At 69.9% G+C, this 115,343-nt stretch carries 96 protein-coding genes, 5 tRNA genes and 1 pseudogene (2 of these 102 only partly in view); 30 read left to right on the forward strand and 72 right to left on the reverse strand.

Going from position 1 to position 115,343, the window contains the following annotated elements; all coding sequences use genetic code 11:
• From OHA61_RS10390 to OHA61_RS10410, 5 genes are all read right to left on the reverse strand, one after another.
• A protein-coding gene (locus OHA61_RS10390; protein ID WP_406302858.1) for an ATP synthase F0 subunit B crosses the window boundary here: on the reverse strand, nt 1-1,008 show its 5' portion. Its footprint begins 75 nt before the window's first position; 1,008 of the gene's 1,083 nt are visible here — the first part of the coding sequence; it begins with the start codon at nt 1,006-1,008; its stop codon lies off the left edge, out of view.
• Between the two features lie 98 nt (nt 1,009-1,106).
• Entirely contained in the window at nt 1,107-1,586 is a 480-nt protein-coding gene (gene coaD, locus OHA61_RS10395) for a pantetheine-phosphate adenylyltransferase (RefSeq protein ID WP_324979675.1), read from the reverse strand.
• 26 nt (nt 1,587-1,612) lie between these two features.
• Nucleotides 1,613-2,197, reverse strand: coding sequence for a 16S rRNA (guanine(966)-N(2))-methyltransferase RsmD (rsmD, locus tag OHA61_RS10400; RefSeq protein ID WP_142213436.1), 585 nt, complete (start codon nt 2,195-2,197; stop codon nt 1,613-1,615).
• 146 nt (nt 2,198-2,343) lie between these two features.
• Nucleotides 2,344-3,639, reverse strand: a complete 1,296-nt coding sequence (locus tag OHA61_RS10405) for an RNA polymerase sigma factor (RefSeq protein ID WP_406302859.1) — start codon at nt 3,637-3,639, stop codon at nt 2,344-2,346.
• 12 nt (nt 3,640-3,651) lie between these two features.
• On the reverse strand, nt 3,652-3,999 hold the full coding sequence (locus OHA61_RS10410) for a YciI family protein (protein WP_361907666.1): 348 nt from the start codon (nt 3,997-3,999) through the stop codon (nt 3,652-3,654).
• 187 nt (nt 4,000-4,186) lie between these two features.
• Between OHA61_RS10410 and OHA61_RS10415 the strand changes: the two genes are divergently transcribed.
• Entirely contained in the window at nt 4,187-5,680 is a 1,494-nt protein-coding gene (locus OHA61_RS10415) for an MFS transporter (protein WP_406302860.1), read from the forward strand.
• Nucleotides 5,681-5,739: 59 nt separating this feature from the next.
• On the opposite strand, the gene OHA61_RS10420 is transcribed toward OHA61_RS10415, so the two are convergent.
• The 3 genes from OHA61_RS10420 to OHA61_RS10430 all read right to left on the reverse strand — a co-directional run bounded on the left by OHA61_RS10420 (nt 5,740) and on the right by OHA61_RS10430 (nt 10,077).
• A complete protein-coding gene (locus OHA61_RS10420) occupies nt 5,740-6,111 on the reverse strand; it encodes a nuclear transport factor 2 family protein (RefSeq protein ID WP_406302862.1) in 372 nt (123 codons plus the stop codon).
• A gap of 70 nt (nt 6,112-6,181) precedes the next feature.
• Nucleotides 6,182-8,368, reverse strand: coding sequence for an ATP-dependent DNA helicase RecG (recG, locus tag OHA61_RS10425; protein ID WP_324979639.1), 2,187 nt, complete (start codon nt 8,366-8,368; stop codon nt 6,182-6,184).
• A gap of 107 nt (nt 8,369-8,475) precedes the next feature.
• Complete coding sequence (locus OHA61_RS10430; RefSeq protein WP_406302863.1) at nt 8,476-10,077, reverse strand: DAK2 domain-containing protein; 1,602 nt, start codon at nt 10,075-10,077, stop codon at nt 8,476-8,478.
• 255 nt (nt 10,078-10,332) lie between these two features.
• On the opposite strand from OHA61_RS10430, the gene rpmB reads away from it, so the two are divergent.
• The gene (gene rpmB / locus OHA61_RS10435) at nt 10,333-10,518 is read left to right on the forward strand and encodes a 50S ribosomal protein L28 (RefSeq protein ID WP_003957616.1); all 186 of its coding nucleotides are present in this window, start codon (nt 10,333-10,335) and stop codon (nt 10,516-10,518) included.
• Between the two features lie 135 nt (nt 10,519-10,653).
• Here rpmB and thiD read toward each other — a convergent pair whose 3' ends face one another.
• Both thiD and OHA61_RS10445 read right to left on the reverse strand, forming a co-directional pair.
• Nucleotides 10,654-11,472 (reverse strand): bifunctional hydroxymethylpyrimidine kinase/phosphomethylpyrimidine kinase, encoded by an 819-nt coding sequence (gene thiD / locus OHA61_RS10440; RefSeq protein ID WP_406302864.1) that lies wholly within the window; start codon nt 11,470-11,472, stop codon nt 10,654-10,656.
• A gap of 10 nt (nt 11,473-11,482) precedes the next feature.
• A complete protein-coding gene (locus OHA61_RS10445; RefSeq protein ID WP_324979645.1) occupies nt 11,483-12,454 on the reverse strand; it encodes a thiamine-phosphate kinase in 972 nt (323 codons plus the stop codon).
• A gap of 227 nt (nt 12,455-12,681) precedes the next feature.
• On the opposite strand from OHA61_RS10445, the gene OHA61_RS10450 reads away from it, so the two are divergent.
• Together OHA61_RS10450 and OHA61_RS10455 are read left to right on the forward strand one after the other, a co-directional pair.
• The gene (locus OHA61_RS10450; protein ID WP_108152814.1) at nt 12,682-12,915 is read left to right on the forward strand and encodes an Lrp/AsnC family transcriptional regulator; all 234 of its coding nucleotides are present in this window, start codon (nt 12,682-12,684) and stop codon (nt 12,913-12,915) included.
• A 68-nt stretch (nt 12,916-12,983) separates the two neighbouring features.
• Nucleotides 12,984-13,418: a DUF3515 domain-containing protein gene (locus OHA61_RS10455; protein ID WP_406307312.1), complete on the forward strand. Its 435-nt coding sequence runs from the start codon at nt 12,984-12,986 to the stop codon at nt 13,416-13,418.
• A 4-nt stretch (nt 13,419-13,422) separates the two neighbouring features.
• Here the strand turns inward: OHA61_RS10455 and OHA61_RS10460 are convergent, their stop codons facing one another.
• From OHA61_RS10460 to OHA61_RS10470, 3 genes are read right to left on the reverse strand one after another with little or no spacing between them, the layout of a single operon-like run.
• Nucleotides 13,423-14,580 carry a D-alanine--D-alanine ligase family protein gene (locus tag OHA61_RS10460; RefSeq protein WP_324979650.1) on the reverse strand — a complete coding sequence of 386 codons (1,158 nt, stop codon included), beginning with the start codon at nt 14,578-14,580 and terminating at the stop codon, nt 13,423-13,425.
• Nucleotides 14,581-14,614: 34 nt separating this feature from the next.
• Complete coding sequence (locus tag OHA61_RS10465; protein WP_406302865.1) at nt 14,615-15,628, reverse strand: NAD(P)H-dependent glycerol-3-phosphate dehydrogenase; 1,014 nt, start codon at nt 15,626-15,628, stop codon at nt 14,615-14,617.
• A complete protein-coding gene (locus OHA61_RS10470; protein WP_406302866.1) occupies nt 15,625-16,377 on the reverse strand; it encodes a lysophospholipid acyltransferase family protein in 753 nt (250 codons plus the stop codon). Before OHA61_RS10470 ends, OHA61_RS10465 begins: the two co-directional genes overlap by 4 nt.
• Before the next feature lie 147 nt (nt 16,378-16,524).
• Here OHA61_RS10470 and cofC point away from each other — a divergent pair, with 147 nt between their 5' ends.
• Entirely contained in the window at nt 16,525-17,202 is a 678-nt protein-coding gene (gene cofC, locus OHA61_RS10475) for a 2-phospho-L-lactate guanylyltransferase (protein ID WP_406302867.1), read from the forward strand.
• A gap of 222 nt (nt 17,203-17,424) precedes the next feature.
• Nucleotides 17,425-17,628: a hypothetical protein gene (locus OHA61_RS10480; RefSeq protein WP_324979658.1), complete on the forward strand. Its 204-nt coding sequence runs from the start codon at nt 17,425-17,427 to the stop codon at nt 17,626-17,628.
• A 74-nt stretch (nt 17,629-17,702) separates the two neighbouring features.
• On the opposite strand, the gene OHA61_RS10485 is transcribed toward OHA61_RS10480, so the two are convergent.
• The 4 genes from OHA61_RS10485 to leuC all read right to left on the reverse strand — a co-directional run bounded on the left by OHA61_RS10485 (nt 17,703) and on the right by leuC (nt 20,867).
• Nucleotides 17,703-18,368 carry an HU family DNA-binding protein gene (locus tag OHA61_RS10485; protein WP_406302868.1) on the reverse strand — a complete coding sequence of 222 codons (666 nt, stop codon included), beginning with the start codon at nt 18,366-18,368 and terminating at the stop codon, nt 17,703-17,705.
• Between the two features lie 143 nt (nt 18,369-18,511).
• Entirely contained in the window at nt 18,512-18,739 is a 228-nt protein-coding gene (locus OHA61_RS10490; RefSeq protein ID WP_142213448.1) for a hypothetical protein, read from the reverse strand.
• Nucleotides 18,740-18,843: 104 nt separating this feature from the next.
• On the reverse strand, nt 18,844-19,437 hold the full coding sequence (gene leuD / locus OHA61_RS10495; protein WP_406302869.1) for a 3-isopropylmalate dehydratase small subunit: 594 nt from the start codon (nt 19,435-19,437) through the stop codon (nt 18,844-18,846).
• Between the two features lie 5 nt (nt 19,438-19,442).
• A complete protein-coding gene (gene leuC, locus OHA61_RS10500; protein WP_406302870.1) occupies nt 19,443-20,867 on the reverse strand; it encodes a 3-isopropylmalate dehydratase large subunit in 1,425 nt (474 codons plus the stop codon).
• Between the two features lie 143 nt (nt 20,868-21,010).
• Here leuC and ndgR point away from each other — a divergent pair, with 143 nt between their 5' ends.
• Nucleotides 21,011-21,727 (forward strand): IclR family transcriptional regulator NdgR, encoded by a 717-nt coding sequence (gene ndgR / locus OHA61_RS10505; RefSeq protein WP_026278050.1) that lies wholly within the window; start codon nt 21,011-21,013, stop codon nt 21,725-21,727.
• Between the two features lie 65 nt (nt 21,728-21,792).
• Here ndgR and OHA61_RS10510 read toward each other — a convergent pair whose 3' ends face one another.
• The 11 genes from OHA61_RS10510 to OHA61_RS10560 form a co-directional block, all read right to left on the reverse strand.
• A complete protein-coding gene (locus tag OHA61_RS10510; protein ID WP_406302871.1) occupies nt 21,793-22,761 on the reverse strand; it encodes an anti-sigma factor RsbA family regulatory protein in 969 nt (322 codons plus the stop codon).
• Nucleotides 22,751-23,104, reverse strand: a complete 354-nt coding sequence (locus OHA61_RS10515) for an STAS domain-containing protein (RefSeq protein WP_406302872.1) — start codon at nt 23,102-23,104, stop codon at nt 22,751-22,753. Before OHA61_RS10515 ends, OHA61_RS10510 begins: the two co-directional genes overlap by 11 nt.
• 97 nt (nt 23,105-23,201) lie before the next feature.
• Nucleotides 23,202-23,274, reverse strand: a tRNA-Glu gene (locus OHA61_RS10520).
• Between the two features lie 21 nt (nt 23,275-23,295).
• A tRNA-Gln gene (locus OHA61_RS10525) sits at nt 23,296-23,367 on the reverse strand.
• A gap of 16 nt (nt 23,368-23,383) precedes the next feature.
• Nucleotides 23,384-23,456 (reverse strand) — tRNA-Glu (locus tag OHA61_RS10530).
• 83 nt (nt 23,457-23,539) lie between these two features.
• A tRNA-Glu gene (locus tag OHA61_RS10535) sits at nt 23,540-23,612 on the reverse strand.
• Between the two features lie 21 nt (nt 23,613-23,633).
• Nucleotides 23,634-23,705: transfer RNA gene (locus tag OHA61_RS10540), tRNA-Gln, on the reverse strand.
• 86 nt (nt 23,706-23,791) lie between these two features.
• A complete protein-coding gene (locus OHA61_RS10545) occupies nt 23,792-24,511 on the reverse strand; it encodes an HAD family hydrolase (RefSeq protein WP_406302873.1) in 720 nt (239 codons plus the stop codon).
• Nucleotides 24,512-24,621: 110 nt separating this feature from the next.
• Complete coding sequence (gene gltX / locus OHA61_RS10550) at nt 24,622-26,097, reverse strand: glutamate--tRNA ligase (protein WP_406302874.1); 1,476 nt, start codon at nt 26,095-26,097, stop codon at nt 24,622-24,624.
• Entirely contained in the window at nt 26,090-26,881 is a 792-nt protein-coding gene (locus OHA61_RS10555) for a fumarylacetoacetate hydrolase family protein (RefSeq protein WP_324977570.1), read from the reverse strand. The genes gltX and OHA61_RS10555 overlap by 8 nt, the downstream gene beginning before the upstream one ends.
• A gap of 106 nt (nt 26,882-26,987) precedes the next feature.
• On the reverse strand, nt 26,988-27,161 hold the full coding sequence (locus OHA61_RS10560; RefSeq protein ID WP_406302875.1) for a hypothetical protein: 174 nt from the start codon (nt 27,159-27,161) through the stop codon (nt 26,988-26,990).
• Nucleotides 27,162-27,743: 582 nt separating this feature from the next.
• Between OHA61_RS10560 and OHA61_RS10565 the strand changes: the two genes are divergently transcribed.
• From OHA61_RS10565 to OHA61_RS10600, 8 genes are all read left to right on the forward strand, one after another.
• Nucleotides 27,744-31,313, forward strand: a complete 3,570-nt coding sequence (locus OHA61_RS10565) for a nitrate- and nitrite sensing domain-containing protein (RefSeq protein ID WP_406302876.1) — start codon at nt 27,744-27,746, stop codon at nt 31,311-31,313.
• Between the two features lie 9 nt (nt 31,314-31,322).
• Nucleotides 31,323-31,736: a roadblock/LC7 domain-containing protein gene (locus OHA61_RS10570; protein WP_142214992.1), complete on the forward strand. Its 414-nt coding sequence runs from the start codon at nt 31,323-31,325 to the stop codon at nt 31,734-31,736.
• 128 nt (nt 31,737-31,864) lie between these two features.
• Nucleotides 31,865-32,269: a DUF742 domain-containing protein gene (locus tag OHA61_RS10575; protein WP_142213456.1), complete on the forward strand. Its 405-nt coding sequence runs from the start codon at nt 31,865-31,867 to the stop codon at nt 32,267-32,269.
• Nucleotides 32,250-32,831 carry a GTP-binding protein gene (locus OHA61_RS10580; RefSeq protein WP_406302877.1) on the forward strand — a complete coding sequence of 194 codons (582 nt, stop codon included), beginning with the start codon at nt 32,250-32,252 and terminating at the stop codon, nt 32,829-32,831. Before OHA61_RS10575 ends, OHA61_RS10580 begins: the two co-directional genes overlap by 20 nt.
• 336 nt (nt 32,832-33,167) lie before the next feature.
• Nucleotides 33,168-36,344, forward strand: a complete 3,177-nt coding sequence (locus tag OHA61_RS10585; protein ID WP_406302878.1) for a nitrate- and nitrite sensing domain-containing protein — start codon at nt 33,168-33,170, stop codon at nt 36,342-36,344.
• 10 nt (nt 36,345-36,354) lie between these two features.
• Nucleotides 36,355-36,768 (forward strand): roadblock/LC7 domain-containing protein, encoded by a 414-nt coding sequence (locus OHA61_RS10590; protein WP_005311461.1) that lies wholly within the window; start codon nt 36,355-36,357, stop codon nt 36,766-36,768.
• A 98-nt stretch (nt 36,769-36,866) separates the two neighbouring features.
• Nucleotides 36,867-37,430 (forward strand): DUF742 domain-containing protein, encoded by a 564-nt coding sequence (locus OHA61_RS10595; RefSeq protein ID WP_389372000.1) that lies wholly within the window; start codon nt 36,867-36,869, stop codon nt 37,428-37,430.
• Nucleotides 37,411-37,992 carry an ATP/GTP-binding protein gene (locus OHA61_RS10600; protein WP_050791473.1) on the forward strand — a complete coding sequence of 194 codons (582 nt, stop codon included), beginning with the start codon at nt 37,411-37,413 and terminating at the stop codon, nt 37,990-37,992. Before OHA61_RS10595 ends, OHA61_RS10600 begins: the two co-directional genes overlap by 20 nt.
• 407 nt (nt 37,993-38,399) lie before the next feature.
• On the opposite strand, the gene OHA61_RS10605 is transcribed toward OHA61_RS10600, so the two are convergent.
• The 4 genes from OHA61_RS10605 to OHA61_RS10620 all read right to left on the reverse strand — a co-directional run bounded on the left by OHA61_RS10605 (nt 38,400) and on the right by OHA61_RS10620 (nt 46,612).
• Nucleotides 38,400-38,618, reverse strand: coding sequence for an acyl-CoA carboxylase subunit epsilon (locus OHA61_RS10605; protein ID WP_406302879.1), 219 nt, complete (start codon nt 38,616-38,618; stop codon nt 38,400-38,402).
• Between the two features lie 28 nt (nt 38,619-38,646).
• Entirely contained in the window at nt 38,647-40,230 is a 1,584-nt protein-coding gene (locus OHA61_RS10610) for an acyl-CoA carboxylase subunit beta (protein ID WP_406302880.1), read from the reverse strand.
• A gap of 154 nt (nt 40,231-40,384) precedes the next feature.
• Entirely contained in the window at nt 40,385-42,667 is a 2,283-nt protein-coding gene (locus OHA61_RS10615) for a polysaccharide lyase 8 family protein (protein WP_406307313.1), read from the reverse strand.
• 102 nt (nt 42,668-42,769) lie between these two features.
• A complete protein-coding gene (locus OHA61_RS10620) occupies nt 42,770-46,612 on the reverse strand; it encodes an endo-alpha-N-acetylgalactosaminidase family protein (RefSeq protein ID WP_406302881.1) in 3,843 nt (1,280 codons plus the stop codon).
• 233 nt (nt 46,613-46,845) lie between these two features.
• Here OHA61_RS10620 and OHA61_RS10625 point away from each other — a divergent pair, with 233 nt between their 5' ends.
• On the forward strand, nt 46,846-48,057 hold the full coding sequence (locus OHA61_RS10625; protein ID WP_406307314.1) for a glycoside hydrolase family 64 protein: 1,212 nt from the start codon (nt 46,846-46,848) through the stop codon (nt 48,055-48,057).
• A gap of 328 nt (nt 48,058-48,385) precedes the next feature.
• Here OHA61_RS10625 and OHA61_RS10630 read toward each other — a convergent pair whose 3' ends face one another.
• A complete protein-coding gene (locus OHA61_RS10630; RefSeq protein ID WP_406302882.1) occupies nt 48,386-48,898 on the reverse strand; it encodes a hypothetical protein in 513 nt (170 codons plus the stop codon).
• Nucleotides 48,899-49,139: 241 nt separating this feature from the next.
• On the opposite strand from OHA61_RS10630, the gene OHA61_RS10635 reads away from it, so the two are divergent.
• On the forward strand, nt 49,140-49,754 hold the full coding sequence (locus OHA61_RS10635) for a YceI family protein (protein ID WP_324979038.1): 615 nt from the start codon (nt 49,140-49,142) through the stop codon (nt 49,752-49,754).
• A 91-nt stretch (nt 49,755-49,845) separates the two neighbouring features.
• Here OHA61_RS10635 and OHA61_RS10640 read toward each other — a convergent pair whose 3' ends face one another.
• Entirely contained in the window at nt 49,846-51,036 is a 1,191-nt protein-coding gene (locus OHA61_RS10640) for a S8 family peptidase (protein WP_406302883.1), read from the reverse strand.
• A 176-nt stretch (nt 51,037-51,212) separates the two neighbouring features.
• Between OHA61_RS10640 and OHA61_RS10645 the strand changes: the two genes are divergently transcribed.
• Together OHA61_RS10645 and OHA61_RS10650 are read left to right on the forward strand one after the other, a co-directional pair.
• Nucleotides 51,213-52,037 (forward strand): Scr1 family TA system antitoxin-like transcriptional regulator, encoded by an 825-nt coding sequence (locus tag OHA61_RS10645; protein ID WP_406302884.1) that lies wholly within the window; start codon nt 51,213-51,215, stop codon nt 52,035-52,037.
• Nucleotides 52,034-52,255, forward strand: coding sequence for a DUF397 domain-containing protein (locus OHA61_RS10650; RefSeq protein ID WP_406302885.1), 222 nt, complete (start codon nt 52,034-52,036; stop codon nt 52,253-52,255). Before OHA61_RS10645 ends, OHA61_RS10650 begins: the two co-directional genes overlap by 4 nt.
• 1 nt (nt 52,256) lies before the next feature.
• Here OHA61_RS10650 and OHA61_RS10655 read toward each other — a convergent pair whose 3' ends face one another.
• From OHA61_RS10655 to OHA61_RS10670, 4 genes are all read right to left on the reverse strand, one after another.
• The gene (locus OHA61_RS10655) at nt 52,257-52,526 is read right to left on the reverse strand and encodes a DUF1876 domain-containing protein (RefSeq protein WP_361917037.1); all 270 of its coding nucleotides are present in this window, start codon (nt 52,524-52,526) and stop codon (nt 52,257-52,259) included.
• Complete coding sequence (locus OHA61_RS10660; protein ID WP_406302886.1) at nt 52,526-53,866, reverse strand: hypothetical protein; 1,341 nt, start codon at nt 53,864-53,866, stop codon at nt 52,526-52,528. The genes OHA61_RS10655 and OHA61_RS10660 overlap by 1 nt, the downstream gene beginning before the upstream one ends.
• 358 nt (nt 53,867-54,224) lie before the next feature.
• Nucleotides 54,225-57,323, reverse strand: coding sequence for a glycoside hydrolase family 3 protein (locus OHA61_RS10665; RefSeq protein ID WP_406302887.1), 3,099 nt, complete (start codon nt 57,321-57,323; stop codon nt 54,225-54,227).
• Between the two features lie 52 nt (nt 57,324-57,375).
• Nucleotides 57,376-58,350, reverse strand: a complete 975-nt coding sequence (locus OHA61_RS10670) for a LacI family DNA-binding transcriptional regulator (RefSeq protein WP_406302888.1) — start codon at nt 58,348-58,350, stop codon at nt 57,376-57,378.
• 330 nt (nt 58,351-58,680) lie between these two features.
• On the opposite strand from OHA61_RS10670, the gene OHA61_RS10675 reads away from it, so the two are divergent.
• Nucleotides 58,681-59,838, forward strand: a complete 1,158-nt coding sequence (locus tag OHA61_RS10675) for an RNA-guided endonuclease InsQ/TnpB family protein (protein WP_406302889.1) — start codon at nt 58,681-58,683, stop codon at nt 59,836-59,838.
• 149 nt (nt 59,839-59,987) lie between these two features.
• Nucleotides 59,988-60,182: pseudogene (locus OHA61_RS10680) on the forward strand (ricin-type beta-trefoil lectin domain protein); the annotation flags it as partial.
• 39 nt (nt 60,183-60,221) lie between these two features.
• Here the strand turns inward: OHA61_RS10680 and cimA are convergent.
• From cimA to ureA, 5 genes are all read right to left on the reverse strand, one after another.
• Nucleotides 60,222-61,820 (reverse strand): citramalate synthase, encoded by a 1,599-nt coding sequence (cimA, locus tag OHA61_RS10685; protein ID WP_324979013.1) that lies wholly within the window; start codon nt 61,818-61,820, stop codon nt 60,222-60,224.
• Nucleotides 61,821-62,233: 413 nt separating this feature from the next.
• On the reverse strand, nt 62,234-62,842 hold the full coding sequence (locus OHA61_RS10690) for a TetR/AcrR family transcriptional regulator (protein ID WP_361913646.1): 609 nt from the start codon (nt 62,840-62,842) through the stop codon (nt 62,234-62,236).
• Between the two features lie 75 nt (nt 62,843-62,917).
• Nucleotides 62,918-63,937 carry an agmatine/peptidylarginine deiminase gene (locus OHA61_RS10695; RefSeq protein WP_406302890.1) on the reverse strand — a complete coding sequence of 340 codons (1,020 nt, stop codon included), beginning with the start codon at nt 63,935-63,937 and terminating at the stop codon, nt 62,918-62,920.
• A gap of 10 nt (nt 63,938-63,947) precedes the next feature.
• Nucleotides 63,948-65,630 (reverse strand): urease subunit alpha, encoded by a 1,683-nt coding sequence (locus OHA61_RS10700; protein WP_406302891.1) that lies wholly within the window; start codon nt 65,628-65,630, stop codon nt 63,948-63,950.
• Nucleotides 65,630-66,316 carry an urease subunit gamma gene (gene ureA / locus OHA61_RS10705; protein ID WP_406302892.1) on the reverse strand — a complete coding sequence of 229 codons (687 nt, stop codon included), beginning with the start codon at nt 66,314-66,316 and terminating at the stop codon, nt 65,630-65,632. Before ureA ends, OHA61_RS10700 begins: the two co-directional genes overlap by 1 nt.
• 130 nt (nt 66,317-66,446) lie before the next feature.
• Here ureA and OHA61_RS10710 point away from each other — a divergent pair, with 130 nt between their 5' ends.
• Nucleotides 66,447-67,877, forward strand: coding sequence for a cytosine permease (locus OHA61_RS10710; RefSeq protein WP_406302893.1), 1,431 nt, complete (start codon nt 66,447-66,449; stop codon nt 67,875-67,877).
• Nucleotides 67,878-67,956: 79 nt separating this feature from the next.
• Here the strand turns inward: OHA61_RS10710 and OHA61_RS10715 are convergent, their stop codons facing one another.
• Together OHA61_RS10715 and OHA61_RS10720 are read right to left on the reverse strand one after the other, a co-directional pair.
• Nucleotides 67,957-69,045 (reverse strand): branched-chain amino acid aminotransferase, encoded by a 1,089-nt coding sequence (locus tag OHA61_RS10715; RefSeq protein ID WP_406302894.1) that lies wholly within the window; start codon nt 69,043-69,045, stop codon nt 67,957-67,959.
• A 230-nt stretch (nt 69,046-69,275) separates the two neighbouring features.
• Nucleotides 69,276-70,319: a 3-isopropylmalate dehydrogenase gene (locus tag OHA61_RS10720; RefSeq protein WP_324978992.1), complete on the reverse strand. Its 1,044-nt coding sequence runs from the start codon at nt 70,317-70,319 to the stop codon at nt 69,276-69,278.
• A gap of 148 nt (nt 70,320-70,467) precedes the next feature.
• Between OHA61_RS10720 and OHA61_RS10725 the strand changes: the two genes are divergently transcribed.
• Nucleotides 70,468-72,066 carry a purple acid phosphatase family protein gene (locus tag OHA61_RS10725; protein ID WP_406302895.1) on the forward strand — a complete coding sequence of 533 codons (1,599 nt, stop codon included), beginning with the start codon at nt 70,468-70,470 and terminating at the stop codon, nt 72,064-72,066.
• 25 nt (nt 72,067-72,091) lie between these two features.
• On the opposite strand, the gene OHA61_RS10730 is transcribed toward OHA61_RS10725, so the two are convergent.
• From OHA61_RS10730 to OHA61_RS10740, 3 genes are all read right to left on the reverse strand, one after another.
• On the reverse strand, nt 72,092-72,220 hold the full coding sequence (locus tag OHA61_RS10730; RefSeq protein ID WP_266488649.1) for a hypothetical protein: 129 nt from the start codon (nt 72,218-72,220) through the stop codon (nt 72,092-72,094).
• A gap of 290 nt (nt 72,221-72,510) precedes the next feature.
• A complete protein-coding gene (locus OHA61_RS10735; protein WP_406302896.1) occupies nt 72,511-73,794 on the reverse strand; it encodes a phosphatase PAP2 family protein in 1,284 nt (427 codons plus the stop codon).
• 220 nt (nt 73,795-74,014) lie between these two features.
• On the reverse strand, nt 74,015-74,557 hold the full coding sequence (locus OHA61_RS10740; RefSeq protein WP_406302897.1) for a GNAT family N-acetyltransferase: 543 nt from the start codon (nt 74,555-74,557) through the stop codon (nt 74,015-74,017).
• A 105-nt stretch (nt 74,558-74,662) separates the two neighbouring features.
• Here OHA61_RS10740 and OHA61_RS10745 point away from each other — a divergent pair, with 105 nt between their 5' ends.
• Nucleotides 74,663-75,118 (forward strand): SRPBCC family protein, encoded by a 456-nt coding sequence (locus OHA61_RS10745; protein ID WP_389372798.1) that lies wholly within the window; start codon nt 74,663-74,665, stop codon nt 75,116-75,118.
• A complete protein-coding gene (locus OHA61_RS10750) occupies nt 75,115-75,480 on the forward strand; it encodes an ArsR/SmtB family transcription factor (protein WP_406302898.1) in 366 nt (121 codons plus the stop codon). The genes OHA61_RS10745 and OHA61_RS10750 overlap by 4 nt, the downstream gene beginning before the upstream one ends.
• Before the next feature lie 5 nt (nt 75,481-75,485).
• On the opposite strand, the gene OHA61_RS10755 is transcribed toward OHA61_RS10750, so the two are convergent.
• The 3 genes from OHA61_RS10755 to OHA61_RS10765 form a co-directional block, all read right to left on the reverse strand.
• Entirely contained in the window at nt 75,486-75,725 is a 240-nt protein-coding gene (locus OHA61_RS10755) for a hypothetical protein (protein WP_324978975.1), read from the reverse strand.
• Nucleotides 75,726-75,871: 146 nt separating this feature from the next.
• Nucleotides 75,872-77,503, reverse strand: coding sequence for an L-glutamate gamma-semialdehyde dehydrogenase (gene pruA / locus OHA61_RS10760; RefSeq protein WP_406302899.1), 1,632 nt, complete (start codon nt 77,501-77,503; stop codon nt 75,872-75,874).
• 35 nt (nt 77,504-77,538) lie between these two features.
• On the reverse strand, nt 77,539-78,465 hold the full coding sequence (locus tag OHA61_RS10765; protein WP_406302900.1) for a proline dehydrogenase family protein: 927 nt from the start codon (nt 78,463-78,465) through the stop codon (nt 77,539-77,541).
• A 175-nt stretch (nt 78,466-78,640) separates the two neighbouring features.
• Between OHA61_RS10765 and OHA61_RS10770 the strand changes: the two genes are divergently transcribed.
• Nucleotides 78,641-79,879: a PucR family transcriptional regulator gene (locus OHA61_RS10770; protein ID WP_406302901.1), complete on the forward strand. Its 1,239-nt coding sequence runs from the start codon at nt 78,641-78,643 to the stop codon at nt 79,877-79,879.
• Here OHA61_RS10770 and OHA61_RS10775 read toward each other — a convergent pair.
• Nucleotides 79,874-80,461, reverse strand: a complete 588-nt coding sequence (locus OHA61_RS10775; RefSeq protein WP_406302902.1) for a TetR/AcrR family transcriptional regulator — start codon at nt 80,459-80,461, stop codon at nt 79,874-79,876. The two genes, OHA61_RS10770 and OHA61_RS10775, sit on opposite strands and share 6 nt — an antisense overlap.
• Before the next feature lie 96 nt (nt 80,462-80,557).
• Between OHA61_RS10775 and OHA61_RS10780 the strand changes: the two genes are divergently transcribed.
• Nucleotides 80,558-82,141 (forward strand): MFS transporter, encoded by a 1,584-nt coding sequence (locus OHA61_RS10780; protein WP_406302903.1) that lies wholly within the window; start codon nt 80,558-80,560, stop codon nt 82,139-82,141.
• A 126-nt stretch (nt 82,142-82,267) separates the two neighbouring features.
• Here the strand turns inward: OHA61_RS10780 and serA are convergent, their stop codons facing one another.
• From serA to OHA61_RS10810, 6 genes are all read right to left on the reverse strand, one after another.
• The gene (gene serA, locus OHA61_RS10785) at nt 82,268-83,860 is read right to left on the reverse strand and encodes a phosphoglycerate dehydrogenase (protein ID WP_406302904.1); all 1,593 of its coding nucleotides are present in this window, start codon (nt 83,858-83,860) and stop codon (nt 82,268-82,270) included.
• A gap of 264 nt (nt 83,861-84,124) precedes the next feature.
• Nucleotides 84,125-85,126, reverse strand: coding sequence for a ketol-acid reductoisomerase (ilvC, locus tag OHA61_RS10790; RefSeq protein ID WP_361906213.1), 1,002 nt, complete (start codon nt 85,124-85,126; stop codon nt 84,125-84,127).
• Between the two features lie 74 nt (nt 85,127-85,200).
• The gene (gene ilvN, locus OHA61_RS10795; protein ID WP_324988442.1) at nt 85,201-85,725 is read right to left on the reverse strand and encodes an acetolactate synthase small subunit; all 525 of its coding nucleotides are present in this window, start codon (nt 85,723-85,725) and stop codon (nt 85,201-85,203) included.
• 26 nt (nt 85,726-85,751) lie between these two features.
• Entirely contained in the window at nt 85,752-87,638 is a 1,887-nt protein-coding gene (locus tag OHA61_RS10800) for an acetolactate synthase large subunit (protein ID WP_406302905.1), read from the reverse strand.
• 204 nt (nt 87,639-87,842) lie between these two features.
• On the reverse strand, nt 87,843-90,671 hold the full coding sequence (locus OHA61_RS10805) for a putative bifunctional diguanylate cyclase/phosphodiesterase (protein ID WP_389372807.1): 2,829 nt from the start codon (nt 90,669-90,671) through the stop codon (nt 87,843-87,845).
• A 394-nt stretch (nt 90,672-91,065) separates the two neighbouring features.
• A complete protein-coding gene (locus tag OHA61_RS10810; RefSeq protein ID WP_324988435.1) occupies nt 91,066-92,016 on the reverse strand; it encodes a 2-hydroxyacid dehydrogenase in 951 nt (316 codons plus the stop codon).
• 304 nt (nt 92,017-92,320) lie between these two features.
• Here OHA61_RS10810 and OHA61_RS10815 point away from each other — a divergent pair, with 304 nt between their 5' ends.
• Together OHA61_RS10815 and OHA61_RS10820 are read left to right on the forward strand one after the other, a co-directional pair.
• Nucleotides 92,321-93,319 carry an aldo/keto reductase gene (locus OHA61_RS10815; RefSeq protein ID WP_406302906.1) on the forward strand — a complete coding sequence of 333 codons (999 nt, stop codon included), beginning with the start codon at nt 92,321-92,323 and terminating at the stop codon, nt 93,317-93,319.
• A gap of 210 nt (nt 93,320-93,529) precedes the next feature.
• A complete protein-coding gene (locus OHA61_RS10820) occupies nt 93,530-94,678 on the forward strand; it encodes a PQQ-dependent sugar dehydrogenase (protein WP_406302907.1) in 1,149 nt (382 codons plus the stop codon).
• 79 nt (nt 94,679-94,757) lie between these two features.
• Here the strand turns inward: OHA61_RS10820 and OHA61_RS10825 are convergent, their stop codons facing one another.
• The 7 genes from OHA61_RS10825 to OHA61_RS10855 form a co-directional block, all read right to left on the reverse strand.
• A complete protein-coding gene (locus OHA61_RS10825; protein ID WP_406302908.1) occupies nt 94,758-97,853 on the reverse strand; it encodes an AAA family ATPase in 3,096 nt (1,031 codons plus the stop codon).
• Nucleotides 97,854-97,872: 19 nt separating this feature from the next.
• Nucleotides 97,873-98,046 (reverse strand): hypothetical protein, encoded by a 174-nt coding sequence (locus OHA61_RS10830; protein ID WP_406302909.1) that lies wholly within the window; start codon nt 98,044-98,046, stop codon nt 97,873-97,875.
• Nucleotides 98,047-98,213: 167 nt separating this feature from the next.
• Nucleotides 98,214-98,996, reverse strand: coding sequence for a GNAT family N-acetyltransferase (locus OHA61_RS10835; RefSeq protein ID WP_406302910.1), 783 nt, complete (start codon nt 98,994-98,996; stop codon nt 98,214-98,216).
• 53 nt (nt 98,997-99,049) lie between these two features.
• Nucleotides 99,050-99,619, reverse strand: a complete 570-nt coding sequence (locus OHA61_RS10840; protein WP_406302911.1) for a hypothetical protein — start codon at nt 99,617-99,619, stop codon at nt 99,050-99,052.
• A gap of 67 nt (nt 99,620-99,686) precedes the next feature.
• A complete protein-coding gene (locus OHA61_RS10845) occupies nt 99,687-100,262 on the reverse strand; it encodes a GNAT family N-acetyltransferase (protein WP_406302912.1) in 576 nt (191 codons plus the stop codon).
• 25 nt (nt 100,263-100,287) lie between these two features.
• Complete coding sequence (locus tag OHA61_RS10850) at nt 100,288-102,492, reverse strand: MMPL family transporter (RefSeq protein WP_406302913.1); 2,205 nt, start codon at nt 102,490-102,492, stop codon at nt 100,288-100,290.
• Nucleotides 102,493-102,693: 201 nt separating this feature from the next.
• A complete protein-coding gene (locus tag OHA61_RS10855) occupies nt 102,694-104,796 on the reverse strand; it encodes a phosphocholine-specific phospholipase C (RefSeq protein WP_406302914.1) in 2,103 nt (700 codons plus the stop codon).
• A 259-nt stretch (nt 104,797-105,055) separates the two neighbouring features.
• Here OHA61_RS10855 and OHA61_RS10860 point away from each other — a divergent pair, with 259 nt between their 5' ends.
• Nucleotides 105,056-105,955 carry a hypothetical protein gene (locus OHA61_RS10860; RefSeq protein WP_406302915.1) on the forward strand — a complete coding sequence of 300 codons (900 nt, stop codon included), beginning with the start codon at nt 105,056-105,058 and terminating at the stop codon, nt 105,953-105,955.
• A gap of 159 nt (nt 105,956-106,114) precedes the next feature.
• Here OHA61_RS10860 and gatB read toward each other — a convergent pair whose 3' ends face one another.
• The 7 genes from gatB to OHA61_RS10895 all read right to left on the reverse strand — a co-directional run.
• Nucleotides 106,115-107,623, reverse strand: coding sequence for an Asp-tRNA(Asn)/Glu-tRNA(Gln) amidotransferase subunit GatB (gene gatB / locus OHA61_RS10865; RefSeq protein WP_406302916.1), 1,509 nt, complete (start codon nt 107,621-107,623; stop codon nt 106,115-106,117).
• A gap of 16 nt (nt 107,624-107,639) precedes the next feature.
• Entirely contained in the window at nt 107,640-107,882 is a 243-nt protein-coding gene (locus OHA61_RS10870; RefSeq protein WP_324986920.1) for a hypothetical protein, read from the reverse strand.
• Entirely contained in the window at nt 107,879-109,384 is a 1,506-nt protein-coding gene (gatA, locus tag OHA61_RS10875; protein WP_266488596.1) for an Asp-tRNA(Asn)/Glu-tRNA(Gln) amidotransferase subunit GatA, read from the reverse strand. The genes OHA61_RS10870 and gatA overlap by 4 nt, the downstream gene beginning before the upstream one ends.
• Before the next feature lie 5 nt (nt 109,385-109,389).
• On the reverse strand, nt 109,390-109,686 hold the full coding sequence (gene gatC, locus OHA61_RS10880) for an Asp-tRNA(Asn)/Glu-tRNA(Gln) amidotransferase subunit GatC (protein WP_016642027.1): 297 nt from the start codon (nt 109,684-109,686) through the stop codon (nt 109,390-109,392).
• Between the two features lie 130 nt (nt 109,687-109,816).
• Nucleotides 109,817-111,955 carry a bifunctional diguanylate cyclase/phosphodiesterase gene (locus OHA61_RS10885; protein ID WP_324986924.1) on the reverse strand — a complete coding sequence of 713 codons (2,139 nt, stop codon included), beginning with the start codon at nt 111,953-111,955 and terminating at the stop codon, nt 109,817-109,819.
• 316 nt (nt 111,956-112,271) lie between these two features.
• Nucleotides 112,272-114,455: an NAD-dependent DNA ligase LigA gene (ligA, locus tag OHA61_RS10890; protein WP_406302917.1), complete on the reverse strand. Its 2,184-nt coding sequence runs from the start codon at nt 114,453-114,455 to the stop codon at nt 112,272-112,274.
• Between the two features lie 15 nt (nt 114,456-114,470).
• Nucleotides 114,471-115,343, reverse strand: the 3' portion of a protein-coding gene (locus OHA61_RS10895; RefSeq protein WP_406302918.1) for a methionine synthase. It continues 123 nt past the right edge of the window; 873 of the gene's 996 nt are visible here — the last part of the coding sequence; its start codon lies beyond the right edge, outside the window — the gene reads right to left on this strand; its stop codon occupies nt 114,471-114,473.

Below are 115,343 nucleotides of genomic sequence, written 5' to 3' on the forward strand. Positions count from 1 at the left end.
AGCGGCGCCCTGCTGCTGGACCTGCTGCTGAGGCTGGTGCTGGGCCTGCTGCTGTCCCCCATAGCCTCCGGCATGGGAGGTGCCCCCGGCGTACGGATCCTGCTGGGCGTACTGCTGCTGGTCATAGCCCTGCTGCTGGTACGCGGCGTACGGGTCGGTCTGATACCCGGCGTACGCCTCCTGCCCCTGGTAGGCGTACGGATCCTGCTGGGCCGGGATCTGGGGCTGCTGCTCGGCCACCGGCTGGTACTGGTGCTGGGGCTGAGCCTGCGGCTGCGGCTCGGGCAACTCCGCGAGCCCGGCCAGATAGTCGGCGTCGCTGGCGTGCTGCTGGGTGCCCGCCGCGTCCTGGGCGGCCATGTGCTCGCCGAGGGCGTCGCTGGCGGTCCGGCCGTGCAGCTTCTGGCGGCCGCGGCCGACCGCGTCGAGGGTCTTGGAGAGCACGGCCTCGAAGGCGCCCAGCTTGGTGTCCACGTACGCGTCGGCGCGCTGGATCAGGGTCTGCGGGTCCGCGCTGTACTCGGGGGCGTCCTCGTCCGCGAAGCCCTGCTCGTCCAGGCCGGGGCCACGGCCGAGCAGCTTCTCGCGGCCGCGGTCGACCGAGCCGATGGTCTTGGTGAGGACGACCTCGAAGTTGGCGAGCTTGGAGTCGACGTAGTCGTCGGCCTCGGCACGGATCTCCTCGGCCTCCCGGCGGGCCTCCGCGAGGATGCGGTCGGCCTCCTCCTGGGACTGGCGGGCGACGTGGGTGTCCGAGACCAGCGAGCCGCGCTCGGCGTGGGCGGTCTCGATGATCCGCTCGGCCTGCTGGCGGGCCTGCTCGACCATCTGCTCACGGCCGCCGATCAGCTCCTGGGCCTGGGCCAGGGAGCCCGGCAGGGCCTGACGGACCTCTTCGAGCATGGCGAGCAGCTCGGCGCGGTTGACCACGCAGGAGGCCGACATGGGCATGGACCGGGCGTTGCCGACCGCCTCGACGATCTCGTCGAGCTTCTTCTGGACGTCCACCGTGGGTTCGCCACTCTCTAGAACTGATGGGAGACGGACGGGACGACTGTACGGGCAGTCGGCGCCCGCCCGACACCGGGTGACGGACTGTCAGTTCGTCACTTCTGGGCGAGGCGCCGGGTCAGGGCCTCGTGAACAACCGGAGGCAGCAGGTGGGAGACGTCACCGCCCCAGGCGGCGACCTCCTTGACGAGGCTGGAGGACAGGAAGCTGTAGGTGGGGTTGGTCGGGACGAAGAGGGTCTCGACTCCCGTGAGCCCGTTGTTCATCTGGGCCATCTGCAGCTCGTAGTCGAAGTCGCTGACCGCGCGCAGACCCTTGACGATGGCCGGGATGTCGCGCTCCTTGCAGAAGTCGACGAGGAGGCCGTGGTGGGACTCCACGACGACGTTCCCGTACTCACTGGTGACCTGGCGGATCATCTCCATCCGCTCTTCGACCGTGAACAGTCCCTGCTTTGACTGGTTGATCATCACAGCGACATGTACGACGTCGTACAGCTTGGAGGCGCGGGCAATGATGTCGAGGTGCCCATTGGTGATGGGGTCGAATGACCCCGGACAGACTGCGCGGCGCAACTGAAGTCCCTCGCTCTCCGAACCGGTCATCGTGCGTCTTCGCACGTAGAGGCGGCGCGACCGTACCAAAGCGTGCCCTCGCCGTAGCGACGGGCCCGCAGTGGCTCGAAGCCCTGCGGCCAGACGAATTCGCCGCCTCTGGTGCTGCGCTCCACGGTGGCGAGAGCATCGTCCGCGAGCCAGCCCTGGCGGCGGAGTGTGAGCAGAATCTCCCGAAGATCGTCATCGGTGACGGCGTACGGAGGGTCGAGGAAGACGACGTCGTACGGGAGCTCGGGCGCCGGGCCTGTCACGATCTGTTCCGCTTTGCCGGTACGGACCTCGGCACCGGGCAGTCCGAGCGCTCGGACGTTCTCCCGGACGATGCGGGCGGCGCGGTTGTCCGCCTCGACGAGGAGGGCGTGGGACGCGCCCCGGGACAGTGCCTCCAGGCCGACGGCGCCGGAGCCCGCGTACAGGTCGGCGACACGGATGCCGCCGAGTGTGCCGAGGAGGGACTCCCAGCTGGAGAAGAGCCCCTCGCGAGCGCGGTCGGATGTGGGGCGGGTGCCGGTGCCGGGCGGGACGGCGATACGGCGCCCGCCGGCCGCGCCGGCGATCACGCGGGTCATCTGAGTCTGGGTCCTTCGAGAGGGAGGAGGATGAGGGTGAGGCTGAGCTGTTGCGTTGAGCTGTGGTGCTGACCGGATGTGCTTAAACGATATGCCGTCGCCCGGGTTCAGTCCGCTCAGGTTCCCAGCGCTCCATACGCTCCATATCAGTCCGCGCTGCCCAGCTGCTCCAGGCGGCCCGCCAGGAAGTCGCTCTCGACGGCGTTCTCCGTGAGCAGGAGCGCCTCCTCGTACGCCGATCGCGCCTCCGCGGTGCGGCCGAGCCTGCGCAGGAAGTCGGCGCGGGCCGCGGCCAGATAGCCGTACCCGGCCAGCTGTGGCTCGGCGGCCAGCGCGTCGACCGCGGCGAGCCCGGCTGCCGGGCCGCCCGCGAAGCCCACCGCCACGGCCCGGTTGAGGGCCACCACCGGCGACGGCCAGATCTGCACCAGCAGGTCGTAGAGCGCCACCACCTCCCGCCAGTCGGTCTCCTCCCAGCTCGGCGCCTCGGCGTGGACCGCGGCGATGGCCGCCATGAGCGCGAAGCGGCCCGGAGGTCTGCGGCGCAGGGCCTCGCGTACCAGGGCGATCCCTTCCCCGATCGCGGCGCGGTCCCATTGCGTACGGTCCTGCTCGGCGAGCAGCAGCAGCCGCCCGTCGTCGGCCGAGCGGGTGTCGCGCCGCGCGTCGGTCAGCAGGATCAGCGCCAGCAGTCCGGCGACACCCGCGTCGCCGGGCAGCAGCGTGCGCAGCATCCTGGCGAGGTCGAGCGCCCGTTCGACGAGGTCGCGGCGGACGAGGTCGGCGCCTGCCGGAGCGGTGTGCCCGGTGGTGAAGAGCAGATGCACCACGGTGAGTACCGCTTCGATACGGGCTGGCAGCTCGTCGGCGGGCGGCACCCGGTACGGGATCCGCGCGGCGGCGATCTTCTTCTTCGCCCGGGTGATCCGGGCGGCCATGGCGGGCTCGCCGACCAGGAAGGCGCGTGCCACCTCCGCGGTCGTCAGGCCGCACAGCAGCCGCAGTGTGAGGGCGACCTTCGCCTCTTCGGCGAGCGCGGGGTGGCAGCAGGTGAAGATAAGCCGCAGCCGGTCGTCGGGGAACTCCTCCGGCCCGCCCCAGTGCACCAGAGCCTCCGGTTCGGTGAAGGGATCGCCCGAGAGGTCCAGGAGCTGCGGCAGCGACCTGCGCAGTGTCGCGTCCCGCCGGAGCACGTCCAGTGCCCGGTTGCGGGCGGTCGTGGTCAGCCAGGCGCCGGGGCGGCGCGGGATGCCGCGCTCGCCCCACACCGTCAGCGCCTTGGCGTACGCGTCCTGCACGCACTCCTCGGCCAGATCGAGGTCGTGCGTCAGGCGCGCTGTCGCGGCGAGCACGAAGGCCCACTCACGGCGGTGCGCGTCCGCGACGGCGGCGGCGACCGCGGGGTCCGTGCGGACCCCGCCGGCCGCGCCGTCCGTAGCCACCGGGGGCCTCCGTCAGTGGAAGATCTGCACGGGCCGTACCTCGATACCGCCGAAGGGCATCGGGCACTGCTTGGCCACGGCGATGGCCTCGTCCAGGTCTGCGGCCTCCACGAGGTAGTAACCGCCGAGCGCCTCCTTCGTCTCGGCGAACGGTCCGTCCGTGACGGCCAGGGCTCCCGAGTCGTCCGTGCGGACGCAGGTGGCCGTGGCGGTCGGGTGCAGGGCGTTACTCCCGAGGATGGCCCCGGCGTTGGCCTCCTGGAAGGCCCGGTGCTCCTTCAGGGTCCGGTCCCACATCTCCTGCGGGGCATCCGCCCAGGCCTGCTCGTCGTGGTAGATCAGGATCAGGTACTGCGCCATGGCGCGATCCCTTCCCGCTCGTGGGCCCGCCGCTCGGGCCTTCTGATGATGCCGACGTACGGCATCCGCCCGGATCGACAGCCTCTCCCCAGCAATTTTCCTGCGGTCTGTGTCGATTCGCCCTCTTCCCGCCCGTCGAGGGAGTGAGACGGAATCCGAGCCATCGATCCGCAAGGAGCGGAAAGCCATGCCGCAGGAAAACGTGCCGTACGAAACCACCCCCCGTGTCCCCGCCGCAGTCGGCCCCCACAAGGGATGGACCTTGGTCCTGGCCTCCCTCGGGCTGTTCATGGTCGCCCTCGACACCCTGGTCGTGGCCACCGCGCTGCCCGTGCTGCGTGTCGACCTGGACGCGAAACTCACCGACCTCGAATGGACGGTCAACGCCTACAACCTGAGCTTTGCCTGCCTGCTGCTGACCGGGGCGGCACTCGGCGACCGCTTCGGCCGGCGGCGTATGTACGCCATCGGGCTCTTCGCCTTCGCCGTCGCCTCGGCCGGGGCGGCCCTCTCGACCTCGGTCGGCGCACTGATCGCGGCCCGCGCGGTGCAGGGCGGAGCCGCCGCTATCGTGATGCCCCTGACGCTCACCCTGATCAGCCAGGCCTTCCCGGCCGAGAAGCGCGGGATGGCCATCGGGCTCTGGGGCGGCATCGCCGGCACGGCGGTCGCCATGGGACCGGTCGTCGGCGGAGCCATCACCAACGGTCTCGACTGGCAGTGGATCTTCTGGCTCAACGTCCCGATCGGTCTTGTCCTGGTCCCGCTCGCGCTGCGCCGCCTGACCGAGAGCTTCGGCCCGAGGCCCCGCCTCGATCTGCTGGGACTCGCCCTGGCCGGAGCCGGCTTCCTCGGCCTGACCTGGGGGCTGGTACGCGCGAACACGGTCGGCTGGGCCAGTGCCGAAGTGATCTCCTCGCTGCTGGCCGGGGCGGCGCTCGTGGCCTGCTTCGTCGCCTGGCAGCGGCGGGCCCCCAACCCCATGGTTCCCCTTCGCCTGTTCCGGCTGCGCGGCTTCACCACGGCCAACGGCGTCAGCTTCTTCATGTACGCCTCGCTCTTCGGCGCGCTCTTCCTGATGTCGCAGTTCCTGCAGATCGGGCTGGGCAACTCGCCGCTCGCGGCCGGGCTGTGGATCCTGCCCTGGACCGCGACGCCCATGCTGATCGCGCCCGTGGCGGGCACCCTGGCCGACCGCTGGGGCAACCGCCCCTTCATGGCCGCCGGACTGGCACTGCAGGCGATCGGACTCGGGTGGGTCGCCGCGATCGCCGACCCCGGTATGGGTTACGCGGAGCTGAGCGCCGCCCTCACGGTGGCCGGCGTCGGGACGTCGATGTGCTTCCCGACCGTGGCCAACGCGGTAATGGGCTCGGTGCCGCAGCAGGAGGCCGGAGTCGCCTCGGGGACGAACAGCGCGGTCCGTGAACTCGGCGGCGTCTTCGGTATCGCCGTCCTCGCGGCCGTCTTCACCGGCCCGGCCGTCTACGGATCGCCCGACGCGTTCGTGGACGCCTTCAAACCGGCCCTGTGGGTCGGAGCGGGTCTGGCGGCGGTCGGTATCGTCTCGGCCCTGCTCGCCCCCCGGCACGAGGGCCCGCATCCGGTCGAGGCCACGGGCTCCACCGCCCGCGCCGCCGACGCCCGGGCCGTGCCCCAGATGGTGCGGAACGACTCGTAGGAAGTCAGGGGCGCTCGCAGGCAATCTGCTTCGTGAAGCTGCCGCAGCGGAACCCGGGTTCAGCCGTTCTGCGCGAACCCCGCGGCGCGGATCGCCACGGTGTCGTGGATCTGGCGGATCCGGGTGATCCGGCCGGCGGCGACAGTGAAGTGTTCCGCCACACGCAGCGTTCCCAGCCCCTGGACATCCATGTCGTAGAGCAGCATCGCTTCGTCTTCTCCGTAGAGCTCCGAGAGAAGTGCCACGCGAGTGGCGAGTCCGCCGAAGGCAGCGAGGGCCCCGGCGAACGACTCGGTCGTGGGGTAGTCGTTGACAGGCACCTCGACCTTGAGGCCGGGGGAAAGCAGGCCGACCGCGGTCTCGAAGTCCCCACGGGTCCAGGCATCGTGATAGGCGCGCACTACCGAGCGGGGGTCGGTGCCGGAGCCCATGGCGGCACACTCCTTTCCGGTACGCGGGTTCCCACTCGCCACCTTCCCACCGGCGAGACTCTCCCGCAGCTCACCCCTTGTCGAGGTACTGCTCGCGCTCGGTGTCGAGCAGGGCGTCCAGCGCCGTACGCAGCTCCGGCAGGTGCGCGAGATCCGGATCCGCGGAGACGATCGCGACGGCCTCCTCCCGGGCCGCCGCGATGATCTCCTCGTCGTCGATGACGGTGAGCATCCGCAGCGAGGAGCGCACACCGGACTGGGCCTGGCCGAGCACATCGCCCTCACGGCGCTGTTCGAGGTCGATACGGGAGAGCTCGAAGCCGTCGAGCGTGGCGGCGACCGCGCCCAGCCGGGCACGGGCGGGAGCGGCCTCGGGCATCTCGGTGACGAGCAAGCACAGCCCGGGGGCCGAGCCACGGCCGACCCGGCCGCGCAACTGGTGCAGCTGCGAGACTCCGAACCGGTCCGCATCCATGATCACCATCGCGGTGGCATTGGGGACATTGACACCGACCTCGATGACGGTGGTGGCGACCAGGACATCGACAGCGCCCGCGGCGAAGCGGCGCATGACGTCGTCCTTGTCGTCGGGCTGCATCCGGCCGTGCAGGACCTCCACCCGCAGTCCCGTCAGCGGGCCCGCCGCGAGCTGGTCGGCGATCTCGATCACGGCCAGTGGCGGGCGCTTCTCGGCCTCGTCCTCCGCGGACTTCTTCCTCGGCTCGTCCTCGCCGTCGCCGATGCGGGGACACACCACATATGCCTGATGGCCGCCCTCCACTTCTTCGCGCACACGCTCCCAGGCGCGCGCGAGGAAGTGCGGCTTGTCCTGGGCGGGAACCACATGGCTGGCGATCGGCGAGCGCCCGGCCGGCAGCTGGTCCAGGACCGAGGTCTCCAGATCGCCGAAGACCGTCATCGCGACCGTGCGAGGAATGGGGGTGGCGGTCATGACCAGCAGATGCGGCGGCTGCTTGCCCTTGGAACGCAGGGCGTCGCGCTGCTCCACGCCGAAGCGGTGCTGCTCGTCGACGACGACCAGCCCCAGATCGTGGAACTGCACCTTGTCCTCGATCAGCGCATGCGTACCGATCACGATGCCGGCCTCACCGGTCACCAGGTCGAGCAGTGCCTGCCTGCGCGCGGCAGCGCCCATCGAACCCGTCAGCAGCACGACCTTGGTGGCGTGCTCGGCGCCGCCGAGCATCCCTCCCTCCGCGAGCTCGCCCATCATCTCGGTGATCGAGCGGTGGTGCTGCTGGGCGAGGACTTCCGTGGGCGCGAGCATGGCCGCCTGACCGCCCGCGTCGACGACGGCGAGCATCGCCCGCAGGGCCACCATGGTCTTGCCCGAGCCGACCTCGCCCTGGAGCAGGCGATGCATCGGATGCTCGGTCGCCAGGTCGTCGAAGATCTCCTTGGTGACCTTCTGCTGGCCGTCGGTCAGGGTGAAGGGCAGCTTGGCGTCGAAGGCGTCGAGCATCCCGTCCGGCCTCGGTGTGCGGGCCACTGCGGGCAGTTGGGTGTCGGCGTACCGGCGGCGGGCGAGGGCGACCTGGAGGACGAAGGCCTCGTCCCACTTCAGGCGGTCGCGTGCGACCGCGATGTCCGCCTTGGTGTGCGGCCGGTGGATCTTCAGCAGGGCCTCGGGGAGCGGGACGAGGTCGCGTCCTTCGCGCAGTGCCTCCGGCAGGGGGTCGACGGCCTCCCGGGCCCTGGGCAGTGCCGCGTCGACCGCCTTGGCGATCTTCCAGGACTCCAGTTTCGTGGTGGCCGGGTAGATCGGGATAAGGGCTCCGGCCCAGGAGTCGACGGCCTCGTCGCTGTCTCCCTGGAGCAGTTCGTACGCGGGGTGGGCGAGCTGAAGCTTGCGGTTGAAGACCGAGACCTTGCCGGCGAACATCGCGCGGGTGCCCGGCAGCAGATCCTTGTGGGGCTTGTGAACGCCCTTGCCGAAGAAGACCAGTTGCAGCTGACCGCTGCCGTCCGTGATGACGACCTCCAGTCGCTGGCCCCGGCCCTTCGAGCCGCTGAAGGTGAGCACGCGGGCGCTCGCCACCTGGGCGACCACGGTGACGTGCTCGTCCAGCGGCAGGTCGGACAGGTGCGTGAGCTCGCCCCGCTCCGCGTACCTGCGCGGGTAGTGGTGCAGCAGATCACCGAGGGTGTGCAGGTCCAGATGCTCGGCCATCACCTTCGCGGTGGCGGCTCCGAGCGTCTTCTTCAGGGGTTCGTCGAGCGCGGACACGCGATCCATTGCACACCACCGCACTGACAGACGTCGCGCACCTGTGGATAACCGCTGGTCACACCGGTGCCGCGAGCGGAGCACCGGCATCGCGGTCCGCCGGGCGGCCCCGTCTCCTACTCCACCCCGATCAGCAGCGGGGACGCTCCTCGGCCGCCCAGGTAGACCACCGTGTCCACCGCCAAGTGACCTTCTCTGACGTGCCGTTCCAGGCGCTCCGCCACCGCGTCGCCCTCCGGTACGTCCTCGCCCAGGATCAGCGTCACCAGTTCGCCGCCCGCCGCCAGCATCCGGTCCAGGACCGCCTCCGCCGTGCCCGGCAGGTCCGCGCCGATCACCGCCACGTCGCCGTCGATCAGGCCGAGGACGTCACCGGCCTGGCACACGCCCACCGTCGTCCACGACTGCCGTTCCGCGACGGCCAGTTCGGCGTAGCGGGTCGCGCCCGCGGCCGCTGTCATCGCGACGACGTCCTCGTCGAAGCGGCGGTCCGGTGCGTGGACGGCGAGCGCCGCGATGCCCTGGACCGCCGCGCGGGTGGGGATGAGGGCGACCCGTACGCCTTCCGTACGGGCTTGTTCAGCGGCCGCCGCCGCGGTGTGGCGCAGCTCCGCGGAGTTCGGCAGCAGGACCACCTCACGGGCATGCGCGCGCCGGATCGCATCGACCAGTTCACCGCTGGCCGGCGGCTCCCCCGGACGCGCGAGCACCGTCGTCGCGCCCGCCTCGGCGCACAGGTCCGCCACGCCCTCTCCCGGGACGACCACGACGACCGCCCGCTGCACCTGCTCGCGCGACGTCTCCGCGGCGCTGTCGAAGTGGGTGATCCGGATCCGGTACGGCCGCCCCGCCTCGACGCCCGCCTCCACCGCCGCGCCCGCGTCGTCGACGTGCACATGCACGTTCCACAGCCCGTCGCCGCCGACGACGACCAGCGAGTCACCGAGCCCGTCCAGCCGGGTCCGCAGCCTGGCCACGGCCGCGTCGTCGGCCTCCAGGAGGTAGATCACCTCGAACGCCGGCCCTCCGTCCGCGCACGGTTCGCCGCCTCCCGCCGCGACGGCGGCCACCACTGGGGGATGTACATGCGTGGGACCGGGCGCGGAAGGAGCCTCCCCCGTCACCGCCTCCACGAGCGCCCCCAGCACCGCCAGCAGCCCGCGCCCGCCCGCGTCCACGACTCCCGCGCGGTCCAGCACGGCAAGCTGTCCCGGCGTCGCGTCAAGCGCTGCCCGCGCCCCCTCGTACGCGGCGCGCACGGGATCGTGTGGTGAGGCCTCCGCCGCGTCCGCCGCCGCCGTCGCGACGGTAAGGATCGTGCCCTCGACGGGATGCGCGACCGCCTCGCGCGCCAGCCCGGCGGCCCGGCGCAGCGCGTCGGCGAGGTGGTCTCCGGCACCGAGCCGTTCCGCCATGCCCCGCAGCAGCTGCGCCAGGATCGTCCCGGAGTTGCCCCGGGCGCCTATCAGCGCGCCGTGGGCCATCGCCCGGACCACATCGGCGGGCGCGGGCGCCGAGCGTTCGGTCTCGTGCGCCGAGAAGACCGCCTCCACGGCCTGGGCCGCGGACTCGACGGTCAGATACAGATTCGTGCCGGTGTCCCCGTCCGCGACCGGGTAGACGTTGATCGCGTCGATCTCCTCGCGCTCCCGGCCCAGCGCTTCGAGTGCAAGTGAGCACCAGGCGCGTACCGCTGCGGCGTCGAGGGTCTGCGGCACCTGGTGATCCTCCTTGAGCGGCCGGAAGGGCCCTGAGCAGCGGGTTGCACCGCAGGGTAGACCCCTGGCGGGAGCGGGGTCCGGGGCGGGGGCGGGAGAAGCCATGGTAGTTTCGTATCTCGGACGCAGTCGTTGTATGCTGCTCCGGTTGCCCGATGAGAGTCGGGCCATTCCCCCGGCAAAGCCACCAATCAGATCACTGATCCGGCGCGCCGGAATTCACTGTAAGTGCATCTGAAGTCTTTGGAGTGACCCGTGGCTGCCAACTGCGACGTCTGCGGCAAGGGGCCGGGCTTCGGCAACAACATTTCGCACTCGCACCGCCGTACGTCCCGTCGCTGGAACCCGAACATCCAGCGTGTGCGTGCCGTGGTCGGTCGGACGCCGAAGCGGCTCAACGTCTGCACCTCGTGCATCAAGGCCGGCAAGGTCTCGCGCTAACCGCGACGGTTCGTCGTAGCGCAGCCCCTCCGGTTGCCTTGAAAGCCGGTCCACCTCGGTGGACCGGCTTTTTGCCGTGCCCGGACGGCACGCGCACGGACAGCACGTGCACGGACGGCGGTCACCGGACAGCACTCACACGACGGCACCCGGCGATCGGCGCAGGCGCCAGCCGTGATCGACCGGCCCGATCCCGCCCCCCAGCGCGAACCCCGAGGCGATCGCACCGGTGACGTACTCCTTCGCGGCCCGTACGGCCCCCGGAACCTCCATCCCCTTCGCCAGCCCCGAGGCCACCGCGGACGCCAGCGTGCAGCCCGTCCCGTGCGTGTGCCGGTTGTCGTGCCGGGGCGCGCGCAGCCAGTGTTCCTGCGCGCCGTCGGTCAGCAGGTCCACCGCGTCGCCCGCGAGATGTCCGCCCTTGATCAGCGCCCACCGCGGCCCGAAGCCCAGCACCGCGTCCGCGGCCCGGCGCAGATCCGCCTCGGCCTCCACCCGTACGCCCGTGAGCTGCTCGACCTCGTCCAGATTCGGCGTAGCCACGGTCGCGAGGGGCAGCAGCTTGGTGCGTACGGAGTCGAGCGCGGAGGCGGCCAGCAGCGGATCCCCGTGCTTGGAGACGCCCACCGGGTCGACGACGACCGGCGCGTCCGTCCCGGCCAGCAAATCGGCGACCGTCTCAACGAGGAGCGCAGACGCCAGCATGCCCGTCTTCACGGCCTGTACGCCGATGTCGTCGACGACGCTGCGGTACTGGGCCCGTACCGCATCCACGGGCAGTTCCCACGCGCCCTGCACACCCAGCGAGTTCTGCGCGGTGACCGCCGTGAGCACGCTCATGCCATGCACACCGAGCGCCAGCATCGTCTTCAGGTCGGCCTGAATGCCCGCACCGCCGCCGGAGTCGGACCCGGCGACGGTGAGCACACGAGGAGGCAGGGCGGGTATGTCCATGGCCCCGAATCTACTTGCCGTCCTCGATGTCCCCGAAGTGGTCCCAGCCGCCCTTCATGGTCCACGGCGCACCGTCGACCGTCACCTGCGGCAGCGCCGAGGGGTTGAGCACCTCGCCGATCACCTTCCAGCGGGCCGGAAGCTTCGCGTCCGGCGGGAAGGTCGCGACGATCGCGTGGTCCTCTCCCCCGGTCAGCACCCACTGCAGCGGGTCGACGCCGACGGCCTGGCCGATGTCGTTCATCTGCGAGGGGATGTCGATGGAGCCCGAACGCAGATCGATACGGACCTTGCTGGCCTCCGCGATGTGCCCGAGGTCGGCGACGAGTCCGTCGCTGACGTCGGTCATGGCGGTGGCGCCGAGTCCGGCCGCCGCGGGGCCCGCGTGGTAGGGCGGCTCGGGCCGCCGGTGTGCCTCGACGAAGGCGCGCGGCGAGCGGAAGCCGCGTGAGAGCACCGCGTGCCCGGCGGCCGACCAGCCCAACCAGCCGGTGTACGCGACGACATCGCCGGGCTGGGCGCCGGCCCGGGTGACCGGTTCGTGGTTGCGCAGATCGCCGAGCGCGGTGATCGCGAGGGTGATGAGGTCGCCGCGTACGACATCGCCGCCGACCACCGCCGCCCCGGCCACCTGGCACTCGTCGCGGATGCCGTCCATCAGCTCGGTGGCCCAGGTGACGGGGAGTTCGGCCGGGACGACCAGGCCGAGCAGCAGCGCGGTCGGGACCGCGCCCATGGCCGCGATGTCGGCCAGATTCTGTGCGGCGGCCTTGCGCCCCACGTCGTACGCCGTCGACCAGTCACGGCGGAAGTGCCGCCCCTCCAGCAGTACGTCCGTGCTCGCCACGACCCTGCGGTCGGGTGCGGCCACGACCGCCGCGTCGTCACCGGGTCCGAGCCGGACCGCGGGGGTGGAGGTGAGCCGTGAGGTGAGCTCCCTGATGAGCCCGAACTCCCCCAACTCGCCCACAGTGCCCTTCACCGAGTCTCACCTCTCCGTCGTCCTGCCGGGACCTCCGGCAGTGCTGCTCGCTTGCGGTCGCGAGCCGTACACGCCCTCGGTACCGTCAAGAGATACGTCAACTTCTGCCTTCCGTACGCCACGCTGCGGGCGTCACCCGGCGCGCGGGTCTCCCCGCGGCCCGCGGCGACGCGATACCGTGGCGTCCCTTCCCCCCACATGATCCTCGTGGCCGCCCTGGAGGTTCCGTGGTACAGGCGTACATCCTCATTCAGACCGAGGTGGGCAAGGCGTCGACCGTCGCCGAGACCATCGGCAAGATTCCGGGAGTGATTCAGGCCGAGGACGTGACCGGTCCCTATGACGTGATTGTGCGCGCCCAGGCCGAGACGGTGGACGATCTCGGTCGCATGGTGGTCGCCAAGGTCCAGCAAGTGGACGGCATCACCCGAACCCTGACCTGCCCGGTCGTGCACCTGTAGCCCCCGTCTACGCTTGGCCGGTGACGTCTTCCCGCCGCCGGCCCTTCTTTCTGTCCGCTGCCGCCCTGATGCTGCTGGCCGCCGCGGGCTGCTCCTCCACGGACGCAGCGGCGTCGGTCACGGTTCCCAGCCCGCCGTCGAACGAGGCCGCGCTGTGCGGTGCGCTGGACAAGGAGCTGCCGAAGTCCGTGGCCGGTGAGGACCGCAGCGACCCTGAGCCGGCTTCCGATCTGACCGCCGGCTGGGGCGATGCGGCGATCGTACTGCGCTGTGGTGTCCCGCGGCCCGCGAAGATGAGCGACGCACAGTCCAAGGCCGTGGAGGCGGACGGAGTCAACTGGCTGCTGGAGGAGAAGTCCGACGGCCCCCGCCTGACCACCACGTACCGCAAGACCTATGTCGAGGTCACGATGGACAAGCGGTACGCCCACGACGTCACGCCGCTCGCCGAACTGGCCGACGCCGTCAAGAAGACGGTGCCGGCCAGACTCGACGTGCCATAAGGGTCTAGCGCAATCCGGTCGAGCGGCGCAGCGCCGCCTGGATCAGCCGGTCGACGAGCTCGGAGTAGCCGACGCCGCTCTCCTGCCACATCCGCGGGTACATCGAGATCGGCGTGAAGCCGGGCATCGTGTTGATCTCGTTGATGACGAACTCGCCGTCCTCGGTGAGGAAGAAGTCCGCGCGCACCAGGCCCTCGCAGGAGGCGGCGTCGAAGGCCTCGACCGCGAGCCGGCGTACCTCGGCGGTCTGCTCCTCGGTGAGCGGCGCGGGCACCAGACCGGCTGCCGAGTCGATGTACTTGGCCTCGAAGTCGTAGAACTCGTGGGCCGTGACGGGCGGGATCTCGGCAGGCACGCTGGCACGCGGGCCGTCCTCGAACTCCAGCACCCCGCACTCGATCTCGCGGCCGCGCAGCAGCGACTCCACCAGGATCTTGGGGTCGTGGCGCTGCGCCTCCGTGATCGCCTCGTCCAGGCCGGAGATGTCGTCGACCTTGGTGATGCCGATGGAGGATCCGGCACGCGCGGGCTTGATGAAGAGCGGCCAGCCGTGCTCGCCCGCGAAGTCGATGATCTTCTTGCGGGCGGCGGACGGGTCGAGCTCCCACTCGCGGGGGCGGATGACCGTGTACGGGCCGACGGGCAGGCCGAAGGAGATGAAGACGCGCTTCATGTACTCCTTGTCCTGGCCGACTGCCGAGGCGAGGACGCCCGAGCCGACGTACGGGACGCCGGAGAGCTCCAGGAGGCCCTGGAGGGTGCCGTCCTCGCCGTACGGGCCGTGCAGCATGGGGAAGACGACGTCGACCTCGCCGAGCGCCTTGGGGACGGCGCCGGGCTCGCTGTAGACGACCTCGCGGTTGGCGGGATCCACGGAGAGCACGACGCCGCCCTCGGTGGAGTCCGCGAGCTGCTCGACGCTCGGCGTACGGCGGTCGGTGATGGCCATCCGCTCCGGCTCGTCGGCGGTCAGCGCCCACCGGCCGTCCGACGTGATGCCGATCGGCAGCACGTCGTACTTCGTACGGTCGATGGCGCGCAGTACGGCGCCGGCGGTGACCACGGAGATCCCGTGTTCGGAGCTGCGACCGCCGAAGACGACGGCTACGCGCGGCTTGCGCGGCTGCTGCTCAGGGCTCTGGGGGAGGTTCTCGCTGCTCATATCGCGATGAGACTACCCGCTGGCTTGAATCACGTCAGTGCCGCTCCGCCTTGGCGCTGCGTGACATCAGTTCCTTCAGCGCGACGACCGGCGGCTTGCCCTCGTGGACGATGCCGACGACGGTCTCGGTGATCGGCATGTCGACGCCGTGCCTGCGGGCCAGATCCAGTACCGATTCACAGGACTTGACGCCCTCGGCGGTCTGCTTCGTGGCCGCGATGGTCTCCTCGAGCGTCATCCCGCGGCCGAGGTTGGTGCCGAAGGTGTGGTTGCGGGAGAGCGGCGAGGAGCAGGTCGCGACCAGGTCGCCCAGTCCGGCGAGCCCGGAGAAGGTCATCGGGTCGGCGCCCATCGCGAGGCCCAGGCGGGTGGTCTCGGCGAGGCCGCGCGTGATCAGCGAGCCCTTGGCGTTGTCGCCGAGGCCCATGCCGTCCGCGATGCCGACGGCGAGGCCGATGACGTTCTTGACGGCGCCGCCCAGTTCGCAGCCGACCACATCGGTGTTGGTGTACGGGCGGAAGTAGGGGGTGTGGCAGGCGGACTGGAGCCGCCGGGCGACGCTTTCGTCGCGGCTGGCGACCACCGCGGCGGCGGGCCGGCGCTGGGCGATCTCCTTGGCGAGATTGGGGCCCGTGACGACGGCGACGCGTTCGGCGGAGACCTTGGCGACCTCTTCGATGACCTCGCTCATGCGCTTGGCGGTGCCGAGTTCGATGCCCTTCATCAGGGAGACGAGCACGGTGTCCGGCGCGAGGAGGGGTGCCCAGGCGGCGAGATTGCCGCGCAGGGTCTGGGAGGGAATGGCCAGCACGGTGAACTCGGCACCGGCCGCGGCCTCGGCGGGGTCGCTGGTCGCCCGTACCGCCTCGGGAAGCTCAATTCCCGGCAGATAGTCGGGGTTGGTCCGGGTGGCGTTGACCGATGCGGCGAGTTCGGCGCGGCGGGCCCACAGGGTCACCTCGCAGCCCGCGTCGGCGAGAATCATGGCGAAGGCCGTGCCCCAGGAGCCGGTTCCGAATACTGCTGCCTTGATGGCGGCGCGCGTCACTTGGTGCCCTCCTCGGCGGCCTTGCGGCGCTGCTGCGCGAGGACTTCGCGCAGATCGTACGGCTTGTCGGGGGCCTGCTCGCCGCGGATGTCCTCCAGCAGGGCGGTGATCGCGGCCATGATGTGCTCGGTCGCCGCCTTCAGCACCTCGGGGGTCGGCTCCTCGCCGTAGAAGCGGTCGAGGTCGACCGGCGGGCCCGCCTTCACCTGAAGCGTCTTGCGCGGGAAGAAGCGGACCTTGTTCTCCTTGGCGTACGGCGGCATCGCCAAGTTGGCGCCCCACTGGGCGACCGGAATGACCGGCGCCTTGGTCAGCAGCGCCGCACGCGCGACTCCGGTCTTCGCGGTCATCGGCCACATACCGGGATCGCGGGTGAGCGTGCTCTCCGGGTAGAAGGCGACGCATTCACCGCGCTCGATGGCGTCGACGGCCGCGCGGAAGGCGCCGAAGGCGTTGGAGGACTCGCGGTAGACGGGAATCTGACCGGTGCCCCGCAGGAGGGTGCCGACAACGGGCGCCTTGAAGAGCGCGGCCTTGGCCAGGAATCGGGGCACACGTCCGCTGTTGTACTGGAAGTGCCCGTAGGAGAACATGTCGAGGTACGAGTTGTGATTGATAGCGGTGATGAATCCGCCGTCCGCCGGAATGTGTTCCATTCCCTGCCAGTCCCGCTTGAACAGAACCAACAGCGGCGGTTTAGCGATGACCGCCGCCAGGCGGTACCAGAAGCCGATTCTACGGCGGGACACTCGGACACCTTCCTCTATTGCCGGGCTACCGCCCGGCTGCTGGGGGTCAAGTGTCGCCCCAGGCCCCTGGTCTGTCGAGAACACCGTACGCCTCGGCTCCGGGCCCGGGCCTCCGGCTCATCTAGGGCTCGCGCCACAATGGGGCGGATGCGCATGGACGGAGAGCTCGCCACGAACACCGACTCGAGCGACGGCTGGTCCCTGGTGGTCCCGCTGAAACCCCTCGTTCTGGCCAAGAGCAGGCTCGCGGGGGCCGCGGACGGCATTCTGCGGCCGCATCTCGCGCTCGCCTTTGCCCAGGACACGGTGGCCGCGGCGCTGGCGTGCGGCCTGGTACGGGATGTGGCGGTCGTCACGGACGATCCGGCGGCGGGCGTCGAGCTGGCCGCACTGGGCGCGCGGATCGTGCCGGACAGCCCGGGCGCCGGCCTCAACGCGGCACTCGCGCACGGGGCGGAGGCGGTGCGGGCGCTGCGTCCGGGCGCGGCCGTCGCGGCACTCAACGCCGATCTGCCCGCATTGCGCCCCGAGGAATTGGCCCGGGTACTGGTTCGTGCTTCGGTATTTCCCCGGGCATTTCTGGCGGATGCGGCCGGAATCGGCACGACTTTCCTCTCCGCGGCACCGGGCACGGAATTGCGTCCCGCTTTCGGCGGCCGATCCCGCCGTCGGCATTTGGCGTCGGGTGCCGCGGAAATCCTGCTCGACGGCGTGGATTCGGTCCGGCAGGACGTCGACACGGGGGACGATCTGGCGGCTGCGCTGACCCTGGGAGTGGGCCCGCGGACCGCTGAACGCTGGGCCGCGGGCGCCCGCACGCTCTAGGCCGTGTCTGACAAATCTCGCCTGGTGCGCGACGCCCGGCACGCACACTCGCTGCGTTGTCGGAGTCATCCAAGTACGTCCAGTACGAGGATGATCCTCCGCCTTGCGATTGCACGCACCGGACGCCGCGCACCCCGCCCTGCGGGCGGACGGCGCTATTTGTCAGACACGGCCTAGCCCCCACACCCCCTGGATCCCGAGGACACCCCCTAAGCTGCCGGTATGCAGGCGACCTCGTACACCTACGACTCCGATACCCGCAGCGGGAGTGTGCTGCTCGACGACGGCACCCCGGTGGAGTTCGATGCCGCGGCCTTCGACGCGGGCGGTCTGCGGCTGCTGCGGCCGGGCCAGCGGGTCCGTATCGAGACCGAGGGCCGGGGCGATGCCCTGCGCATCACGCTGGTGACACTGGCAACCCTCTGACAACGCCGCGGGCCGGGCTCCCCGAGGGGAGCCCGGCCCGGCGCGTGAGTGGCCCTTTGACCTTGTGCCGCTTACTACCTGGCGGCGCTCTTCTTGGCGGCGGTCTTGCGTGCCGTCGCCTTCTTGGCGGGCGCCTTCTTCGCCGTGGCCTTCTTGGCCGGCGCGGTCTTCTTGGCGGCGGCCTTCTTCGCCGTCGCCTTCTTGGCGGCCGTCTTCTTTGCCGGAGTCGCCTTCTTCGCGGCGGCCTTCTTGGCGACGGTCTTCTTGGCGACCGTCTTCTTCGCCGCGGTCTTCTTCACTGCCGCCGCCTTCTTGGCGACCGTCTTCTTCGCGGCGGCGGCCTTCTTGGCGACGGTCTTCTTGGCGGCCGCCTTCTTCACGGTCGTACGGGCTGCGGCCACGCCGCCCGTGAGGCTGCCCTTGGGAGCCTTCTTGACGGCGACTTCGCCGCCCCTGGGGAGCTTCTTCGAGCCGCTCACCAGGTCCTTGAAGCCCTGCCCCGCACGGAAGCGCGGAACCGAGGTCTTCTTGACCCGCACGCGCTCACCCGTCTGCGGGTTGCGGGCGTAACGAGCAGGACGGTCGACCTTCTCGAACGAGCCGAAGCCGGTGACCGAAACCCGGTCTCCGCCGACAACTGCGCGGACGATCGCGTCAAGTACCGCGTCGACAGCGTCTGCGGCCTGCTGACGGCCGCCGACCTTGTCGGCAATCGCTTCTACGAGCTGCGCCTTGTTCACGTCTTCCCCTTCGGAGACATTGGCCGGAACGAATGCGTCCAGGCTTTTTCGCACGTTAGGCAGATATATACCGCAAATCAAACACGAAACGGGCTAATCACCCTAGTGCCGCAACGAAGTCGACCTTCGCGGAACTTCGGGTGTCAGTCGCCTTCAGGGAATCGGCCCTCGTCGAGGTCCTTCATCAAGCGGTCCAGACGCCTAGCCGCATCCGGGAGATCGTGCTTCGCCGCTGCCGTGACGACCAGCAGCTTCCGGGACAGCGCCATCCTTACGCCCTCCGGGACTTGCAGTGCGCGCACTCTTGTGTGCGCTTCCTTCAGTCGGGCGGCGACTGCCTCGTAGAGCTCGAGTTGGCTGTCGCGTTCCATGCACCGATTGTGCCATCTGGGGCGAGTTGTCGCCCGGCAGGGTCTCAACGAGCGACTGCGCCCCCCACCGGACGGTGGGGGGCGCAGTACGGGAAAAGCGCTGCTCAGGCCTGAATTGTGCGGGGTTTGAAGGCCGGTCGGGTGGCCTCGTAAGCCGCGATGTCGGCTTCGTTCTGAAGGGTGAGGCTGATGTCGTCCAGCCCGTTCAGCAGCCTCCACCGGGCGTTCTCGTCAAGCTCGAAGTCGGCCGTGATTCCTTCGGCCAGAACCTGTCGCTTCTCCAAGTCCACGGTGACGTCGGCCGTCGGGTCGGCTTCGGTCAGCTCCCAGAGCGCGTCCACGACCTTCTGGTCCAGAACCACGGTCAGCAGACCGTTCTTGAGCGAGTTGCCGCGGAAGATATCGGCGAACCTGGAGGAGATGACGGCCTTGAAGCCGTAGTTCTGCAGGGCCCACACGGCGTGCTCGCGGGAAGAGCCGGTGCCGAAGTCGGGGCCCGCCACCAGAACCGTGGCGCCCTGCCGCTCGGGCTGGTTGAGGACGAAGGACGGGTCCTTGCGCCAGGCCTCGAAGAGCCCGTCCTCGAAGCCGTCGCGGGTGACCTTCTTCAGCCAGTGGGCCGGGATGATCTGGTCGGTGTCGACGTTGCTGCGGCGCAGCGGGACGGCCCGGCCGGTGTGTGCGGTGAAAGCTTCCATGGTGCTCAGACTCCGACGGTCGCGGGGGCTTCGGACAGGTCGGCGGGCGAGGCCAGATGGCCCAGTACCGCGGTGGCGGCGGCGACCTGCGGCGAGACCAGATGGGTACGTCCGCCCTTGCCCTGCCTGCCCTCGAAGTTGCGGTTGGAGGTGGACGCGGAGCGCTCGCCGGGGGCCAGTTGGTCGGGGTTCATGCCCAGACACATCGAGCAGCCCGCGTGCCGCCATTCGGCGCCCGCCTCGGTGAAGACCTTGTTCAGGCCCTCCTCGACGGCCTGCAGCGCGACCCGTACGGAGCCGGGGACCACCAGCATCCGTACGCCGTCGGCGACTTTGCGGCCGTCCAGAATCGCGGCGGCCGAGCGCAGGTCTTCGATCCGGCCGTTGGTGCAGGAGCCTACGAAGACGGTGTCGACCTTGATGTCGCGCAGCGGCTGGCCGGCGCTCAACCCCATGTACTCCAGGGCCTTTTCGGCGGCGTGGCGCTCCGAAGCGTCCTCGTACGAAGCCGGGTCGGGGACGTTGGCCGACAGGGGCGCGCCCTGGCCGGGGTTCGTGCCCCAGGTGACGAACGGCGCCAGTTCGGTGGCGTCGATGAACACCTCGGCGTCGAAGACGGCGTCGTCGTCGGTGCGCAGCGTCTTCCAGTACGCGACGGCGGCGTCCCAGTCCTCGCCCTCGGGGGCGTGGTCACGGCCCTGCAGATAGTCGAAGGTGGTCTGGTCCGGGGCGATCATTCCGGCCCGGGCGCCCGCCTCGATCGACATGTTGCAGATGGTCATCCGGGCCTCCATCGAGAGCTTCTCGATGGCGGAGCCGCGGTACTCCAGGATGTATCCCTGGCCGCCGCCGGTGCCGATCCGGGCGATGATGGCCAGGATCAGGTCCTTGGCGGTGACGCTGTCGGGCAGTTCGCCCTCGACCGTGATGGCCATGGTCTTAGGGCGGGCCAGCGGCAGCGTCTGGGTGGCCAGGACATGCTCCACCTGGGAGGTGCCGATGCCGAACGCGAGCGCGCCGAACGCGCCGTGGGTGGAGGTGTGCGAGTCACCGCAGACCACGGTGGTGCCGGGCTGGGTCAGGCCCAGCTGGGGGCCCACGACATGGACGACACCCTGCTCGACGTCGCCCAGCGGGTGCAGCCGTACACCGAACTCCGCGCAGTTCTTGCGCAGGGTCTCCAACTGGGCGCGGGAGACCGGGTCCGCGATGGGCTTGTCGATGTCGATCGTCGGGGTGTTGTGGTCCTCGGTCGCGATGGTGAGGTCGAGACGCCGCACCTGCCGGGCATTCTGGCGCAGCCCGTCGAAAGCCTGGGGGCTGGTGACCTCGTGCAGCAGATGCAGGTCGATGTAGAGGAGGTCGGGCTCGCCCTCGGCGCGCCGGACGACATGGTCGTCCCAGACCTTCTCCGCGAGTGTCCTACCCATCGCTTTCCCTCCGGCCGGCTGTTCGCCGACGCAACTAGAGATCTTGTGCAGAGCCCGTTGGTCCGCGGGCCGCGCATACAGAGTCGCAAGTTCCCGGGAAATTTGAACTTGCGTTTCACAGTGTGAGACGTGAATATCGTTGCATGGACAACTCTAGCGGCGTCGGCGTTCTCGACAAGGCAGCTCTGGTACTGAGCGCTCTGGAGTCCGGTCCGGCCACCCTCGCCGGGCTGGTCGCGGCGACAGGGCTTGCACGACCCACGGCGCATCGCCTTGCCGTGGCACTGGAACACCACCGGATGGTGGCGAGGGACATGCAGGGCCGGTTCATCCTCGGCCCGCGGCTGGCCGAGCTCGCGGCCGCGGCGGGCGAGGACCGGCTGCTCGCCACGGCGGGACCGGTACTCACGCATCTGCGCGATGTCACGGGCGAGAGCGCGCAGCTCTACCGTCGGCAGGGCGACATGCGTATCTGCGTGGCAGCGGCGGAGCGGCTGTCCGGACTGCGGGACACCGTGCCGGTCGGCTCCACGCTCACCATGAAGGCCGGGTCATCGGCCCAGATCCTGATGGCTTGGGAGGAGCCGGAGCGCCTGCACCGGGGCCTGCAGGGCGCGCGTTTCACGGCCACGGCGCTGTCCGGCGTACGGCGCCGGGGCTGGGCCCAGTCGATCGGCGAACGCGAGCCGGGCGTGGCGTCCGTCTCGGCGCCGGTGCGGGGGCCCTCGAACCGGGTCGTGGCCGCGGTGTCGGTCTCGGGCCCGATCGAGCGGCTGACCCGGCACCCGGGCCGGATGCACGCGCAGGCGGTCATCGACGCGGCGGCCCGCCTGAGCGAGGCGCTGCGCCGTAGCGGCTGACCCCGACCGGTGAGGCTGAGTTTCCCGCCGGCCGGCCTGATGTTTCAGGCCGGCCGGCGGGAAACTCAAGGCCAGTGCAGGGCGCGCGCGCCCGCGCAGCGGAGCCTCAGTCGCAGACCGCTCTCGGTCACCCCACGGATCTCCACCGCCTCGCACAGGCTCCGCACCAGCCACAGCGCGTCGTCCGCCGACGGCTGCGGTCCCGGCGGGACGAAACCCGCGAAGCGCCCCGGCAAGGTCGCCTGCCGCCCCAGGCCCAGCAGGTCCCAGACCACCGTGCCCGGCTCCTCCCAGACCCGCAGCTCCGCATCGGCCGCCCCGCGCGCGAGCAGCCAGGTCAGCGCCTCGTTCACCAGCGACTCGGCCTGCGCGACGCGCTCCTCGCTCAAACCCGCCGTCTCGGCCCGCAGCCGCGCGAAGCGCCGTACCGCATCCAGCGAGGCCGGTGGCTCCAGGAGCGCGGCGTGCGGGGGCGGCGGCGGGAGCGGGCTCTCCCGGGCCGCGGCGTAGATCTCCGGTTCGGTGTAGGTGCCGCAGGGCAGCACCAGGTCACCCACCACATGGCGGGGATGCGTCGCCCAGGCCGCCTCCACGATGTGGTCCGGCACGCTGCGGATGTCGTACGGGCAGATCAGTCGCGCGTCGGTGTGGGCGAGCAGGACATTGAGCCCGGACTCCAGCCGCTTCCACTCGTCGATCTGCCGGGTGCACTGCCCCGCCCACGCCGGTTCGGCGATCATCCGCACCGGGCGGCCCCGCGCCCGGAAGCTGTCGGCGTACCGCAGCAACGCGGTGACCCGGTCCACCGGCCGGCGGCCGAAGCAGGCGGTCTCGGCGGTGTCGAGGCCGTGCGCACTCTCCCCCAGCGCGTCCCGCAGGAGCGCGATGTTCGCGGGGGTCGTTGCGGCGAGCACCGGCTCCCCCGCGGCCAGCCCTTCGCCGGCGAACGGCACGGCCATCGCGAGAAACTCTTCCTCGTCGCCGTACAGACAGGCCTGGTGCTCAAAGCGGCCCGGGTCCCGGTCAGTTGACACGGTGGTCTCCCAGCCGCAGACCGGGTGTGTCGTCCCAGCCCACAAGCGCGATCACATTCCGCAGATGCGGGGCGAGTCCCGCCAACTCCACATGGTCGCCGGGCTTTCGGGTCCGGGCCAGGCCGATCAGCAGGCGCAGTCCGCCGAGGTCGAGGAACTCCAGCCCGGAAACGTCGAGTTGGAGATCCCCCTCGACCGAGGCGATCACGTCGAGAGCACCGCTCAGGTGGCGGTGCGTATGGACGTCGACGATGCCCTCGATCCTCATCCCCGGCGGCTGTTGGATGCGGGAGATGCGTAACTCCGCGGTACGTACGAGAGGTTCCGCGCCGACAGCATCCATGGGCGGAGTATCCGCCAGGGGCTGCCGCCGCAGGAAGGTCCGTACCCGAAGAACGCGAAGAGGCCCTCCGCGATGCGCGGAGGGCCTCTTCGATGCGTACCCCCGACCGGATTCGAACCGGCGCTACCGCCTTGAGAGGGCGGCGTGCTAGGCCGCTACACAACGGGGGCCCTGCGGATGAGCTCCGCGAGCTGGCCTACCAGGACTCGAACCTAGAATGACGGTACCAGAAACCGTAGTGTTGCCAATTACACCATAGGCCATGGTGGTTTAGACCAGTACCCCCGACCGGATTCGAACCGGCGCTACCGCCTTGAGAGGGCGGCGTGCTAGGCCGCTACACAACGGGGGCCCTAGCGATCCCACCCGGCAGAGCCGGGTGATGTCACTGCGCGGTCATCGGGTGCGACCCTGATGATCAGCAGGATGGATCTGTACCCCCGACCGGATTCGAACCGGCGCTACTGCCTTGAGAGGGCAGCGTGCTAGGCCGCTACACAACGGGGGCTTTGCAGAAGAACTCTGCGAGCTGGGCTACCAGGACTCGAACCTAGAATGACGGTACCAGAAACCGTAGTGTTGCCAATTACACCATAGCCCACCAAAACTCAACCCCGAGTGGGGGTTTGTTTGGTTTGCGCCCTCCGGCCGGACCTCTCGGCCCACTCGGGCGGCGCAGGAAGAACATTACCTGAAGGTGTCCGGCGCTCCAAAACGAGTATCGCGCCGGAGCAGGCCGGGGAGCTGGGCGAGACCGGTGATACGGGTGAGCTCAGGACGCCCTCCGAGACCGGTGCGGTCCAGCCAGATACCGGTGAGACCCGCGGCCATGGCTCCCTGCGCGTCGATGTCCGGTTGGTCCCCCACGTACGCGACCTCCTCGGGCGGCAGCGCGAGGGCTTCGCAAGCCGCGTGGAACGCCTCGGGTGCGGGCTTGGACACACCCAGCTCGACCGCGCACACGACCGCCTCGAACCGGTCGCGTACGCCCAGGACGCGCAGCTTGCGGTCCTGGTTGTGGAGCGAGGAGTTGGACAGGACGGCATGGCGGTAGCCGTCGGCGAGCAGGTCGAGCGCGGGGACGGCGTCAGGGAAGAGCGACCAGGCGGCCTCGAAGTGCACGATGTAGCGCTGGAACCAGTCGTCGGCCTCGGCATCACCGAATAGCCGGCCGGTGAAGGACCGCACGCGGTCGCGGCGCTGGCCCTGCCAGTCGGTCTCACCGGCGGAGAAGCGGGCCCAGTGCTGGTCGGTGATCTCGCGCCAACGGACGAGGGCCTGGTCGACGGAATCGTATCCGTCCACCAGGCCCTCGGCTTCGAGGTGCCGCTGCATTCCGGCGCGGTCGGCGCGGGCGTAGTCGAAGATCGTGTCGTCGATGTCCCACAGGACCGCGCGGATCGGCATGATTCCGACGGTACCTGCCGCGCCGCCCCCTGCTGGGGGTTCGGGGGTTACCCCCCGATGAGTGCAGTGTCGATGTCCCACAGGACCGCGCGGATCGGCATGAGCCGAGCCTAGGACGTGAGCTTCTCCAGCGCCGCGTCGATCCGCGCCAGCGTCTTGTCCTTGCCCAGGATCTCCAGCGACTCGAACAGCGGCAGGCCCACCGTGCGGCCCGTGACCGCGACGCGGACCGGGGCCTGGGCCTTGCCGAGCTTCAGGCCGTGCTCCTCGCCCGCCGCCAGGACCGCGTTCTTCAGCGACTCGGGGCTGGACCAGTCCGCGTCGGCCAGCTTCTCGCGAGCCGTGCGCAGCAGCGCGTCGGAGCCCTCCTTCATCGCCTTCGTCCAGGACGCCTCGTCCTCGACCGGCGCATCCAGGAAGAGGAAGTCGACATTGGCCGTGATGTCCGAGAGGACGGTCAGCCGGGTCTGGGCGTGCGGGGCGATCGCCTCCCAGGCCGCCTGGTCGAACAGCTCCGGGGCCCAGTTGGCGTGCGGGGCCCGCAGCCAGGGGCCGCATGCCTCGGTGAAGGCCTTCACATCGAGGCGGCGGATGTGGTCGGCGTTGATCGCCTCGGCCTTCTTCAGGTCGAAGCGGGCCGGGTTGGCGTTGACGTCCGCGACGTCGAACTTCGCCACCATCTCCTCGATCGAGAAGACGTCCTGGTCGGCCGAGAAGGACCAGCCGAGGAGGGAGAGGTAGTTGAGCAGGCCCTCCGGGAGGAAACCGCGCTCCCGGTAGATGTTCAGGGACGCCTGGGGGTCGCGCTTGGAGAGCTTCTTGTTGCCCTCGCCCATGACGTACGGGAGGTGACCGAACGCGGGGATCTCCTTGGCGATGCCCAGCTCGATCAGCGCCTTGTAGAGCGCGATCTGGCGCGGGGTCGAGGAGAGCAGGTCCTCGCCGCGCAGTACGTGCGTGATCTCCATCAGCGCGTCGTCGACCGGGTTGACCAGCGTGTACAGCGGGGCGCCGTTGGCGCGGACGATGCCGTAGTCCGGCACGTTGTCCGGGGTGAAGGTCAGCTCGCCGCGGACCAGGTCGGTGAAGGTGATCGGCCCGTCGGGCATCTTGAAGCGGACGATCGCCGGGCGGCCCTCGTCCTTGTACCGCGCGATGCGCTCGGCGGAGAGGTTGCGGCAGGTGCCGTCGTAACCGGAGGGCTTGCCGGCCAGCCGGGCGGCGTCGCGGCGGGCCTCCAGCTCGACGGCGGTGCAGAAGCACTCGTACGCGTAGCCGCCGGTCATCAGCTTCTCGGCGACGTCCCGGTAGATGTCCATCCGCTGCGACTGGCGGTAGGGGGCGTGCGGGCCGCCCGCCTCGGGGCCCTCGTCCCAGTCCAGGCCCAGCCAGCGCAGCGAGTCGAGCAGCTGGTTGTACGACTCCTCGGAGTCGCGGGCCGCGTCGGTGTCCTCGATACGGAAGACCATGGTGCCGCCGGTGTGCCGGGCGTAGGCCCAGTTGAACAGGGCGGTGCGGACCAGGCCCACATGGGGGTTGCCGGTCGGGGACGGACAGAAACGTACGCGGACGTTCGCGTTAGCCACGCTTGATCACCTTGTTGGTGAGAGTGCCGATGCCTTGAATGGTGACGGCGACCTCGTCGCCGACGTTGAGCGGGCCGACCCCGGCCGGTGTGCCGGTCAGGACGACGTCGCCGGGGAGCAGTGTCATCGCCTCGGAGGCATTGACGATCAGCTCCTCGATGGAGTGGATCATCTGGCTCGTACGGCCGAGCTGGCGCTGTTCGCCGTTGACCGTGCACTGGATGGCGAGGTCGCTCGGGTCGAGGTCGGTCTCCACCCAGGGGCCGAGCGGGCAGGAGCTGTCGAAGCCCTTGGCCCGGGCCCATTGCTTCTCGCGCTTCTGGACGTCACGGGCGGTGACGTCGTTTGCGCAGGTGTAGCCGAGGATGACGTCCTTGACCCGCTCGCGCGGGACCTCGCGGCACATCCGGCCGATGACCACGGCCAGTTCGGCCTCGTGGTGCAGTTCCTGCGAGAAGGAGGGGTACGCGATGGGGTCGCCGGGGCCGATCACCGAGGTGGACGGCTTGAAGAAGGCGAACGGCGCGTCGGGGACCTCGTTGCCGAGCTCCGCAGCGTGTTCCGCGTAGTTGCGGCCGAAGGCCACGACCTTGCTGGGAAGCACGGGCGGCAGCAGCCGGACCCTGTCCTTGGAGCCGGGAGCCAGCGGGACCTTGGTCCCTGAGAGCTCGAAGTCCGCGAACGGGATGCCCTTGATGATGTCGAGGACGAGGCCGTCGGGGCCTTCGCCCTCGACCGCGCCGAAGGCCACATTGCCGTCGATGGAGAACCTGGCGATGCGCACGGGATGCGGGTGCCCCTCTTTTGATGACGCTGGCTGGAGTCTGACGCTCCAGGCTAACGCGGGTGCGCGGACCGCCTCGCGTATTGGCGGGGCACCGCCTCGCGTACTACTGGGCGGGGGCGTCCATCAGGACCGTGCGGCGGGGGTTGGCCGTCTGCATGGGAAGATCGATCGCGTGCTCCGGCTGCTCCGACATCTGCAGTTCGTCCGCGTCCGTGAGGTGCGCGAGCGTGGTGCGCCGGGGGTTGGCTATGTTGCGGAACATCATCGTCGTCTTCATCGGTTGTTTCAGACCTTGTCGGTGTGCGGGCGCTGCGGTTAACGCCGGGTTGACGGATTTCCCATCCCTGTAAAGCGTCAGGCTAAACATCCAATTCCCCGGGAAAGCCCGGAAGACTCAGCGATCTACGTGTGAGTTTCCTCACGAGTTGACGGTCAATTCGGACATTCCGGATGACGGGTCAATTGAGAGAAACGGACATTGCGCCACTGAAGCGACCATTCCGCTCCTGATCATCGCTACTGGGACACCCCCCACCCCTAAGCGACTCGTACAGAAAAGTCCGTTTCCTCCGTGAACCGTTTCTACGTCTTGTGACGCGACGCTCACAACGCGTCATCCAGGTCACAGGCCGGTACATGGCTCTTGTTGGAGATCCGGCACTGTGCTGGAATTCCACGCACCGCCGCGGTTTCAGGCCGGCGCGCAAGGGGCGCAACGCAGCGCCGAGTGGCGGCGGGAAAGGGGGAGCAGCGCCGGTCACTCAACGACCACCATGGGGCACCATATTTTCGCCCCGAGACGCCGACACCGTCCCGCCGTGAGAGCGGAGGGACGCCTGGTCCAGAGGTTGCGACGCTAGTGCAGGGACGTTTCAAGAGGGATGGCAGCGCTGCGGCGGAACAGGAGCCGCGCGGCGGGACCGACCGCGGCTCCTCGCCCCAGCACACCCAAAACCAGGGACCGGCAGCGCCCGGCGACAGCGGCGACCGTGCCGCGCGCCCCGGCACTGCGGCACCCGGCGGCGAGAGGCCCACGGCCCCGCTGAAGCCGAAGGGACCGACGGACACAGGGCCGCGAATAGCCCTGCGCAACTGGCGCATCAGCACGCGTCTTGTCTCCCTGCTGACCCTGCCGGTCGTCGCCGCGACCACGCTGGGCGGACTCCGTATCAACGAGTCCATGGAAGACATGAAGCAGCTGGATCACATGCAGCTGCTGACCAAGATGACCAAGCAGGCGACCGAACTGGCGACGCAGCTCCAGACGGAGCGCGACCTGTCGGCGGGCCCGATCCGCAACGACCCTGCCGCCGTCAGCGACTTCAAGGTCACAGGTCCGCGTACCGCGACCGACCGGGCCAGGAAAGCCTTCCTCGAGGCCACCCGTGACATCCCCAACACGGATGAGGACGAGGCCCTGGAGAGCATCCGGGCCAACGCGAACCAGATCGCCGTCCAGGTCAACGAGCTCAACGGCATCCGGGCCAACGCGTACAAGCCGAACCAGCCGACCTCCCTCACCATCGACAAGTACAGCCGGCTGATCGACGCCCTGCTGAGCCTGTCCCAGGACATGGCGCAGGCGACGAACAACCCGGAGATGATCAAGCGGACCCGCGCTCTGGCGGCCTTCTCGTCCGCCAAGGAGTACGCCTCCATCCAGCGTGCGGTCATCGCCGCAGCGCTCCCGGTCGGCGACAAGGGCGCGATCCCCGGTCTGACCGAGTCCGACCGGCAGTACGGCCAGGCGGCCCGCGAGAGCGGCGACACCCAGCTCCAGGCCTTCAAGTCGGTCTACGAGTCCTCCGGCGGCAACGCCGACGAGCTGACCGAACCGATGGAGGACGGCAACCCGACCATCGAGGCGTCCGTGCTCTACGCCAAGCGCGTGCTGGACACCAAGAACGGTCTGGCGTCGCAGCCCATCCGTTCGCACCTGGACTGGACCGACGACTACACGGTCCGCATCAACGCCATGAAGACCATCGAGGCCACGCTGCTCGGCCAGATGGAGACCAAGGCCCGTGAGCTGCGTGAGGCCTCGCAGCGCGAGGCGATCATCAACGGTGCGCTGATCCTCATCGTCCTCGGTGTCTCCCTTGTGGGCGCCTTCGTCGTGGCCCGCTCCATGATCCGCTCGCTGCGCCGGCTGCAGGACACCGCGACCAGGGTCGCCCAGGACCGTCTGCCCGAGCTGGTCAAGCAGCTGTCCGAGTCGGACCCGCAGGACGTCGACACCTCCGTCGAGTCCGTCGGTGTGCACTCCCGTGACGAGATCGGCCAGGTGGCCGCGGCCTTCGACGACGTGCACCGCGAGGCCGTCCGCCTCGCCGCCGAGCAGGCCCTCCTGCGGGGCAACGTCAACGCGATGTTCACCAACCTCTCGCGCCGCAGCCAGGGTCTTATCCAGCGTCAGCTCTCGCTCATCTCCGAGCTGGAGTCCCGCGAGGCCGACCCGGACCAGCTGTCCTCCCTCTTCAAGCTGGACCACCTCGCGACCCGTATGCGCCGGAACGGCGAAAACCTCCTCGTCCTCGCGGGCGAGGAGCCGGGCCGCCGGTGGACCCGGCCGGTCCCGCTGGTCGACGTGCTCCGTGCCGCCGCCTCCGAGGTGGAGCAGTACGAGCGCATCGAACTGGCCTCGGTCCCCGGGACCGAGGTCGCCGGACGCGTCGTCAACGACCTCGTGCACCTCCTCGCCGAGCTGCTCGAGAACGCGACCTCGTTCTCCTCGCCGCAGACCAAGGTCCGCGTCACCGGTCACGCACTGCCGGACGGCCGTGTGCTGGTCGAGATCCACGACACCGGCATCGGCCTCTCCCCCGAGGACCTCGCCGCGATCAACGAGCGGCTGGCGTCGCCGCCCACCGTGGACGTCTCGGTCTCGCGCCGCATGGGTCTGTTCGTGGTCGGCCGGCTGTCCCTGCGACACGGCATCCGCATCCAGCTGCGCCCCTCCGACTCCGGCGGTACGACCGCGCTGGTCATGCTCCCCGTCGATGTCGCCCACGGCGGCAAGAAGCCTCCGACCGGTATGCCCGGTGCGGGCGGCCAGGGCGCCGTTCCCCCGGCGCCGGGTGGTCCGGCGGGTATCGGCGGTCGTCCCGGCGGTACGGGCGGCGGCCGTCCCGGTCTCGGCGGCGGCCCCGGCGCGGGTCCCGCGGGGACTCCCTCGGGCGGTCGGCTCGGCGCCGGCGCCCCGCGCGGCCAGGTCGGCGCGGGCTCGGGTGCGCGTGCCGCGCTGCCTGCCCGTGACGGTGCTCCGGGCCAGGGCCAGCAGGCCTCCCAGGGTCAGGGCCGCGGTCTCGCCGGGGCATTCGGCTCCGGTGCGGGGCGCGGCGCGCAGAACGCCCCGGCCCGCAACGAGCGTCAGAACGGCTTCCCGCAGAGTGCGCCGGGCTCGGGCGACCGCGGCCGGCAGCTGCCGGCGTCCGGCGGTCCGCGCGCCGAACTGCCCGGCAGCCCCCGCCGCGAGGAGCCGCAGCGCCCTCAGCGCCCGCAGGCCACCAGCTGGGGCAACGAGCAGCAGGGCGCCCCGCCACGCCATGCCGCAGACTCTCCGCGCGGGCACGAGGACAGCGACTCCGGGCGTGGTCCGGGCTCGACGTCGGAGTTCGCGCGGCCCGACTACACCGCGGGCCCGCCGCGCGGTGGTGCCGGTGCCACCGGGCAGTTCGTACGGCCCGACGTGTTCGGCGCCCCGGATTCCTCGTCCACGGGTCAGTACGCCCGCCCGGACATGAACGGCTCGGGCGCCGGTTCGCAGGACCCGGCGTCCACCGCGCAGTTCGCGCGTCCGGACTTCAACGCCCCGCCCGCTCCCGCCCAGGCTCCGCGTCCGCGCGGTGGCCAGGACGGCTTCCGCGCCCCGCGCCCCGCGAATGCGCTGCCTCCGCAGCCGCAGCCCGAGGCGCTGCCGCCCGCCGGTCCCGGCGACGGCCGTACGCCGCTGTACGACACGCTGGAGACGAACTGGTTCCACGGTCCGCAGAACGGTCAGCCCGCTCAGCAGCAGCCTCAGGGACCGTCGGCAGCTGTTCCGCAGCAGCCGGCGGAGCGTCCCCTTCCGCCGATGCCGCAGCGCGCCCCGGCGCAGAGCCCGGCGACCCCGGGCAACGCGCCCAACGCGAGTGGTGCCGCATGGCGCTCCTCGCCCAATGACGAGTTGGTACGCCAGGCCGAGCGGGTCAGGAAGCCCGCGGCGGGCGGCGTCACCACCTCTGGTCTGCCCCGTCGGGTCCCGCGCGCCAACCTTGTGCCGGGAACCGCCCAGGAGCAGAACCACCAGGCCGGACCGCAGGTTTCGCGTGCACCCGATGATGTACGCGGCCGGCTGACCAATCTCCGTCGTGGCATTCAGCAGGGCCGTCAGCAGAATTCGACGACCGGCAGCTTCAACCTCGGCCCCACTCACCAGCAGGAGCACTAGTTGAGCCCGATGAGCCAGGCGGCGCAGAATCTGAACTGGTTGATCACCAATTTCGTGGACAACACCCCCGGGGTGTCCCACACAGTGGTGGTCTCCGCCGACGGTCTTCTGCTGGCAATGTCAGAAGGTTTCCCGCGCGACCGCGCCGATCAGCTGGCGGCCGTTGCCTCCGGGCTGACCTCGCTGACCGCGGGCGCCTCCCGGATCTTCGAAGGCGGCCCGGTCAGCCAGACCGTGGTCGAAATGGAACGCGGTTTCCTGTTCCTCATGTCCGTCTCCGACGGTTCCTCGCTGGCCGTGCTCGCACACCCCGAGTGCGACATCGGTCTGGTGGGTTACGAAATGGCCCTCCTGGTCGACCGGGCGGGCAGCGTCCTCACTCCGGACCTGCGCGCCGAGCTCCAGGGGAGCCTGCTGCACTGATATCCGCCTCCCCCACGAGGTGTTTCAGATAGACGCCACCGCACAGTTACCGTCAGGCCGCCCACAGGCCCCCCACCGGCTCCACTCAGACGGCACGCAGACCACTTGCTGTCACGCCCGGAGGATTCATGACCCCGCCACCCGCCTCTCACGATCCGTACGGCGCCTCAGTCGACGCGTCGTACGGAGAAGGCGATCAGCCGCTGGTCCGTCCGTACGCCATGACCGGCGGCCGGACCCGGCCGCGCTACCAGCTCGCGATAGAGGCACTGGTCAGCACCACGGCCGACCCGGCGCACCTGGCCGGGCTGCTGCCGGAGCACCAGCGGATCTGCCACCTGTGCCGTGAGGTCAAGTCGGTGGCCGAGGTCTCGGCGCTGCTGTCGATGCCGCTCGGGGTTGCCCGTATCCTCGTCGCCGACCTGGCGGAGGCGGGCATGGTGGCCATCCATCAGCCGGGCAACGGAGAGGCCGGCGGCACGCCGGATGTGACACTGCTCGAAAGGGTGCTCAGTGGACTTCGCAAGCTCTAGCGGCGGCGCTGCCCGATCGACAACCAGCGCGAAGATCGTGGTGGCGGGCGGCTTCGGCGTGGGCAAGACCACGTTCGTCGGCGCCGTCTCGGAGATCAACCCGCTGCGTACCGAAGCCGTGATGACGTCTGCGTCCGCGGGCATCGACGACCTCACGCACACCGGGGACAAGACCACCACCACGGTGGCCATGGACTTCGGCCGCATCACCCTGGACCAGGACCTGATCCTCTACCTGTTCGGCACACCCGGACAGGACCGCTTCTGGTTCATGTGGGACGACCTGGTCCGCGGCGCCATCGGCGCCGTCGTCCTCGTCGACACGCGCCGCCTCGCCGACTGCTTCCCGGCAGTCGACTACTTCGAGAACAGCGGACTGCCCTTCGTCATCGCCCTCAACGGCTTCGAGGGACACCAGCCGTACAACCCCGAAGAGGTGCGGGAGGCGCTGCAGATCGGCCCGGACACCCCGATCATCACGACGGACGCCCGTCATCGTGCCGATGCCAAGTCCGCGCTGATCACGCTGGTGGAGCACGCCCTGATGGCCCGCCTCAAGTAGACACCGACATACGGCAGTTGTCGTAGTTATGCGTGGGCGGACTGTGTCCTTTGACACGGTCCGCCCTCGTGTTCATAACGTTTCGACAGAGAATTAAGATGGCTCGGCCACCCGGTGCATCCGGCCGGTGTCCCTGCGCTCACATTTGCCCCGCAATTTGACGGTACTTGCTCTTTATGCCCGAATTATCTCGGGTCTGCACACACGGAATGGCCAATTCCAACTGTTTGGAACGGGGCCCCTCCGCGTGCTGGAATTCGACGAACTCCCGAGTAGTAGAGCTCTGAACGAAACACGGCACAGCGTAGGTGCCGACGCCGAGAGGTTGTTGGTCGAGTGAGGCGAAGCATGACGAGCTCCGCAGAGCAGCAGGCGCGGGGCAACTTCACCCCGCCGCCGCGCACAGCGGCGTCGCCTGCGGATGCGCCCGGTCCGTCCCCGGCCACCGGAAGCTCCAGCCGGCTGTCCCCGCGCAACTGGCGGGTGCCCACCCGTCTGAACGCGATCCTGCTCATACCCGTGCTCGTCGGGCTGGTGATGGGCGGCTTCCAGGTCAAGTCGTCCATCGACACCTGGAAAGAGGCGCAGGACGCCGAAAAGACGGCGCTGATCGTGCGCGCCGCCTCGGAGTACGGCCAGGCACTGCTCAACGAGCGTGACCTGACGGCGCCCAAGCTGCTCGCCAATGCCCGCCAGGATCCGGAAGTCACCAAGGCGTACGCGAACACGGACAACGCGAAGAGGAAGTTCGACGAGGCCGTCAAGGTTCTGCCCGAGAAGCAGGGCCTGGAGCGCCGTCTGAGCCTCTTCCGGGCCGAGGAGCCCGGCCTCGCCGAGATCCGCAAGTACGCCTACACCGAGGGCGTCGAGAAGAAGTCCGCGGTGGGCACCGAAGAGAGCTACGTCAAGGTCCAGCACTCGCTGATGGAGTTCTCCAACGAGCTCGGCCTGGGCACCGGCAACATCACCAGCTACGGCCGTACGGTCTACGCGGTCCAGCTGGCCAAGGCCGCCGCCTCGCTCCAGCGCTCCATCGGTCTGCACCTGCTGATCCGGCCCAGCCAGGACGGCACGATCCGCGCGAAGCAGACCATCGCGTTCAACTCGTACAACTACCTCGAGCAGATCGCGCTCGCCGAGTATGTCTCCGGCGGTACGCAGGACGACGCCGACAAGCTCGAGCAGATCATGACGGCCAAGGCCGTCGAGGGCGGCAAGCAGCTCAAGGCCGCCGGTCTCAAGCCGCCGACGGACGACAAGGGGTCGGTCCTGGCGGGCATGTCCGCCAAGATCGGCCAGGGGCTCAGCCCCAAGGAGCTGAAGCAGCTCGACATCACGCCCGTGGTGTGGATGGGAGCGGCCACCGCCAAGTTCGACGGCTACACCGAGATCGAGAACGACCTCGTCACCAAGTCCGTGACCGAGGCCGCCGAGATCTCCGACGACGCCAAGCGCGACGCCATCACCAACGGCGCCATCGTCGTGATCGCCCTGCTCACCGCCTTCATCCTGGCCGGTCTCATGGCCCGCCAGATGAGCCGCTCGATGCGCCAGCTGCGCACCGCCGCCTTCGGCATCGCCGAGCAGCGCCTGCCGATGCTGGTCGACCAGCTCTCGCGTACGGAGCCGGGCCGCGTCGACACCCGGGTGCAGCCGATCCCGATCGACACCCAGGACGAGATCGGCGAAGTCGCCCGCGCCTTCGACCAGGTCCACCGCGAGGCCGTGCGGCTCGCCGCCGAGCAGGCCATGCTCCGTGGCAACGTCAACGCGATCTTCACCAACCTCTCGCGCCGCAACCAGTCGCTGATCGAGGGCCAGCTGACCCTGATCACCGACCTGGAGAACAACGAGGCCGACCCGGACCAGCTGGAGAACCTCTTCCGGCTGGACCACCTGGCGACCCGTATGCGCCGCAACGGCGAGAACCTCCTGGTCCTCGCGGGCGAGGAGCCGGGCCGCCGCTGGAACCAGCCGGTGCCGCTCGTCGACGTGCTGCGTGCCGCCTCCTCCGAGGTGGAGTCGTACGAGCGCATCGAGCTCACGGGTGTCCCGGAGACGGACATCCACGGCCAGGCCGTGACCGACCTCGTGCACCTGCTGGCCGAGCTTCTGGAGAACGCCACGACGTTCTCCTCGCCGCAGACCAAGGTTCGGGTGACGGCAACCCGTCTCCCCGACGGTCGAGTCATGATCGAGATCCACGACAAGGGCATCGGCCTGACCGCCGAGGACTTTGCCGACATCAACCACAAGCTGGCCAACCCGCCGACGGTGGACGCCGCCGTCTCGCAGCGCATGGGCCTGTTCGTGGTCGGCCGCCTCGCCGACCGGCACGGCATCCGCGTCCAGCTGCGCCCCTCCGGCGAGCAGGCGGGCACCACCTCGCTGGTCATGCTCCCCGACGCCATCACCCACGGTGGCGGCGGCGAGGCGCTCCCCGAGGACGACTTCACGGTCTCCCAGATCATTCCGGAGCAGCAGCAGTCCTACGAGCACGCCCCGCTGCAGAGTGCGCCGATGCGCACGGCGGCGGAGCTCGGCTTCGACGACTCGCGGTACGAGGAGTCCGAGGCATCCGCGCAGCTCGACCCGGTGGGCCGCTCGCTGATGCGCGAGGAGCGCCGTCTGGCGCTGGAGGCGCAGGCTCAGGGCGGGGAGCGCCCCCTCTTCCGCGACGAGGCGGACTACCCGCAGGAGCAGCAGCAGTACGGCTCCGAATACGGCCAGGAGTTCCAGGAGCAGGGTTACGCCCAGGACCAGCAGGCGTACGACGGCTACCAGACGCCCGGTGGCTACCCCGAGCACCAGGAGTACCAGGAGCAGCAGGACCAGCCCGCGGGCGCATATGCGGAAGCCAATTACCAGGCTTCGCAGGCGTCCGAGGGTCAGTACGACGGCCAGTACGACACCCCGTCCCACCAGGCGGAGTGGCAGGATCAAGGTCCGTACCAGGGTGCGTACGAGCCGGAGTACCAGGCGGAAGCGGAATCTTCCCCCGGCGCTCCCGCGAACGCCCCCGAGCGCGTAGGCTTCGACCGACCCGGGCCCGCTCCGAGCAGCAGCCACGCGATGACCAACGCCGGTCTCCCGCGGCGCGGCAGCACCCAGCAGCCGCAGTCCGAGCAGCAGTGGCAGCAGCCCGCCGAGCAGGACCGACAGGCTCCGCAGAGCGATCAGACCGAGGCGCCCGGCAACAGCATCAGCGCCACCGGCTCCGAGGACTGGCGCTCGACCAACGACGAGCGCTGGCAGCGGGCGGAGAAGCTCCGCGATCCGAAGGCGGGCGGGGTCACCTCCTCCGGCCTTCCGCGGCGGGTGCCCAAGGCCAATCTCATCGAGGGCACCGCGGAGCAGACGCCCCAGGGCGGCCCCCAGGTCTCCCGCGCCCCGGACGCCGTGCGCGGCAGGTTGAGCAACCTGCGGCGCGGTGTCCAGCAGGGACGCAGCGCGGGAACGGACACGAACGGACTGGGCTTCGGCCCGGGCAGTACCTACAACCAGGAGCGTTAGTGTGAGCCCGATGAGCCAGGCGGCGCAGAATCTGAACTGGTTGATCACCAACTTCGTGGACAACACCCCCGGGGTGTCCCACACAGTGGTGGTCTCCGCCGACGGACTCCTGCTGGCGATGTCCGAGGGTTTCCCGCGGGACCGAGCCGATCAGCTGGCGGCAGTGGCCTCCGGTCTGACCTCGCTCACCGCGGGGGCGTCCAGGATCTTCGAAGGCGGTGCGGTCAACCAGACGGTGGTGGAGATGGAACGAGGCTTCCTCTTCATCATGTCCATCTCAGACGGTTCCTCGCTGGCCGTACTCGCACACCCCGAGGCCGACATCGGTCTGGTGGGTTACGAGATGGCTCTGCTGGTGGACCGAGCGGGCAGCGTGCTGACGCCGGACCTCCGTGCGGAGCTCCAGGGAAGTCTTCTCAACTAACAGACAGACAGTGCGTTTCACGCCACCGCACCATAGGGTGCGGTGGCGCGGGCTCCACAGGGACATGGAACCGGCGAGCGGCAGTCGGAGGAGGAAACGTGGCAACACCCCCGGGCGGACGCCCCTATGACGGTGCTCACCAAACGCCTGGTGATCACTCTCAGAACCGTTTCAACTTTCCTTCCACGCCGAGCAGACAGGGCGCCCAGCAGCCCTACCAGCAGCCGCAGCCGCAGTACGACCCGTCGTACAACCAGCCGCAGCAGCCGCGTATCCAGCCGGTGCAGCCCCGGCGGGCGCCGGAGGCCGCACCCGCGGCGCACAACCCGTTGGTGCGTCCGTACGCCATGACCGGCGGCCGTACGCGGCCGCGCTACCAGCTCGCCATCGAGGCACTGGTCAGCACCACGGCCGATCCGTCCCGGCTGCAAGGGCAGTTGCCCGAGCACCAGCGGATCTGCCGGCTGTGCATCGAGATCAAGTCGGTCGCGGAGATCTCGGCACTTCTCACCATCCCCCTGGGCGTTGCCCGGATCCTCGTCGCCGACCTGGCGGAGGCCGGACTTGTCGCCATTCACCAGCCCGGCGGCGACGAGTCCGCCGGCGGCCAGCCAGCCGTGACACTGCTCGAAAGGGTGCTCAGTGGACTTCGCAAGCTCTAGCGGCGGTGCAGCCCGCTCAACCACCAGCGCGAAGATCGTGGTGGCGGGCGGCTTCGGCGTGGGCAAGACCACGTTCGTCGGCGCCGTCTCGGAGATCAACCCGCTGCGTACCGAAGCCGTGATGACGTCTGCGTCCGCGGGCATCGACGACCTCACGCACACCGGGGACAAGACCACCACCACGGTGGCCATGGACTTCGGCCGCATCACCCTGGACCAGGACCTGATCCTCTACCTGTTCGGCACACCCGGACAGGACCGCTTCTGGTTCATGTGGGACGACCTGGTCCGCGGCGCCATCGGCGCCGTCGTCCTCGTCGACACGCGCCGCCTCGCCGACTGCTTCCCGGCAGTCGACTACTTCGAGAACAGCGGACTGCCCTTCGTCATCGCCCTCAACGGCTTCGACGGACACCAGCCCTACAACCCCGAGGAAGTACGCGAGGCGCTGCAGATCGGCCCCGACACCCCGATCATCACGACGGACGCGCGGCACCGCGCGGACGCGAAGAGCGCGCTCATCACCCTGGTTGAGCACGCGCTGATGGCGCGCCTGCGGTAAGCCGGTTAGGGCGGTCGCGCGCCTGTCTCTGTGGGGAAGCCCCCGCCGCTCCTTCGGGAGGGCGGGGCTTTCTGCTGTACGGGGTGCGCGCCTGCGGCGGGCTTGTTCCCCACCCCGCCCCTTCCCGAACCGGGGGCGCTGCCCCCGGACCCCCGCGCCTCAAACGGTGGCGAGCTGAATATGCGGCTCGGCCGCACACTTCAGCCCGTCCGGCGTTTGAGGACACGCCCGAAGGGCGTGTGGGTGCTTGGGGGCGGAGCCCCCGGGTTCGCGCCGCGAAGCCGGCGCCGGGAGGTTGGGGGTCCCCCCGGACGGAGTCTGGGGGAGGGCGGGGTGGGGAACAAACAACGGCCCCGTCCACCAACACCGGTGGGCGGGGCCGCAGAAGGCCGTAGGAGGGCCGGGCGTCAGCCCTGCCAGCTGTGGGAGGGCTGGAAGCCCCGCTGGCGCTCCAGGCGGCGCCAGCCGGCCGTGGAGCGACCACGGTGCGCGGCCGGTGCCTCGGGCTGCGCGGCCGCACGCGCGAGCAGCACCGCGGTGATCGCGGCCAGCTCCTCGGGGTCGGCCTGACCCTTCTCGACGCGCAGCAGAGAGGAGGACAACGGGCTTTCGGCGGGAGTACTCATGGGCGATCAGGCTCCAGTCTTCGCAGGGTCACTGCGGGGGGTTGCCGTGTTTGCGGGAGGGCAGGTCGGCGTGCTTGGTGCGGAGCATGGCCAGGGATGCGATCAGCACCCCGCGGGTCTCGGCCGGGTCGATGACGTCGTCGACCAGACCGCGCTCGGCGGCGTAGTACGGGTGCATCAGCTCGGCCTTGTACTCCTTGACCATGCGCACCCGCATCGCCTCGGGGTCCTCGGCATCGGCGATCTGCCGGCGGAAGATGACATTGGCGGCACCCTCGGCGCCCATCACCGCGATCTCATTGGTCGGCCACGCGTAGGTCAGGTCCGCACCGATGGACTGGCTGTCCATCACGATGTACGCACCCCCGTACGCCTTTCGCAGGATCAGCGAAATACGGGGCACGGTGGCATTGCAGTACGCATACAGCAGCTTCGCGCCGTGCCGGATGATCCCGCCGTGCTCCTGGTCCACGCCCGGCAGGAACCCCGGCACGTCCAGCAGCGTCACGATCGGGATGTTGAACGCATCGCACATCTGCACAAACCGGGCCGCCTTCTCCGACGCCTCGATGTCCAGCACCCCGGCCAGCGACTGCGGCTGGTTGGCCACAATCCCCACCACCTGCCCGTCCAGCCGGGCCAGCGCACAGATGATGTTGCGGGCCCACCGCTCGTGGATCTCCAGATAGTCGCCGTCGTCGACGAGCTCCTCGATCACCTTGTGCATGTCATAGGGCCGGTTGCCGTCCGCCGGGACCAGATCCAGCAGCGCCTCACCACGCCGCTCGGCCGGATCGTCCGAGGCCACCACCGGCGGATTCTCCCGGTTGTTCGACGGCAGCATCGCCAGCAGATACCGCACCTCGGCGATGCACGTCTCCTCGTCGTCGTAGGCGAAGTGCGCCACCCCCGACGTCTCGGCGTGCACATCCGCACCGCCCAGCCCGTTCTGCGAGATCTCCTCACCCGTCACCGCCTTGACCACATCCGGCCCGGTGATGAACATCTGCGAGGTCTCCCGCACCATGAACACAAAATCCGTCAACGCCGGGCTGTAGGCCGCACCGCCCGCACACGGGCCCAGCATCACCGAAATCTGCGGGATCACCCCCGACGCACGGGTATTGCGCTGAAAGATCCCGCCATACCCGGCCAGCGCCGAGACACCCTCCTGGATCCGCGCCCCCGCACCGTCGTTCAGCGACACCAGCGGCGCACCCGCCGAAATCGCCATGTCCATAATCTTGTGGATCTTCGTCGCGTGCGCCTCCCCCAACGCCCCGCCGAAGATCCGGAAATCATGCGCGTACACAAACACCGTGCGGCCCTCGACCGTGCCCCACCCGGTGATCACACCATCCGTGTACGGCTTCTTCGCCTCCAGACCGAACCCCGTCGCCCGATGCCGACGCAACTGCTCGACCTCATGGAACGACCCCTCATCCAGCAACAGCCCGATCCGCTCCCGCGCCGTCAGCTTGCCCTTCGCATGCTGCGCCTCGGTCGCCCTCTCACTCGGCCCACGACGGGCCTCCTCACGAAGGGCATGCAGCTCGGCCACACGTCCGCGCGCGTCAGTCGGCTCGCTGGTGGTCTCGTCCAAAACGGTCATGCATCGACCCTACGGATCCGACCAAGAAAACAGTCCCGTCGACTCCACACAGTCTCCGGAGCGTTCTCCTGTCACCACCGAACAGAACGCTTGCCCACTGCAGCCCTAGTACCAGCCGAGTGCCACCAAGCTTTGTGGAGGTTCAACAAGGCGTTCACCTGAGAGCCACTTCACAGTGTTGGGTGGCTCCGGCGGTGCCACCGGTGATCCGCAGCCGCAGCGAGTCTCCCGTGGAGAGGACTTCGATCGACGCGTCCTTGCTGGTCACCTTACGCACCGGGTGGTGCCAGATGATCTCCAGCGGCGCTCCCGTGCGCGGCGGCTCGCTGAAATGAAGGCTCGCAGTGTGCCGATTACTCCGAACGAGGGCACTCGACGGTGCCGTCACGGTCAGGGGGCCCACCGTACCGGGCTGCCAGAAGTTCGCCGCGGTCAGTCCCAGCGAGCGGACGGCGACGGCCTGGCAGGCCCCGCTGTTGGCGAGGATCCGCAGCCATCGCTCGTCCCCGGCGCGGGCGGCGAGCGCGCGGCGTCCCGCCCCGGGCATCAGCAGATACGCGTACGAGGCGTCCACCGGGTCGGTCCCATGGTCGAGCCAGAGGGTCTGGTAGCGGCGGGTGACGCGCTCGGTCGAGCTGGTGGTGTTGATGTCGCTCCAGGCTCCGGTGCGCTCCTCGCGCAGGGTGCGCAGTCGCCCCGTACCGCACGGGAAGACCCAGCCGCCGTGGCCTTCGAGGTGAGCCCAGCCAGGGCCGAGGGTGAGTTCGTGGCTGCCGTCGGCGCCGAGGTTGCGGTTGTCGACGATCGTCTCGACGGGTAACCCGTCGGTGCAGGTGATGCCTGCGCCCAGGCAGATGACCGCGTCCGCGACGCAGAACCACGACTTGCGGGCCTGGAGGGTGGAGCCGAGGCCGAGCAGATGCTGGCCGACGGCCGCGAACTCGCCGTCGCTCGCCCCGCCGACCCACCTCGCGGCGGGCTTGGGTTCGCCCCATTCACCGCCCGCCCGGCCGGCAAGTCGCTTGGTCGACACGGTCGTTCCGGGCAGCCGGTAGAAGTCGACGGTGGGCCAGAACCAGTCGGTGTACTGGCCGCCGTTGCCGGGGGTCCACCAGTAGGTCATTCCGGCTCCGGTGTGCCAGCCGCGGGGATTCTCGCCGTTGCCGCACTCGTAGTACGCGATCCGCTCCGAGGCCATGGCGATGTTCGCGGCCCAGCCGGGCCGGCGGTGCACGGCCCGGTCCATGGAAGCGAAGAGCTGATGGCCGACCGGCTCGGGCGCCGCTGCCACGGGCGCGGCGGCGACCGCGTGCAGCCGGGAGAGGTCGGCGACGCCGAACTGCCCGGCGGTGAGGATCGGGGTGATGGTGTCCCGCTCTATCCAGCCCTTGATCCGGGCGTGCCACCTGTCCCGCTCGGCGGCCGATGCCCCGCCCGCGAGCAGCGCGATCGCGGCGATGAGCCCCTGCCCGTGGAAGTGATCGCTGCGCATGATCCTGCGGTCGTCGCTCTTGAGGTAACCCCGGCTGATGGCACGGCCGTTGACGCTGTCCATCATCAGCCCGTCGTGGATCAGCGGCGCGTACGCGTGCTCGACGCTGTCCAGAATGATCTGCCGGTTCGGGTCGGTGACGGCCCAGGCCGAGCCCGCGAGGAGGGCGAAGAGGCGGCCCAGGCCGTCGAGCATGACCTGTCCGTACGTGCCGGAGTAGGCGACCCAGGTGTGCTGGACGAACGAGCCGTCGGCGTAGAGGCCGTCGCCCTTGGTGACGTAGGGGAAGACGGGCGACAGGGCGTCCCGGGCGAGGGCGATCCTGTCCGGGTTCCGGCCGAGGACGCCGCGCAGCACGACGGAGCGGCACAGGTCGACACGGTTGGCGCCGGTGGAGGTGCCGCTGTAGTCGCCGAGCGCCGCGTCGGGGATGAAGTGGTCGACGGCGGCGAAGGCGGCCTCGCGCTGTGCGGTGGTGAGCCGGTCGTGCAGGACGGCGACGGTGTCCATGAGGAGGCGGGGGCTGCCTATCTGCCATTCCCACCAGTTGCCGTAGCGGGTGGTGGAGGGGTTGTAGATCTTCGCTGCGAGATGGTCGAGGCCGCGGACGATGTCGGCGAGGAGCCCGTCGTCACCGGTGAGGCCGGTGCCCTGCTGTGCGTACGCCTGGGTCATGGTCCACAGGCGGCTGTAGCTCTGGGTGATCCCGGCGGGCGGGTTGAAGAGGTAGCCCGGCCACAGGGAGGTGTCGGTGGGGGCCATGGAGGTACGGAATCCGGCGGCGAGCCGCCCGGTCTCGGCGAGGCGGGACGCGTAGGGCTCGGCTGTCGGGTCGTAGCCGGTGCCGAGGCTGATCTCCAGCCAGCGCTGCCGCAGGGTCTCGTACTCGTCGTCGGCCATGGCGGGTCCCGGGGAGGCGAGGACGAAAGCGCTCGCCGCCATCATCCCGAGAACGGTACGGCGTGACCACACGGCAGCCTCCTGAATGGGTGGGAAGCGCTTGCCCCTCGGTTTCCGCATTCAACACGAGGGGCAAGCGCGGCTCAGTTACCCCGGGGCTCCGCACTTGAATCGCGCACTGCCCCAGTCCGCGTGGTCATTGCCGTTCCCGTCGCCGCCGTCGCCGACGACCAGATCGGCATACGAGGCGCCGGTGACGTCCGCGGTCAGCTGCCAGGCGGCGTCCGCGGCCTTCAGGACCGGCGACTTCACCTTCTCGGCACCGTCCGCCAGCACGCTGAACTGGACGCTGCCCCGCGAGGTCTGGACGTCGTCCACCCCCACCTCGGCCGTGAAGGACGTGCACTGCCCGCCCAGGTAGTAGCGGACCCTCGCCGGAGCGTGCGTGCCGAGCCCCTTGGCGTACGCCACTGACCCGATCGTCAGCGGGCTGCCGTCACCCGTCCCCGTCTCGCCGTTGGAAACATCGCGCTCCACCGGCCCCCAGCCGTTCTCCGCGGACGTCCAGTCGATGTCACTGGCCCAGGCGTCGGCGGCGGGCGGTGGCGGAAGGGTGCGTACGGAGGCCGAGGCGGCGAGCTTCCGCGCGGAGGCGCCCACGGTGTACGTGAGCTGCGAACCGAGCGTGTACGTCTGGTACTTGGCGTCGGAGGGCGGTGTGACCTGCCAGCTGCCGGTGACCTTCGCACCCGGCGCGACCGAGTCGAAGGAGACAGGACCGGCGGGCTCAGCCGTCCACCCCTCGGGCAGTGCGAGAGCAATCGAGACACCGGTCGCCGGCTGCTCCTCGTAGCTGGTGAACACCGCCTTGACCTCGTTCTTCCGGCCGGGCTCCAGGGTCTCGGCGGCCGGTTCGACGCTCAGCGTCCCGCAGGCCGCCTGCCCGTCCGCCGGACCCAGATCGGTGACGGTGAAGCCGTCGAGGACGAAGTCGGCACCGTCCGGGGCGTCGTCCCGCTTGCGCAGACCGGTCCAGGTGTCGCCGCAGCCCGCCGTGACGGTCTCCGTGAAGTGCCCGTTGGCAGGCTGCTGCCCGATCGGCGTACGGCGGGTCTCGACGGAGGCGGGGGTCCCGTCCGCGCCGAACCGGTCGTACCCGGTGACCCACTCGTACGCGCCGGCATGGCTCGACTGGTAGTCGTACTCGACCCGGTAGCTGTGCCCGTTGCTCATCGGCACGGTCCAGGGCGCCGTGCGGTAGACCAGACCTGCGTTCTCCTCGTGGGACTTCAGGGACTCGGCCCCGCCCAGCACGTCGTCGATCAGCTTCCCGTTCCAGCCCGCCTGGGTGTACGGAGCGTGCTTCTGCGCGATGTGGGTGCGCGGGTCGGTGACGCCGCCCGCGTCGCCCTTGAGGAAGGGGCCCCAGCCCTGGTCGACGTCCTCGAAGTCCTCGTACGCCACCGTGCCCGGCCTGGTCGTGGGTGCGTTCTTGACGACGCGCATGTCGTCGATCCGCACCCGCGCCGAACTGCCGCTCGCCGCCTCGGCCTTGAGAGTGGCCGTGCCGTCCGCGGGCGCGGTGAAGTTCACCTTGGCCCGCTGGAAGTAGGTGTCGTGCCGGTCGGACGCGGCGACCTGGTCCTTGGCGGTCGAGCGCTCGACGGTGACGGACGCCCCGCCGGCGGACAGGGTCGTACGGCGCTCCTTGCCCGGCTGGACCTCGATCCAGGCGGACGCGGTGTAGCGGGCCCCGGGTGTGAGCCCGGTCAGCCGCTGGGAGAGCGAGGCGGCGGACGTCCCGCTGAGCGCGGCGCTGTTGCGGCCGTGGTCGTCGGTGTCCCGGGCGACCGTGCCGCGCTGGGACCAGTCGTCCAGGCCCGCGTCGTTGAAGCCGGGGTCGGCGACCGGCCCGCCCTCGCCCCACCGCGGGTCCGCGGGGGCGGGCGCGCGGTCCGGGTAGAGGACGTACGGCTGCCCGGCCGCCGCGGTCAGGCTGATCCTGCCGCCGGCCGGGCGCACGGTGCCGGTCTTGACGCGTCCGTTGTCGGTGAGCTTGTAGACGGTGTACGACGCCGCGCCGTCGACGGCCCAACTGCTGCTGCCACCTGCCTTGTTGTAGTGGTAGAGCTTCTTGCCGCCGTCCCACGGCAGCAGATAGGCGTCGCCGTCCAGGACCTTGCGCCCGTGGTCGTAGAAGGTGCGGCGGCCTTCCTCGAGCGTGCCCCGGACGCCGCCGGTGAAGGTCAGGTCGTTGTCGTTCCAGCGGGTGATCTTCTCCTGCTGGAGGTATTTGGCGGGCAGGTCGCGCTGCCAGACATTGGCGTAGAAGGCGTTCCAGTCGCTCTCGCCCGTCCAGCCCTCGAAGTCCTCCAGGGCACTCTGGCCCAGGACCGGGTGGTTGTTCCAGACGTCCTTCTCGCCGTTGCGGATGAAGCGGATGATCCGGGAGTTGAGGCCCTTGTTGGTGGCCCCGCCGTAGTCGAGGTCATTGGCCCAGTGCGACCAGAGCGAGGCCCGTTCGAACTTGTCGGCCCATTCGGTGCCGACGTTCCAGCCCTGGGCCTGCACGGCCCGCATGGTCTTGTCTGCGATCCAGCCGTGCGTGTAGTAGACATCGATGTAGAGGAGGGAGAGATTGCGGTCGGTCTCGTCCCTCAACTGCTGGAATCTGCGCGCCAGATCACCGCTGTTGATGTCCCGGCGCTGGTCGATGTAGTAGCTCTGGTTCAGCCAGTTCCAGCCGGGCTTGGTCTTGTCGACGAGGCTCTCGCTGAAGTGGTGGGCCTCCGGGTACGACTCGGTGGCGTTCACATGCACGCCGAAGGTCGCGCCCCACTTCTTGCCGCCCTTGAGCAGCGTATTGAGGTCGGTGAGTCCGCCGGCCCGCTTGTTGTAGTTGCCGCCGTAGTCGGGGTGCGCGGAGTCGTGGCCCTCGGAGCCGTATCCCTTGAGCAGCGCCAGCTGGCCGAGCCCGTCCGTGGCGAGCGAGATCCGCTTGACGTCGTCCAGGGTGCGCAGGAAGGGGTGGGTGGCCTGGCTGGCGAAGTTGAACGGGATATGGGTGATCACCCGGTCCGGCGTCTGCTCGCTGCCCGGTGCCCTGATACCGATCGAGCGGAAGGCGACGGCTCCGTCCTGCCAGTCGACCTTCTTGTCGCCGTTGGCGTCGGGGGTGACGACGACCTTCGCCCAGGGCAGGTCCCTGCCGCTCTCGGGCTTCGCGGCGCCGCTCCCCCGGTAGGTCCACTGCCCCGACCAGACGCCGACGCGCGTGCTGCCGTCCGCGGCCTTGCGGGCCTGGTGCCAGAAGCGGGCGTCGTCGCCGCCGGTGGCGCCGCTGGGCTTGTCGTAGCTGGAGTTGGACTCGACGGCGGCGGCGAGGGAGCCGGTGTTGACGAGGGCGTACGAGGCTCCGACGGGTGCCGCGTCCGGCACCGTCCGGTCCGTGACCCTGCCGAAGACGTCGGCGGTCCGCGTCGAGTCGGGGTCGAGGCGCGTGAAGGCGGTCTCGGCGCCGGATTCCGTACTGCCGACCGAGACGAGGTCGTGCCCGGGGATGTCGATCGTGCCCACGCGGAAGGCCTCGCTGTCGCGGACCGCGGTGACCTTGAAGGTCAGAGCCCGCCCGGAGACGGTCAGCGTCGCGTCGATCTCGACGCCGGGCAGCGCGGCGAAGGCCAGGGTGTACGCGGCACGCGACGCCGTGAGGGTGGGCGCGCCCTTCAACTGCACCGCGTACGCCGTGCCGTTGAGGGTGACCTCGGTGACCGCGCTCGTACTCCCGAGGAGCGTGGCCCCAACGGTCCGGTCGGTGTACGCCAGGACCCGGGGGAAGTCCTTGGCTACGGCGACCGAGAGCTGCGGCGAGCCGATGACGGCAGGGGTTTCGTCCTCGCCCGCGGCGGCCGGGAGTGCGGGCCCGGCGAGGGCGAACACGGCGGATGAGACGGCTGCGAGGACGCACGCCGCACGGAGTCTTCGTGGCATGGGGACTGAGTAGCCCTCCGTTCTCGCCATCGTCAACGAAGTCGCGCGCTCCGGCGAGCGGTAGTCCAACAACCGCCGCGCGTTAGTCCAAGTCGCCGCCCGGACCGTCAGGTTGTGAAGGCCTCAAAGAATCTGAGAGCGCTCTCAGTCACAACTCTTGACGGCTGCCCCACGCGTCGCAAGAGTGGGCCTCCCCCCACAACTCCAGGAGTACATCCGTGATATCCCGACGTATGTTCCTGACAGGAACAGCCGCTGCAGCGACCGCACTCACCTATCCCGCCTGGGGAAGCGCTCTCAGCCCCCGGGCCAAGGCCGCGCCCCCCACCTGCGAACTGGCCCTGGAGAACAAGTCGCTGCCCGGCACGGTCCACGCCTATGTCACCGGCCACGCGCAGGACACCAACCAATGGGTGCTGCTGCGCGCGGACGGAAGCGTCTACCGGCCCGACTCCCCCTCCGCGCCGCAGACTCCGCTTCCCGTCGACTGTGCGATCCCGCTGAAGGGGGCGGGCGCGGGTCCGGTCGTGCTGACGCTTCCTCAGATGTTCGGCGCGCGCGTCTACTTCGTACGCGACGACAAGCTCGACTTCTTCCTCAATCCCGGGCCCTCTCTCGTCGAACCCGCCTTCGCGACCCAGGCCGACCCCAACTACGGGCGCACCTGGTCCTTCTGCGAGTTCACCTTCAACCCGCAGCAGCTGTTCGCTAACATCAGCTACGTCGACCTGGTGACCGCGCTCCCCATCGGCCTCACGCTCGAAGGCGACGAGACCCACACCGTCGCGCCGCTCCCCGACGGCGCACTGAAGAAGATCGCCGACGACCTCACCGCGCAGGCCGCGCGCGACGGGCAGCCCTGGGACAAGCTGATCATCCGCGGGGCGGACGGCGAAGTACTGCGGGTCATCTCACCGCAGACCGTGATGGCGCCCTACTTCGGCCGGCCGGCCGAGATGCCCTTCCGGGACGTCTTCGACGACTACATCGACAAAGTCTGGGAGAAGTACCGCTCCACCGACCTCAAGGTCGACCTCCAGGGCGGGCGCGGCGTTCTCACCGGCCGCGTGAACGGCGACGTCCTCAGCTTCACCGGCGGGCACAGCTTCGCCAGGCCGGCCTCGAAGGACGTCTTCACGTGCAACCACGGGCCCTTCGCCAACAACCCGGGCGACCCGGACGACAAGAAGGCCCTGCTGGCCAGGATCGCGGCCGCCTTCAACCGGACGACGCTGCTGACGCATCCCGACCAGCCGAACGGTGCGACCACGGCGGACTACTACCTGGACCCGGCCACCAATCACTGGTCGCGCGTGGTCCACGCGAACACGCCTATCGGCTATGCCTTCCCGTACGACGACGTCCGGCCGGACGGACAGCCTGACGTGTCGGGGGCGGCGTTCGACGGGAACCCGAGGCGGTTCACGGTGACGGTGGGCGCCTGACGGCAGGGTCGGCGGGGGGCGCCTGCGGCGGGCCTGTTCCCCACCCCGCCCCTTCCCGAACTGGGGCTCCGCCTCAGCCCCCGACGGGGCTTCGCCCCAGCCCCCGTATGCGACCTTCGGCCGCATGTTCTCAAACGCCGGACGGGCTGGATATGCGGCCCTGCCGCACAATCCAGCCCCGCCGGCCATTGAGGCGCGGTTCCGGGCGTGAAATTCAGCCCCCCGGCGCTTGAGGCGCGGGGGTCCGGGGCAGCGCCCCGCAAGGGGGCTGGGGCGGAGCCCCGGTTCGGGAAGGGGCGGGTAGGGGAACAGCGCCGCAGGCCCCCCGTCAGCAGCCGCCGCAGTTGTAGTAGAGGACATCCCAGTGGCTGCCCTCGTCCGCGTAGACGTTCCCCGACCCCGACCTCCACTGCGGAGCCCCGTCACCCGGCCGCGCCCCGATGTACGTGAAGGTGTTCCTGATGTAGTTCCCGACGCATGTGTACTTGCTGTAGTCCAGCTTGTAGCCGTTCCAGTGCGAGTACGTCCCGCTCGCGTGCCCGGCCTCCGTTCCCCCGGTGATGTTGAGCGCGCACCCGCTCGCGCTCCTGAGCGTCTGCGCCCCCTTCGCGGTCGCGAGGTTCAGCTGCTCGAAGGACGTACACGTCGGGTTGTTGCGGTCGGAGCAGCCGCCGGACGAGGACCACGTGATCCCGGACGAGCGGAACATCGACGTCGCCGTGGCATGGCTGATCTTGGTGACCGCGTGAGCGTCGGTCGCGCCGGTGATGACGCCGAAGCCGGGCGCGAAGAGCGCGCCGGTGACGAGCGCGAGGGCGGTTGTTACGGAGCGGATTTTCATGGGGTTCCCTCCTGCTGATGACCCTTGAGGACCGTGGATTCCTGGGGGACGGCCGTGCAGGTGGAGCGCCGTGCGGGTGGAGCAGGGAGATGGTCCCGACTTCTACGCGCGTTCGCCAGAGCGCGGTCGCGACCTCCGGGTGAACCTCTCGCAAAGATGTTGAACTTTGAAGGGAATGCATCTACAGTCGATATCGTTGAAGCTTAAACAACACGCCACCACGTCCCCCAAGGAGTGCGTCATGGGTCTCTTCAACCGCAAGGCCGACACCGCTGTAGCAACCGCCACCGCCACCCGCGAGGTGGACCCGGCGCTGGTCGCCCTCACCGGCGACTACAGCATCGACCCGGCCCACAGCAGCATCGGCTTCACCGTCCGCCACGCCATGGTCACCAACGTCCGCGGCTCGTTCGGGGACTTCTCCGGCAGCCTGCACCTGAACGGCACCGACCCCCACCACTCGACCGCCGAGATCGACGTCAAGATCGCCAGCATCGACACCGGGATCGCGGACCGCGACGGCCACCTGCGCAGCGGTGACTTCTTCGAGGCCGAGCAGTACCCGCTGATGACCTTCCGCTCCACCCACGCCGAGCAGCTGGGCGGCGACACGTACCGCATCACCGGTGACCTGACGATCAAGGACGTCACGCGCCCGCTCGCCATCGATCTGGAGTTCAACGGCTCCGCCACCGACCCCTACGGCAACGAGCGCGTCGGCTTCGAGGGCAAGGCCGAGATCCTGCGCTCCGACTGGGGTCTGACCTGGAACGCGGCGCTCGAGACCGGCGGCGTCATGGTCAGCGACAAGGTCAAGCTGACCTTCGACATCTCCGCCATCAAGGCCGCCGCCTGATCCTCGGCGCCCGCCCCCCTGAGCGCGCCCGCCCTGCCGTCCCCCGCGGCCGGGGCGGGCGCTCGGTCGTGCGGCTGCCTGATCCCGCGGCTCAGAGGCCGTCGGTGTAGAGGAGCTTGTTGGGCGACCCGGGGCTGACACCGGTCAGGACGTTCCTGGTGGACCAGACGTCGAGCCAGGCCGCGACCTGGTCCGGCGCCGCGGTCGGGTTGATCGCCTTGTACAGCGCGGCAGCCCCCGCGACATGCGGCGAAGCCATGGACGTGCCGCTCAGGGCGACGCTGCCGCCGCCGAGCTTCGCGGAGACGATGGCGGCGCCGGGGGCGTAGAGCGAGACGCATTCGCCGTAGTTCGAGAAGTCGGTCTCCTCGTCGTGACTGCCGGACGCGGCGACCGTGACCACGCCGTCCGCGGACGCCGGCGAGACACTGCAGGCGTCCGTCGCTTCGTTGCCCGCCGCGACGACTGGCAGGACTCCGCTGTCCGAGAGCGCGGTCGCCGCCTCGTTCACCGTGACGGACTTGTCACCCCCGAGGGAGGCGTTGAGCACGGCGGGCTGCACGGCGTGCTCGGCCACCCAGTCGAGCCCGGCGAGGACCCCCGACCAGGTGCCCGTGCCCTCACAGTCCAGTACGCGGACACTCACCAGCGACGCACCGCGCGCGACACCGTACGTCGCGCCCCCGACCGTGCCCGCGACATGCGTGCCGTGCCCCTGGCAGTCCCGGCCGCGTTGGCCGTCCCCGACGACGTCATAGCCGTATGTGGCGCGCCCGCCGAACTCGCTGTGGCCGAAGTCGATTCCGGTGTCGAGGATGTACGCGGTGACACCGGTGCCGGTGCCATGCACGCTGTACCGGGTACTGAGCGGCAGACGGCGCTGATCGATCCGGTCGAGACCCCAGGACGCGGACGCTACGCGCGGCGCACGGACCTCCTCCGTGGGCAGTACGGAGACCTGGGCATCCTCCTCGACGGCAGAAACACCGGGCATCGTACGCACCGTCTTCAGCTGAAGCGCGGTGAGCGTGGTGGCGAAGCCGCGCAGTGCGGACTTGTAGGAGTACTGCGACGTCAGGCCGAGCTTGCGCACCAGCTCGTCCGGGTCGGCGCTCGCGCTGAGCGACACGATGTAGCGGCCCTTCAGGGCCTTCGCGGAGTGGTACAGCGGGGCCGGGCTGGGGACGGACGGCTCGGCGGACGCGGAGAGCGGTCCGGCGGACATCAGGACGGCGGCAAGGGCCGCGGCGGCAAAGGCTTTGAGCCTCGTTCGGTTTGGCATGCGCACGAGGCAAGCACGCAAAAACGATCACGGTCAATCACGTACGGTCGCTGTTCGAGCACTTTCGGTAGTGGTTCGATTTACGCCCCCCATGTGGACCGGTGCGCCGAGCCGTACGGCCAGTTTGTACGGCCCGTGACGGGTCAAGCGCGCCCCGTGAGGGGAAGGGGGCCGCCATGCACTCGGCTAAACGGCCCAAGCGGGTCACCTCATGGCACGTCATCGGCGCACAGCTCGCCGTCTTCCGGAACGCGGCACGCCTGACCCAGGCGGAGCTCGCGCGGCAGCTGGGCGCGGGCGAGGAAACGATCGCGTCCATCGAGCAGGGACGCAGGCCGCTGAAGCTGGACCTCGCGGAGATCCTCGACGAGCTGCTCGAAACGAAGATGGCGTTGCAGACGGCGGTACGGAAGGTGCCGGAACGGGAGCGGTTTCCGGCGTTCGCGCAGGATTTCGTGGACCACGAGCAGGAGGCGCTTACCTTGCTCTGGTACGAGAACCACGTCGTGCCAGGTTTGCTCCAGACCGAGGAATACGCACGCGCGGTGTTCGGCTGCCTCTATCCGCCCATTACCCCCGGGGAGGCCGAGGAACGGCTTTCGGCACGACTCGACCGGCAGCGGCTCTTCGAGCGCGAGCCCTGGCCCCCGATGATGAACTTCCTGCTGGAAGAGGTCATCCTGCACCGGCCCATCGGAGGCCGCCATGTCCTGCGTGAGCAGCACCGTCACCTGCGGCGCTGCGGCGAACTCCCCTATCTGGCGCTGCAGATCATCCCGACGAGTCGCGAGAAGCATGCCGGGCTCAATGGCCCCATGGTGCTGCTGGAGACGCCCGACCACGATCAACTGGCCTATATGGAAGGCCAACGCGTCAGCTTCCTCGTCGATGATCCGGACGAGGTCAGTGTCCTCCAGCAGAAATATGGGATGCTGCGTTCACAGGCCCTTACCCCCGAGGAGAGCATGGGTCTGCTGGACGATCTGCTAGGAGAGTCATGAACTGGTTCAAGTCCAGCTACAGCGGCGACGAAGGCGGAGACTGCGTCGAAGTCGCGTACGACTGGCGGAAGTCCAGCTACAGCGGGGACGAAGGCGGCGCGTGCGTCGAGGTCTCCGCGCACCCACTCGCCGTCCACATCCGTGACTCCAAGAACCCGACCGGGCCCGTCCTCACCGTCACCCCGGACGCCTGGTCCGCCTTCGTCGCCGAGCGCTGAGTCAGGCCCGGAGGTGATCCACCCGCTCGCCGGTGTGGGTCTCTATCTCCGCTGCCGCTTCGTGCAGCAGCCGATGAGTCACCTCGCTGAGGGCACGGGCCACGGCCAGTTCGTCTCCGATGTGCGGGACGTTCTGGTCCGCACGATTACGGTGCGCCGTGCCTTCTCCGAGGATCAGTTCCGAGTTCTGACCACGCAGCCTGGCCTCGGCCTTGGTCAGGTGGTCGTTCTCCGTGATGACGATCTCGACATTCCACTTCTTGGTCTGCATCAGAAGCCGCCTCCTCCGTCGAATCCGCCCCCGCCTCCGAAGTCTCCGCCGCCGCCCCAGTCGCCTCCGCCGAAGTCGGAGGAGCTGAAGTCGGCCCCGGAGTAGTCACCGCCGCCGAAGTCGCCGCCGCCGTACTCCGCCGCGTACGCCGGGGTGGAGAGCGCGCTGCCCAGCAGCGTGCCGACGAGCAGGCCGGGCAGGAGGCCGCCGCCGAAGTAGCCGCCCGCCCACGGGCCGTAGGCGGGGCCCGCCTCCCAGTACGGGCGGCGGCCGGACGCCGTTTCGACCGTGCGGGCCATCGGGTCCTCGCCGTCCTCCAGACGGGCCGCGTCGGCGGCGCAGACCGGGACCTCGCGGGGCATGCCGCCACCCGAAGGAATCCACGTCACGTCCGTCGTCGAGGGGCCGTGGCGCGGGTCGAAGAAGCAGGGGGCGCGGCGCTCCGGAACGGCCTCGCCCGTACGGCGGGCCTCCAGGACCGCGAGTGAGAACCGGCCGTCATCGAGGGCCCCAGTGACCGGGCGCACGTCGCTGGGGTGTTCGGCCGCGCCCATCAGGGACTTCGCCCTGTCGTACGAGTCGAGTGCGCGCTCGTAGTCGGCGCGCATGGCGTCGTCCGCGCCCTTCTCCGAAGGGTGGAAGTCGAGCCGGTCGAGCTCCTCGCCGAAGGCGGTGATGTCCTCGTCGACGACCACGCGCAGCTTGTCGAGCGCGGCCCGCTCCTCTGCGGCCTTCCGCTGCCGGTTGCGGCGGACGATCGTGTACGCGCCCGCGCCGCCGGCGGCCACGACCGCGCCGAGGACGATCAGGGTCCCGTAGTTCGAGCCGTCGTCGGAGCCGACGCCCCAGGAGGACGGGGCGCTGCCGCGCAGCTGGGGCAGCGCCTGGTCGACGAAGTTGTTCAGCTGGGTCGCGGCGTCGGCGCCGGGGGGCGTCTTGACCGCGGTGACCAGGTTCTGCACAGCCTGGTTGGACATGACGTTGCGGTCGGCGCCCGCGTTGAAGCCGTTGCCGAGGCGGACGGCGTACAGGCCGGTGATGCCGGTCTCGGTGCGGAGGTTGCGCAGGACCGAGTCCGGCGGGAACTCCGCGGCGTTGGGGGGAAGGACGGCCACAAAGAGGGGCTTGTCGGCGTCCTTGATCTTCTTGGTCAGCGCGTCGGCGTCGGCCTTCGAGAGCTGGCCGGAGGCGCGGGGATCGACGTAGACCGGGCTCTTCTTCAGCGCTTCGGCCACGGTCTCGGGGCCGGTGGCGGCTTGCGCTTCCGGCGCCGCGAGGAGGGCGGTGGCGGAGAAGGCGAGCAGCAGACCGGACAGTGCGGTGAGCAGCCGGGTCTTCATACTTCGACGCTACCCGAATGAGGGCGAATCCGGACAAGCGCGGGGCTTACGGTCCGGGGACGGGGTGCGCCTGCGGCGGGCCTGTTCCCCACCCCGCCCCTTCCCGAACTGGGGCTCCGCCCCAGACCCCGCTCCTCAAACGCCGGAGGGGCTGAATTTCACGTCCGGGACCACGCCTCAGTCGCCGGCGGGGCTGAATTTTCCGCCGGTCGGCCTGAATTCTCGGGCCGACCGACGGAATTCCAGCCCGTCCGGCGATTGAGGACATGCGGCCGAAGGTCGCATACGGGGTCCGGGGCGAAGCCCGTCGGGGGGCTGGGGGTTTGCCCCCAGTTACGGGAAGGGGCGGGGCTGGGGACTAACCCACCCTGAACGCCACCGTCAGGCTGGCCACCGCTCCCGTCACCTCACCCCCCAGCGCCAAGTGATCCGCCTCCGCGAACGGCTTCGCCGACGCCGACGTCATGTGCTGGCCGATCTTCTGCTGGGCGATCAGGCGGGCCTGAGAGACGAGCGCCCGGGCCTCCGGGGAGTCGCCACGGCCCGTTGCCTCCAAGACCCTTGCCGCGAGGGCGATCGCCTTGAGGGTGAGCTCCCCTCCCGACGGGGGCTTGCGGAGCGTGGTCAGGCCCCAGCCGTAGGGGTACTGCGGGTCGTACGCCGCGTCGCCGACGTTGATCGGCAGCTGGTCGGCCGACTTGGGCCAGGTGACCGGGAGCTGACCGGTGAAGGGCCGCTTGCCGTAGAGGACATCGGCGACGCCATCGCCCTCCGTGCCGGGGAGCCAGGAGGCCACCAGCGCGTCGATGTCGCCGAGGCGGTCGCCGATGAGCTGGGGGCGGCCCGAGACGATGAGGACCGCGCACTTCATGGCCCCGCAGACCTTGTCGACCGCTGCCTTGTCCGCGGCGCCGAGCTCCAGGTCGTGGCCGTTGCCGACGTCGCCGACGCCCTCCGCGTACGGGGCTTCGCCGACGACGACCACGCCGACGTCATGGCCGTCCGTCGGGGCGGAGGCGTCCTTGGAGTAGGTGAGGGCTGCGTCAGGCGCGGCCTTCTTCATGGCCTCCAGGATCGTCGTTCCGGTGGTGATCTTTCCGGAGGAGCCCTGCCAGGTGACGGTCCAGCCGCCCGCCTGGTTGCCGAGGTCGTCGGCGTTGGACCCGGCGACGTACACCTTCTGCGACGGCTTCAGCGGCAGCACCGCGCCGTCGTTCTTCAGCAGGACCTGGGACTTGGCGGCGGCCTCGCGGGCGACCGCGCGGTGTGCGGCCGAGCCGACCGTGCCGATGTTGGCGGTGTCCGCGTACGGCTTCTCGAAGAGGCCGAGCGTGAACTTCTGGGTCAGGATCCGGGAGACCGCGTCGTCGATCCGGGCCCGGCTGATGCGGCCCGCGTTCACCTCGTCCTGCAGGGTCTTGTGGAAGTCGGGGTACGCCGTCGGGACCATGATCATGTCGAGTCCCGCGTTCACCGAGGTGCGGACGTCACTTGCGTAGTCGCCGGGAATCTGGTCGATCGCCTGCCAGTCGCTGATGACGAAGCCCTTGAAGCCCATACGGCTCTTGAGCACGCCGTTGATCATCTCGGCGCTGGCGTGCATCTTCACGGGGCCCTGGTCGTCGCCGAGGATGTCGAGCGAGGAGTACGAGGGCATGACCGAGCCGGTGCCGCGCTTCACTGCTTCGGCGAACGGCGCGAGGTGTACTGCTTCCAGCTCCTGACGGGTGACCTTGGTGATGCCCTGGTCGATCGTGTACGAGCCGGTGGCGGACGAGCCGTACTGCGTGCCGCCGTCGCCGACGAAGTGCTTCGCGGTTGTCAGCACCTTGTCGTTGCGGTCGAGGTCCTTGCCCGACGGTGGGCCCTGCATGCCCTTGATGACGGTCTCCATGGCGGTGACCAGCGCCGGGTCCTCGCCGAAGGACTCGTACGAGCGGCCCCAGCGCTCGTCGCGGGTGACGCAGAGGCAGGGTGCGAAGTCCCACGGAATGCCGGTGGCGCGTACTTCCTTCGCCGTCACCGCTCCGGTCTTCTCGGCGACGGCCGGGTCGCGGGTGGCCCCGATGCCGATGTTGTGCGGCATGATCGTCGACCCGATGACATTGTTGTGGCCGTGGACCGCGTCCACGCCGTAGATCAGTGGGATCTGGAACCGCGTTGCCTGGGCGCGCAGTTGGTAGGCGTCGACCATCCTGGCCCAGGCCTCGGGGGCGTTGGGCGTGGGGACCGAGCCGCCGCCGGAGAGCAGTGAGCCGAGGTCGTACCGTGCGATGTCACCCTGGGACTTGAGGGCGTTGCGCTCGGCCTGGGTCATCTGGCCGGCCTTCTCCGCGAGTGTCATCCGGGAGAGGAGGTCGGCGACGCGCTTCTTCACCGGGAGCCCGGCGTCGAGATACGGCAGTCCGTGGGCGTCGACGACGACCTGCGGGGTCTCGGCCGGGGGCTTGGCGCCGGTGACGGTGAGTTTGAGCGGGATCGTCTCGGCGGACTCGGCCGCGGAGTCCTTCTTGGTGGCGACGGCGACGGTCTTGGACGTACCGGAGACCGATCCGGCCGGGAAGGTGACGGTGCCGGAGACGGGGGCGTAGTCCGTGCCCGCTTCGGCGCTGCCGCCCTCGGTCGCGTAGGCGACGGTCACGGGCTCGTCGATCGGGCCGGAGCCGGTGGTGGCGACGGAGATCTTCACCTGGGCGGTGCCGCCCTCGTCGACCGGGTACACGGCGGCGTCGGTGATGACCTTCGCCTTCAGCGCCGGGTCGGCCTTTCCGTACAGCTCGACGCCGTCCATCGCGAACTTTCCGGGCGCGCCGGGCGGCAGGGTGAGCGCGTATCCCCACATCTCGTTGAGGCCGAGGATCTGGTCGATGCCGCCGACGGGCTGGTAGTCGGCGCGGTAGACGAAGTCGGCGAAGGGGATCTCGACGAGGTGCCAGCCCTCCCAGTCGTCGGTGAACGACGTGGTCCACAGCTCGGACGCCTCGCCGTTGGCGCCGCCGTCCTTGAGCTCGAAGTTGATGCGCTTGCCGGAACCGGGCGGCAGGGGTGCGGTGTTCTGGCCGTACCACCAGAAGCGGATGCCCTTGTGCGCCGTCCAGTCGTGGGCGGGCTTGTCGAAGGCGAAGTCGTGGGTGAGTCCGCCCCAGCCGCTGATGTCGTAGCTGCCTTCGAGGACCTTGGCGCCTTCGGGGGCGTCGGCCCGCTCCTTGAGTTCCAGCCTGGGCTGGTCGTCGGCGTCGCTGCCCCAGGTGAAGATGCCGTCGGCGGGCGGGTTCGCGAAGGGGACCTCACCCTCGAAGCGGTCGACGGCGACGGGGGCGGGGTCGTCGGCGGCGGCACTGGGGACGGCGCCGGCCAGCAGACCGGTGAGCACGGCGGTCGCGGCGAGTATCGCTGTTCTGGTCCTGGTTCCGGTTCCGGCTCTGCTTTTGAAGCGCGTGCGGGTGCGGGGTGGCATTGCGGCTCCTTCGTAGGTCATGACGCAGGAACAGGGCAGGGCGCGGCGAAGGTCAGGGCGCGGACCGCCGGACGACCAACTCCGTGGGGAGGACGACCGGTTCGTCCGGCGCAGGGGTGCCGCCGAGGTGGGCGAGCAGCATCCGCGCCGCCGTCTCGCCCATCTCCCGCATGGGCTGGCGCACGGTCGTCAGGGGCGGTTCGGTGTGCTGCGCGACGGGGAGGTCGTCGAAGCCGACGACGGCGATGTCGTCGGGCACGCTCCGGCCGGCGGCGCGCAGGGCCCTCAGCACACCGACCGCGCTGAGGTCGTTGTGCGCGAAGACCGAGTCGAAGGGCGTCCCGTCGGCGAGGTGCCCTTCGACCGCGAGCTGTCCGGAGAGCTCGGTGAAGTCGCCCTCGGCGATCGTGCCGGTCGGCAGGACGGCCTGGAAGCCCTCCAGCCGGTCGCGTACGCAGCCGAAGTGGCGGCGGCCGGTGACGATCAGCGGGCGGGTGCGGCCCGAGGCCAGCAGATGCCGGGCCGCCGAGGCTCCGCCCTCGCGGTTGGTGGTCGCGACGGAGGGGAATTCGGGGTGGTGGCCGCGGTCGTCGATGAGGACGACCGGAAGGCCCTTGCGGTGCATCGCGGTGATCGTGCCGAGGGTGTTCTCCGGTTCGATCACGAGCAGTCCGTCGAAGGCGCGGGCCGAGACCTGGCTGGTGAAGCGCTCCACGGACTCGGCGCCACGGTTGCAGGTGAAGAGCAGCAGCCCGTATCCCGCTGCCTCGACCGTGTCGACGACTCCCTGGAGGACCTCGCCCATCCAGGGCCAGGTGAGCGGGGGCGTCAGCATCCCGACCGTACGGCTGGTGCCGCGGGCCAGGCCGACGGCGCCACTGCTGGGCACATAGCCGAGGCTTGCGATCACTTCACGAACACGGGAAGCCGTGCCGGCGTCCACCTCGCCCTTGGTGTTCAGGACGCGGGACACGGTGGTCTTGCTGACCCCCGCCTCACGTGCGACGTCGGCAATCGTGACTCGCATCGGGGGCCTCCGCGTCGAGGTCTTGGGCGGGTGCTGGGACCGGTTCCGGAACCGGTCCCGGGGTCTGGGCGGTGAGTTAACCCCCGGCGAAGAGTGCCGTCAATACTTCACGCCGAGATTGGTCCGAACCCAACCCGCAGGCGGACCGCGGCCGTTATGCGTTCAGGTCCTGAATACACAAGCCATTGATGACCGCACCCAACGGCAGTACACCTAACTGCCCCCGGCGGGGCCGGGCATGACGAACGCCCGTTCTGGAGGTCGCTGAATCGCGTGTGAATGTACGGGACTCGTGTGTTTGTGTGCCGGCCGGTTCTAGGGTCGGCTCTCATGAAGCTGGTGATGCAGGTGAAGCTGCTGCCGTCGCCCGAGCAGGCGGCGGCGCTGGAGGCGACCCTGCGCGCCTGCAATCGGGCCGCCACGTATGTCTCCTCCGTCGCCTTCGACTCCGGGGTGAAGGACCGCAACGGACTGCAGAAACTCGTCTACGCCGATATCAAGGCCACGTTCGGGCTGTCGGCGCAGCCCGTGGTGCGGGTGGTCAAGAAGGTCGTGGACGGCTATGGCGCGCTGGCCGCGCAGGCGAAGGCCAGCCTGCTGGGCACTCCCGCCACCAAGCGGTACCGCAAGGCGATGGGCCATCCGATCGCCTTCCGGCCCGAGGCGGCGCAACCGTTCGATGACCGATGTCTTTCCTGGCAGCCGGACGCGCGCACAGTGTCGATCTGGACCGTGGACGGCCGGATGAAGAACATCCGCTACACCGGCGCCGCCGACCAGCTCAAGGTCCTGGCCGAGCACCGCAAGGGCGAGTCGGATCTCGTGCAGCAGGGCGGGAAATGGTTTTTGATCGCCACCTGCGAAGTCCCCGAACCCAAGACATACGAGCCGGTGGACTGGGTGGGGGTGGATCGGGGCATCGTCAACCTGGCCACAACCTCCGACGCGGTCAACTACCAGGGCCGGGGCCTGGCACGCTACCGGAACTGGTGCGCCCGCAAGCGCGCCGAACTGCAGAAGAAGAACACCCGCTCGGCCACCCGCCGTCTCGCGCGGAGGACGAGGAAGGAGCACTGCCATGCCACGCATGTGAACCACTGCATCAGCAGGGAGATTGTGTCTGTCGCGCAACGCACCGGTCGCGGAGTGGCTGTCGAGGAACTCGACGGGATTCGCGAGCGGGTACGGCTTCGACGCGACCAGCGGGGCACCATCTCCTCCTGGGCCTTCCACCAGCTCGGGCAGCATCTCGCCTACAAGGCTCGGCGGGCCGGGGTGCCGTTCCTTGAGGTGGACGCGGCCTACACCTCGCAGCGCTGTCCGCGCTGCGGGCACACCGAGAAGGCCAACCGGCCTACTCGGGACCACTTTTCGTGTCGTCGGTGCGGGCTCGCTGGGCCCGCCGACGTCGTCGCCGGGGTCAACGTGCGCGATCGCGCACGCTCGGCGTGGGTATTCGTCACCATGCCCGTCCCCGCCCCGACGTAGCCGTGTGCGAGGAGATGCGACCCGTGACCGTCCTGCCGTAGGGGACAGTCGGGAGCGCGACAAGGTGTGAACGCAACCGAGCACACAAGCTCGGCCGTTCACGGCCGAGAAGGTGACTCTCGCCTCGACCCGAGCCCATCACACGACACGCGAAGGTCCAGCTTTACGGGTGCAACGGCTCGGGCGAGCAGCAGTGGCGGTGGCAGGCGTCCACCGGCGATCTGGTGGACGCCCCGGCCGACAAGTGCCTCGACGTGACCGGCAGTTCATCGGCGAACGGGGCCCGGGCGCAGATCTGGTCGTGCACCGGAGCCGCCAACCAGAAGTGGCGGCTCCAGCCCTGAGCCCGCGGCTCTGACCACGCAGCCTGACCCGGCCGGCGGCTACTCGGCGGGCTCGACCCCCGCGCGCAGCAGGCCGTAGGTGTACGCGTCCTCCAGTGCCTGCCAGGAGGCGGCGATGACATTGTCGGCAACGCCGACCGTGGCCCACTCGCCGCCTCCGTCGCCCGTGGTGATCAGGACGCGGGTGGTGGACTCGGAGCCGTGGCGGCCTTCGAGGATGCGGACCTTGTAGTCGATCAGCTCCAGCTTGGCGAGCTGCGGATAGATCTTCTCCAGCCCGACCCGCATCGCCCGGTCCAGCGCGTTGACCGGGCCGTTGCCCTCGGCGGTGGCGACGATGCGCTCGCCCTTGGCCCACAGCTTCACCGTCGCCTCGTTGGCGTGCGTGCCGTCGGGGCGGTCCTCGACGATGGCCCGCCAGGACTCCGTACGGAAGTAGCGGCGCGCCCGGCCCTCGGCCTCCTCGCGCAGCAGCAGCTCGAAGGAGGCGTCCGCGGCCTCGTAGGTGTAGCCCTTGAGCTCGCGTTCCTTGACCCGCTCGACGACCCGGCCGACCAGCTCGCGGTCGCCGCCGAGGTCGATGCCGAGCTCTTTGCCCTTGAGCTCGATGGAGGCGCGGCCCGCCATGTCGGAGACGAGCATCCGCATGGTGTTGCCGACCTGCTCGGGGTCGATGTGCTGGTAGAGATCGGGGTCGACCTTGATGGCGGAGGCGTGCAGTCCGGCCTTGTGCGCGAAGGCCGAGACCCCGACGTAGGGCTGGTGGGTCGAGGGTGTGAGGTTGACGACCTCGGCGATGGCGTGCGAGATACGGGTCATCTCGGCCAGCGCGCCCTCGGGCAGCACCTTCATCGCGTACTTGAGCTCCAGCGCCGCCACGACCGGGAACAGGTTGGCGTTGCCGACGCGCTCGCCGTAGCCGTTGGCGGTGCACTGGACGTGCGTCGCGCCCGCGTCGACGGCGGCGAGGGTGTTGGCGACGGCACATCCGGTGTCGTCCTGGGCGTGGATGCCCAGGCGCGCACCAGTGTCCGCGAGGACGGTGGAGACGACGGCCTGGATCTGGGCCGGAAGCATGCCGCCGTTGGTGTCGCACAGCACGACGACATCGGCGCCCGCGTCGGCCGCGGCGCGGACCACGGACTTGGCGTACTCCGGATTGGCGCGGTAGCCGTCGAAGAAGTGCTCACAGTCCACGAAGACACGGCGGCCCTGTTCGCGCAGGTGGGAGACGGTGTCGCGGACCATCTCCAGGTTCTCTTCGAGGGTGGTGCGCAGGGCAAGCTCGACATGCCGGTCGTGCGATTTGGCGACCAGGGTGATCACCGGAGCGCCCGACTCCAGGAGGGCCCTGACCTGCGGGTCTTCAGCGGCCCTGGCGCCCGGCCGGCGGGTGGCACCGAAGGCGACGAGCTGGGCGTGCTGGAAGGTGATCTCCTGCTGGGCGCGGGAGAAGAACTCCGTGTCCCGGGGGTTGGCACCGGGCCAGCCGCCCTCGATGAAGCCCACGCCGAATTCGTCCAGGTGCCGGGCGATGGTCAGCTTGTCCGCGACGGTGAGGTTGATGCCCTCGCGCTGGGCTCCGTCGCGGAGCGTCGTGTCGAAGACATGGAAGCTGTCGTCGGTCTCCGTGGTCATGGCTGAATTGACTCCTGTCGGATTCGTGGCTCCGGAAGTTCTGGCTCCACTTGCCCCCATCTTCGCGCGGTTCGCTCCTTGGCCGGGGTGGGGCCGTAAAACGAAAAAACCTCTCGCGGGTGCGAGAGGTCTGCGCGCGGGTCTGGGGCACGGTGCCGCTGCCGCGGGGGGTTACTGTCCACGGTTCAGCGGTCACTGCGGACCGGCGCGCTCTTGCCGATAATCATGGCGAATGAGAGCACGGTGGCAGTCTGCCACAGCCGGGACGGGCGTGGACGACAGTCTCACGATGCGGTCGCCCACGCGCCGGGGCCGCACATTCAGCCCGTCCGGCGATTGAGAACATGCGGCCGAAGGTCGCACACGGGGTCCGGGGCGAAGCCCCGCCGGGGGTATGGGCCCCCAGTTCGGGATTACGCTCCCGAGAAGAGCGAGTCGTCGAGGAACTCCCTCACATGCGCCAGAACCTGGGGTCGCCCGGTGCCCGGTATGCCGACGGCGACATGGACGCTGAAGCCGTCGAGGAGGGCACGCAGCCGGGCGGCGTAGCGGTCGGCGTCGACCGCGCGGAACTCGCCGCGCGAGATCCCCTCGGCGAGCAGCGCGACCAGATCCCGGTGCCATACCCCCTCGATGGCGGCCTGGCGGGCCCGCGCGTCGGCGTCGGCGCTCTGCGAGCGGTTCCAGACCTCGAGCCAGAGCGTCCAGTGCGGGTCGCGCGGCCCCTCGGGCACATACAGATCGACGTACGCGTCGAGCCGCTCGCGCACCGGGCCCTGCCGGGAGAGGAGCGAACCGCGCTCGGCGCCGAGGCGGCCCTCGCTCCACTCCAGTGTCTGGAGCAGCAGCTCGTCCTTGGTGCGGAAGTAATAGAGCAGATGCCCGCTGCTCATCCCGACCTCGCGCCCGAGCCCGGCCATCGTCAGCCCGTCGAGCCCACGCTCGGCGATGGTGGCCATGGCGGCTGCGAGCACGGACTCTCGGGGCGGCGCGATGTTGCGGCGGCGCGGGGCGGGGGTCATACGGCGGCAACCGGACTCAGGAACACATTCACCCGTATGTTCTACCGGATCGCGAACCCTCAGGAGGGCGGACGATCAGACCCTCGGCTGCTGCTGGGTGATGCAGTGGATGCCGCCGCCCCCGGCGAAGATCGTCCGGGCGTCGACCAGCGTGACCGTGCGGTCCGGATAGAGCCTGCGGAAGATGCCCGCGGCGATCTCGTCGCGCGGGTCGTCGAAGGAGCACAGCACCACACCCCCGTTGCAGACGTAGTGGTTGATGTAGGAGTAGTCGGCCCAGGCGCCGTCCTCGTCCCGTGTGACCGTGGGCGCGGGGACCTCGATGATCTCGATGCGGCGGCCGTGGGCGTCCGTCTGGAGCTGGAGCATCTCCACGTTCTCCTTGCAGAGCTCGTGGTCGGGGTGGGCCGGGTCCGGCTGGGTGTGGGCCACTATGACGCCCGGCCCGGCGAACGCGGCGACGATGTCGACGTGGCCGAGGGTGCCGAAGCCGTGCGGCGGGTAGTCGGCGCTGAGGCCGCGCCGCAGCCAGATCGCCTTGGTCGTGCCGAGCTTCCCGTGGATCTCGGCCTCGACCTCGTCCTTCGTCCAGCCGGGGTTGCGCTCGGGGCCCAGCTGCACAGTCTCCGTGAGCAGCACGGTGCCTTCGCCGTCGACATGGATGCCGCCGCCCTCGTTGACGAGGGGCGAGCTGTGGACAGGCACCCCGGCGAGATCCGCGACATGGCGGGCGATCTTCGCGTCGTGGTCCCAGCTGGCCCAGTGCTGCGCGCCCCAGCCGTTGAACACCCAGTCCACGGCGGCCAGTTGCTTCCCGTCGGTGACGAAGGTCGGGCCGATGTCGCGCATCCACGCGTCGTCCAGTTCACGCTCGACGAGGTCGATGTCTGGGCCGAGGAGCGCGCGTGCCTGCGTCGCCTGGCCGGGCCCGACGACCATGGTGACCGGTTCGAAGCGGCGTACCGCCTGGGCGACGGACGCCCAGGCGTGGCGGGAGGCGGCGAGGTCGTCCCCCGTGAAGGTGACGTTCGGGCCGGGCCAGGCCATCCAGGTGCGCTCGTGCGGGGCCCACTCGGGCGGCATACGGAAGGTCATCGGTGATCCCTTACAGGAAGTAGAGGCGGTTGAGGGAGATCGAGTCGGCGGGCTCGGACCGCAGCGGTTCGCCGTCGAGCGTGACCAGGCCGGTGCGGCCGTCCACCCCCACGTCACCGGTGCGGGAGTTGAGCCGCAGATCGGCCGGGCCGATGCCGCGGGTGCCGCGCACCGCGACCCGGCGGCGGCGCGTCGGCATCATGTCGGAGCCCGATTCGGTCGCGGCCCCGGCGACGAAGGCGACCGAGATGTCCGCGGCCGTGGCTCCGTACGACCCGAACTGCGGCCCCAGGACCAGTGGTTCACAGGTGTCGGTGGCGGCGTTCGGGTCGCCCGTCACGCCGTACGCCGGGAAGCCCGACTTCAGTACGAGCTGCGGCTTCGCCCCGAAGTACTGCGGCTTCCACAGCACGATGTCCGCGAGCTTGCCCACCTCGACGGAGCCGATCTCGTGGGCGAGCCCGTGCGCGATGGCGGGGTTGATCGTGAGCTTGGCCATGTAGCGCAGCACGCGCGCGTTGTCGTCGTGGGCGCCGTCGCCCTCCATGGGGCCCAGCTCTGCCTTCATCTTCCCGGCCATCGCGAAGGTGCGGCGTACGGTCTCGCCCGCGCGCCCCATGCCCTGCGCGTCCGAGGAGGTGATACCGATCGCGCCGAGGTCGTGCAGTACGTCCTCCGCGCCCATCGTCCCGGCCCGGATCCGGTCGCGGGCCATGGCGGCATCGCCGGGAAGGTCGGTCTTGAGGTCGTGTACGGAGACGATCATCCCGTAGTGCTCGGCGACCGCGTCCCGGCCGAAGGGCAGGGTCGGGTTGGTGGAGGAGCCGATGACGTTCGCCACGCCCGCCATCTTGAGCACGTTCGGTACGTGGCCGCCGCCGCAGCCCTCGATGTGGAAGGCGTGGATCGTACGGCCGTCCAGGACCTTCAGGGTGTCCTCGACGGACAGGCATTCGTTCAGGCCGTCGCTGTGCAGGGCGACCTGGACGTCGTACTCCTCGGCGACTCGCAGTGCGGTGTCGAGGGCGCGGGTGTGCGCACCCATGTCCTCGTGGACCTTGAAGCCGGACGCGCCTCCCTCGGCGAGCGCCTCGACGAGCGGCGCGTCGTTCGAGGACGAACCGCGGGCGAGGAAGCCGATGTTGACGGGCCAGGCGTCGAAGGCGTTGAAGGCGTGCCGCAGGGCCCAGGGCGAGTTGACGCCGACGCCCCAGACCGGCCCGAACTCCTGGCCGATGACGGTGGTGACGCCGGAGGCGAGCGAGGCCTCCATGATCCGCGGCGAAAGCAGATGGACATGGGTATCGACGGCACCGGCGGTGGCGATCATGCCCTCGCCGGGCACGATCGAGGTGCCCGTGCCGACGACGACGTCGACGCCGTCGAGGGTGTCGGGGTTCCCGGCCCGCCCTATGGCTGCGATACGGCCCTCGCGGATGCCGATGGACACCTTTCGGATGCCCTGCACGGCGTCGATGACCAGCACGTTGCTGATCACGACGTCGCAGGTCTCACGCACGGCCGCGGCCTTGAGGTGCAGTCCGTCTCGGGCCGTCTTACCGAAACCGGCGAGGAATTCGTCGCCGTGCTTCTGGGCGTCCGACTCGACGCGGACGACGAGTCCGCTGTCCCCCAGGACAACGCGGTCCCCGGCGCGGGGGCCGTGCACGGATGCGTACTCGTACGGGTCCATCAGGTGCCCTCCGCTCCCAGGTAGCCGCAGGCCGCCGCGCGTCGCAGGGACTCTTCCTTCGCGCCCGGCCCGTCCAGCGGGCCGTCGACCAGTCCGGCGAAGCCGATCGCGATCCGGTCGCCGCCGATGGGCAGCAGGCCGACCTCGGCCTCGCCGCCCGGGTCGAAGCGGACGGAGGATCCTGCGGGGACGCACAGGCGCATGCCGTAGGCCGCGGCCCGGTCGAAGTGGAGCCGGGGGTTGGCCTCGAAGAAGTGGAAGTGCGAGGTCACGCTGACGGGGACGGCCGCGGTGTTGCGCACGGTGAGCCGCAGGGCGGGAACGGGCTCGGCGTCCGCGGGGCCGGGGAGGAGGGCGCCGGGTGCGCCGGCTCCCGAACCGGCGCCGCCGATGGGGTCGGCGACCACGGCGAGCCGTGATCCGTCGTCGAAGACGGCCTCCACATGCACCTCGGTGACCACGTCCGCCACGCCGGGCAGGACGTCGTCCGGGCCCAGCACGCCGCGCGCGGCCTCGATCGCCTCGGCGAGCCTGCGCCCGTCGCGCGCCGCCTCGCAGACGGTGTCCGCGATGAGCGCGGTGGCCTCGGGGACATTGAGCCTCAGGCCGCGGGCCCGCCGGGCCCGCGCCAGTTCGGCGGCGCTGAAGATCAGCAGCCGGTCCCGCTCGGTCGGGGTCAGTCGCACGTCACCACACCTCCTGTTCGAACGACACTCTAACGGCGAGTTTCCTTTCACGGAAGCATTGACGTATCACCATCACCTCAGTCACATTGAGCGTCACTCAAATAGTCGCCGACCGAGCAGGGAGTCCCCCATGCCGATAGAACAGCGCGGAGTCGACACGATCCCCGACGACGAGCGCACCAGTGGGCCCCGCGACCTCGTGTCGATCCTTCTGGGCTCCAACCTCTGCCTGGGCGTCATCGTCTTCGGCTGGCTGCCGCCGTCCTTCGGGCTCGGCCTGTGGCCGTCGGTGACCGCGATCGTCATCGGCACGCTGGCCGGCATCCTCGTCACGGCGCCCCTGGCCCTGGTCTCCCTGCGCACGGCGACCAACCTCTCCACCTCCAGCGGCGCCCAGTTCGGCGTGCGCGGCCGGCTCGTCGGCTCGGTCGTCGGCCTGCTGCTCTCGCTCGGGTACACGGCCCTCACGCTGTGGATCGGCGGCGATGTCATGGTCGGCACCCTGTCGCGGCTGATCGGCCTGCCCGAGAGCGGAGCGACCCGCGCCCTGATGTACACGCTGCTCGCGGGCTGCACCGTCGTCGGCGCGATCTACGGCTACCGGCTGCTGCTCCGCCTCAGCAAGGTGCTGTCCGTCGGCATGGTCGCCCTCCTGCTGCTCGGCGTCTTCGCCTACGCGGGCGACTTCACCACGGCCGCGCCGCCCGACACCCCGTATCTGCTCGGCTCCTTCTGGCCCACCTGGCTGCTCGCGGCCGTCGCCGCCGGGCTCAGCGGCCCGGTCGCCTTCATCACGCTGCTCGGCGACTACACGCGCTACATCTCGCCGCGCCGCCACAGCACGCGCACGGTGTACTGGGCGAGCTGTCTCGGCCTCCTGCTCGGCCTGCTGGTGCCGCAGCTGTTCGGTACGTACACGGCGCTCGCCGCCCGCGCGGGTCTCGAGTACGCCGGGCCGCTCGTCGACGCCGCGCCCCTTTGGTACCTGGCGCCGCTGCTCCTCGCGGCCTCGGCGGGCTCCGTCGGCAACGCCGGTCTGATGCTGTACTCGATGGGCCTCGACCTGGACGCGATCCTGCCGAAGGCCACCCGCACCAGGGCCACGGTGATGGCCGCCGTCGTCGCGACCACGTTCGTGTTCCTCGGCTCGTTCGCCTGGGACGTTCAATCGGCCATGACGTCGTTCGTCCTGCTGCTGACCGCCATCGGCACCCCCTGGGCGGTCATCACGCTGATCGGATACATGCGCTGCGGCGGCCGGTACGACCCCGACGCCCTGCAGGTCTTCAACCGCCGCGCCCGGGGCGGCATCTACTGGTACCGCGCGGGCTGGAACGTCAGTGCCACGGTGTCCTGGGCGCTCGGCGCCGCGGTCGGTCTTGCGGCGGTCTCCACGACCGTCTACGAAGGCCCGCTGCTCGCCCTGACCGGCGGGGTGGACTGCAGCTTCATCCTGTCGGGCCTGGTCGGCGGACTGACCTACCTGCTGCTGACCCTGCGGGCTCCGGCCACGGCCGCGGCCGCAGCGCCGGAGGTGTCCACGGTCGAGGCGCCCGCCTGACGGCGGCACGAGGACGACGAAGGCCCGCCACCGGTGTGAACCCGGGGGCGGGCCTTCGTACGTACAGCACGAGCCCGCGTCAGCCCAGCTGGTGGGTCCAGCCGTGGATGTCCTCGGCCTTGCCCGTCTGGATGTCCAGCAGCGCCTTGCGCAGCTTCAGCGTGACCTCGCCCGGCTGCCCGCCGGACTGCTTCCACTCGCCGCCCTCGGACTTGACCAGGCCGACCGGGGTGATGACCGCGGCAGTGCCGCAGGCGAAGACCTCGGTGAGGGTGCCGTTCTCGGTGTCGGCCTTCCACTCGTCGATGGAGACGCGGCCCTCCTCGGACTCGTGGCCGAGATCCTTGGCGAGCTGCAGAAGCGAGTCACGGGTGATGCCGGCGAGCAGCGAGCCGGTGAGCTCGGGGGTCACGATGCGGTTCCCGTACACGAAGTACAGGTTCATTCCGCCCAGTTCCTCGACCCACTTGTGCTCCACGGCGTCGAGATAGGCGACCTGGTCGCAGCCCTTCGCGGCGGCCTCGGCCTGGGCGAGCAGGGACGCGGCGTAGTTGCCGCCGGTCTTGGCGTCGCCCATGCCGCCGGGGACGGCGCGCACGCGGTCCTCGGACAGCCAGATGGAGACGGGCTTGACGCCGCCGGGGAAGTAGGCGCCGGCGGGCGATGCGATGACGATGAAGAGGTACTCGTTGGCCGGGCGCACGCCCAGGCCGACCTCGGTCGCGATCATGAACGGGCGCAGGTACAGCGACTCCTCGCCGCCGTGCGCGGGCACCCAGGCGCTGTCCTGCTGGACCAGCGCGTCACAGGCCGCGATGAAGGTCTCGACCGGCAGCTCCGGCATCGCCAGGCGGCGGGCCGACCGCTGGAAGCGCTCGGCGTTGGCCTCCGGGCGGAAGGTCACAACGGAGCCGTCGGGACGGCGGTAGGCCTTGAGCCCCTCGAAGATCTCCTGCGCGTAGTGCAGCGTCATATTGGCCGGGTCGATCGACAGCGGCGCGTACGGGACGAGCTGTGCGTCGTGCCAGCCACGCCCCTCCGTCCACTTGATCGTCACCATGTGGTCGGTGAAGTGGCGGCCGAATCCGGGGTTGACCAGGATCGCCTCGCGCTCCGCGTCGGACAGCGGGTGCGAGGAGGGCTTGAGCTCGATCGTGGGCGTCGTCATGAGTGCAGTGTCCTTCACCGGTTGTTGTGACGGACCGCGCTCACGCCGCTGCGACTGCTAGGACGTCCGAGCTTTCCCGCATGCCGCGGCCCGCGTTCGATTATCGCCCGCGAGGCGCCGTGCACGAAACGGGGTGAATGCGGTCCAGGGATGAATGGTGGCACCCGGAGGCCGCACAGGAGAAGCCGCCGGGTGCGGTTGCGACCCGGCGGCTTGGTGGAAGCGTCGGGTCAGCGCGCTACTCGTACCGCGAGCGCGTCGCCGATCTCGTCCGTCGTACGGACCGTGCTGCCGTCGCGTCCCGCGAGGTCCGCGGAGACGGCCTCCTCGATACGCACGGCCTCGGCCTGGAAGCCGAGGTGGCGCAGCAGGAGGGCGACGGACAGGATCGTGGCCGTCGGGTCGGCCTTGCCGGTACCCGCGATGTCGGGCGCCGAGCCGTGGACGGGCTCGAACATCGACGGGAAGGTCCCCGTCGGGTTGATGTTGCCGGACGCGGCCAGGCCGATACCGCCGGTCACGGCAGCGGCGAGGTCGGTGAGGATGTCACCGAAAAGGTTGTCGGTGACGATGACGTCGAAGCGCTCCGGCTGGGTGACGAAGAAGATCGTCGCCGCGTCGACGTGCAGATAGTCGGTGGTGACCTCGGGGTACTCCGTGCCGACCCGGTCGAAGATGTTCTTCCACATGTGGCCGGCGTAGACGAGGACGTTGTTCTTGTGGACCAGCGTCAGCTTCTTGCGGGGGCGGGCGCTCGCCCGCTCGTACGCGTCACGGACGACACGCTCGACACCGAACGCCGTGTTCAGGCTGACCTCGGTGGCGACTTCGTGCTCGGTGCCGGTACGCAGCGAACCGCCGTTGCCGGTGTACGGGCCTTCGGTGCCCTCGCGGACGACGACGAAGTCGATGTCGGGGCGGCCGGCCAGCGGGGTCGCGGTGTTGGGGAACAGCTTCGACGGACGCAGGTTGACGTAGTGGTCGAAGGCGAAGCGGAGCTTGAGCAGCAGCCCGCGCTCCAGCACACCGGAGGGCACGGACGGATCGCCGATCGCGCCGAGCAGGATCGCGTCGTGGTTCTTGAGGGAGTCGAGCTCCGCGTCGGGGAGGGTCTCTCCGGTGCGGTGCCAGCGCTGCGCGCCGAGGTCGTACTCCTTGGTCTCCAGCTTCACATCCTGCGGGAGGACGGCCGTCAGGACCTTCAGGCCCTGGGCCACGACCTCCTGGCCGATGCCGTCACCGGGGATCACTGCGAGATTGATGCTGCGAGACATGTCGGCACCCTAACGCCGCGTCCCATTCAATGACACTTGACGTCCACCATCTGGACGATGCGAGCTCCACGGATCAACCAGCTCTGGTTTGGCTTTCGTTCATCCGGCGTCTGGCGGGGAGTCGTAAGTTACTGGCAAGTTTTCGGCCATGACTGAGGACACCCCCAACGTCGGGATTCCCGAGCAGCTGGCCCGCCGGATGAGCATGCCGGAGCAGCACGAGTATCTGCGCGCCCGGCACGCCCGCCCCAAGCTGTCCCGGCGCGGCGCGCTGGCCGGCGGGCTCGCGGCCGGCGTGGCGGGCGGCGCCGGACTGCTGCTGGGGCGCTCGTCCACCGCGAGCGCGGCGTCGCCCGAGCTCGTATCGGCCCCGGCGACCGCGCACGTCGACGGTTCGGTGGTCGCGCCCTTCGGACGGCATCTCGCCTTCGGCGCCGACCCGAAGACCCAGATGCGGATCTCGTGGCAGGTGCCCTTCGCGGTGAAGAACCCGTATCTGCGGGTCGGTGTCACCCCCTGGGAGCTGAGCCGGAAGATCGAGGCCGAGGTGCGCGCCCTGCACACGCCCTCGCTCGCCGGCAAGCTGCCCGCGGCCGATCAGCACTACCTGCACGTCGGCCTGGACGGGCTGAAGGCGGGAACGACGTACTACTACGGGATCGGGCACGACGGCTTCGACCCGACGACGCCCGAGCGGATGTCCACCATCGGGTCCTTCCGCACGGCTCCGGCATCGCCCGAGAAGTTCGTGTTCACGGCCTTCGGCGACCAGGGCGTGAGCTATCACGCGCTCGCCAACGACCAGTTGATCCTCGGTCAGAACCCGTCCTTCCATCTGCACGCGGGCGACATCTGCTACGCGGACAGCAGCGGGCAGGGCAAGGAGTCGGACACCTACGACGCGCGGGTGTGGGACCAGTTCCTGGCGCAGACCGACAGCGTGGCCTCGCGGGTGCCGTGGATGGTGACCACCGGCAACCACGACATGGAGGCCTGGTACTCGCCGAACGGCTACGGCGGCCAGTCGGCCCGCTGGTCGATGCCGGAGAACGGACCGGACCCGGCGAACGCGCCCGGCATCTACTCGTTCGTGTACGGGAACGTCGGCGTCGTGGCGCTGGACGCCAATGATGTCTCGTACGAGATTCCCGCCAACAAGGGCTACACGGAAGGAAAGCAGACGGCCTGGCTCGACAAGCGCCTGGGCGAACTGCGGGCACAGCCGGGGATCGACTTCGTGGTGGTCTTCTTCCACCACTGCATGTACTCGACGTCGACCCACGCCTCCGACGGCGGGGTACGCGACGCCTGGCTGCCGCTGCTGACCAAGCACCAGGTCGATCTGGTGATCAACGGCCACAACCACGTCTACGAGCGCACCGACGCGATCAAGGGCGGCGAGGTCGGCAGGCCGGTGCCGATCGGGGCGTCCACCGACCCGACGCGGGACGGCATCGTGTACGTCACGGCGGGCGGCGCGGGCAAGGAGCTCTACAGCTTCGGGCTCGGGGTCAAGGACAGCTACGAGGGCAATGTCCATGACCACGACACCATCCTGACCTTCCACTGGACCAAGCTGCGGCTGCCGGACCCGGACACGGTGGAGTGGTCGCGGGTGCGCTACACCGGCTTCTCCTTCCTCGCGGTGGAGGCGGAGTCCGGTACGGCGCCGGTGCTGAAGGTCTCCGCGCTCGCCGAGAGCGGCAAGCGCATCGACTACTTCGAGGTCAAGCGGTCCTCGAGCTGACGGCCCTTTAGTGGACCGACGGCTTCTAGTGGCCGGTGGAGCCGCCGTTGTCCCTGCGGTCGAGGGCTCGCTGCAGGGCGGCGGCGGCATTCTTGCGGTCGGACTCGCTCGTGCGGGAGGAACGGCGGACGCGGCGTGCGGTCTCAGCGGGCATGGTGATCGACTCCTTGGAATCACGTTGATTCGAGGCGCCGGAAGGGGCGGGGAGCGGTGCCGCAGGGGTTGCCTGCTTGTGGGCACGTGCTCACGACCGCCATTCGCTGGATCGAGCGAGACGTTCGGCTTCTACAAAGCTAGGACAGGTACGCGCTCCTGTCTCCACAATTAGTCGGACTTCCTACTATCTGAGACGGCGACCACCTGAACAGGGCTCTCAGCTCGCGGATCAGGGCCCTGACGGCGACACTTTTGTCGCCGACCGGCAAACTCGACCGGCACCATGACTCAAACCAGTGCGGGCTGCGCTTCGCGTCGCGGTTCCGGCAGATGCGCCGACACTGCCTTCCGTTCCCACAGCTTGGTGGTCCGTACGTAGCCGTAGACCACTGAGGTCGTCGCCAGAATGAGCAGTGGCCCGAACACCCACGGATGTTTGGCCATCTCCGTCGACAGATAGCGATACGACGCCAAGAGCGCAGCGAAGACCGCGGCGCCGTAGACGACCAGCTGGATTCCCGACCGGTCCCAGCCGCGGTCTCGCGAGCGCAGAGCCGTCTCGATCGTGAGCGTGAACACCACACCGGCGATGATGTCCGCGCCGTAGTGGTAGCCGAAGCCCAGCGTTGCGCCGAGCGTGGCGATCAGCCAGAACGTGCCCGCGAATCGCAGCGCCCGCGGGCCCTTGCGGGAATGAATGAAGATCGCGGTGGCCCACGCCGTGTGCAGACTGGGCATGCAATTGCGCGGGGTGATCTCGTCGAAGGGCATCGGGTGCGGGGTACCGACAGGCGGCGGCGTGTCCGGCCACAGGTTGGCCACCGCCCAGTGCCCCCCGTCGGCACCGTAGGCGAAGATCGGTCCGACCACCGGGTAGATCATGTAGATGCCTGGCCCGAGCAGGCCGATGACCAGAAAGGTGCTCACCAGGTGATGGCCCGGGAAGCGGCGCTCGACCGCCACGTTGCGCAGCTGGTACACCGCGACGACGACGGCGCCCACCGCGAGCTGAACGTAGACCCAGTTGAGAACCTGGGCGCCGACCGTGCCGGTGGCCGCGACAATCCGGCCTACCAGCCACGACGGATTGCCCAACGCGTGATCGGCGGCTGCCACGTACTGGTCGAGCACCGCCGGGCGGGTCTTCGACGTGATCAGCAGCCAGGCGTAGCCGGTCTTGCGGCCGGCCACCAGCAGCAGGGCGAGTCCGACGCCTTTCAGCAGCAGGACGCGGTCACGGCCGGTGCGGCGCGTGACGGCGATGACAGCACAGGCCAAAGTCACCCACAACGCGCCGTTGCCGTACATCATTTCGGCGCCGACGGCCCTGCGCACAAGCCAGAAGACGACATCGATGCCGATCGCGGCGCCGACTGCGATGAACCGCTGCCGCCAGGTGAGCACCACCATCATCAGCGCCATACTGACGTACAACACCGTGCCCGATTTGGGGGCGAATATCACCTCTCGCGCCTGGTCGGTGATCGGCCCCCGCTCGCCGTACCTACGCGCGGCGACCTCCAGTGCAATGAGGAATCCGAGGCCCACCACACCCACCGCGGCCCACAGCATGACGCGTGGTTGACGCCATGCAGCCAACCGAAGGCTGCCCTCAATTCGCTCTCGCGTTACCTCAGATATCAATTTTCAGCCGATTTGTCATAATTCATATGATCGTTTTGTGAGCTCGAACATGCTAGCGGAGCACGTGAGTTTCACAGATCCCGGGTACGTCGAACAACCGTCGGTGTGGACGGCGCGGGACGCCGGGGCGATCTGAGCCGCTGCCGGGTTAGAGGACGTCGCCGTCGCGCCAGTCGAAGAGCAGCGCGGCGGACGGGTCGGGCAGCGGACCGGCGGCGGCGGGCCGCAGATAGGTCGTGTCCTCCTCGTCCGGGAGGTGCACCACTCCGCTCGGGCCGAGCGCTTCGATCCGGCCACGCCACAGCCGCCAGCCGCGCGCCCGGTACAGCTCGGCCCCGTCGTCGGAGGCGGAGAGCGCACCGAAGTCGTACGCCCCGTCGATCACCCGCTCCAGCATTTCCATCACCAGGCCGCCGAGCCCGCGCCGCCGCCAGTCGGCGCGTACGGCCACAGCCTCGGCGTATCCGATGCGCAGTGAGCGGCCCCGGTGGATCACCCGGCGCTGGATCACGCTGCCGTGCGCGACGAGCTCCCCGTCCTCATGCACCAGCGCATGGACGCCGCCCAGTCCGTGGTCCCAGTCGTCGTCGCTGAAGTTCCCGTGGAACGCATCGGTCAACAGGGTGCGGATCTGCAGGAGTTCGGCGGAGCTGAGTTCGAAGGTGTGGGCGGTGCGCAGCGTCTCACTCATGCTCGGCATCCTCCCAGGGCCTCTAGTGCAACCAGAGGGTTGCACCACCCTCCGGGACGTGCAACCATTGAGTAGCACGTTACAGCCGAGCAGGAGGCAGGGATCATGAGCAGGGACCGCATCGAACGAGAGATCACCATCGCCGCACCGGTGGAACGCGTGTGGGCCGTCCTCACCGAGCCCGAGCACGTCGGCTCGTGGTTCGGCCAGGGCAGGCCGACCCCGGTCGACCTGCGCCCGGGTGGGACCATGCAACTCGACCACGGCGAGTACGGGCAGTTCCCGACCACGATCGTGAAGGTCGACCCGCCGCACCACCTCTCGTACCGCTGGGCGAGCGCCTTTCCCGGGGAGCAGGCCGTCGAGGGCAACTCCACGCTGGTGGAGTTCACCCTCACCCCGGATGGCGACGGCACCCATCTGCGGGTGGTGGAGACGGGCTTCGCCGCCCTCGCCATCCCCGAGGACAAGACCGCCACCGCCGGATACGACAGCCACTCGACAGGCTGGACAGAGGTGGTCGGCAACCTCCAGAAGTACGCGGAGCAGCTCGCCGCATGACAACGGAATCGAGCCAGGACGCCGTGACGGAGGTCCTGTCGGCGCTGGCCGACCCGACCCGCCGCCGGATACTCGACGCCCTCGCCGGGCACGGCGAGGCGACCGCCACGGTCCTGGCGACGGAGCTGCCGGTCAGCCGGCAGGCCATCGTCAAGCATCTCGCGGTCCTCGCCCGGGCCGGCCTGGTGGCCGGACACCGGGAGGGCCGCGAGGCGCGCTATACGGTGCTGCCCGCCCGGCTGGGTGTCACGGCGCGGTGGATGGACCGTGTGGCCTCGGAGTGGGACGCCCGGCTTTCGGCGATCAAGCGCATCGCCGAGGCAGAGACGGAAGCGGAGGCGGAGGCGGAAACCGAAGGCTGAGACGCCTACGCCGCCACCTTCTGGCTGAGCTCGCGCGTGAGCCGGGCGACCCATTCGCCGAACTCCTGCCGGTGGTGCACCTGTCCCCCGCACAGGGCGCTGACCTGTGCGTCGGTGAGCCGGTTCGGCCCCTCCACGGTCAGCAGGCCACTCAGTTCGCGCAGTACGGCGGCCAGCCGCACAGCATCGGTGTGCTCGACCGGATCGACCCCGTGCCCGGCCTTCAACGTCGTTGAACCTGGCATCACGCCCTCCTTCCGGCGCCCCTGAAAGCAGCGTAGACCCCCACGACGTGCACCGCCCCCGGCCCGGCGTGGGGGCCGGGGCGGGGGCGGGGTTCAGGGGTTCACACCTTCAGGCGCTCAGGCGCTCAGGCGTTCACGCGAGGGCGTCAGCCCATGTGCGGGTAGGAGTAGTCGGTCGGCGGGACCAGCGTCTCCTTGATCGCGCGGGTCAGCGTCCAGCGCATCAGGTTCTGCGGGGCGCCCGCCTTGTCGTTGGTGCCCGAAGCGCGACCGCCGCCGAAGGGCTGCTGGCCGACCACCGCACCGGTGGACTTGTCGTTGATGTAGAAGTTGCCCGCGGCGTACCGCAGCTTCTCCATCGTGTGGGCCGCCGCCGCACGGTCGTTGGCGATGACCGCACCGGTCAGGGCGTACGCCGACACCGACTCCATCTGCTCCAGCATCGCGTCGTACTGGTCGTCCTCGTAGACGTGGATCGCGAGGAACGGGCCGAAGTACTCGGTCGTGAATACCTCGTTGGCCGGGTCCGAGCACTCGACGACCGTCGGGCGGACGAAGTAGCCGACCGAGTCGTCGTAGGTCCCGCCCGCGACGATCGTGCAGCTCGGGTCCGCCTTCGCGCGGTCGATCGCGGCCTTGTTCTTGGCGAAGGCCCGCTCGTCGATCACGGCACCGATGAAGTTCGACAGGTCCGTGACATCACCCATCTTGATCCCGTCGACCTCGGCCGCGAACTCCTCCTTGAAGCCGGAGTTCCAGATCGAGGCGGGGACGTAGGCACGCGAGGACGCCGAGCACTTCTGGCCCTGGAACTCGAAGGAGCCACGGGTCAGCGCGGTCTTCAGCACGGCACGGTCGGCGCTCGGGTGGGCGACGACGAAGTCCTTGCCGCCCGTCTCACCGACGATGCGCGGGTAGGAGCGGTACTTCTCGATGTTGTTGCCGACCGTCTTCCACAGGTGCTGGAAGGTCTTGGTCGAGCCGGTGAAGTGGATACCGGCCAGGTCGGGGTGGTTCAGCGCCACCTCGGAGACGGCGATGCCGTCACCGGTCACCAGGTTGATGACGCCCTTGGGCAGGCCCGCCTCCTCCAGAAGCTGCATCAGCAGCACGGCGGCGTGCGTCTGCGTCGGGGACGGCTTCCACACCACGACATTGCCCATCAGGGCGGGCGCGGTGGGCAGGTTGCCCGCGATCGCGGTGAAGTTGAAGGGCGTGATCGCGTAGACGAAGCCTTCGAGCGGGCGGTGGTCCAGTCGGTTCCACACACCCGGCGAGTTGGCAGGCGGCTGCTCGGCGAGCAGGTCGCGGGCGTACTTGACGTTGAAGCGCCAGAAGTCGACGAGCTCACAGGGCGTGTCGATCTCGGCCTGCTGCACGGTCTTCGACTGGCCCAGCATGGTGGAGGCGGCGAGCGTCTCGCGCCACGGACCGGCCAGCAGCTCGGCCGCGCGCAGGATGATCGCGGCACGGTCGTCGAAGGACATCGCGCGCCAGGCCGGGGCGGCGGCGAGCGCGGCATCGATCGCGTCCTGCGCGTCCTGCTGGGTGGCCCCGGCGAAGGTGCCGATGACCGCCTTGTGGTTGTGCGGCTGTACGACGTCGAAGCGCTCGCCGCCGCCCATCCGCCTGACGCCGCCGATGGTCATCGGCAGCTCGATCGGGTTCTCGGACAGCTCCTTGAGCTTGGCCTCCAGACGGGCGCGCTCGGGGGAACCGGGGGCGTAGCCGTGCACCGGCTCGTTGACCGGGGCGGGGACCTGGGTGACAGCGTCCATGAGTTCCGTTACTCCTTTATGAGGGGTGGGAGGGCTCAGCCCTTGGTGATCATCGACCGGACGAAGAACAGCAGGTTGGCCGGCTTCTCGGCGAGACGGCGCATGAAGTAGCCGTACCAGTCGGTTCCGTACGCCGTGTAGACGCGCATCCGGTGGCCCTCCGCCGCGAGCCGGACGTGCTCGTCGCTGCGGATGCCGTACAGCATCTGGAATTCGTACTCGTCCAGTTTGCGCCCGGCACGGCGGGCGAGCTCCTGGGTGACGGCGATGAGGCGCGGGTCGTGGGACCCGATCATCGGGTAACCCTCGCCCTCCATGAGGATCTTGAGGATGCGGACGTACGCCTTGTCGATCTCCGCCTTGCTCTGGTACGCGACAGTCGCGGGCTCCTTGTACGCGCCCTTCACGAGGCGGACGCGGCTGCCGGCCTCGGCGAGCCGGCGGGCGTCGTCCTCGGTGCGGAAGAGGTACGCCTGGATCACACAGCCGGTCTGCGGATAGTCCTTCCGCAGCTCCTCGTGAATGGCGAACATCGAGTCGAGGGTGGTGTGGTCCTCGGCGTCCAGGGTGACCGTGGTGCCGATCGAGGCGGCGGCCTCGACCACCGGCCGGATGTTGGAGAGCGCCAGCTCGTGTCCGCCCTCCAAAGACTGGCCGAACATCGACAGCTTGACCGACATCTCGGCCTTCGCGCCCAGGCCGAGGTCTTCGAGGTGCTCGATCAGTTCCATGTAGGCGTCGCGCGCGGCGTAGGCCTGTTCGCGGGTGGTGATGTCCTCGCCGACGACGTCCAGGGTGACCTCTAGGCCCTTGGCGACGGTCTCCTTGACGATCGGGATGACCTGCTCGACCGTTTCACCGGCGATGAACCGCGAGACGACCTGCTTGGTCCCCGGGGCGGCCGAGACGAAACGTCGCATCTTGTCGCTGCGGGACGCGGCGAGGATCACGGGACCCAGCACGGGGCACCTCCACGGAAACAGGGGCAGAAGGAGGCCGGAACCGAACGAATCGGGAACGGCACGAAGAACCACCGTGAAACCTAAGGATCGCTCCGATCCTCTGCCATCGACAGCTGTCACGCATCCGTGGCCCGGATCTCAGACATATGTCTGAAGGGGGTGCGAGAATGTGCGAATGAAAGGCGATTACCAGGACCTGGTCGACGAGATCTCGGCTCTGCTGGCCGTCCCCGCGACGCTCGAGAACCGCGACTTCGGGCTGATCGCCTTCGGCGCGCACGACAGCGACGACGCCACCGCGATGGACCCCGTCAGGACCCGCTCGATCCTGACCCGCAAGTCCACACCGGCGGTCCGCGCCTGGTTCGAGGGCTTCGGCATCGCCCGCGCGACCGGCCCGGTCCGAATTCCGGCCGCCCCGGACGCGGGGGTCAACCGGGACCGGATCTGTCTGCCCGTACGCCACCGGGGCATCGTGCTCGGTTACGTATGGCTGCTCGACGCGACACCCGGCCCCACCGAGGCACAGCTCGCCGCGGCGATGGAGGTCACGGCGCGGATCGGCACGCTGCTCGCGGACGAGGAGCGGGCGGGGGCGGACTTGTCGCGGGAGCTGCGCGCGGTCCTGACGGCGGAGCGCGGCTGGCAGTACGACATGGCGGTGGCCGCCCTGCGCACGGCTCTGGGGGACCCGGGCGCGGACAGCCTGCACACGGTGGTGTGCGTGAGCCCGTGGGCGGCGGCCGACGTCCCGACGGCCCGCTCCCTGCCGGGGACGGCGGCGCTGTGCACGGTGCGACGGGGTAACGGCTCGCCGGGCGCCGGCGCGGCTTCGGGTACGGGGGTGGACACTCCTGCGGCCGGCGGCCCGAAGGAGGCGCCCGACGGGGACGACGTCCCGGGCGCATCCGCGCTCGCCGTGCTCGTACGCCTGCGGTCGGCCGACGCGCTCTCGCCCGTCCGCGCCTCCGCGGACCGGCTGCGCGCGGATGCGGGCGCGGCCGGGGCGACCGCCGGGCTCGCGACCCCGCGCCGCGGCCTCACCGACCTCAACACCGCCTGGCTGGAGGCGACTTCCGCGGCCCGCGCCGCACGGGCGCAGCCCGGGTTCGGCCCGGTCGCGCAGTGGTCGGAGATCGGCCCGTTCCGCATGCTGACAGCGCTCCCCGCGGACCGCCCGCAGGACCCCGCCGTACGCGAACTGCTCGACCGGTCCCACGCCGAACTGGCCCGCACCGCCGAGGTGTTCCTCGACCACTCGGGCCAGGCGGGCCGCACGGCGGCCGCGCTCGGCATCCACCGGCAGACGCTCTACTACCGGCTCTCCCGCGTCGAGCAGCTCACCGGCCTCGACCTGGGCGAGGGCGAGGACAGGCTGCTGCTGCACATGGCGCTCAAAGCCGCCCGGCTATGAGGACTCGCCGGCCGCCTTCATCAGGCGCCGCAGCCCCTCGGTGAGCTCGTCCGCCCGTGTGGCCGTGCCGGGGTCGAAGGTCCACTGGGCGATCAGGCCCATCATCAGGGTCATGTAGAACTTGCCGAGCGTGTCGACGTCCTTCTCGGAGACGTCAGCCTCCTCACCGCCCATCAGCATGGGGATGATCCCTCGTGCGCCCTCACGCTGGGCCTGGGCCAAGTGATCTCGCACCGCGGGCAGTTGGTCACCCATGACAACGATCTCCATGCTGAGGTGCCACAGGGAGTCGGGCCCGGACATGGTGGCGATGATGTTCGTCCAGACCTCCTCGAATCTCTCCAGCGAACCCGGTCGCGTCCCGGTCGTCGCCCGCTCCGTCGCGTCGAAGTCGTCCGAGACGCCCTCGACCAGGGCGATGTACGCCTCGGCGAGCAGCGCGTCCTTCGAGCCGTAGTGGTAGCCGATGGACGCCAGGTTCGTCCCGGACTCCTTGACGATGTCGCGCGCGGTGGTGCGCACGAAGCCCTTCTCGAGCAGGCAGCGCTTTGCGCCTTCGAGCAGATCCTCGCGATGTCCCATGCCAGAAGCGTACCGCCGCGCCATACGGCTGTCCTATACCTTCGTCTTATACATTCGTTCTAGACAGACGTTTAATACACCCGTACATTGCTCCGCATGACACTTCCCACCACCTCCGCACCGCGTGCGGGCCGCCGGGAATGGACCGCCTTCGTGGTCCTCCTGCTGCCCCTCCTCCTGGTCTCGATGGACGTCTCGGTCCTCTACTTCGCCATCCCGGCGATCAGCCGCGAACTGGATCCCAGCAGCACCCAGCAGCTGTGGATCTTCGACATCTACGCCTTCGCCCTCGCCGGGCTCCTGATCACCATGGGCTCGCTCGGCGACCGCATCGGCCGCCGCAGGCTCCTGCTGATCGGGGCCACGGCCTTCGGGATCGCCTCGGTCGGCGCGGCGTACGCGCAGAGCGCCGAAATACTCATCGCCGCACGGGCGTTGCTCGGCATCGGCGGGGCGACCCTGATGCCCTCGACCATGGCCCTGGTCCGCAACATGTTCCACGAGGACAAGCAGCGCAGTCAGGCCATCGGCATCTGGTCGGGCGCCATGGCCGGTGGTATCGCCCTCGGTTCGGTGATGAGCGGCGTCATGCTCGACCACTTCTGGTGGGGCTCGGTCTTCCTGATCAATGTGCCCGCGATGCTGCTTCTGCTGATCCTGGTCCCGGTGCTGGTACCGGAGTTCAAGGACCCCGCACCCGGCCGTTTCGACCTGCTGAGCGTGCCGCTGTCGATGGGTGCCGTCCTGCCGGTGGTGTACGGCCTGAAGGAGATCGCGGCCGAGGGCTTCAGCCTCGCGAATGCCCTGTGCATCGCGGCCGGTCTGGCCGTCGGCGCGCTCTTCGTACGCCGCCAGCGGAGCCGTACCGACGCGATGATCAGCCGGGAGCTGTTCCGGGACCGCGTCTTCGGCTCAGGGATAGCGCTCAACACCGTCGCCGCCTTCGCGATGATGGGCTCGGCCTACTTCACCACCCAGTACCTGCAGTCCGTGCTCGGCATGGGCACCATGGAGGCCGCGCTGTGGAGCCTGGCCCCGTCCCTGGCCGTCGGTGCCGCGGCCCCGACCGCGGCCGCGGTCGGCCAGAAGATCGACCGGGCGTATGTCATCGCCGCCGGATTCCTGATCGCCGCCGTCGGGTTCGCCCTGCTCACCCTCATCGGCACGGACTCGCTCTGGATGCTGCTGGCCGGCGCGGCCGTCATCGGCTGCGGCATCGTCACCGTCATGGCGCTGATCTCGGACCTGGCGCTGGCCTCGGCCCCGGCGGAGAAGGCCGGTTCGGCCGCTTCCCTGCTGGAGACGGGCCAGGAGTTCGGCGGAGCCCTGGGCATGGCGGTGCTCGGCTCCATCGGTACGGCGGTCTACCGCGCGGACCTCACCGACTCGGCGCCCCAGGGTGTGCCGGCCGGGGCGCTGGCCACGGTCCGCGAGACACTCGGCGGCGCGGCGGCGGTCGCCGGGCAGCTGCCGGGGAAGCTCGGCGATTCGGTCCTGGGCGCCGCCCGGGAGGCGTTCACGCACGGGATGCAGCTGGCGTCGGCGGGCGCGGGGGTCCTGCTGGTGGGGGCGGCGGTGCTGGCGGGGGTGCTGTTGCGGAAGGGGACGCGCGGGCGGAAGGGGACGCGCGGGCGGACGAGCTGGCGGCGTTGTAGTCCCCCACCCCGCCCCTTCCCGTAACCGGGGCTCCGCCCCAGACCCCGAATGCGACCTTCGGCCGCATGTCCTCAAACGCCGGACGGGCTGAATAACTCAGCCCCGCCGGCGTTTGAGGCGCGGGGGTCCGGGGGCAGCGCCCCCGGCCTGTCAGTCCGTCAGGTTCACCGATCGCGCCGACGCCGCGCCGATCTCGTCCGCGATCTCCGTCAGCACCGCCGGCGGCACCGTGTCGTCCACCGTGAGCACGACGACCGCCTCGCCGCCCTCCTCCGCGCGCGAGACCTGCATGCCCGCGATGTTCAGCCCGGCCTCACCGAGGATCCGGCCGACCGTGCCGACGACGCCGGGGCGGTCCATGTACCGCAGGACGACCATGTGGTCGGCGAGCGCCAGGTCGATGTCGTAGTCACCGATGGCGACGATCTTCTGGAGGTGCTTGGGACCGGCCAGCGTGCCGGAGACCGCCACCTCCTCGCCGCCCGAGAGCGTGCCGCGGACGGTGACCACGTTGCGGTGGTCCGGGGACTCCGAGCTCGTCGTCAGCCGGACCTCGACACCGCGCTCCTGCGCGAACAGCGGGGCGTTGACATACGAGACCGTCTCGTCGACGACATCCTCGAACACGCCCTTGAGCGCGGACAGTTCGAGCACCTTGACGTCGTGCTGGGTGATCTCGCCGTACACCTCGACGTCGAGACGGACCGCGACCTCGCCCGCCAGCGCGGTGAAGATCCGGCCGAGCTTCTCGGCGAGCGGCAGACCCGGGCGCACGTCCTCGGCGATCACGCCGCCCTGGACGTTCACCGCGTCCGGCACGAGCTCACCGGCGAGCGCGAGACGCACCGAGCGGGCAACGGCGATACCCGCCTTCTCCTGCGCCTCGTCGGTGGACGCGCCGAGGTGCGGGGTGCAGACGACCTGGTCGAGCTCGAAGAGCGGGGAGTCGGTGCACGGCTCCTTGGCGTACACGTCCAGGCCCGCTCCGGCGACCCGGCCCTCCTTGAGCGCCGAGTACAGCGCCTCCTCGTCGACGATCCCGCCGCGCGCGGCGTTGACGATCCGGACCGAGGGCTTGACCTTGTGCAGCGCCTCGTGGCCGATCAGCCCGAGGGTCTCGGGGGTCTTGGGCAGGTGGACGGTGATGAAGTCGGAGACCTCGAGCAGCTCGTCGAGCGTCAGCAGCTTGACGCCCATCTGCGCGGCGCGCGCGGGCTGTACGTAGGGGTCGTACGCGACGATCTTCATGCCGAAGGCGGACATCCGCTGGGCGACCAGCACGCCGATGCGGCCGAGGCCGACCACGCCGAGGGTCTTCTCGCTCAGCTCGACACCGGTGTACTTGGAGCGCTTCCACTCGCCGTTCTTCAGGGCGGTGTTGGCCTGCGGGATATTGCGCGCGGTGGCGACCAGCAGACCGCAGGCGAGCTCGGCGGCGGTGACGATGTTCGACGTGGGGGCGTTGACGACCATCACGCCGGCCTTGGTGGCGACGGAGACGTCGACATTGTCCAGTCCGACGCCCGCGCGGGCGACGACGCGAAGCTTCTTCGCGGCGGTGATGGCCTCGGCGTCGACCTTGGTGGCGCTGCGTACGAGGATCGCGTCGACATCGGCGATGGCGGGGAGCAGCTCGGCGCGGTCGGCGCCGTTGCAGTGCCGGATCTCGAAGTCCGGGCCCAGCGCGTCGACGGTGGCGGGCGACAGCTCTTCAGCGATGAGTACGACAGGTTTCGAGCTCACGTGAGTCCTCACAAATCCAGTGCGGACGGCCGTCCCGACGGCCGCAGGCGGTGGAGGGGGCTAGCCGCGTGGAAGACGCACGACACTGTGGGCCTGACGCGTATGTGGTTTAGAAGTGTAGTGGTGCCGAGCGGTGCGGCTTGCGCCTCGAAGGCAGGATCACCCGTCCGTGGCTGGACAGGGTGGAGAAGCACCCGAACGCGGCGGAACACGGTGGCGGGGGACCGGGACACTTCGGTCCCGGCCCCCCGGCGGCCCACGGGCTTACGCCTCTTCGTTGTCGACCCAGCTCATGAGCTTGCGAAGCTCCTTGCCGGTGGTCTCCAGCAGGTGGTTCTCGTCCTGCGTCTTGTACTCGTTGTACTTCTTCAGACCGCCGTGGTACTCGTCCATCCAGTTCTGGGCGAAGGTGCCGTCCTGGATCTCGGAGAGGACCTTCTTCATCTCGGCCTTGGTCTGGTCCGTGATGATGCGGGGGCCGGTGACGTAGTCGCCCCACTCGGCGGTCTCGGAGACCGACCAGCGCATCTTCTCCAGGCCGCCCTCGTACATCAGGTCCACGATCAGCTTCAGCTCGTGGAGGCACTCGAAGTACGCGATCTCCGGCTGGTAGCCGGCCTCGACCAGGGTCTCGAAGCCCGCCTTGACCAGCGCGGACGTGCCACCGCAGAGGACGGCCTGCTCACCGAACAGGTCGGTCTCGGTCTCCTCGGTGAAGGTGGTCTTGATGACGCCGGCGCGGGTGCCGCCGATGGCCTTGGCGTACGAGAGCGCCAGCGCGAACGCGTTGCCGGAGGCGTCCTGCTCGACGGCGGCGATCGCCGGAACGCCGCGGCCCTCCTCGTACTGGCGGCGGACCAGGTGGCCCGGGCCCTTGGGGGCGACGAGGGCGACGTCCACACCGGCCGGAACCTTGATGAAGCCGAAGCGGACGTTGAAGCCGTGGGCGAAGAACAGCGCGTCGCCGTCCTTCAGGTTGTCCTTGATGGACTCCTCGTACACCTGGGCCTGGATCGGGTCCGGGATGAGGATCATGATGACGTCGGCCTCGGCCGCCGCCTCGGCAGGCGTCACCACGCGCAGGCCCTGTTCCTCGGCCTTGGCCTTGGACTTGGAGCCCTCGTGCAGACCGACACGGACGTCGACACCCGAGTCACGCAGCGACAGCGCGTGGGCGTGGCCCTGGCTGCCGTAGCCGATGACCGCGACCTTGCGGTTCTGGATGATGGACAGGTCGGCATCGTCGTCGTAGAACAGCTCGGCCACTGGGATATCTCCTTGGTGTGCAGTGTTGCGTCCCACCGTACGGCGGGAGGGGGTGAGGAAGGTGAGGGGTCTCGCTAGGCGGAACGGTCGAGGGCCCGCAGGGACCGGTCGGTGATGGACCGGGCACCGCGCCCTATGGCGATCGTGCCGGACTGGACGAGCTCCTTGATGCCGAACTGCTCCAGCATCTTGAGCATGGCGTCCAGCTTGTCGGCACCGCCGGTGGCCTCGATCGTGACCGCCTCGGGAGAGACGTCCACGGTCTTGGCGCGGAACAGCGAGACGATCTCGACGATCTGCGAGCGGGTCTCGTTGTCGGCGCGGACCTTCACCAGAACGAGTTCGCGCTGGATCGCACCGGCGGGCTCGAGTTCGACGATCTTCAGAACGTTGACGAGCTTGTTGAGCTGCTTGGTCACCTGCTCCAGCGGCAGGTCCTCGACATTGACCACGATCGTGATGCGGGAGATGTCGGGGTGCTCGGTGACGCCGACAGCGAGCGAGTCGATATTGAACCCGCGGCGCGAGAACAGCGCGGCGATCCGGGCGAGGATGCCTGGCGTGTTCTCGACCAGGACGGAGAGCGTGTGCTTGGACATGGTCGTCGTTCCTCTTCCTACGGCTCTCAGTCGTCTTCGTTGTCGCCGAAGTCGGGGCGGACGCCGCGCGCCGCCATGACCTCGTCGTTGGAGGTGCCCGCGGCGACCATCGGCCAGACCTGCGCGTCCTCGTGGACGATGAAGTCGATCACGACAGGGCGGTCGTTGATCGCATTGGCCTCGGCGATGACCTTGTCCAGGTCGTCCGGGGACTCACAGCGGATCGCGTGGCAGCCCATGGCCTCGGACAGCTTGACGAAGTCCGGGACGCGGGTGCCCTTGCGTGCCGTGGTGCTCGCGCCGACCTGGGAGCCCGCCACATGGTGGCCCGTGTCGTCGGCGTGCAGGACGGTGCTGGAGTAGCGCTGGTTGTAGAACAGTGTCTGCCACTGGCGGACCATCCCCAGCGCGCCATTGTTGATGATCGCGACCTTGATCGGGATGTTGTTCAGGGCGCAGGTGGTGAGCTCCTGATTGGTCATCTGGAAGCAGCCGTCGCCGTCGATCGCCCAGACCGTGCGGTCGGGCAATCCCGCCTTGGCGCCCATCGCGGCCGGGACCGCGTAACCCATCGTCCCCGCGCCGCCGGAGTTCAGCCAGGTGGCGGGCTTCTCGTACTGGATGAAGTGCGCGGCCCACATCTGGTGCTGGCCGACGCCCGCGGCATAGATGGTGCCCTCGGGGGCCAGCTCACCGATGCGCTGGATGACCTGCTGCGGCGAGAGGCTGCCGTCGTCCGGTTGGTCGTAGCCGAGCGGGTAGGTCTCGCGCCAGCGGCTGAGGTCCTTCCACCAGGCGCTGTAGTCGCCGGTGTGGCCGTCGCTGTGCTCGGCCTGGACGGCCTGGACCAGGTCGGCGATGACCTCGCGGGCGTCCCCGACGATCGGGACGTCGGCGGTGCGGTTCTTGCCGATCTCGGCCGGGTCGATGTCGGCGTGGACGATCTTCGCGTACGGGGCGAAGCTGTCCAGCTTTCCGGTGACGCGGTCGTCGAAACGGGCTCCGAGGGCGACGATCAGGTCGGCCTTCTGCAGCGCGGTGACGGCGGTGACCGCACCGTGCATGCCCGGCATTCCCACGTGCAGCGGGTGGCTGTCGGGGAACGCGCCCAGCGCCATCAGGGTGGTGGTGACGGGGGCTCCGGTGAGCTCGGCGAGAACCTTGAGCTCGGTGGTGGCGCCGGCCTTGAGGACGCCGCCGCCGACGTACAGAACGGGGCGCTTGGCCTGGACGATCAGCTTGGCGGCCTCGCGGATCTGCTTGGCGTGCGGCTTGGTCACGGGCCGGTAGCCGGGCAGGTCGGTCTGCGGCGGCCAGCTGAAGACCGTCTGTGCCTGCAGCGCGTCCTTGGCGATGTCGACCAGGACCGGGCCCGGGCGTCCCGTCGCGGCGATGTGGAACGCCTCGGCGATGGTGCGCGGGATGTCGTCGGCCTTGGTGACCAGGAAGTTGTGCTTCGTGATCGGCATCGTGATGCCGCAGATGTCCGCCTCCTGGAAGGCGTCCGTGCCGATCGCCTTGGAGGCCACCTGGCCGGTGATCGCGACCAGCGGCACGGAGTCCATGTGGGCGTCGGCGATCGGGGTGACCAGGTTGGTGGCGCCGGGGCCCGAGGTGGCCATGCAGACGCCGACCTTGCCGGTGGCCTGCGCGTAACCGGTGGCCGCGTGGCCGGCGCCCTGCTCGTGGCGGACCAGGACGTGGCGGACCTTGGTGGAGTCCATCATCGGGTCGTACGCGGGGAGGATGGCGCCGCCGGGGATGCCGAACACCGTGTCGGCCCCCACTTCCTCGAGAGAACGGATGAGGGACTGCGCGCCCGTGACGTGCTCAACTGCGGCGGTCGGCTGTCCGCCGGTACGGGCCCGCGGCTGCGGATGGTGGGCCCCGGTGGCCTGCTCGGTCATCGGCATTCTCTTCTCGAAGCTGAGGGTTTTTGCGAGGGTTTGGGGTGTTCCAGTGCAACAAAAAACCCCTCGTGCCGTGTGGCAAGCGAGGGGAGCGCGTCGGGAGGGGTCTGCAGGGTTTTCATGAGGCCCTGCTCAGCCGACGCGCTTTCCAAGTACGAGAATTCGGGTGCGCATGGCACTGACCCTCCCCCCGGCGCACTGTCAGTGTCAAGTGGGTGGGACGCGCGTCTCACTATTTGAGCCATTGCGGGCAGGGAACGCGCCACCCGTCAACGCGGGCAAGGCGATTCCGCCGGGCACCGGGAACTCGCCGCGCACCAGAGCACGGCGCAGCCGGTACTCGTCCAGTGCTCCGGAGAATGCCATGCCCTGACCGTGCGTGCACCCCATGGCGCGCAGAGCGAGCACCTGCTCCGGCACATCGACACCGTCGGCCACGGACTGCATGCCGAGATCGCAGGCGATCCGCAGCAGCCCCGCGGTGATCTTGTGCAGCCGCGCGGACTCGACGACACCCTCCACCAGACCCCTGTCCAGTTTCAGTACGTCCACGGGGAGCCTGCGCAGTGCGTTGATCGCGGCGTAACCGCTGCCGATGCCGTCCAGCGCGATCCGTACGCCGAGTCTGCGCAGCGCGACCAGGCGCTGCTCCAGATCGTCGAAGGAGATCCGCGGATCGCTGTCGGCGAGCTCGATGATCAGGGCGCCCGACGGCAGCCCGTGCCGGGTGAGCAGGGCCTCGATGGAGCCGAGCGGCAGCGACTTGTCCAGCAGCCGGGGGGCCGAGAGCCGTACGGACACGGGCACCCGGTGGCCCAGCCTGCCGCGCTCGGCGGCCTGCTCCACGGCCTCCTCGAGCAGCCAGCGGCCGAGCTCGGCGGTGCGGATGCCCTCCTGGGTCTCCGCGGCGGCGTCCGCAACCCGCAGGAACTCGGCAGGCGTGAACAGGATCCCCTGGGACGAGCGCCAGCGGGCCTGGGCGGCCACGGCGGCGACGCGCCCGGTGGCGAGGCTCACCACGGGCTGGTGCAGCAGCGCGAACTCGCCCTCGTGCAGGGCACTGCGCAGCCGGGCGGCCAGCTCGCTGCGGCGTACCACCTCGGCCTGCATCTGCGGTGCGTACAGCTCGACGCGGTCCTTGCCCGCCGCCTTGGCGCGGTACATGGCGAGGTCGGCGTTGCGCATCAGGTCGGTGGGTGTGATGCCGGGCTCGGCGAAGGCCACCCCGATGGAGGCGGCCACCCGCACTTCGCTGCCGTCGATGCGGTACGGCTGGGAGAGGGTCAGGCGCAGCCGGTCGGCGATCTCCCGCACCTGGTACTCACGGGCCGAGACGTCACGGGAGCCGTCGCCGACGATGAGGGCGGCGAACTCGTCACCGCCGAGCCGGGCGGCGGTGTCCCCGGTACGTACCGAATCCTGGAGGCGGCGGGCCGCCTGGATCAGCAGCTCGTCGCCCGCCTGGTGGCCCAGGCGGTCGTTGACCCCCTTGAAGCCGTCGAGGTCGATGAAGAGCACGGCGGTGCCCGAGTCGCCCGCGCGGCGGCCGGTGAGCGCCTGGCGGACGCGCTCGGTGAACAGCGCGCGGTTGGGCAGGTCGGTGAGCGGGTCGTGCTCGGCGTTGTGCTGCAACTGCGCCTGGAGACGGACCCGTTCGGTGACATCCCGGCTGTTGAAGATCAGGCCGCCCTGGTGGCGGTTGACCGTGGACTCCACATTGAGCCAGTCGCCGGTGCCGGACCTGAAGCGGCACTCGATCCGGGTGGTGGGCTCCTGGGCGGGAGGGGCGGCCAGAAACCGGCGCACTTCGCGGACCACCCGGCCGAGATCCTCCGGGTGGATGAGACAGGCCAGCTCGGAACCGATGAGCTCCTCCGCCTCACGGCCGTAGACACCGGCGGCGGCCGGGCTGACATAGCGAAGGATCCCGGTGGGAGCGGCGATCATGATGACATCGCTCGATCCCTGCACCAGCGAGCGGAAGTGGTTCTCCTTCTGCGCCAGTTCATGGGTCAGGGCGATGTTGTCGAGCAGCATGATGCCCTGGCGGACGACCAGGGCGAGGACGACGGTGCAGCCGGTGAGGACGACGACCCGGTCCACACGGCGGCCCTCGATGACGTTGTAGAGGATCCCGAGCGTGCACACGGCGGCCGCGAGATACGGCGTGAGGGCGGCCAGAGAGCCCGCGACGGGGCGGCTGGGGTGGCGCGGGCCGCGCGGCGGGCGCGTCGCCTCGACCGGACGGCGGGCGCCCCAGGGGGCGTACGCCAGAAGCAGCGAACCGGCGAACCACCCGGCGTCGAGGAGCTGGCCCGAGCGGTAGCTGTCCTGCAGCAGCTGCGAGGTGAACAGCGCATCGCACAGGACGGTCAGGGCGAGCGCGGCGATGGCGGTGTTCACCGCGGCGCGGTTGGCGGCCGGGCGCCGGAAGTGCAGCGCGAGCACCATGCTGACCAGCACGATGTCGAGCAGCGGATAGGCGAGCGCGAGCGCGGCGGGGGCCACGCTCTCGCCCTGCACATGCGCGGTGTGGGCGAGCGCGAGACTCCACGACAGGGTCAGCAGCGAGCCGCCGATAAGCCAGGCGTCCAGCGCGAGACAGACCCAGCCGGCCCGGGTGACCGGTCGCTTGGCGAGGACGAGGAGGCCCACGATGGCCGGCGGTGCGAAGCAGAGGAAGAACAGATCGGCGATGGAGGGGCTCGGTACCTCTCGGTGCAGCACGACCTCGTACCACCCCCAGACGGCGTTGCCGCCGGAGGCCATCGCGGAGGAGAGCGCGAACAGCAGCCAGGCGGGCCGAAACCGGCCCTTCCCCGGGCGGGCGTAGAGAAGGCAGGAGACGGCGGCGATCAGGGCTGCGGCGCTCAGTCCGAAGTCGCCCATGATCAGGGCGACTTCGGGCGAGCCCCAGCCGAAGGCGGCGCCCACGCCGTACCCGGCGCAGACCCCGGCGAGGAGGAGCCGGGGCAGCAGTCCCGTGCCGCCGCCGGGAACCGCCTGCCGGGACAGGAGCGCACTCGGGGCGCTCACCGGGCTGCCCCGGGGAGCACCGCCGTCTGCCTGACCGTCGCCGGTTCGGCCTGCGCCCGCCCGACCGCCGGCAGTGGGACCGTGGCCGGTTCGACCGGCGCCGTACCGGATCTGCACTCAGGAGCGTGCGGGGGTCGCCGTCGGCAATCCTGCCGCGTCGGATCGTCTCTCCACTGGCCGTGCATCACCCGTCGCCCCCCTCGAAGTCTGATCGGCACTCAGGTCGCGTTGCAGCACCGCCCCTTGCCTGGTGCAGCCCCCAAGTCGGGACGATACACCAGAATGGTCACTCAGGGACATAGGTCCTCTACTCTCCGTGACGATCAACCTGGTGAAGGGCACGCGGCGCATTCGAGTGACTTCACAGAGTGCCCGAAGCAGACGGCCGGGGCAGCTATTCGGTCGTGAACACCACGTTGCGAACCGGCTCGCCCGCGGCGAATCGCGTGAGTTGTCCGGCGAGCAGACGCTTGGCGCGCGGCATGAACGCCGAGGTGGAGCCGCCCACATGCGGGCTGATGAGGACACCAGGGGCGTGCCACAGGGGGTGTCCTGCGGGCAGCGGCTCCGGGTCGGTGACATCCAGCGCGGCGGTGATGCGTCCGCGCTCCACCTCGGCGAGCAGCGCCTTGGTGTCGACAACCGGGCCGCGCGCGACGTTGACCAGCAGCGCACCGTCCTTCATCCGGGCCAGGAAACCGGCGTTCGCCAGGCCCTTCGTCTGCTCCGTGAGCGGGGTGGAAAGGATCACAATGTCTGCTTCGGGCAGCAAAGCGGGCAGATCGGCGAGTGCGCGCACTTCGCCGCGCTCCGTAGTGCGGGCAGAGCGCGCGACGCGCGCCACCCGCGCGCATTCGAACGGCGCGAGCCGGTCCTCGATCGCGGCACCGATCGACCCGTAGCCCACGATGAGCACCGACTTGTCGGCGAGCGCCGGATAGAAGCCCGCGCGCCATTCCTCCTTGTCCTGGCCGCGCACGAAACCGGGGAGGCCGCGCAGGGAGGCAAGGATCAGGGCGAGAGTGAGCTCGGCCGTGGAGGCTTCATGGACGCCCTTGGCATTGCACAGGCGTACGCCGGAGGGAAGCGAGCCCAGTCCCGGCTCCACATGGTCTATCCCGGCGGAGAGGGTCTGGACGACGCGTACGGACGTCATCGCGGCCAGCGGACGGACCGCGATCTCCATGCCCTTCATGTACGGGACGGCGTAGAAGGCACAGTCGGCGGGGTCGGCGGGAAAGTCCGGGCCGCCGTCCCAGAACCGGTAGCTGAGGCCCGAGTCCGAGGGGTCGGGAAGTCCCTCGATCTCGTCGGCCGGAATCGGGAGCCACACGTCTGAAGTCATGGTCAGGAGGCTATGCGAAGGGCATCGGTCCGCATTGGTTGGTCCTGTCCGGTCGATCAGGCCGGATCAGTGAGCGGGGCCTGGCGTGGTGCATCGCAGGCCGGAGGATGGGGGTCCCCCCGCCGAAGGCAGGGGGCGAGCCCACGCGGAGCGTAGGCGACTACGACAACGGTGGGGGTACCTCCCGTGCCCGAAGGGCTACGGGGGAGAGGTGCCGTGCCAGGGCACGCGAGCCCGGCAAGATCGGCCGGACAGGGCCTAGTTTGGTCGGCGGCCGGACGGGCCTGAGGAGGGGTACGGGCAGGTGGAGCGCAGGACAATCGGTGCGGCGGCGCTCGAAGTGGGCGCGATCGGGCTCGGCTGCATGCCGATGAGCTGGGCGTACACCGGCTCACAACAGCGCGGGGACCGCTCGCTGCGTACGGTGCACGCCGCGCTCGACGCCGGCTCCAGCCTGCTGGACACGGCCGACATGTACGGGCCTTTCACCAATGAACTGCTGATCGGCCGCGTGCTCAAGGAGCGGCGCCGGGACGCGTTCGTGTCGACGAAGGTCGGGCTGCTCGTCGGCGATCAGCATGTGGTCGCCGACGGACGGCCGGGGTATGTGAGGCGAGCCTGTGACGCCTCGCTGCGGCGGCTCCGGACGGATGTGATCGACCTCTATCAGCTCCACCGGGCGGATCCGGAGATTCCGGTCGAGGAGACCTGGGGCGCGATGTCGGAGCTGGTGAGCGCGGGGAAGGTACGGGCGCTGGGGCTGTCCGCGGTGGGGGCGCGCGCCGCGCGCCGCGGCCGGGCGGACCTGTACGACGGAACGATCCGGCAGCTGGAGCGGGTGCAACAGGTGTTCCCGGTGAGCGCTGTGCAGGCGGAGCTCTCGGTGTGGTCGCCCGAGGCGCTGGAGCGGCTGCTGCCGTGGTGCGAGGCGCGGGGGGTCGGCTTTCTGGCGGCGATGCCGCTGGGCAACGGCTTCCTGACCGGGACACTCACTCCCGGCCAGGGCTTCGAGCCGGACGACGTGCGGGCGCGGCACCCGCGGTTCACGGCCGAGATGATGGCGGCGAACCAGCCGGTCGTGGCGGGGCTGCGGCGGATCGCGGAGCGGCACGGCGGGGGCACGACACCGGCGCGGGTGGCGCTGGCGTGGGTGTTGGCTCAGGGACGGCATGTGGTCGCGGTGCCGGGGGCGAAACGGGAGGAGTGGGCCGTGGAGAACGCGGGGGCGGCGGGGCTGGAGCTCACCGGGCGGGATGTGGCTGAGATGGCGGGACTGCCGCGGGCGAGGGGATCCTGGGACTGAGTGCAACGCAATGTTCCGGTGATCGGGAACCTATAAGGCGGCTGCGGTGACTGCAATTCCCGGGGGGTAACCCCCGGACCCCCAGCAGAAGTGCCGGTCCGCCCGGGCCGAACGGACAGATCGGGAACCCGAAAGTGCGCTGGCGGTGTAAGAACGGTAGTCAGGCAGTCGACAGCCGTCGAAGGGATCAGACCTGTGCAACGTCCTGCTGTGACGGCCGTGTTGGCCGCTGCCGTGCTTCTGCTCGCGGCCGGGTGCTCGTCCGGTGACGACAAGGCACCGGCGGGCCGGACGGGGGCGACGTCGCCACCGGCCGCCTCCTCGTCCGGCGCGGGCGGCTCCCCGAGTCCCACGGGCCCACCCGCGAAGGGCTCGGTGAAGGTGGATTCCACACTGACACAGGGCCTGAAGTCTCCGTGGGGGGTTGCCCCGCTGGCCGACGGCGATCTGCTGGTCGCCTCTCGCGACGAGGGGACGATCACCCGGGTCGACGCGGAGAGCGGCAAGCAGACCCAGATCGGCTCTGTGCCGGGCGTCTCGCCGGGCGGAGAGGGCGGGCTGCTGGGCCTGGCCGTCTCCCCGTCGTTCGCCTCGGACCACCAGGTGTACGCGTACTTCACCACCGAGTCGGACAACCGCATCGCGCGCATGCTGTACGACGAACAGAAACCGGCCGGTCAGCAACTGGGCGCGCCGGACACGATCTTGAGGGGCATCCCCAAGGGCAGCATCCACAACGGCGGGCGCATCGCGTTCGGCCCGGACAAGATGCTCTACGCGGGCACGGGCGAGACGGGTGACATGTCGCTCGCCCAGGACAAGAAGTCACTGGGCGGCAAGATCCTGCGGATGACGCCGGACGGCCGGCCGGTGCACGGCAATCCCGAGGCCGACTCCGTCGTCTACTCCTGGGGTCACCGCAATGTGCAGGGACTCGCCTGGGACTCCGACAAGCGGCTGTGGGCGGCGGAGTTCGGCCAGAACACCTGGGACGAGCTCAATCTGATCGAGCCGGGAAAGAACTACGGCTGGCCGGAGGTGGAGGGCAAGGGCGGCAAGCCCGGCTTCGTGGACCCGGTGGCCCAGTGGCGGACGGCGGACGCGTCGCCGAGCGGCATCGCGTACGCCGAGGGCTCGATCTGGATGGCCTCACTGAGGGGCGAGCGGCTCTGGCGCATCCCGCTGGCGGGCGCGAAACCTTTGGCGCAACCCCAGTCGTTCCTGCAGGGGAAGTACGGCCGACTGCGCACGGTCGTCCCGGTGGGTGGCGCGAAGCTCTGGCTCGTGACGAGCGAGACGGACAACCGGGGCACACCCGAGCCGGGCGACGACAAGATCCTCCAGCTGCAGGTGAAGTAGGGGATTTTCGGGCCCGTCCGGCGTTTGAGGACATGCGGCCGACGGTGGCACACGGAGATCTGGGGGGGCTCGCCCCCGGTTACACCGCCACGCCCTCCGCATCCGGCGGCGGGAACAGCCGCAGCCGGTGCGCCAGCGCCGCCGCCTCGCCGCGGCCCGAGACGCCCAGCTTGGCCAGGATGTTGGAGACATGGACACTCGCCGTCTTCGGCGAGATGAACAGCTCCTCGGCGATCTGACGGTTGCTGCGGCCCGCCGCGACCAGCCGCAGAACGTCCTCCTCGCGGCGGGTCAGCCCCAGCGCCGACCCTGGGGGCAGCGCGGTCGGAGCCGGCGGGGACGGCTCGTCCGTCAGGGAGACGCGGGCCCGTTGCGCGAGCAGCGCGATGTCCTCGGACAGGGGCCGCGCCCCCAGCTCGCGGGCCGTCGCCGCGGCCTGCCGGAGCAGATCCGTGGCCTGTGCCCGGTGGGACTGGAGCAGGGCTTCCGCCCAGCGGTGGCGGACCCTCGCCAGGTCGTACGGCCGCTCCAGCCCCTCGAAGGCCGTCGCCGCCTCGGCCCAGTCGAGGGCCGTGTCCTCGCCGCCGGCGCGCAGCAGTTCGGCACGGGTCCAGCGCTCGTGAGCCATCCATACGGGCACCGCGGTGGCCAGGGACCTGGCCACCTTGCGGATCCGGTCCAGCGCCTCGGCGCGGCCGGGCTCCGCCGCGGGCAGCCCACGTGTGTCCGCCTCCAGCGCGGCCGCGGCTCGCAGCAGCGGCCAACCGTACCGCTGGGTGCCCGGCGGGAAGCCCGCCGCCGCGGCCTGCTCGAACTCCGCCCGGGCGTCCAGCACACGCCCCTGCGCGGCGGCAATGCTCAGTGCCAGCGTGTGCATCGGTATGGAGCTCTGCGGCATCGGGTCGTGCGGCCCGAAGTGCTCGCGCGCCGCCTGAAGATGCTCGGCCGCCTTCGCCGCATCGCCCCGCTCCAGGGCCAGAGCGGCACCCTTGAACGCGGCGAATCCCCGCGGCTTGGGGCTCAGCGCGATCCGCGCCGCCCGGCCGGCCACCTCGGCCGTATCACTCCAGCGCCCCAGCGAGAAATACGACTCGGCCAGGTTGTCCAGGACCCAGGCCTCGGTGTCCAACAGGCCGTACTTACGGGAGAGTTCGACCCCTTCGCTGAGGACTTCCACGGACTCCCGCGAGCGGCCGATTCCCTCCAGCACGGACGGCAGATTCACATGGGTGCGCCCCACCAGTGAGGGCGTGCCGAGGGCGACGACCCGCTCCTTGACCGCGTACATCTCCGCGAGCCCGGCCTCGACCTGGCCCGCGTCGACCATGAGGCTGCCGAGGATGAGCCGGGCGCGCAGTTCGTTGTCCTCCTCGCCGACCATGCGCGCGTACTGCACGGCGCGCTCGGCCGTCGCCAGGCTCCCCGGCCCGGGATCGTGCACCATGCCCCAGCCCGCCGCCTCCGCGAGCACCTCCGCGTGGACGGCCGACGGCGGCAGTCCGCGCACCAGTTCCTGCGCTTCGGCGAGCTCCGCCCAGCCGTCGCCGCGGCCGAGTGCGGAGGCCAGCAGGGAGCGCTGCAGGGTGAACCAGGCAGTGCGCAGGGGATCGTCCTCCGCCGCCGCCAGCCGCTGGCCCCGCTTGGCGATTTTCAGCGCGCGTTCGCGTTCACCGCTCAGCCGGCCCGCGACGGACGCCTCGGCCATCAGATCGAGGAAGCGCAGCGGTGTGGTGGCGGGGTCGCAGCCGCAGGGAGGGTACGCCTCGGCGTGGTCCACGGGCCGCAGCGCCGCCCGCACCTCGTCCGGAGCGCTGTCCCACAGTTCCATCGCCCGGTCCAGCAGGCTGAGTTGCTCAGCGTAGGCATGCCGCCGCCTGGCCTCGACCGAGGCGCTGAGCACGGCCGGAAGGGCCTTGGCGGGGTCGTGTGCCTGGTACCAGTAGCTGGCGAGCCGCGTGGCCCGCTCCTCGTCCCGTACGAGGGAGGGATTGGCCTCCAGCGCCTGCGCGTACCGCAGGTTGAGCCGGGAGCGCTCGCCGGGCAGCAGGTCGTCGCTGACGGCCTCACGCGCGAGGGAGTGCCGGAAGCGGTAGCCGTCCCCGTCGGGCGTGGCCTGCAGGATGTTCGCGCCCACCGCGGCCCGCAGCGCCTCGATGAGGTCGTCCTCGCCCATGCGGGCCACGGCGAGCAGCAGACCGTACTCAACGGTCGAGCCGCCCTCGGCGACGATCCGTGCGATCCGCTGGGCATCCTCGGGAAGTGCCTCGATGCGTACGAGGAGGATGTCACGCAGGGAGTCCGACAAGCCCGTGAGGCAGTCCTCGACGATGCTGCAGGCGAGCTCCTCGACGAAGAAGGCATTGCCGTCGGAGCGCTCGAAGACCCGGTCCACCAGAGCCGGTTCGGGCTCGGTGGCGAGGATTCCGGCCATCTGGCGGTGCACCTCGCCGCGGTTGAAGCGGGTCAGCTCGACGCGCTGCACGGTGCGCATCCGGTCGAGCTCGGCGAGGAAGGGCCGCAGCGGATGGCGCCGGTGGACGTCGTCGGAGCGATAGGTCGCGATCACGACGAGCCTGCCGCGGCGCAGCGTACGGAAGAGATACGCGAGCAGATGGCGGGTGGAGGCGTCGGCCCAGTGCATGTCCTCCAGGACCAGTACGACCGTGCGGTCGGCGGCGACGCGCTCGAGGAGACGCGCGGTGAGCTCGAAGAGGCGGGCCGTGCTCTCCTCGTCGTGCCGGATGTGGGCCGCTGGTGCCTCCCCCAGCTCGGGCAGCAGCCGCGCCAGCTCGTCCTCCTGCCCGGCCGCGGCCGCCGCCAGCTCCTTGGGCAGCTGGCGGTGGAGCGCGCGCAGGGCGGTCGAGAACGGCGCGAACGGAAGCCCGTCCGCGCCGATCTCGACACATCCCCCGACCGCGACGACGACTTGGCGGCTGCACGCCTCGGTGAGCAGCTCCTCGACGAGCCGGGTCTTGCCGACCCCGGCCTCACCGCCGATGAGCAGCGCCTGCGGCTCGCCCGCGGAACCGGTGGCGGCGCGAGTGAGCGCGTCGCCGAGCACGGTCAATTCACCGGCGCGGCCGACGAACACGGGGCTGACGGACCTGGTCTCCACGCTGCCGAGCATCGCACAGCCCTCTGACAACGCGGCGCCGTGGATCGGGACGACCGTCATCGCGCGCGGCCCCGCCTCTTCACGCGGCGCGCTCGTAGCGGGTGCTGTCGTGACTCACCCGGCCCTCCCCTGTGTCCTTGGCGGAGCGTCTGGCGGCGCGGCGGGCCTTGCGGACCTGCCGGATGAGGCGCGCGGTCTCGGCCTCACGCAGCAGATCGGCCAGCCGGAGCTCCTGCATCTCGTACTCGAACATGTCGTACTCCCTGGTTGCGAGTTGTCTCGGCGTCTTGCGATGCCTCAACTTTCGTCTCCCAGGGGGGTCCGCCACATCGGGAAGATTCCGCATCTCGGCGGCGGCGGGGCCCTTAGACGCACCCACTCAGGCAAGCCCGCGGCCTAAGGCCCCTGTCGGCGGGGGCCTCAGGACTTCGGGCCACTGCGCGCCGATGTCTCGTAGACGTACGGAGTGGTGGTGCTCAGCGCGGCGAAGCCGAGCCTGTGCAGGATGGGACGGCTCTGGTCGGAGGCGTCGACCTGGAGGAAGCGGTAGCCGTTCGCGGCGGCGATACGGGCCCGGTGGGCGATCAGTGCCCGGTAGATGCCGCGCCCACGCCAGGCGGCCACGGTGCCGCCACCCCACAGACTGGCGAAGCCGGTTCCCGGGTGGAGCTCCATGCGGGCACCGCAGACCGGACGGTCACCGGCCATCGCGACGGTCATGAGGACGGTGGCCGGGGTCTGCGCAAGCTGGGCGATGAGCTGCTCACGCAGCCGGGCTCCACTGGTGCCGAAGGCCTGCTCATGCACGTCCACGAGCAGTTCCACGCCCGCCGCGTCGGTGACCGTCTCCAGCCGGATACCGTCCGGGAGTTGGACGCCGGTGGGCAGACCGTCGATCTCGGCGACCATCACGGTCTCCTCGGGCTCGGGCGTGAAGCCCGCGGCCCGCAGCCGGGTGCCCAGGTCGTCCGGCTGGTCGTACCCGTACAGCTTCCACTCGAAGTCACGCCCCAGGGCGGTGAAGTACCGCACCTGCCGGGCGATCGCGGCGTCGGCCGTGGCCCGGTCCAGGGCGGACCAGACGATGCCGTTCCAGTCGCCCTCGGCGCCGGCATGCCGGACCACGTCGCCGATCCGTTCGCCCCCCTCTGCGTGCTGTCGCATCCGGCGGTCGAACAGGGTGAGCACGTCGTCGTGATCCATCCGCTCATTGCAGCACCGCGCGGAGGGAGGCACCAACGAGTTTCCGGGGCTGCCTAGGAGCCGGTGGTGGGCAGGGACAGGAGGAGGTCGAAGTACATCCCGGCAGAGACGATCATCCCCAGAACGCCGAGCGCGACTCCGGCCACGGCGAACGCACGTACCCAGCCGGCCTTCTGCGGCACGGCGAGCACGGCCACGCCGACGATCAGGGCGAGCAGCGCGAAGACGCCGTTGACCAGGGCGGTGGTGTGCCAGGCGTCGCCGTAGACCGCCGCGATCTGCTGGGCGGGGGTGCCGCCCTGCGAGGTCTTGATCTGGCCGATCAGGGTCTGGCGCTCGGAGGCGACCTTCCCGACCCAGGTGCCGCTGAGCGCGACGACGCCGAGACCGGCTGCCACGACGGCCGCGGCGGCGGCTGCGATGCCGGACGAAGCGCGCGGAGTCTCGTCGGCGTCCTCGGTCAGGGCGTCTTCGGTCTCGGCGTCGAGCGCCTGGGCTTCGGACGTGGCGTCGGCGTCGGTCCCGACCTGCTCGGCGGCCGCGCCGTCGCCCTCGTCCTTCACCACGGTCGAGGTGGTCGCCTCGGTCGGCTCGGTGGTCTCTTTGGTCTCGGTGGGGTTCATGCGCCGCACGCTAGGCGGCCTGTCTGAGAGTCCCCTTAACGAGTCCCGTCAGCGAGGAAGACGCTCACTATCGGGCGGAGGCCGCCTCGGCCGCCCGCAGCTCCCGCCACTGGGGCGCCAGCACCGACCAGACCTCCATGTCGTGCCGTACACCCCGGTAGGGATAGGCCTCCCGGAGCACTCCGTCGCGCGTCATCCCCAGCCGCTGCGCCACCTTGAGGCTCGCCGTGTTCCCGGCCGCGGCCATCCACTCGACGCGGTGCATCCCCCGCTCGAGGACCGCCCAGTCGATCAGCACCCGTATGGCACGGGTGACCAGTCCGCGGCCCGCGCCTGAGGGCTCCAGCCAGCAGCCGACCTCGCAGGACTCCTGGGCGGTGTCGAAGACGCGGAAGAGGACCCCGCCGACGAGGGTCCCGTCCAGCCAGATCCCGTAGATCCGTCCGCCGTCGGCGGCCTGCTTCTCGGCGTACGACTGGAGGAAGCCGCGCGCCGACTCGATGTCGGTCGCAGCGGCCGCGAGCCCGATGTACCGGCCGATGAATTCCCGTCCGCGGTCGATGTGAGCCAGGAACTCCTCGGCCCGCCACGGCTCCAGGGGGCGCAGTTCCGCTCCGTCGTCGCCCAGGGGTATCGCGAACATCGTCTTCCTCCGGCCCGTTGATGCCCTATGGCACGAGCTGTGAGTCCTCGCTCGCGCGCTGCCCAGGGATCTTCGCATGGACACGGCACTCGGGCGGTTCGATGCTGATGCGGGGCAGCCTGCGGTCGAGCCAGCGTGGCAGCCACCAGTTCGCGCCGCCCAGCATGTGCATCAGGGCGGGCACCAGGAGCGTACGCAGCACGGACGCGTCCAGCGCGACCGCCGCCGCGAGCGCTATGCCGAACATCGCTATGACCCGCTCGCCGCTGAGCACGAAGGCGAGGAAGACCGAAATCATGATCACGGCCGCGGAGTTGATCACCCGGCTGGTCTCGGCGAGGCCGACCCGCACCGCCCGGCGGTTGTCGCCGTTCTCCAGCCATTCCTCGTACATCCGGCTCACCAGGAAGACCTGGTAGTCCATCGAGAGCCCGAAGAGCACCGAGACCATGATCACCGGCAGGAAGGGCTCGATCGGCCCCGCCCGTCCGAGCCCGAGCAGCTCGCTGCCCCAGCCCCACTGGAAGATCGCGACGACGATGCCGAAGGAGGAGGCGACGGCGGCCACATTCATCAGGGCGGCCTTGAGCGGGATCCCGATCGAGCGGAAGGCCAGCAGCAGGAGCAGACAGCCGAGGGCGATGACGACACCGACGAAGAGGGGGAGCTTGCCGATGATGATCTCGGCGAAGTCGTCGTAGCTCGCCGTCACCCCGCCGACGTGGACCTGCAGCGATGTGCCGTCCGCCCCGGTGGGCAGGACGTCGTCGCGCAGCCGGTCGACGAGCTCGCTGGTCGCCTTCGACTGGGGCGCCGAGTCCGGTACGACGGTGAGCACGGCCGTGTCGCCGCTGCCGTTGTACGTCACCGGGCCGACGGACTCGATGCCCGTGGCGCCGCGCATGGCGTCGGGCAGCTTGTCCATCGCCAGCCGGTCGTCGGCGCCGTCGAGATGCGCGACCAGGGTGAGGGGGCCGTTGACGCCGGGGCCGAAGCCTTCGGCGAGCTGGTCGTAGGCCTGGCGGGTGGTGGATGTGGCGGCGCCGTTGCCCTGGTCGGAGGTGCCGAGGTGGAGCGAGAACGTCGGCAGGGCCAGCACCAGCATGACCACCGCGGCGACGGCTCCGAGCAGTTTCGGATGGCGTTCGACGAAGGCGGACCAGCGGGCGGCGAAGCCGGTCGGCAGCTCGGGCTGCGGGCCGTGTTCGGCGAGCCTGCGCCGTTCCCGCCTGCTGAGGGCCCGCATGCCGATGAACGACAGCAGTGCGGGCAGCAGCGTCACCGAGGCCGCCACGGTGAGGACGACGGTCAGACAGGCGGCGATCGCGACCCCGTTGAGGAAGCTGAGCTGCAGGATGAGCATGCCCAGCAGGGCGATACAGACGGTGGCGCCCGCGAAGACGACCGCCCGGCCGGTGGTGCGAACCGCCTCCCGGGCCGCTTCGGCCACCGGCAGTCCGCGCCGCAGTCCCTTGCGGTGTCTGGTCACGATGAACAGCGCGTAGTCGATGCCGACGCCGAGCCCGATCAGCATGCCGAGCATCGGGGCGAAGTCGGCGACGCTCATCACATGCCCGAGCAGCACGGTGCCCGCATAGGCGGTGCCGACCGAGACGAGCGCGGTGGCTATGGGGAGCAGGCTGGCTGCGAGCGAGCCGAAGGCGAGGAAGAGGACGACGGCGGCGACGACCACGCCGACGATCTCGGCCACATGGGCCGTGGACGCTTCGGTGAGCGCGATGGCGCTGCCGCCGAGCTCGACCTGGAGCCCGCCGGTCTCGGCCGCCTTCGCGGTGGCGACGACCGCCTCGGCCTGCGCCTCGGGGATGGCGTCGGCCTGCTGGTCGAAGGTGACGGTGGCGAAGGCGGTGTGCCCGTCCGCGCTGGTCTGGCCGATGCCCTCGTTGGCGTACGGGCTGGTGACGGAGGCGACTCCGTCGAGCCCCGCGACCTTGTCGAGCATCTGGGAGACGGGCTGTCGCACGCTCGCGGCGCGGACGCTGCCGCTGTCCGTGTGCCAGACGATGGTGTCGCTGTCGCCGCCCTGGCCGTGGAAACCCTCCTGGAGGAGGGCGGTGGCACGGCCGGACTCGGTGCCCGGGACTTCGTAGTCGTTGGAGTAAGCGGTGCCCGCGACGCCCGCGGCGACTGAGACGCCGACGAAAGCCAGCAGCCAGAGCACTACGGCTACGAGTCGGTGCGTGATGCACCACCGTGCGATTGCTGCCAACGGACTGCTCCCTGGGTGGTTCGTGGATCTTTGATCGGGAACAGCCCGCAAAGAACGCATGACCAACGAAACCTACGAAGGGACACTCTTGCAGCAGAACCTGATCCTTTGCCCCTTTCGTGGGCTTCCTCACAGCAAGGCCAGGGGGCCCGGATTCAGCTCCCGGACCCCCGTTCACCTGCGGCTGCGCCAGCTTTGCGTTCAGCCCGAGACGCTCGCCCGCCCGTTCTCTATGTGACCCATCAAACGGCGACGGAAGCCGGATTCGCGGTCGGCGGTCACCTCGATGTCGTACCAGCCGTGCGCGTCGGCCGCCGAGTGGACGACGCTGCGGCTGCGCCCCGGCTTGACCGTGACCGTGCGGGTCCAGTCCTCGAGGTCCGCCTCGTCGACGTAGGCCAGTGGCCGGATGGTGAAGGTGACCGGCTTGCTGCCGTCGTTGCGCAGGGTGAGGTGGAGATCGCGGTCGTGGTGGTCGATGGACGAGGACACCTCGGCCGCGCCGCCCACGCTGCCCGCGAACTCACGGCGAAAGCCGTTCGGCCCGGTGATCGTGAAGCGGTAGGCGTCCTTGGTAAGGGGCACCGACCACTGCGCCTTGCCCCTTACGTCCTTGTGCTGCGGCACGGGGAACTCACTGGCGTACGGATAGAGCGTGAAGTGCGCGCTCCCCCTGCCGCTGTTGCCGAGGAAGACCGTGAAGGTCCTGCCACCCCCGGTGATCCTGCCGTACGCGTCGGGCTGGTACGGCAGCGGCCGCGCGGGCCGCGTCCCCTCCTCCTGGACGGGCATGTGCTGCACCAGCGGCGGCAGGGGCCGCCAGCGGCCGGTGAACGGCGGGATCGCGCCGGGCTGGTCCACATCGGGCTGCGGCCGGCCGCGCCGGAAGTCGAAGGCGGAGGTCAGATCGCCGGTGACGGCGCGCCGCCAGGGGCTGATGTTGGGCTCCTCGATACCGGTCCACTTCTCCAGCAGCCGGATCACGGAGGTGTGGTCGAAGACCTCGGAGCAGACATAGCCGCCGACCGACCAGGGCGAGACGACCAGCATGGGCACCCGCAAGCCGAGCCCGGTGGGCTTGCCGTCCCACTGCTCGTTGGTGACCTCGGGCGGCGCGACCGGCGGCGGGACATGGTCGAAGAAGCCGTCGTTCTCGTCGTAGTTGATCAGGACGACGGTGTGCCGCCAGACGTCGGGGTGCGAGCCGAGGGCGTCGAGCACCTTGTAGACAATCGTGGCGCTGTGGATGGGCGAGGAGACGCTGGGGTGCTCGGAGTCGACCGCGGAGGGCACCAGATAGGAGACGGCGGGCAGGGTCCCCGCCGCGACGTCCTTGGCGAACTCCTCGGCGAGCGTGCCGGTGGGCACCCGGCGCAGCCCGCGCTCGAAGAGCCGTCGCTCGGCCGGGGGGAGGCCCGCGACCCCTTCCTCCAGCAGACCCAGCAGCCGATCGCGCTCGGCGGCGTCCTGTGTGTCACGGACGGCCGCGTAGAACGACTCCATGAAGGTGTGGCCGCCGGTCCTGGCGAGCGCCTTGCGGGCGATCGCCTTGAAGGTGGTGAAGAACTCGATCTGGTTGTCGGTGAAGTTCTCCCACTCGGAGTACGTCTTCCAGCTCCGCCCGGCCTTCTCCAGCCGCTCGGCGTAGGTGCACCAGTCGTAGCCGGGATGCGTGCCCTCGTCGTAGGCATCGTTGTCGACGGCGCGCTTTCCGTCGGCCTCGAAGCCGGTCTTCCCGCTCCACAGGTGGTTGCGGTTCGGGCTCGTCGACGTGTGGATCGAGGAGTGGTACGCGTCGCAGATGGTGAAGGTGTCCGCGAGTTCGTAGTGCAGCGGGATGTCCCGGCGGTCGTAATAGGCCATCGTGGCGGCCGACTTGGCGGAGACCCAGTTGTTCATCCAGCCGTCGGCCCAGGCCTTGGCGCCGCCGCTCCAGGAGTGGTCGAGGGCGCCGATGTACTGGAGCTCCTTCTTCTGCGTCTCGGCGGCGCCCCGGACGGGGAAGGGCAGGACGCTGCTGCCGAGCGGGCCGGGCTGCTCGAAGACGGGCTTGCCGGAGGGGAGTTCGACGGCATTGCGGTCACTGAAGCCGCGGACGCCGCGCAGGGTGCCGAAGTAGTGGTCGAAGGACCGGTTCTCCTGCATGAGGATCACCACATGCTTGACCGCGTGCAGACCGCCGGGCGCGGGCTCAGCGGCCAGCGCCGCCTGGAGCGAGGGGGGCAGCAGCGACCCGGCCGCCGCGGCGCCGAGCGCGCCTGTGCCGAGTGCGAGCAGGCGCCGCCGTGACATGTCCGTGGTCAAGTGATCCTCCTGATTCCGCTGTTACCGCCCGGAACGTAATGAAGCCGAATGACTTGAGGAAGTCCCATGGAGGGCGCAGCGGTGAACGTCCAAGAGTCCGTTCGAAGAGTCCAAAGCCCGGGATCGCCGGGCGTTACCGGCCGTTACCCGCCCCCAGCCGTCCCGAGACTGTCCTCCTGCCGTACCCGTGCTGTTCCGGGGCCGTAAATCCCCATCCGTACGGCCGGCGTTGTCGGTGGCGGCTGGCACGATGGGTGACATGGAAAACACGGGGACCAACCAGCCGATCGTTTGGCCCGGCGACGCCGCGGAGTTCGCCCTGACGCTCCATGACACACCCGATCCGTACTTCGACCAGGCCCCGGTTCCGGTGCTGGCGTACGACCCGGGGGCCTCGCTGCGTGACCGGCGCGAGGCCTTCCGGGAGGTGTACGCCGCGATCGTGGCCCGGATCGGCGAGCCGACGCTCTACGGCGGCTCGGCGGAAGGACCCAACATCCGCTGGCGGGACAGCAGGAGGGTAGTGCTGCTCGCGGGCAATCTCCACCGCGCGCAGCTGTCGGTCCACGACACGGACACCTTGGAGAGCGACGAACGGCGCATCTTCGACTGGGGCGGCGCCTGGTCGGCGGAGGAGCAGCACGACTTCGCCTTCCTGCCGTACGTCTGGCAGTTGGACCGCAGCGGGCCGGGGGTTCGGCCCATCGAGCGGCCGGGCGGTCGAATGGCCTCGAGCCTCGAACACTTCCAGAGCGCGCTGGAGTTGCTGCTCACGGCCTGGGTGGAGCAGCTTTCGGTGCAGGTCGGCGGCGACTGGGCGAGCTTCAGCGTGACCAGCGCGGCGGACCGCGGCCGTCAGCTTCAGATCTCGTACGCGCTGGAGGACGGGCTGCATGTCTCCGTCGACGACCGCGACGGCGAGGACAGCCCGGAGCGGGCGGGCCTGATGCGCTCACGCGGCTGGCAGTCCCGCGACCGGGGCTGGTGGCAGACGGACTTCCCCGAGCCGGAGCGCCCGGAAGTGGCGGCGGTGGCGCGCCTGGCGGTCACGGAGCTGCGGGCGCGTGGCACGAAGGAGCCGGAGGAACTGCGCGCGAGGGACGTCAGCTGCAAGGACCGCGGCGAACTGTGGCTCCCGGGCCTGGGCATACGCCACTGATCCACCGGGCAGCGCCGCGCCCGCCGCGGGTGCCTCCGGGTTGCCCGAGCCCCGGCGCCACCGCATCCGTCGCGTAGGGCGGCGCGTAGGGCGGCGGCCCTCGGAACGCCGGAGGCGGCCCGCACCCGCAGGTGCGAACCGCCTCTCGTTGTGCGAGCGTCAGCCCTCGACGCCGAGCTTCTGCAGGATCAGCTCCTTGACCCGCGCCGCGTCCGCCTGGCCGCGCGTCGTCTTCATGACCGCGCCCACCAGCGCACCGACCGCCGCGACCTTGCCGCCGCGGATCTTGTCGGCGATCGCCGCGTTGCCCGCGATCGCCTCGTCGACCGCCGCGCCGAGCGCGCCCTCGTCCGAGACGACCTTGAGGCCGCGCTTCTCGACGACGTCGTCCGGGCCGCCCTCGCCCGCGAGCACGCCCTCGATGACCTGGCGGGCCAGCTTGTCGTTGAGGTCGCCGGACGCGACCAGCGCCGCCACCCGGGCCACCTGGGCCGGGGTGATGGGCAGCGAGGACAGCTCGACGCCGTCCTCGTTGGAGCGGCGGGCCAGCTCGCCCATCCACCACTTGCGCGCGGACGCGGCATCCGCACCGGCGTCAATGGTGGCGACGATCAGGTCGACCGCACCCGCGTTGAGGATCGACTGCATGTCGTGCTCGGAGACGCCCCACTCCTCGCGCAGCCGGTTCCGCCGCACCCGCGGGAGTTCGGGCAGGGTGGCGCGAAGCTCCTCGACCCACTCGCGCGCAGGCGCGACGGGGACGAGGTCGGGCTCCGGGAAGTACCGGTAGTCCTCCGCCTCCTCCTTCACGCGGCCGGACGTCGTGGAGCCGTCCTCCTCGTGGAAGTGGCGGGTCTCCTGGATGATCGTGCCGCCGGACGAGAGCACCGCCGCATGGCGCTGGATCTCGAAGCGGGCCGCACGCTCGACCGACCGCAGCGAGTTGACGTTCTTCGTCTCGGAGCGCGTGCCGAACTTCTCGACGCCGTGCGGGCGCAGCGAAAGGTTCACGTCGCAGCGCATCTGGCCCTGCTCCATGCGGGCCTCGGAGACACCGAGCGCCTTGATGAGCTCGCGCAGTTCGGCGACGTACGCCTTGGCGACCTCAGGGGCGCGCTCGCCCGCGCCCTCGATCGGCTTGGTGACGATCTCGATCAGCGGGATGCCGGCGCGGTTGTAGTCCAGCAGGGAGTGGGACGCGCCGTGGATACGGCCGGTGGCGCCGCCGACGTGCGTCGACTTGCCGGTGTCCTCCTCCATGTGGGCGCGCTCGATCTGCACGCGGAAGACCTCGCCGTCCTCCAGCTGGACGTCCAGATAGCCGTTGTAGGCGATCGGCTCGTCGTACTGCGAGGTCTGGAAGTTCTTCGGCATGTCCGGATAGAAGTAGTTCTTCCGGGCGAAGCGGCACCACTCGGCGATCTCGCAGTTCAGCGCGAGGCCGATCTTGACGGCCGACTCGACGCCGATCGCGTTGACGACCGGGAGCGAGCCGGGCATGCCGAGACAGGTCGGGCAGGTCTGCGAGTTGGGCGCAGCGCCCAGCTCGGTCGAGCAGCCGCAGAACATCTTGGTCTTGGTGCCGAGTTCGACATGGACCTCGAGGCCCATGACGGGGTCGTAGGCAGCGAGGGCGTCCTCGTACGACACCAGTTCAGTGACGGTCACGGTGAAACTTTCCCTCTCAGCCCAGCAGGACGTCGTCGTCGCCCAGGCGCCTCAGCTCGCGGTAGAGCAGGGCCAGGCCGGTGACGATGGCGGCAGCGGATACGGCGGCGTCGATCAGCCGGAGCATGTCGCCCTCGTTGCGGGCCTTCTTGGCCTGCTTGGCGACGCTGATCGCGCCGAAGGCGGTGGTGCCGATCGACAGATACGTCCCGGTCTTGGACTTCTTGAAGCCCTTTGCCTTGGTCAGTGCCTTGGTCACAGCGACGGAGCCTCCTCGAGCAGCGGGTGGCCCCACTTTTCCACGAAGGCCGCCTCGACGGCCGCGCCGACCTTGTACAGCCGGTCGTCCTTCATGGCGGGGGCGATGATCTGCAGTCCGACCGGCAGTCCGTCCTCCGGCGCGAGGCCGCAGGGCAGCGACATCGCGGCATTGCCGGCCAGGTTGGTCGGGATGGTGCACAGGTCCGCGAGATACATCGCCATCGGGTCGTCGGCGCGCTCGCCGATCGGGAAGGCGGTGGTCGGCGTGGTCGGCGAGACGATCACGTCGACCTGCTCGAAGGCCTTCTCGAAGTCCCGGGTGATGAGCGTGCGCACCTTCTGCGCGGAGCCGTAGTACGCGTCGTAGTAGCCGGAGCTGAGCGCGTACGTGCCGAGCATGATCCGGCGCTTGACCTCGTCGCCGAAGCCGGCCTCGCGGGTGAGCGCGGTGACTTCCTCGGCGGACTTCGTGCCGTCGTCGCCGACCCGCAGGCCGTAGCGCATGGCGTCGAAGCGGGCCAGGTTGGAGGAGCACTCGGACGGCGCGATCAGGTAGTACGCGGAGAGCCCGAGGTCGAAGGACGGGCAGTCCAGCTCGACGATCGTCGCGCCGAGACCGCGCAGCAGCTCCACGGACTCGTCGAAGCGCTGGACGACACCGGCCTGGTAGCCCTCGCCGCGGAACTGCTTGACGACGCCGACACGCATCCCCGCGACCGAGCCGTTCTTCGCGGCCTCGACGACCGGCGGGACCGGGGCGTCGATGGACGTCGAGTCCAGCGGGTCGTGACCGGCGATGACCTCGTGCAGCAGGGCCGCGTCCAGGACCGTGCGGGCGCAGGGGCCGCCCTGGTCGAGGGAGGAGGAGAAGGCGACCATGCCGAAGCGGGAGACGCCGCCGTAGGTGGGCTTGACGCCGACCGTGCCGGTGACGGCGGCGGGCTGGCGGATGGAGCCGCCGGTGTCCGTGCCGATGGCGAGCGGTGCCTCGTACGAGGCGAGGGCCGCGCTCGACCCTCCGCCGGAACCGCCGGGGATACGGGTGAGGTCCCAGGGATTGCCGGTCGGGCCGTAGGCGCTGTTCTCGGTGGAGGACCCCATGGCGAACTCGTCCATGTTGGTCTTGCCGAGGATGACGACGTCCGCCGCCTTGAGCTTCTTGGTCACCGTCGCGTCGTACGGCGGGATCCAGCCCTCGAGGATCTTGGAACCGACGGTGGTCGGGATGCCCTCGGTGGTGAAGATGTCCTTCAGCGCGAGCGGCACACCGGCCAGCGGGCCGAGCTTCTCGCCCGCCTCGCGCTTGGCGTCGACGGCGCGGGCCTGCGCGAGCGCCCCTTCACGGTCGACGTGCAGGAAGGCGTGCACCTTCTCGTCGACGGCCTCGATCCTGGCCAGGTGCGCCTCGGTGACCTCGACGGCCGTGAGCTCGCCGGAAGCGATCTTCGCGGCGATCTCTGCGGCGGTGAGCCTGATGATGGTGACGTTGGTGTCCGTCATGGTGATTAGTCCTCCCCCAGGATCTGCGGCACCTTGAAACGCTGCTGCTCCTGGGCAGGGGCGCCGGAGAGCGCCTGCTCGGGGGTGAGCGACGGACGAACCTCGTCCGCGCGCATGACATTGGTCAGCGGCAGCGGGTGGGAGGTCGGGGGTACGTCTTGGTCGGCGACCTCGGAGACGCGGGCGACCGCGCCGATGATGTCGTCGAGCTGTCCGGCGAAGTGGTCGAGCTCTTCGTCCTTCAGCTCCAGACGCGCCAGCCGGGCGAGGTGGGCGACCTCCTCGCGCGTAATGCCAGGCATGCAGCGATCCTCAGGGGTGAGTGTGTGGTTTTGAGCCCAATCCTATGGGGCACGGGCCACTCCCCACGAAACGGTTGTGCGGCGGGGACCTCCCGGGCCTTGCTCCGGCGCCGCCGGGGACCCCGCCGAATCAGGGAACGACCTGGCCGGAGGGCTCGCTGGTCGGGCTCGCGGGAGGGTGCGGCGCCTCTGTCGCGGCGGGCAGTTCCGCGGCCCGGTGCCAGCCGCGCTCGCCGCGCGCCCGCAGCCATGCCGTGGTCTCCTGCGGCGGCATCGCGGCCGCGACCAGCCACCCCTGGACGGCATCGCAGCCCAGATCACGCAGCCGCTCCCAGGTCTCGTCGTCCTCGACGCCCTCGGCGACGACGAGCAGACCCAGCGAGTGGGCAAGGTCGACGGTGCAGCGGACGATCTCGGCGTCCTCGTTGTCGACGGCCAGCCGGGCCACGAAGGAGCGGTCGATCTTGAGCTCGCTCACGGGGAGCTTGCGCAGATGCACGAGGGAGGAGTAGCCGGTGCCGAAGTCGTCGAGGGACATCTTCACGCCGTGGTCGGTGAGCCCGGCGAGCGTGTCCGCGGCGCGCTGGGGGTCCTCCAGGAGGACGTGCTCCGTGATCTCCAGCTGGAGGGAGCCGGCCGGGACGCCGTGGCGGGCGAGGCGGGCGGCGACGGATCCGGCGAATCCGGGGGTGTGGACGTCGCGCGGCGAGACATTCACGGCCACCGGCACGTCGAGCCCCTGGGCACGCCACTTGGCGACCTGCCCGAGGGCCGTGTCCAGCACGTACTCCGTCAGATGCGGCATCAGGCCCGAGGACTCGGCGATCGCGATGAACTCGTCCGGGGGGACCCGGCCGCGCTCCGGGTGGACCCAGCGGACCAGCGCCTCCAGTCCGGCGACATGGCCGTCGAAGCGGACCTTGGGCTGGTAGTGCAGCTCCACGTCACCGGCGTCCAGCGCCCGGCGCAGATCGCCCAGCAGGCCGAGCCGGTCGGGGGTGTTGCTGTCCCGCTTGGACTCGTACACCTCCACGCCCGTGCGGTCCCGCTTCGCCTGGTACATCGCGACGTCCGCGCGCCGCAGCAGTCCTTCCGCGTCCAGTGCGTGCTCGGGGAAGACGGCGACGCCCGCGCTCGCCTCCAGGACGAGGGTGAGCCCGTCGAGATCGAGCGGTGAGGACAGCTCGGCGACGAGATGGCGGGCGACGCGCTGGGCGCTGGTGGTGGAGTCGGCGGTCGGGAGCAGTACGGCGAACTCGTCGCCGCCGAGCCGCGCCGCCTCGGCGCCCCGGGGCAGGGCGAGCCTCAGCCGGTCGGCTATTTGAAGCAGCAGCCGGTCCCCCGCGAGATGGCCGAGTGTGTCATTGACGGAACGAAAGCGGTCGAGATCGATCAGTACGAGAGCCGAACGGGCACCGCTGCCCTCCGCGTCCGCGAGGGCGGACCAGGTCCGCTCCAGGAGCCACTGACGGTTCGGCAGGCCCGTCAGGGGGTCGCGCAACTGCTCCTCCGCTCTGGCCCGGGCGATCCACAGCGTGGAGTCGAGGGCGATCAGCGGTACGGCGAACAGGGGCAGCAGCAGTGGAAGGGCGACGGCGACGACACAGATCAGCGGAGCGATGCCGAGGAGGGCGACCGCGACAAGGCCCTGCCGGAGCAGGGCCGTACGTGCTGCGGTGGGCAGACCGCCCCCCTGGGGGGCCAGGACGTACCACAACAGCAGCCGGGTGACCACGAGATAGGCAGTGGCGGCGAGGATCACTTCCGGGGCGGCCTCGATGCCCCATTCGAGTGGCGTCCAGGGCGCCTCGACGCTCGGCTCCACCCCGAACACCTCGAGGACGAGAGCGGCAGCCCCGATCCCGAGGATGTCCACGGAGCCGTGCAACACGCCCTGGCGCCAGCGGTGTCTGCGGGCGGCGCCGACCAGGGCGACGACGGCGAGGCTGACCAGTCCGGCCGGCACCCAGCCGAACAGCAGCAGAACGGCGAGGGTGAGGGCGGCGCCGGACCCGGTGCCGCCCCACCAGCGGTCGCGGCCGAGCGCGACAAGATGACCGACGATGATCCCGGAGAGGACGGCGAGCGACCAGCCCGCCGTGGAACCGGGGAAGAGCGCACGCCCGTCCCCCACGGTGCTGAAGACTCCGAAAACGAGCAGTGCGGCGGCGCATACGACGACGGCGACAGGCAGTCCCGGCGTCATGCCCGCAAGGGCCGCGAATCCACGCGGCCGTGAGACCGGGGCGGCGCTCTCGGTCGGTTTCATTCCCGTCCCTCTCACAGCCGGCGGTGCCGATGCCTCGCGATGGCTCCCGTTGTCATGCCACCACGACTGGAATCCCACCACGCAGCCGTGCACGACAGGCGCACGTCTCAACAGTAGGCCGCAGTGGGCTCGCACGGGCAGCGCTCTACAGCTCTTGCCCGAATGAGACCTGGCCACCCTTATCCATCTGGTATGCGCTGAACGGGTGACCTGTACCGGTCGTTCCGAGGCCGAATCCGGCGTCCGATTCCCGCCCTGTGCGCCCCCTCTTGACCCCTTGACGAGCCCCTCCCTGGCCCCGCGCACGCCCCCTCCGTCACGCCTCTGGAGGCACTGCGGCCTCACGGGCCGCGTCCGGGCCCTGTTCGAGCAGCACGGCGAAGCCCTCCTCGTCCAGCACCGGAACCTTCAGCTGCATGGCCTTGTCGTACTTGGAACCGGGGTTGTCGCCGACAACCACGAAGCTCGTTTTCTTCGAAACGGAACCGGCCACTTTCGCGCCACGGCTCTGGAGGGCTTCTTTTGCGCCATCCCTGGTGTACTCGGCGAGGGTGCCGGTGACGACCACGGTGAGTCCTTCCAGCGGCCGCGGGCCTTCCTCCTCGCCCGCGCCCTCTTCCTCCATACGCACGCCCGCCGCCCGCCACTTGCGCAGGATCTCCCGGTGCCAGTCCTCCTCGAACCACTGCTTGAGGGAGGCTGCGATGGTCGGTCCCACGCCGTCGACGGCCGCGAGTTCTTCCTCACCGGCCTGCTCGATCCGCTCGATGGACCGGAACTCCCGGGCCAGCGCCTCGGCCGCGACCGGCCCGACATGACGGATCGACAGACCCGTGATGATCCGTGCCAGCGGGCGCTCCTTGGCGGCCTGGATGTTCTCCAGCATCGCCAGGGCGTTCTTCTTCGGCTCGCCCAGCTGGTTGGCGAAGACCGTGACGACCTTCTCCTCGCCGGTCTTCGGATCGCGCTTGGGCAGTCCGCTGTCCTGGTCCAGGACATACGCCGTGATGGGCAGCAGCTGCTCGACGGTGAGGTCGAAGAGATCGCCCTCGTCGGTCAGCGGCGGCTCCGCGGGCTCCAGGGGCTTGGTGAGCGCCGCCGCGGCGACATAGCCGAAGTTCTCGATGTCCAGCGACTTGCGGCCGGCGAGGTAGAAGAGACGTTCACGCAACTGGGCCGGGCAGGAACGGGCGTTGGGGCAGCGCAGATCGACGTCGCCCTCCTTCATGGGGCGCAGCCCGGTGCCGCACTCGGGGCACTCGGAAGGCATCACGAACTCCCGCTCGGTGCCGTCCCGCAGGTCCACGACCGGGCCGAGGATCTCCGGAATGACGTCGCCCGCCTTGCGCAGCACCACCGTGTCGCCGATCAGCACGCCCTTGGCCTTGACCACGTCCTGGTTGTGCAGGGTGGCGAACTCGACCTCGGAGCCCGCGACCGTGACCGGCTCCACCTGGGCATACGGTGTGACGCGCCCGGTGCGGCCGACGCCGACCCGGATGTTGACCAGCTTGGTGTTGACCTCCTCCGGGGCGTACTTCCACGCGATCGCCCAGCGCGGCGCCCGCGAGGTGGAGCCAAGCCGCCCCTGGAGGGGGATCTCGTCGAGCTTGACGACCACGCCGTCGATCTCGTGCTCCATGGAGTGCCGGTTCTCGCCGTAGTAGGCGATGAACTCCCGCACGCCCTCCAGCGAATCCACGACCTTGTAGTGCTTGGCGGTGGGCAGGCCCCAGGCGCGCAGCAGGTCGTAGGCCTGGGACAGGCGGTCGATGTCGAAGCCCGCACGCGCGCCGATGCCGTGCACCACCATGTGCAGCGGCAGGGTCGCGGTGACCTTCGGGTCCTTCTGGCGCAGCGAACCGGACGCGGAGTTGCGCGGGTTGGCGTACGGCTGCTCACCGGCCTCCACCCGCCGGGCGTTGAGCTCCTGGAACTTGTCCATCGGGAAGAAGACCTCGCCGCGGATCTCGACGAGATCCGGGACATCGTCCCCGTGCAGCCGGTCCGGAATGTCCGCGATCGTACGGACATTGGAGGTGATGTCCTCGCCGACGCGACCGTCGCCACGGGTCGCCGCACGGGTCAGCCTGCCCTTCTCGTACGTCAGGTTCACGGCGAGGCCGTCCACCTTGAGTTCGCACAGGAAGTGGTAGCCCGAGGAGCCCACATCGCGCGCGACGCGCTCGGCCCAGGAGGCCAGTTCCCCCTCGTCGAAGGCATTGTCCAGGGAGAGCATCCGCTCGCGGTGCTCGACCTTCGCCAGCTCCGTCTCGTACTGCCCCGCGACCTTCTGGGTCGGCGAGTCGGGCGTGCGCAGCTCGGGGTACTGCTCCTCCAGCGCCTCCAGCCCGCGCAGCAGCTTGTCGAACTCGCCGTCGCTGATGACGGGGCTGTCCTTCACGTAGTACCGGAAGCGGTGCCCCTCGACCTGCTCGGCCAGCCGGGCATGCTTCTCCCGTGCCTCGGCGGGCACAGACCCTTGCTGTTCGACAGCCACCGTCTCGTCCTCCCGTTACTCAGGGTTGTCTGCGAGCGATCTCGCGGCCCGGACGCAGTGGGCGAGTGCCGCGCGTGCGTATGCCGGTGAGGCACCCGCGAGCCCGCATGCCGGGGTGATCACCACGGACTCGCTCAGAGTCCCCGGACTCAGCCCCAACCTGCGCCACAACGTCCTGACACCCATGACGCTACCGGCAGGGTCTGACAATGGAGCATCGGTGGACGGCACGACGCCCGCAAACAGCTGCGTACCGCCTTCGACGGCCTCACCAATCTGATCCTCATCACGCTCGGTGAGCAGACCGAAGTCGAACGAGACTCCCCCGGCCCCTGCCCGGCGCAGCAGCGCGAACGGCACGTCCGGCGCGCACGAGTGGATCGTGACGGGCTCGTCGCTCACCCCGATCACATCCCGCAGCGTGCTCTCGACGACCTGGCGGTCCACTGCCCTGTGGGTGCGATACCCACTGGCTGTCCTGATCTGTCCCCGCAGTACGGCGGTGAGCGACGGCTCGTCGAGCTGCAGCACCACGCGGGCACCCGGAATCCGGCGGCGTACGTCCGCCAGATGCGAACGCAGCCCCTCGGCGAGCGAGCCCGCGAGGTCCCGGACGGCGCCCGGATCGCCCAGCGACGCCTCGCCGTTGCGCAGCTCCAGCGAGGCGGCGAGCGTCCACGGCCCCACCGCCTGGACCTTGAGCGGCCCCTCGTAGCCCTGGGTGTGCTCCTCCAGCGCGTCAAGATCCTCGCCGAGCCAGGAGCGGGCCCGGCGGGTGTCGCGCCCCGGCCGGTCGCTGATCCGCCAGCCGCTGGGCTCGACATGCGCGTACATCTCCACGAGCAGCCCGATGGTCCGCCCGATCATGTCGGCTCCGGGCCCGCGGGC

Origin of the sequence: Streptomyces sp. NBC_00885 (assembly GCF_045207475.1) — a bacterium.
Taxonomy (GTDB): Bacteria; Actinomycetota; Actinomycetes; order Streptomycetales; family Streptomycetaceae; genus Streptomyces.

Coding starts and splice junctions, on each gene's coding strand:
- rsmD (WP_142213436.1), bottom strand. CDS start 2,197: ATGACCCGCGTGATCGCCGGCGCGGCCGGCGGGCGCCGTATCGCCGTC.
- OHA61_RS10410 (WP_361907666.1), bottom strand. CDS start 3,999: ATGGCGCAGTACCTGATCCTGATCTACCACGACGAGCAGGCCTGGGCG.
- OHA61_RS10415 (WP_406302860.1), top strand. CDS start 4,187: ATGCCGCAGGAAAACGTGCCGTACGAAACCACCCCCCGTGTCCCCGCC.
- OHA61_RS10420 (WP_406302862.1), bottom strand. CDS start 6,111: ATGGGCTCCGGCACCGACCCCCGCTCGGTAGTGCGCGCCTATCACGAT.
- recG (WP_324979639.1), bottom strand. CDS start 8,368: ATGGATCGCGTGTCCGCGCTCGACGAACCCCTGAAGAAGACGCTCGGA.
- thiD (WP_406302864.1), bottom strand. CDS start 11,472: ATGGACATACCCGCCCTGCCTCCTCGTGTGCTCACCGTCGCCGGGTCC.
- OHA61_RS10455 (WP_406307312.1), top strand. CDS start 12,984: ATGCTGCTGGCCGCCGCGGGCTGCTCCTCCACGGACGCAGCGGCGTCG.
- OHA61_RS10460 (WP_324979650.1), bottom strand. CDS start 14,580: ATGAGCAGCGAGAACCTCCCCCAGAGCCCTGAGCAGCAGCCGCGCAAG.
- cofC (WP_406302867.1), top strand. CDS start 16,525: ATGCGCATGGACGGAGAGCTCGCCACGAACACCGACTCGAGCGACGGC.
- OHA61_RS10480 (WP_324979658.1), top strand. CDS start 17,425: ATGCAGGCGACCTCGTACACCTACGACTCCGATACCCGCAGCGGGAGT.
- OHA61_RS10490 (WP_142213448.1), bottom strand. CDS start 18,739: ATGGAACGCGACAGCCAACTCGAGCTCTACGAGGCAGTCGCCGCCCGA.
- leuD (WP_406302869.1), bottom strand. CDS start 19,437: ATGGAAGCTTTCACCGCACACACCGGCCGGGCCGTCCCGCTGCGCCGC.
- leuC (WP_406302870.1), bottom strand. CDS start 20,867: ATGGGTAGGACACTCGCGGAGAAGGTCTGGGACGACCATGTCGTCCGG.
- ndgR (WP_026278050.1), top strand. CDS start 21,011: ATGGACAACTCTAGCGGCGTCGGCGTTCTCGACAAGGCAGCTCTGGTA.
- OHA61_RS10515 (WP_406302872.1), bottom strand. CDS start 23,104: ATGGATGCTGTCGGCGCGGAACCTCTCGTACGTACCGCGGAGTTACGC.
- OHA61_RS10545 (WP_406302873.1), bottom strand. CDS start 24,511: ATGCCGATCCGCGCGGTCCTGTGGGACATCGACGACACGATCTTCGAC.
- OHA61_RS10560 (WP_406302875.1), bottom strand. CDS start 27,161: ATGAAGACGACGATGATGTTCCGCAACATAGCCAACCCCCGGCGCACC.
- OHA61_RS10570 (WP_142214992.1), top strand. CDS start 31,323: ATGAGCCAGGCGGCGCAGAATCTGAACTGGTTGATCACCAATTTCGTG.
- OHA61_RS10575 (WP_142213456.1), top strand. CDS start 31,865: ATGACCCCGCCACCCGCCTCTCACGATCCGTACGGCGCCTCAGTCGAC.
- OHA61_RS10590 (WP_005311461.1), top strand. CDS start 36,355: ATGAGCCAGGCGGCGCAGAATCTGAACTGGTTGATCACCAACTTCGTG.
- OHA61_RS10605 (WP_406302879.1), bottom strand. CDS start 38,618: ATGAGTACTCCCGCCGAAAGCCCGTTGTCCTCCTCTCTGCTGCGCGTC.
- OHA61_RS10610 (WP_406302880.1), bottom strand. CDS start 40,230: ATGACCGTTTTGGACGAGACCACCAGCGAGCCGACTGACGCGCGCGGA.
- OHA61_RS10615 (WP_406307313.1), bottom strand. CDS start 42,667: ATGATGGCGGCGAGCGCTTTCGTCCTCGCCTCCCCGGGACCCGCCATG.
- OHA61_RS10620 (WP_406302881.1), bottom strand. CDS start 46,612: ATGCCACGAAGACTCCGTGCGGCGTGCGTCCTCGCAGCCGTCTCATCC.
- OHA61_RS10625 (WP_406307314.1), top strand. CDS start 46,846: ATGTTCCTGACAGGAACAGCCGCTGCAGCGACCGCACTCACCTATCCC.
- OHA61_RS10630 (WP_406302882.1), bottom strand. CDS start 48,898: ATGAAAATCCGCTCCGTAACAACCGCCCTCGCGCTCGTCACCGGCGCG.
- OHA61_RS10635 (WP_324979038.1), top strand. CDS start 49,140: ATGGGTCTCTTCAACCGCAAGGCCGACACCGCTGTAGCAACCGCCACC.
- OHA61_RS10640 (WP_406302883.1), bottom strand. CDS start 51,036: ATGCCAAACCGAACGAGGCTCAAAGCCTTTGCCGCCGCGGCCCTTGCC.
- OHA61_RS10645 (WP_406302884.1), top strand. CDS start 51,213: ATGCACTCGGCTAAACGGCCCAAGCGGGTCACCTCATGGCACGTCATC.
- OHA61_RS10650 (WP_406302885.1), top strand. CDS start 52,034: ATGAACTGGTTCAAGTCCAGCTACAGCGGCGACGAAGGCGGAGACTGC.
- OHA61_RS10655 (WP_361917037.1), bottom strand. CDS start 52,526: ATGCAGACCAAGAAGTGGAATGTCGAGATCGTCATCACGGAGAACGAC.
- OHA61_RS10660 (WP_406302886.1), bottom strand. CDS start 53,866: ATGAAGACCCGGCTGCTCACCGCACTGTCCGGTCTGCTGCTCGCCTTC.
- OHA61_RS10665 (WP_406302887.1), bottom strand. CDS start 57,323: ATGCCACCCCGCACCCGCACGCGCTTCAAAAGCAGAGCCGGAACCGGA.
- OHA61_RS10670 (WP_406302888.1), bottom strand. CDS start 58,350: ATGCGAGTCACGATTGCCGACGTCGCACGTGAGGCGGGGGTCAGCAAG.
- OHA61_RS10675 (WP_406302889.1), top strand. CDS start 58,681: ATGAAGCTGGTGATGCAGGTGAAGCTGCTGCCGTCGCCCGAGCAGGCG.
- cimA (WP_324979013.1), bottom strand. CDS start 61,820: ATGACCACGGAGACCGACGACAGCTTCCATGTCTTCGACACGACGCTC.
- OHA61_RS10690 (WP_361913646.1), bottom strand. CDS start 62,842: ATGACCCCCGCCCCGCGCCGCCGCAACATCGCGCCGCCCCGAGAGTCC.
- OHA61_RS10695 (WP_406302890.1), bottom strand. CDS start 63,937: ATGACCTTCCGTATGCCGCCCGAGTGGGCCCCGCACGAGCGCACCTGG.
- OHA61_RS10700 (WP_406302891.1), bottom strand. CDS start 65,630: ATGGACCCGTACGAGTACGCATCCGTGCACGGCCCCCGCGCCGGGGAC.
- OHA61_RS10710 (WP_406302893.1), top strand. CDS start 66,447: ATGCCGATAGAACAGCGCGGAGTCGACACGATCCCCGACGACGAGCGC.
- OHA61_RS10715 (WP_406302894.1), bottom strand. CDS start 69,045: ATGACGACGCCCACGATCGAGCTCAAGCCCTCCTCGCACCCGCTGTCC.
- OHA61_RS10720 (WP_324978992.1), bottom strand. CDS start 70,319: ATGTCTCGCAGCATCAATCTCGCAGTGATCCCCGGTGACGGCATCGGC.
- OHA61_RS10725 (WP_406302895.1), top strand. CDS start 70,468: ATGACTGAGGACACCCCCAACGTCGGGATTCCCGAGCAGCTGGCCCGC.
- OHA61_RS10730 (WP_266488649.1), bottom strand. CDS start 72,220: ATGCCCGCTGAGACCGCACGCCGCGTCCGCCGTTCCTCCCGCACGAGC.
- OHA61_RS10735 (WP_406302896.1), bottom strand. CDS start 73,794: ATGCTGTGGGCCGCGGTGGGTGTGGTGGGCCTCGGATTCCTCATTGCA.
- OHA61_RS10740 (WP_406302897.1), bottom strand. CDS start 74,557: ATGAGTGAGACGCTGCGCACCGCCCACACCTTCGAACTCAGCTCCGCC.
- OHA61_RS10745 (WP_389372798.1), top strand. CDS start 74,663: ATGAGCAGGGACCGCATCGAACGAGAGATCACCATCGCCGCACCGGTG.
- OHA61_RS10750 (WP_406302898.1), top strand. CDS start 75,115: ATGACAACGGAATCGAGCCAGGACGCCGTGACGGAGGTCCTGTCGGCG.
- OHA61_RS10755 (WP_324978975.1), bottom strand. CDS start 75,725: ATGCCAGGTTCAACGACGTTGAAGGCCGGGCACGGGGTCGATCCGGTC.
- pruA (WP_406302899.1), bottom strand. CDS start 77,503: ATGGACGCTGTCACCCAGGTCCCCGCCCCGGTCAACGAGCCGGTGCAC.
- OHA61_RS10770 (WP_406302901.1), top strand. CDS start 78,641: ATGAAAGGCGATTACCAGGACCTGGTCGACGAGATCTCGGCTCTGCTG.
- OHA61_RS10775 (WP_406302902.1), bottom strand. CDS start 80,461: ATGGGACATCGCGAGGATCTGCTCGAAGGCGCAAAGCGCTGCCTGCTC.
- OHA61_RS10780 (WP_406302903.1), top strand. CDS start 80,558: ATGACACTTCCCACCACCTCCGCACCGCGTGCGGGCCGCCGGGAATGG.
- ilvN (WP_324988442.1), bottom strand. CDS start 85,725: ATGTCCAAGCACACGCTCTCCGTCCTGGTCGAGAACACGCCAGGCATC.
- OHA61_RS10800 (WP_406302905.1), bottom strand. CDS start 87,638: ATGCCGATGACCGAGCAGGCCACCGGGGCCCACCATCCGCAGCCGCGG.
- OHA61_RS10810 (WP_324988435.1), bottom strand. CDS start 92,016: ATGACTTCAGACGTGTGGCTCCCGATTCCGGCCGACGAGATCGAGGGA.
- OHA61_RS10825 (WP_406302908.1), bottom strand. CDS start 97,853: ATGACGGTCGTCCCGATCCACGGCGCCGCGTTGTCAGAGGGCTGTGCG.
- OHA61_RS10830 (WP_406302909.1), bottom strand. CDS start 98,046: ATGTTCGAGTACGAGATGCAGGAGCTCCGGCTGGCCGATCTGCTGCGT.
- OHA61_RS10835 (WP_406302910.1), bottom strand. CDS start 98,996: ATGGATCACGACGACGTGCTCACCCTGTTCGACCGCCGGATGCGACAG.
- OHA61_RS10840 (WP_406302911.1), bottom strand. CDS start 99,619: ATGAACCCCACCGAGACCAAAGAGACCACCGAGCCGACCGAGGCGACC.
- OHA61_RS10845 (WP_406302912.1), bottom strand. CDS start 100,262: ATGTTCGCGATACCCCTGGGCGACGACGGAGCGGAACTGCGCCCCCTG.
- OHA61_RS10860 (WP_406302915.1), top strand. CDS start 105,056: ATGGAAAACACGGGGACCAACCAGCCGATCGTTTGGCCCGGCGACGCC.
- gatA (WP_266488596.1), bottom strand. CDS start 109,384: ATGACGGACACCAACGTCACCATCATCAGGCTCACCGCCGCAGAGATC.
- gatC (WP_016642027.1), bottom strand. CDS start 109,686: ATGCCTGGCATTACGCGCGAGGAGGTCGCCCACCTCGCCCGGCTGGCG.
- OHA61_RS10885 (WP_324986924.1), bottom strand. CDS start 111,955: ATGAAACCGACCGAGAGCGCCGCCCCGGTCTCACGGCCGCGTGGATTC.